This is a genomic window from Actinokineospora inagensis DSM 44258 (assembly GCF_000482865.1).
Lineage (GTDB): Bacteria > Actinomycetota > Actinomycetes > Mycobacteriales > Pseudonocardiaceae > Actinokineospora > Actinokineospora inagensis.
On the sequence record NZ_KI519516.1, the window covers coordinates 19,755 to 118,563 of the forward strand.

Consider the following 98,809-nt stretch of genomic DNA (forward strand, 5'->3'; position numbering starts at 1 on the left):
CGGGTAAGGCCACGCTTTCCAGTGGCCCCGCCTTTTAGCCTTACCCAGGCTGCCGCTAGGGGCCCCAAACAAAACAACTTCACCACAACGGGCACTTCAGCTTTAATCTGGCGCCAATGGCCGGCGTCGCCGCCAGGCGACAAGGCCGAACCCCGAGGCGCAGCCGAGGCCCAGAGACCCCTCACCCCTCCAACCTCCCCGACAACGAGATCGCAGGCGTACAGTCCCCCTTCTCCACAGGATTCTGACAACTCACCGCCAACACCACCGACTCCCCAGCGGTGAACGTCAACGCCTCCACCCAGTGATGATCCAAGTCCCGGAAGTTCCCCAGCCCGAATTCGAACATCGTCGTCCGATCGTCCCGGTTCCGCCGAACAACCCGCAATGTCCCCGCATCCGCCCGAGGGTTCTGCAGAATCAGATCCGTGACCTGCAACGTCTTCCCATCCGGCACCACATACGGAAACTCCTTGAACCGCCGAGGATCCGAATCAATCGGCGCGTCAGCCGCGATTCGCGTGTCAAACGGAACAACAGCAGGCGCCGGAGGCGCCGCCGACCGCACAGGCACAGTCGGGTCGGCCGCAGCGGGCTGGGCCGGGTCAACCCCTTGCGCCCGAAGGGCCCGGTCGGCGTTGCCCTTCGCCTCTCCTGCCTGTTTCTGCGCCCCAACCGCGTTCTGCTGCGCCGACTGCGCGACCTGTTTGATGTCGGCCGACTGCTTCGCCGCCGCGTCTGTGGCAGCGGAACGCACGGCGGGCTTCAACACGGTGAACCACAACGCGATCACCACAAGCAGGAACGCCAACAGTATCGCCAACGCGGGCAGGACCCACTTGGGAAGTAACTGACGTTGGACATAGGTCGCCTCAGCCGTGACGGCGGCACCAGTGGCCGGAGTCACCACAACCTTGAACGGATGCCGAACAGGCTGCCCACGCAAGAATCGGCGGATCGGCTTCACCCGAAGCCGGACATAGGCGGTCGTACCAGGCGCCAGTGTCAGTTCCGGGTGCGCGAAAGCGAAACGGACCTCGGCCTCGGGGTCGCTGGCCGCCAACACGAGACTCGCGGGCTGGTTGCCCGAGTTCTCAACGGCGACCTCGAAAGTGGCGCCCGAAGCGCCCTCCACCTTCGCGGGGACGATCTCCGCGGTGAGCTCGTCGAACGGTTCGACCGCCAGCTCGCCCTCGGTCATCACCGAACCCTCGGGGTCCTCCTGCGAGAACACCCGAACCCCGAAGGGAAGGGTTCCGGCGGGAACCTCGGCCGACCGGGGCGGGGCGAAGGTGATCGTGATGGTGGTGGACTCGTCCGGGAGCAGGTTGACGTTGTCCGGGGTGGCGGTGGCCCACCGCGCGGGTGGGCCGATGACGTCGATCGCGAAGCGGTCGACGATGCCGCCCGCGTTGCGGATGGTGACGGTCGTGGTGACCTGGTCGCCCGCTCGGACCGCCAGGGTGGGCGTGGACAAGGTCGCGGAGGCACCCATCGCGGGCTCCTTAACTACGAGGCGCGGTCAGCGCAGGATGAAGGTGCGCGGATCGCCGCGGAGGACGAACGCGACCGGTTGCAGGGAACGGATCATGACGACGTACGGGGTGGCCTGGACGCGGCCGAACGGCGAGCCGCCTGCCGGGTCGGCGCCCAGGGCGCGGGGGCCGAGGGTGTCCTTGTGGAAGACCAGGACCTGGGACTGGAACGTGCCGTCCGGCTTGACCCGCACGGTGCCGGGCAACTCGGAGATGCCGACGTCCCAACTGAGGCGGACGGTGGCGTCGGGCGGGAAGTCGGTGCCGTACGCGTTGGTGACCTCACCCTGCGGGCCCGCCGACGGATCAACCCGCAGGGTCGGCTGTTTCACCACGATCCGCCCGGTCGCGGTGTTGTCATTGGGATCGATGTCCGGCCCGGTGGTGCTGACGGTCGCGGTCACCGGCACGTCCACCGCCGCGCCGGCGAGGTACGCGCCCTGCACCTGCACGCTCTGTCCGGGCGCGAGAGTCCCGAGGTCGCACGCCGTGGGGCAGCCCGCCGGGGCCCCCGCGACCAACCCGGTCGGCACCGGCGCGGTGAGCCGAACCCCGGTCATGGGAACGGGTCCGCCGTTGCGCACCGTGTAGGTAACCGTGACCGGGAGCCCGCCGACGTAACCGGGCGACGGTAGGGCTGTCAGGCTCAGCGACAAGGCACCCTTGGGCTCAGGCGTCTTCGTGATCGTAAGAACCGTGCGAGCGCTCACGGGCGGGTTGACCCCGTCATCCACCGTCAACACCAGCGTGTACTTCCCCGGATCAGCGCAGGTGATGTTTGTGGACAGTTGGTCGGTCGCGGTGAACGAGCACTGCGGGTCCACCGACCAGGTCACCTTGGATTCCGGGCTGTCCGGATCGGCGACAGTGCCCTTGATGGGGATAGCCGTGTCTTCCTGACCGGTATAAGGCCCCCCGGCGTCGACTTTCGGTGGAACGTTGTCGAAGGTGACCGTGGTCGTATCGGATACCTCCTCGTTGACGCCATCGTTGGCGGTAAGGACAACGGTGTACGTGCCGTGTTGGTTGCACGTGATCGTGGTGCGCAGGGCCTGCGGGTTGGCGATCGCGCAGTCGGGAACGGGTCCCCCCGTCTGAAGCGGAAGGACCGACCACGTCGTGGTCAACGAAGGTCCATCGGGGTCGGTCGCCGTACCGGTGATCTGGACGGGCGTGCCCTGCCCACCGGAGTACGGGCCACCCGCGTCGACTGTCGGCGGCGCGTTGCGCACGTGCAGGATCGCCGTGTTCCGCACCGGCCCGTTGACCCCGTCCGACCCTGTCAGCGACAACACGTAGGTGCCAAACGTGGTGCACCGCACCGTGGTGTTCAACGCCGACGGGTTCGCGACCGTGCATTCCCCGCTGTTCGGGTTGACGGTCCACGTGGTGGTCTGAGTCGCCCCATCGGAGTCGGTGAAGGTCCCGGCGATCGGGATGTCCGCGTTCTGGAGGCCGTCATACGGCCCACCCGCGTTCACCACCGGCGGCGCGTTCACGATCACGTTCCGACACTGGACAGCGCTACCGTCACCGTAAACATCCTTACCCCGGGCAATCACGCACACCCGGTGATTCCCCGAAGCCAGGTCGACGGTGGTGTCGTAGGGCGTCGTATACGGACCCGTGTGCGGTAGCCCCGGCACGGAGATCTGCCGCTCGGTCCCACCGTCGACGCTGACCGACACGCTGTTGAGCGACGACCGGACCAAGTTGGGCACGACGTCCGGCAGCGTCGTCGCGTCCCCGACCTCGCTGCAGCCGCCGTGTGTGTGGTCGCCGATGTAGCCCAGGGTCGTCGAGTCGGAGACGGTGCCACAGGTGGCGGCGGTGCCCACCGCGAACGTGTGGAACTTGATGGTGTCCACGACCGGGTCCAGCGCGTCGGTGACCGAGCCGCCGTTGTTCTGCCCGTCCGACATGAAGATGATCAGCTTGTTGTGCTCGGGCATGGTCGCGGCGACCCGCTTGGCCACGGTCACCGCCTCCGGGTACCGGGTGTACCCGGAGTCGACGTCGAAGCGGGTGTACTTCCCGATGCCACCGGACGTGCCGTTGTCCAGGCTCTCCAACACGGTCGAGGTGTCGTAGACGTTGTCGTGGTCGGCGTCCGTGCCGGGCCGGACGTACTCGTCGACCGGGTTCGAGTCGGACACCGGCGGACTCAGGTCAGCGGTCTTCGCGTCCCCGCCGAACGCCACGACGGCCACCGACCCGATCGACCCCTCGTGCACGGCCTGCTGGATCACCCCCTCCCCCGCCGCGACCTCGCAGCCCAGCGTGGTGCGGGTGCCGCACACGGAGTCCGTGCTGCCGGAGACGTCGACGACCAGCACGATGCCCGTGTCCGGCGGCAACGTCGTGTCGCCGATGGACGCCGTGCCGCGCACCGGAACGGCGCCGGGCGGCACGACCGCGCCCTCGGTCGGCTCGCTGATCGTCATGCCGACCGTCGTCGCCCGCTGCGCCACCGCGGCCGACCCGGGCACCAGCGCCGCGATCAGCACACCGACCACGCCGAGCCGCAGTGCGGCCACACCCCACCTCATGGCTGCTCGAACAACTCGACCTCGGACAGCGCCACGTCGGTGCCCTGCAGCGACCGGTGGATGTCGACGACGTGCACCTCGACCTGGGTGGCGCCCGCGCTGTTGGCCAGGTCCACGGTCTGCGCGTCCGGTGTGTCGGCGAGCGCGACGTCGTAGGTCTTGCCGGTCGAGTAGACCAGGTGCAGCCGGGCGGGCCGGTGCGTGGCCTGGAACTGGGCCGGATCGCCGACCCGGACGATGGCGCGGCGCAGGTCGACCGGGTGGTCGAAGGTCAGCACCAGCACCGGTGGCGCCCCGGTCATCGGCGCCGCCCAGTAGGTGTTCTTCGCGTTGTCGACGGCGAGCGTCGCGTCGTGCCCGGGGGTCGCCGCCGTCGCGGAGATCTTGGTCGGTCGGACCGGTCGCAGGTCGGCGCCGAACTGCCGCTCGACCCACTTGCGCCCGGCGACGACCTCCTGGTTCACCGAGGTCCGGAACCCGGGGACGATCCCGTACAGCACGGCGAGGACGGCGAGGATCGCCACGAACACCCGCCGCAGCCACCGCCCGATCGCGGCGAGCACGCCCCGACGACGGGGTCCCTTCCGCTTGCGGCTGAGCCGGACCCGTTTCCACCACGGCGGCTTGACCTGTTCCGGTTCGTCCAACGGCCGCCCGCAGCCCATGCAGATCCGGCGGGACACCGGGTTGCGGGTGCGGCAGCCGACGCAGACGACGTCATCCTCGGCCAGTTCGCGGTGCTCGGTCTGCGCCCGGGGCCGCAGCGGCCGCGCGTCCGCCGGTTGCTGCGCCCCCGGGTGATCGACCTCCGGCGCATCGGCGGCGACCGGGGCCGAGGTCGCTGAGGTCGCCGACGTCGCTGTGGTCACCGCGGCCGGTTGCCGGTCCGGCTCGTGGCCGGACCACTCCAGGAACTCGCCGCACCTCGGGCAGAACTGCGTCCCCTCGGCGGAGCGCTCCCCGCACTTCGCGCAAACAATCATCACCCGTTCTCCCGCCCATCCCCCGTCACGACCCGAACCTCCACCCGCACGTGGACCGGCACGAACTCGGCCACCGCCGCCCGCACGGCCACCACGTCCACCGACCCGTCACCTGAGCCACCGACCGAGCCACCAACTGAGCCATCCAGCGGGCCGTCGACCAGGACGTCCACCCGCACCACCCCGGGATCCGACCCGGGCAGCGGGCCGCCGTGCTCGGCCCGCACCACGCAGCCGCCGCTGTCGTCGACCCGCACCCGCAGGCCGGTCAGCACCCGCACCTGGTCGGCCAGGCCGGCCGCGGTGCCGCGCAACCGGTGTGTGCGGACCGCGCCCGCGACCAGCGCCCGCCGCTGCGCCACGCTCCACCGCTCGTCGACCTCCAGCGCCACCCAGCCGCCGAGCCAGTCCAGGAAGTCCGGGGCGGTCAGCGCCGGGTCGAACAGGTCGGCGTAGGCGTCCAGCACGGCGAACACCGGCGCGAACACCTCGTCCAGGGCGGCGGTGAACCGCTGGGTGAACTCGTTCTCGGCGTAGATCCCGGGCAGCCGGTCGCCGATCGGGTGGCGGACCGGGACGTCCGCGGACGCGGTGCGCACGGCTCAACTCCTCGTCACTCGAACCTGGTGCTGGTAGCTGAACACCAGCGCGTCGCCCGCGATGTCGATCCGCTGCACCCGGTTCCCGCGCTCACCGGTGACCGAGTTGGCGGCGAACAACATCACGTCCTCGACCATCTCGACCCCGTCGAGCCGCTGCAGCACCGCGAACATCTCGCCCTCCTGCACCGGCCTGCCGAAGGGCCAGCCGTCGCCGTCGGGGCCGCCGCTGATCGGGTTGAGGTAGTCGTGCAGGGCGCGGGTGGCGCGCTCGGTCAGGCCCTCGGCGACCACCTTCGGCCGGGACCGCAGCCGCGCGACCACGGTGACGCCCTGGTAGAACGGCGGCTCGACCACGACCCGGGCGCCGAGGCAGCGGCGGGCGGACAGGGTGCGCTCGACGTCGGCGCGCAGCCGGTCGGGCAGCTTCAACCAGCCGAACGACAACTCGCCGGTGGTCGGGATGTCCGGCACGACCAGCACCCGCACCCCGTTGGGGCTGTCCGGGTCCTCCGCGCAGCGCACCCGGGCCACCTGCGGTGAGGCGCCCTTGGTGAGTTCCTCGTAGTCGTGCGCGGTGACGGCCCGTTCCAGGGTGCGCAGGGTCAGCGGACCGCGGACCGCCGCGTCCCGCACGCTCTCGCCGTCGACCCCGCCGGTCGCGGGGTGGTGGTTGGTGACCCCGCTGACGAACGGCACCGGGTCGCGCAGCACGGCCAGCATCCCGCGCGCGACGTTGCCACCGCGGCCGCCGCCGGTCCGGTACTCCGGGACGCGGATGGCCGACGCCTTCGCCGGGACCGCGCCGTAGTAGCGGAAAGCGCCGTCCGGCTGGCGGATCGCGGGGCCGAAGACGATCTCGCCCGCGATCCGGTCCAGGGTGAAGTGCCGGTCGGCCGGGCCGGAGTCGGCGAACGAGGCGACCTCGGTCCACTCCTGCCAACCGTCGGCGGTGGCGACCTCGACGGTCAACGGCGTGCCCGCCACCACCGGTCGCCGCGCCAGCGGGAACCGCTGTCGGGGCACGCCTTCCGACACCCCGAGCACCTCGTCCCGCACGACCTCGGCGTGCACGGCGGTCCCGGTGGCACCCACCGTCGCGGCGGTGACGGCCCGCAACGTCGGGGGTGCCTGGTAGAACGGCTGTCCGGGCTCCGGTTTCGTTGCCCGACAACGAATCCAGCCCGCCCGGTGGATGCCGACGACAGACGCGGCGTGGGTCGGGGGGAGGTGCAGCTCGACGTCGCCCGCCGTGTTGAAGCCGCCGGTCGTGTCGTGGGCGACCGCGCAGGACGCCCACTTGTCGCCGTCCCACGCCTCCCACGCCAGCGGCGGGTCCTTCGGGTCGATGCCGACACCGGCGACCTGGCACTCCATCCTGAGCAGCACCAGCCCGCCGGGCACGGCGTCGGACAGTCCGAAGTAGACCGTGTCGTCCGGCTCGGGCGGCGTGCCGAACAGCGCGGGCTCGCGGCCGTCGACCACGTCGTCGGTGCGGTCGACCGGCGGCCGGTCCCCCGACGAGGTCGCCAGCCTTGCCCACGCGCACGGCCGGATCTCCAGGGTCCGCTCCAGGGTGAACACCACCGGCTCGACGCCCTCCACCCGCTGGGTCGCGACCTGGCTCCCCGCCTGCACGACCACCGGGTTCTCCTGCGGCGCGGACAACCGGAACGTCGCGGGCACGCGGGCGGCGGCGGGCGGGAACAGGTCGACCCCGATCAGGTCGAGGAAGCGCAGGTAGGCCTGCTCGGGCATCCGGTTCACCCGGTAGATCAACTGGTCGACCATGGCGGCGAAGGTCTCGATCAGCGTCACCCCGGGGTCGGACACGTTGTGGTCGGACCACTCCGGGCAGCGCTGCTGCACCCGCCGCTTCGCCTCGTCCACCAGGTCCTGGAACCGGCGGTCGTCCAGGTTCGGGATCGGGATGGCCATCAGCGGACCTCCCCGGCGGCGGGCCGCTCGGCGCCCGGGATGAGCGGTGGCTCGTGCGTGGGGATCACGTAGAACGGGAAGACCAGGTTGCGCGGGTCGTTGCGGTCGCGCAGCGTGTACCGGATGTCGATGAGCAGCATGCCCTGGTCGACCGCGTCGAACCCGACCACCACGTCCTCCAGCGCGATCCGCGGCTCCCACCGCTCCAGCGCCGAGCGCACCTCGTAGGCGAGTTGACCCGCGGTCGCCGCGTCCGCCGGGGCGAACACCAGGTCGTGGATGGCGCAGCCGAACTCCGGGCGCATCGGCCGCTCCCCCGGCGAGGTGCCCAGGATCAGCCGGATGCTCTCCACGATCTCCCGGTCGCCGCCGACCAGCGCGACCGACCCGGTGGCGTCGGTGCGCACCGGGAACGCCCAGCCCCTGCCGATGAACTCCACGTCAACCTCCGATGAGGACGGTCGGGCAGCCGAGCAGGATCGGCGCCCCGCAGCCGGACATGTCCCCCATCCGCGCCGCGGGCCTGCCGCCGATCAGCACGGTCGGGCACCCGGGCGGCACGATCGGGGTCGGCGGGTGCGGGGGCGGTGGTGGGAACGAGCACGCGTGCAGGTCACCGACGACCGACGCCGGTTTGCCGCCGATCAACACCGTGGGCACGCCGGGGCCGGTGATCGTGCCCGGGTGCCCGGTCGGGTCCCCGACCCGCGCCGCTGGTGGCATGGCCCGCCTCCTGCTCGATCCGTTAGTTGATCTTGACTACGCCGCCGCGGACCGTGGTGGCCCCGCTCGCGCTCAGTTCCGCCTGCCCCTGGCCCTTCACCGCGACCGTGGCGCCCTCGGCGGAGAACTCGGTCGCCGCCTTGACCTTCACCGTCTGCCCGGTCAGCTCCAGCGGGCCCTGACCGGCGTCGACGGTGATGCCGTTGGGCGCCTTCACCGTGATCGTCTTGGCGCTGGTGATCTCGATGGACCCGGCGGTCTGGTCCAGCTTGACCACGCACTTGCCGTCCCCGGTGGCCACCGTGATCCCGTCCGCCTCGACGAACTCCACCTTGTGCGCCTTGCGCGAGACGAACCCGCGCACCGCGATCTCACCGGACCCGCCGTCCACCACCGGTTTGCTGAACTGCGGCACGGTGTCCTTGCCGTTGTGCAGCGACCCGAGGACGAACGGGGCGTCGAAGTCGCCGTGCTCGAAGCCGACCAACACCTCGTCGCCGACCTCGGGCAGCATCATCGCGCCCCGGGCCTTGCCCGCGCCCCACTCGGTCATCCGCGCCCAGGTGCTGGTGTAGTCGTCGGACAGCCACGGGAAGGTGAGCTTGACCCGGCCCAGCTTGTCCGGGTCGCGCACATCGCTGACCACCCCGATCACAAGTCCACTGTGGACTTTCTGGTCCCGGCCACCGGAGGCCAGACCGTAGAAGGACCGCTCCTGCCTGCCGGACACGGTGAACTCGGTGGTGTAGCCGACCTCGTCGCTGAACAGGTGGTGGGTGCTGGTGAGGGTGTACTTGCCCACGAACGGCTCGCCCACGTTCGCCAACGACACCTGAGCGCCCGCCCGCAGCTTCGGGTTGCCCTTGGCGACCCCGTCCAACTCGACGCAGGCGGCGCCGAAGTCCTCCGCCAGCGCCTTGGCCATCGCGGTCGCCGCGCCCTGGGTGCCCCTGGTGGTCACGGCCGCCATCGGTGGGCTGCCGACCTTGTTCGCGATCTCGACCGGATTGGCACCGGCGACGTCCATTCCGGCGTGCTTGGGCGGCGCGGTGGCGGTCACGGCCTGCTTCGCCTTGACGTCCCAACCACGCACGCCCACCTCCGGTACCTGCTCGGCGGCGGTGACGCTCGCCCGGAGGCTGACCAGGTTGCGGTGCGCCTCCAGGACCAGCGGGTCGGCGGTCGCCTTGGCGGACTGGCCGGGCGCGGCGGAAGGCTGCTCGGGGAGGCGGAAGCTGAGCTTCTTGTCCGACACGGTGATCTGCGCGCCGACGTCGTCGGCCAACCGGGACAGGAACTCCCAGTCACTCAGGTTGTGCTGGCTGAACTGGGTGTTCGGGGCGCCGCCGTAGCCCGCGACGTCGTCGATCGTGCCCGCCTGCAGACCGGCGCGGGTGGCGACCTTGCGGACCACGTCGGCCACGGTCATCTCCGGGTAGACCGCGACCCGCCTGCCCCGGAACAGCCGGTGCGCGTGGTCGTAGCCGCGGACCTCGGTGAACGTGCCGACCCGGTCCAGGTCCAGGGTGACCGCGGTGACCTCGCCGGTCAGCAGCGGCTGCGGACCACCCGGATCGGCCGTCTGCACCTTCACCTCGACCGGGGCGCCGATCTTGGCGCCGGTCTTGGTGAGCACCACACCGCCCGGGTCGCGGAACCGCAGGACGAACACGGCGGGCAGGTTGCGGCTGTCGTCCACATAGGCCAGTGTGAGCATCGCCTTGACGTCGGCGGGCAGTTGCCGCCCCCCGATCGACACGACCAACGTGTTGGCGAAGCTCTCATTGGCCACGGGTGATCTCCTCCAGCGCGGGCACCCGCAGTCGCGTCCCGGGCCGCACGGTCATCGGGTCGTCGATGTCGTTCAGCTCGGCGATGTCCCGCCAGAAGTTCGGGTCGCCGTACGCGCGGTAGGCCACCGACTGCAGGGTCTCCCCGGCGACGATGGTGTGCGTGGCGCGGACAGCGAGCGTCCCGGACGTCGGGTTCTGACCGCCCTGCTCGCCGGAGATCTCCTCCAGGTTCACCGTGCACACCGCGCGGACCGGCAGCCCGGCCGGGGTGAACAACACGTACTTGGCGGTGACACTGCTGACATACGCCGGGAACCCGGTCATCCCGCCCCACTTGAACACCACCCACGGCGGCGAGCCCTTGCCGCTCTGCCTGCTCTCCTCCGTCGGCACGCAGCACGCGAACACCTGCTCGACCGTCTTGACGACCTTGTCGCCCATCGTGTCGGTCGCGTCCAGGAACATCTCCAGCGTCAACTTGCACGGGTCGGCGCCCTTGAACTCCGGCGGGCCACTCTTCTTCGCGTTGCGCTGCGCGTCCCGCCCCCACTTGGCGTTCTTGGTGATCGACAGTTCCTTGGGGTTGAACTGGAACGGGATGTCGAACATGAACGCGCCCGGCTTGGCCGTGCTGCCCGCCTGCGGTGGCATGTGGACGGCCAGCTTCGCCCGCTGCAGGTTCGCGGGCGCCCCCGCGCCGTAGGCCGACGGCGCCGACGACCCGGCGGAGACGAAGGTGACCGGCGACGCCATCAGGCACCCCGACCGAGGAACCCGTGGTGCGCGAGCTCCAGTGTCTCGGTCGCGACCTTCGGCGAGTCAGCCGAGAGCTGCGGCCCGGTCCACCGCACCGGCACCACGTCCAGCAACGACCAGCGCGCGATCACCTTGCCCTCCAAGGTCCGCGCCTCGATGGTCGCCGTCTTGCGCCGCACCCCGCCCGCCATGCTCGCGATCCACTGGGTGATCTTCGCGCTGTCCGCGGTCACCGGCCGGGAGAACTTCACGTTGCCGTACTTGATCCTGGTCGGCAACTGCCACACGAACCCGTTGTTGCCGCCCTCTTCCCGCTGCTCCATCACGAACTCGCAGCCGAGGCCGTCACAACTGCTGAACGCCCCCAGGCTCGCGTCGTCGATCTTCACCACGTAGCAGACGGCGACGGCCTCTTCGATGCTGGTCATGTCGGCTCCCTCAGTGCCACCGGTCGGTCGCCCGACCCCAACGTTCCCGGTCCAACCGCAGCTCGGTCTTCAACCGCCGCAACAACGGGTCGAACAACTTCCGCACCAACTCCTCCGGCGCCGCCTCCGCCTTCGGCGCCTGCGGAGCGGCCGTCGGCCCGCGCTCCGGCGGCGGTTCAGCGGCGGGCTCGTCCGCCACCCTCGCCACGGTCACCGTCTGTTCCGGCTCCGCCCACTCCGGCTGCGCGGCTGGTGGGTTCACCGGGACCGGATACGGCTCAGCACCACGCTGAACAACCACCCCAGGCGACTCGACCCCCGACGACCAAGTGAACGCACTTTCCGGGAGCGGAGCCGTCCTGGCCCCACCCGGTTCACCGCTCTGCTGCACCGTCAAGCTCCCCACACCAACAAGCGGCCGGTCCACAGCCTCGACCCGCACACCCACCGCCGGAATCGACCGACCGACCGCTGTCTCCGAAGTCCCCACGGCCAACCTCTGCACCGGGGCACCCGCAACCCGCGCGACCTCCACATCCGACCTCGGCATCGACGCTGCGTCGGCCCGCACACCCAACAGCTCGCCGATCGGCGCGACACCCACCGCGCCAACAACCGGACGCGCGGCCTCCGGCACAGGAGACCTCTGCACCGAGGCGCTGTCGACCGGCGTACCCGGCAGCTCAACACCCGCCGCACGAACAACCCGGTCCACAGGCGATCCACCGACCGACCGCTGCACAGGCGCGCTCCCCGGCTGCTCGGCACCGACCAGCGGCCGAACACCCCACTCCACCGATCGCCCAACCACCACAGGCGGAGCTGCTTCAGCGTGGAAGGGCTCGACAACCACGTCCGTGGGCGGGGAGTCATCCAGGGTTTCGACCGGCGACGACTGGACCACCGGCGGCTCAGTACCCACCAGTGGCCGGTCAACCGACTCCAGCGACCCGGACTCCGCAACACCGGGCGCGACCGGCGCCTCGGCTTGTGTACTCGCGAACGACGCGCCAAGCCCCCGCACCTGCGGCACACCAAGCCCGGGAACAGACTCCGAAGACACCGCGCGCTGGACATCCACACTCGGGGCACCAGACCCGACCAACGGCTGGTCCAGCCTCGCCGAGACAGGTACCGCCGCATCGTCGGGTGACCCCATGAACGGCTCCCCCAGCCCGATCCGCCGCTGCACCACCGGTCGACTCACCTCAGGCGCCACCACCGGCCGATCCACCACCCCCCGAGACTCCGACACCACGGCGGGCTCGCCCACCGCATCGGCCCCCGCAGGCTCCGAGACCAACGCACGCTCGGATACCAAAGCACTTTCCGACACCACAACCGGTTCCGGCACCACCACTACGGCAGGTTCCGTAGCCGTGAAAGGTTCCGCCACCACAGGTATCTCTGACTGCACTGCGGATTCCGGCACAGCAGCACGTTGCACCGCGACAACCGGTTTCGCGGCCACGGCAGGTTCCGACCGCCGGACAGGTTGCAGCACCGAGCCAGGCTCCACTCTCGCGGCGGAACTCGGCACGACAGCACGCTGCACCACCACTGGGGGCTCAGCAGACACGGCACGTTCCGACGCCCAAACTGGTCCTGCTGTCACATCAGACCCTGACACCACGACACCGTTCGGCACCGCTACTGCAGGCTCCAACGGCATGCCAGGTTCCGGCGCCAAGCCAGATTCTGCTCTCGCGGCGGAACCCGATACCACCGCACGCTGCAAGGCCACCGCAGGCTCAGCAGGCACGACGCGATCCGGCTCCGAGCCAGGTCCCGCTATCACGTCAGACCCCGATACCACGGCACGTTCCGACGTCACCACCGCAGGTTCCAACGGCATACCAGGTTGCGGCGCCAAGCCAGACTCCACCGTCGCAGCGGAACCCGACACCACCGCACGCTGCACCGCCACCACCGTAGGCTCAGCAGGCACGGCACGTTCCGACACCACCACCGCAGGTTGCGGCGGCATGGCAGTCTGCGGCGCCGAGCCGGGCTCAACTGCCACAACGGAATCCGGCACCACCGCACGTTGCAACGCCACAGGCGGTTCCGGCCGCACCGCAGGTGTCGAAGGCAGGACACGGTCCGGTGCCGTCAGAGCGGACCCCGACACCAGAGCACGCCGCACCGCCACGGCTGATTCCGCCGTCACGACAGGTTCCACTGGCACGGCACGGTCCACCGCCGGAGCGGGCTCCACCGGCAAGGCGGCCTCAGACACCACAGCGCGCTCCGGTTCCGCCATCACCGCCCTTTCCGAAGCCACCACCGACTCCGGTACAGCACCGGGCTCGGACGCGACGGCACGTTGCACCCCCGCAACCGGCCCCGTCAGCACCGGAAGTTCCGGTGCCACAGCGGATCGCGGCACCACCACCGGCACAGGAACTTCCGGTGCCACAGCGGGTCCCGCGACTGACCCTGCCGACACGGGAAGCTCCTCCGCCACTACGGGTTGGGGCGCCGCTACAGGCTCGTCGATCTCCGCGACCGGCCGGACGAACACGGTCGGGTCGTCCGCAGGTATGTCGATCACCGGGGCGAACGGGGCCGGTTCCACCGCCCGCTGCACCGGCCCGAACCGCAACCCGCCACTACGATCCACAGTGGACAACCGTGGCCCCCGCCCGGCCAACGGCAGTTCGGCGGGGCGCACCACCTCCGCCGACCCGCTCGGCTCGTCCGAGGCGACCCGGTGCGCCAGCGGCCGGAGGAAGGACGGGTTCTGCCACGCGGTCAGGCCCGAGCTGAACCGCTGCACCGGGTTCACCAGCGGGTGGTCGCCGAGTACCCGGTCGAGCGGGGGCAGCGCGCGCCAGTCCGCCCGCACCACCGGCAGGGCGGTGGGCTTGCGCCGCCACGGCCACATGGTCACCGTCCCTGTGTGATGCGGGTGTTGATGCGGGCGATCTCGGCCACGTAGCGCAGCCGGTCGGGGTGTTCGAGGTCGAGGATGTCGTCGAGGGGCCAGTGGAAGTGGTAGGCGACGTACGCGACCTCCTCCTGGAGCCGGTCGGGCGCGTACGTCAGGATTCCCCCAGGCGGCCACCGGCCACGTCGACGGCGAAGCCGTGACCGCACTGCGGGCACGTGACCCCGGCGCGGGTGTGGCCCTCGCTGTTGACCCGCCGGTAGAGGTCCTGCAGGAACGCCAGGTCGGTGGCGAACAGGTTCTCGATGACACCGGCGTGGATGTCGGTGACGTCGCCGAGGCGGGTCACCACCCTGGCCAGCAGGACCACCGTCAGGTAGGCCGGGTTCTCCCGGACCCGGTCGTCGCGCAGGGGGACCAGTTCGTCCCGCGCGGTGGCCAGGCGCATGGTGCCGGTGACGTGGGTGACGCCGTTGTCGTCCAGGTAGCCGCGCGGGAGTTCGAAGGCGAACTCGGTGCGCAGGTCCCGCCGCGGCTCGGTGGCGCGCGGCGGGTCCTGCACGGCGGTCGTGGTTCGGCGCATCCGGTTACTCGACTTCCATCATCTCGTAGGTGACGACGAGCTTCTCGGTGAGCACGCTGGTGTCCCCGGCCTTGAGCGAGCCGATCTCCAGGGACTTGGGCCAGGCGTTGGTGAGCTTGTAGCGCTTGATCGGGCTGCCCTCGTAGTCGTAGACGATGATGGCGCCGCCCTTGCGCGCGTTGGCCATCTTGCCGAAGTGCGCGTCCTTGACCCACTTCTCGAAGCTCGTGTCGCCGGTGAGGCCGCGGGTCAGGGTGACCTCGCCCGCCTTGGGCCGACCGGGCAGCTTCTTGATGACGTACTTGCCGTCCGCGGTGTTCTGCTTGAGCTCGATGACGTCCTGTTCCATCTTCAGGCCGGACACCTCGTTGATGGCCTTGATCTGGATGCCGTCGACCTCGAGGCCGAACGAGTGGCCGACCGAGGTGTCGAGATCGGGGAGTGCCATGCGCTGCCGCCCTTTCGGTTACTCGTTGACCAGGCTGGTGCCGCCGGAGAGCTGGGCCAGCCGGAACACCACGAACTCGGCGGGCTTGACCGGCGCGACGCCGATCTCGCACACCACGTGCCCGGAGTCGATGCTCTCCGCGGGGTTGGTCTCCTGGTCGCACTTGACGTAGAACGCCTCGTCCGGGGTGGACCCGAACAGCGCGCCCCTGCGCCACTCCATCACCAGGAAGGAGCTGATGGTGCGCCGGATGCGGGCCCACAGCGCCTCGTCGTTGGGTTCGAACACCACCCACTGGGTGCCGTTGAGGATGGACTCCTCCAGGTAGTTGAACAGCCTGCGCACGTTGAGGTAGCGCCAGTCGCTGTCGCTGGAGAGGGTCCGCGCGCCCCAGACCCGGATGCCGCGGCCGGTGAACGAGCGCAGGCAGTTGACGCCGACGGGGTTGAGCAGCGCCTGCTCGGCCTGGGTGACCACGCTCTGCAGGGACAGCACGCCGCGCACGACCTCGTTGGCGGGTGCCTTGTGCACGCCGCGGGTGCCGTCGTTGCGCGCCCAGACCCCGGCGAGGTGGCCGCTGGGCGGGACGAACACGGCGCCGTCACCGGACGGGTCGGCGACCTTGATCCACGGGTAGTAGAGCGCGGCGTAGCGGGTGTCGTAGTTGACGTCGTCGCGCCACTGCTTGGCCTGCTGCGGGTTGAGCGCGGGCGGGGTGTCCAGGATGGCCAGCCGGTCGCCCATCAGCTCGGCGTGCGCGATCATCGCGGTCTGCACGGCCTGGACGCCCTCCAGGTCGATCAGGTCGCGCTGGTAGAGGCCCATCAGGTCGGGCACGGCGACCATGGTGACCTCGTCGATGACCTCCAGGCCGCCGAAGCCGGTGCGGTCGGCGACGTCGCCGACGATGTCGTCCGCGCTGATCGACTCGACGGTGGCGGGTGGCGGCGCGAGTAGCACGCTCCCCCGGTCCGGCTTGACGAGCGCGCCCGCGGCGACCTCCTCGACGGTGATCAGCGCCGACTTCTCGCGGACCACGGTGACGATGTTCTCCTTGCCGCGCTTGGTTGTCGCGCTGTGCGTCTCGACGACCTTGCCGTTCTGCTTGACGAGCAGGGTGAAGCGGTCGTCGGGGGCGTTCTCCTCGGTCGGGTCGGCGACCTCGACGGTGATCTCGTCCGCCTTGCCATCCCTGCTCTCCGCCGGGGGCAACTGCTTGACGGCGACGCGGTAGTTGCCGAGTCGCGCCTGCGCGGGCTCCGGGCCGGAACCGTTGCCGTTCTCGCTGGCGCCCACTCGTACGACGTAACAGGTCGTGCCGCCGTTGAGGAAGTAGCCGAAGACGGCTTGGGCGAGGTAGCCGCCGTCGACGAAGTCACCGAAGGTCTGGGTGAACTGGCCCCAGTTGGTGACCAACGTCGGTTCGTCGTAGGGGCCGCGCTCGGCGAGGCCCACGAAGGCGGCGACGGCGGTCCCGACGCCCTCGATCGGCCGCGACCCCGACTCCACCTCCTCGACGTACACACCCGGGGAGAGGTAATTGGGCATGGTCTGCCTCCAAGGAGTCGGCCGCTGACGAAACTGATACTGGCCCCGGAAACCGTTGCCTCCCACGGCCCTCAGGCGGCGTGCGGGGGAACCGGCCGTTGCCCTAAGAGGCAGGCGGTCGCGTCCCAATCGTGATCGTGCGCGCGGTAACGGGTCAGCCCGCCAGCGCGACCCCGAGGTACGGGCCGAACTCGCGTTCCAGGCACAGTCGGCCCAGCTTCCGGTATTCCCGCGCGACCGCCCCGACCAGGCGGGCCATGGACACGGGTTCACCGCGGTCCGCGGCCAGGTACGCGGCGGTGACGGCGGCGGACCTGATGTGGCCACCGGCGAGTTCGAAGGAATCGGCGAGGAAGTCGAGGTCCAGGTCGTCACCGCGGGGCAGGACCGGGCCGAGGCAGCGGTCCCACAGCGTCCGGCGCAGCGACTCGTCCGGGACGGGGAAGTCGACGACGACGTCGAGCCTGCGGGTGAACGCGTCGTCCAGGTTGGCCCGCAGGTTGGTCGAGAGCAGCGCGATGCCCTCGAAGGTCTCCATGCGTTGCAGCAGGTAGGCGCTCTCGATGTTGGCGTAGCGGTCGTGCGCGTCGCGGACCTCGGAGCGCTTGCCGAAGATCGCGTCGGCCTCGTCGAACAGCAGCACCCCGTTGACCCCGGCGGCCTCGGCGAAGATCCGCTCCAGGTTCTTCTCGGTCTCGCCGACGTACTTGTCGATCACGGTGGCCAGGTTGACGGTGTAGAGGTCCATGCCCAGCGACCCGGCGATGACCTCGGCGGACATGGTCTTGCCGGTGCCGGAGTCGCCCGCCATCAGCCCGGTGACGCCGCGGCCCCGGCCGCCCCCGGGTCGCATCCGCCACTCGTCCAGGACGCGGTCGCGGTGCCGGGCGCGGGCGGCGAGTTCGCGGAGGCCGGCCAGGATGGGTGCGGGCAGGACCAGGTCGTCCCAGCCCACGGCGGGTTCGATGCGGCGCGCGAGGTGCTGGAGTCCGGCCGCGTTCTGACTCCGGGCTCCCGCGCGCAGGTGGTTCGCGTTGACGGGGCTACCGGAGGCGATGGCAGCGAGCTCGGCGGCGTGGGCGGCATTGCGGATCTGACCGGGTCCCAACACGAAGTGCGCGGTGACCGAGCCCGGGTCGGTATCCGGTGCGAGCTTGCCCGCAAGACAGGACTGCCAGATCTTCGTCCGTGCCGGGGCTGAGAGGGGACGGACGTCAACCTGGACCGGTGGCGTAATGCTCCACTTTGGATCCCACACCGAGGTCCCGTGAAGAACCACGGGGACAGCGGGATGGTCGAGCGGGGCAAGAGGCAAGGGAGTGCCCTGAGTACCAACGGGACCGATGACGATGCCCGCGCCACGCAAGAGGGCTTCCCGGAGCAGCGCTCGGGCGGTGTCGTGGGGATGGTCGGCCGGGAGCCGCTGGGTGTCCACGGTCAGGGCGGCGAAACCCGCGTCGGACAGTGCTGTCGCGGCGGTCTCGCGGGCTCCGCAGCCGGGGTGCTCACGCAGGTAGACGGATCGAACGCCACCCGCGAACGCGCGCGTGAGGTGGTCGGTGCCGGGCAGGGCGTCCAGGTCGGTGGCGACGGTGGCGAAACCGGCGATGCCGGGGTCCAGGCGGGTGTCGCCGAGCAGGTGGGCGACGACCCGGTCCGGGACACGCAGGGAGCGGGACAGCAGGGGGCGGTCGCGGTCGTCGACGACGAGCAGGCCGGAGGTGATCAGCGGCGCGTCCGCGTCGAGTCGGGCGCGGGCCGGGGCCGACGCCTCCGGGATGCCGCACAGCCGCAATGCGAGGCCGACGCTGGCGCGGCGGCGAGTGACGTCGTCGTTGAGGTAGCCGTAGAACTGCTCGTAGCGGCTGTCGATGTCGGGGGCGACGGCGATGAGCAGCAACTCGGCGTCCAGCGGGGTAAGAGGCACGAGTTCGGTAAGACGATCGGACACGCCTGACGGATCGAGGTCGCCGGGGAGCGGGAACGGCGAGCGCGCGTCGGAGAAGAGAGCGTCTATGGCTTCCTCGGAGAGGTAGAGCCCACGAAACGGGTCATCCGGGTTGGGGTCGCCCGCGCGTCTTAATGCCACGGCCTCACGGATGCGTTGCTCCAAGGCGGCAAGACGGTCGAACAGGTGCAGGACGCTGGTGTCGGTCACTGTGCCTCCCTGCGCACCCGGGTCATGGCGACCCGTTCCAGGGGCTGGTCGGGTGTGGCGTCTTCCGGCACGTTGTGCCCGACAGCGCTGTCACCGTTGACATTGAGCCGAACACCCTCGTGGGCAGGCGGGCCCGCCGGGAACACCCGGCCGGTCTCCATCGGCGCGGACACGACGACATCCAGCGACGGCTTGAGCTCGCCACCGAGCGCGGTCCACACGTCGGCAAAGGCACGGTCTTCCGGCGGCGGTAGGGCTACCGTCATCGGTATGGGCAATGCGAGGGCGGCGAGGGTGCCTTCCAGCAGCTCAGGTGGGATCGCCTCATAGCGGAGGAATCGGCTTAAGAGGGACGAGAGCAATCTGTGCTCGTCTTCGGGACGTTGCGTCCATGCGGAAACGAGGTAAGAGAGCTTGAAGTACCTGGGCGGCAAGTGGCGCGCGGTAACGACACCGTTGACGTACTCGTTCTGCAGTCCACGCGTTCGTCGGCGTAGATCCTCGCGCACGTCGTAGAGGTAGACGTTCACGGTAGGGGCGTTGCGTCGGGAAGCCCATTCCTTCGTGGGGGCCTCGAACGCCACATCCGCCTCGCCGCTGAGCAACGGGTCGTCGCGCACCAGCCGCCGAAGGCAGAGGTCAACCTCGTGGATCACACGTCCTCCCCGCCTCACCGAGCACCGGCACCCGACTATCGCGCGGCGACACCCGCGTCCACACCCGTCGAAGCCCAGGCTTGGGGGAACGGGCGCCTTCCCCAACGGGCAACTGGTAGTTGTTGACGGCCCCGCGCGCACACCGTTTGACTGACGCGAGTGCGCGCGAAGCGGCTGTTGGCCCTTGTCGGCCTCACTGTCCTGACGACAACAACCTCGCTGGTAGTGTCGGCCCCCGTGGCGGACGGCTCGACCCCGGGCTTGGACCTGGACCGGGCGACGATCCCCCAACTCCAGCACCTGATGGACCACGGCGACCTCAGCGCCGTGCGGCTCACCCAGGCCTACCTGGCCCGGATCCGGACCGTCGACCCGAAGGTGCACGCGGTCCTCAAGGTCGACGACACGGCGCTCGACCAGGCGCGGGCCAGCGACAAGCGCCGCCGCTCCGGGCACGTCCGCGGGCCGCTGGACGGCATCCCGGTCCTGCTCAAGGACAACATCGACACCCGCGGCCTGGCCACCACCGCGGGCTCACGCGCCCTGCTGGTCCCACCGCCGTCGGCCGACGCGACCCTGGTGACCCGGCTGCGCGACGCGGGGGCGGTCATCCTCGGCAAGGCCAACCTGTCCGAGTGGGCGAACTTCCGCTCGACCCACTCGACGTCCGGCTGGTCCGGGGTCGGCGGGCAGACCAACAACCCCTACGTGCTCGACCGCAACCCGTGTGGTTCCTCGTCCGGCTCGGGTGCGGGCGTCGCGGCGAGCCTGGCACAGGTCGCCATCGGCACCGAGACCGACGGGTCCATCGTGTGCCCGTCGGCGCAGAACGGCGTGGTGGGCCACAAACCCAGCCTGGGCCTGGTCAGCCGCACCGGGGTGGTGCCGATCTCGCTCGAACAGGACACGGCGGGCCCCATCGCGCGCAACGTCGAGGACGTGGCCATCACCCTGTCCGTCCTCCAGGGCCGCGACCACGCCGACAAGGCCACACTCGCCTACCCCGCCGACCAACCGTCGAACTACGCCCGCTTCCGCACCGGCCTGCGCGGTGCCCGAATCGGCGTGTGGCGCCTGTCCGGCATCGACAAGGACGTCGACCGCGTCGTGGACGACAGCGTCACACTCCTCACCGACCACGGCGCCACAGTGGTGGATGTCGATCTCCCCTACCAGGACCAGATCGAGGCCGTCGAGTACCCGGCCCTCACCACCGAGATCGCCCGCGACCTCCCCGCGTACCTGCGCCACCGCCCGCAGGCCCCGCAAACCATGGCCGCGCTGGTCGACTTCAACCGCAAGGACCCCGTCGAGCTCAGCAAGTTCGGCCAGGAACTCTTCGAGCAGGCCCTCACCGCCCCCTCCCCCACCGACCCCACCTACCGCGACCAACGCGCCACGGCAACCTCCCTCGCCCAACGCTCCATCGACGAAACCCTGGCCAAGTACCACCTCGACGCCATCATCGCCCCCACCAACAGCCCCGCCTGGCCCACCAACTACCAAGCAGGCGACGCCTACATCCTCGGCTCCAGCACCCCCGCCGCCGTCGCCGGCTACCCCGCCACCACCGTCCCCGCAGGCTACGCGGGCGAACTCCCCATCGGCCTCACCTTCTTCGCAGCCCACTGGTCCGACGCCACCACCCTCACCCTCGCCGCCGCCTACGAACACGCCAACCCCATCCGCCACGCCCCACGCTTCCTGGCCACGACGTAGTCGATATCCGTTCCCCCCATTCGTCCGTTGTTCTCCAAACCACTGACGCACGTTCGGACCCGCAGAATGGTCGCCCGCCAAACGCGGTTACGCACAGTGTCACAATGCGGGACCGATCCCCCGTAACGAACGGCTGGTGACGTGCGACGTCAAGGTCACTCGCCAGGGATCGGCGAATAACGAAACGAGGCGGTCCGCCAACTCGGGTGCCACGTCCCCCGTTACCCTTCGATCCCCCGGCGAGGGCCGCGGGTCAGGGGTTTACGATGGGGATGATGTCACCATGTCAGGCGGGCGCGCGGGCGTGCTGAGGGAATCTTCGTCACCGACCAGATATGTCGGCAACTGGGTCCGAGTCGACGGCGAGACCACCGGGTTCGGATTCTGCAAAGCGAAACTCCCCAACGGCGCCCAGGTCGTCTACACCGATATCCCCGGCGCGGCGGAAACCGAGGTCGTCGTCCCGGTCGAGAGATTGGTGCTGTCCAAGTTCTCCCCTGGTACCCGGGTGTGGATCCGGGGCAACCGCTACGGCTGGGTGTCCGCCGAGGTCGTGGCACCGACCGGGTTCGGCGAGTACCAGGTTCGGGCGGCCGGGTCGAGCGAGATCCTCCGGCTGCCCGGCGCCCAACTGATGGTGCGGTGGGACAAGCCCCTGCGGGACCCGGTCGAGGCGCTGGCCAAGGGGCTCTGCGACTCCCCCGAGTACTACACCACCCGCAAGGACTTCCTGGATCACCTGGTCCGCCAACGCGGCGCGGCCCGCGGTCTGTCGGCGGCGTTGTCCGCACCCATCCGGCTCTACCAGCACCAACTGGACACCGCCGCCCGGGTCCTCGGTGATCCGGTCCTGCGCTACCTGCTCGCCGACGAGGTCGGTCTGGGCAAGACCATCGAGGCTGGTCTCGTCCTGCGGCAGTTGCTGCTCGACGATCCCGGGATGACCGCGTTGGTGTCCACGCCTTCGACGCTGGTCAAGCAGTGGCAAGAGGAGTTGACCGATCGGCTGGCGCTCGGCGCGGCGCTCGAGGGCGGCCGGGTCGTGGTGACCCCGCACGAGGAACTGCCCAACCAGGCGAACCTGACCCGCTACGGCTTGGTGATCATCGACGAGGCGCACAAGGTGATCGACCCGCTGGGGCGGTCTCCGCGGACATGGAACCTGCTGCAGCACACGCGCGGACTGCTCCTGCTGTCCGCGACACCGATGCGGGGCAACCTGCCGACCTTCCTCGGCTTGCTGAACCTCATCGATCCAGTGGCCTTCCCCTCGTACAACCCCGACGCATTCGAGAAGCGCATAGCGCACCGTGAGTCCTCGGCGAACAGCGTGCGCGTGCTCAGCGCGCGCCGAGCCACACCTCGCCAACGCCGCAACGCGCTGGCCGACCTGGAATCGTTGCACGGCTCGGACGAGATCTTCACCCGGATGGCGCAAGAGTGCCACGCGGCCGACGAGTCCGATCTGGCGCCGTGGCGGGCTTTGGCCGAGTACGTGCGGGAGACCTACCGGATCAGCAGGCGGATGATCCGACATCGCCGAGGCGGCTACGCCGCACTCGAGTACCCGGTCGCCGGGCGGCAGCTGACCACTCTCACGATCTCCGACCCGGCGCGGGACATCGTCGACGACTACCTGGACCGCCTGCGGGAACTGCACACCGACCCCGCCGCGAACCCGGCGTATGCGAACGTCCTGACCCACGCCCTTGGCGGCCCTCGAACGCTGGCGCACCACCTGGACAGATACCTGGGCATGGTCCGCCCGGGTGGCGCGTCGGCCCGGTTCCGGGCGCTCGCCGAGTCGACCGCCGCCCGCCTCGCACTGGTGGACACCGGGACAAGGCAGCGGACCGCGCTCGAGGTCACCGACGACCGGATGCGGAATGGGCACAAGGTCGTCGTGGTCGGCACCTCCACGGCGGTGGCAGCCGACTTCCTGGCGGCCGCGGTCGACAGGTGGGGTGATCTGGTCCGCGGCCACCTCGACACCATGGACCAAGCGGACCGCGACGACGCCGTGCTGGAGTTCCTGGAGTCGAAGGACGTGCAAGTACTCGTCGGCGACTTCACCCTGGAGGAGGGGCGGAACCTGCAGCGGGCACAGGTCCTGGTCAACCTCGACTTGCCGCTGGACGCCAATCGGCTCGAGCAGCGGATCGGCAGGTTGGACCGGTTCACCGAGCGCGGCGGCACGGCTGAGGTCATCGTGTTCGACGAGCCGGGCAGCGACTGGCAGACCAACCAGATCAGGCTGTTCCGCGACGGTGTCGGGATCTTCGCTGACTCCGTCGCCACGCTGCAGATCAGGCTGGCGGCCCTGCTGAACGAAGTGATCGACTCGGTGGTCGAACTCGGGAGCGCCGCGTTCGCACCCGACCTGGACGCCTTGCGGAACGACCTCACCCGAGAACGGAAGATGGTCGACCTGCTGGAGGAGCTTGAGTCGATCACCACCGCCACCGACTTCGACGAGGCCGGTATGGCGGAGTTGGCCAGCGCGGACAACGACGACGCCGGGCTCCGCGCCGCCTTCGCCAGACTGACCCGGTCCCCGCGGGGTGGGATCTGGCTCAAGCCGGTCGACGGGCGACCGGACGGCGTGGTCCGGTTCGAGATCGACGCGGGCAGGCTGGGACAGGCACGGGCACGCCGGATACCCGGTCTGTCCGAGGAAGACTCCCAGGAGGTCATTCCGCTCCTGAGCACTCCGCGCGCCTACGCCCGCGACGTCGCGGTGTCCCGCCGGACACCGCCGCTGCGCGTCGGTGAACCGCTGGTGGACTGGCTCGACCAGCACCTGCGTGTGGACGAACGCGGCCGGACCAGGGCGATGGTGCGCCCGACCGACACGGTGGACCTGCCCGAACTCTGGTTGGTCTGCGACTTCTTGGTCGAGTTCGACGCGTCGCACCTCGACGAGAAGGACGACGCGGTTCGCAGGCGCCTGCGCAGGCGAGGTGACGCGCTGCTGCCACCCGAGGTCGTGCGGACGTGGACCAGCGTCGATGGCGTGGCGGACCCCGACCTGGTCACCAACGTCCTCGACGCGCCCTTCACCGAGGCCGACCATGTCCTGCGTGGACAAGCCTGGGACGCGGTGCTGCGGGCGCTGCCCGATTGGGCTCAGCAGTGCAGAACCGGCTATGAGGTGGCCAATCGCCACCTCAGCACCCACCCCGCGCTCACCGAACGCCCGGCTGAGGCCGCGCGGCGGGCCGACTCCGAGGTCGACGCCCGACTGAGGGTGCTACGGGCTCGCTCGCACCGACTGCCGACCGTCGCCGAACGTGAGGGGGCCCGTCGCGACATGGTCCGCGATCAACAGTTGGGCGCGGCTCTGCTGCAAGGGGTCACCAATCCAGCGGTGTCGGTCATCGCTTGCGGTGGGATTGTGCTGTGGCCACGAGCATGAAATCGCGGGACTCCACCGTCCTCGGCCATGGCCCGGCCGAGGACGACCGACTACGTGCCATGTTGCTCGACCCCGGGGCGGAGCACGGGTCCTTCGCCGACGACCTCTACGCCCGGGTGGCACACCTGTGCCGCACCCACGAGGGCAGCGATCTCGACTTCGCCGTCCTGGTCCGGCACCTGCTCCGCCGGTGGAGCATGGCGGGCAAGCAGTCGGCGCTCCTGGCCACGGCCGCCGTCCTGTCCACCCGGCTCCGCGCGGCAGCGGCGGCAACCGACCTGGTGGAGGTCAACCCGGATGAATGGCGGGCAGTGCCGTGGCGTCCGGACTGGCTCGCCGACAACGGCGACGGCGTCAGCGGCGGCCCGGACAGCGCGGCGGTCGCCGGAACCGCCGATCAGGTCCGGTTCCACCAGGTCGACCTCCCCGCCGACCCGTTCTTCGAGAAGATCACCGGATTCACCTCCTACCGGACCCCAGGCCAGCAGGCCGCCGCACGAGCCGTGATGACGGTTCCGCCGGGCAGCACGATCACCGCGATGCTCCCGACGGGATCGGGGAAGACGCAGGTCGCGTTGTGCCTGGCCGAACGGTGGACGTCGAGCGTCTGCCTCATCGTGGTCCCGACCGTGGCATTGGCCCACGACTTCGAACGTCGGTTCCGTGACCACTACGCGGGCAGGAACGATCGGGTGAAACGGGAGGACCTCGTGTTCGCGTGGACCGCGGACACCCCGCCGGACACCAGGCGGCGCATCCGCGACGCGATCGTCCACGGCAGGCAACGGATCCTGGTGACCTCGCCGGAGTCCGTGACGCGCTCGTTGAGCGAGACACTGAAGCAGGCAGCGGCCAATGGCAGGCTCAGCGGACTGGTGATCGACGAGGCCCACCTGGTCACCCAGTGGGGCCGTGACTTCCGACCCGAGTTCCGCACCCTGGCCGCCCTGCGGCGGGACCTGCTGGCCGAGGTGAACGAGGCTGATCGACCGCCCGTGACGTTGCTGCTGAGCGCCACGCTGGGCTCCACCGAACTGAACGACTTGCACATGCTGTTCGCCAAGCCCGACCCGATGACGCTTGTCGCGGCGAACGCGCTCCGGCAGGAACCGGACGTGTGGACCGCGGAGTCGTCGACCTCCGAGCAAAGGGCACAGAGGGTCCTGGAAACCCTCGCCCGCACCCCCCGTCCAGCTATCCTGTACGTGACCCGACCGGAGGACGCCGATCACTGGGCCACCAGGCTCCGCGCGGCGGGTTACGCCCGTCTGTCCGTTGTAACCGGCAAGACGAGCAACGACAACCGTGCACAGGTACTGGCCGACCTGCGCAGCGGTCCCGGGGAACCCGCACAGACGGACCTGGTGGTGGCCACCTCAGCGTTCGGGTTGGGTATCGACTACGCCCACCTCCGGACAATCGTGCACGCTTGTTTGCCGGAGACCGTAGACCGTTGGTATCAGGAACTCGGGCGCGGCGGGCGGGACGGTCACGCCTGTGCGGGTTTCCTGCTGACCGCCCCGGAGGACACCGACATGGCCGCGCGCCTCACCACGAAGGTCCTGTCGGCCGAAACCGCGTGGAAACGGTGGACCGACCTGTGGACGCACCGACGAGCACTCCGCAACGAGCAGTTCGTCGATCTCGAGGGCAGCACCGGCTCAGTCCAGGAAGGCAGCTACAACCGCAAGTGGAACGCCCAGTTGGTGCAAGGCTTGGTGGAGCTCGAGGCGATCGAGCACCATTTGGTCCACTTCGACGACGTTCTCACGTTGAGCGGGGACAACGACGTGCGCACGGACTGGGTCGCCGTTGATCCGATCCGAGCCGACCTCGCTGAACTGGACTACTGGAGACAGCACTGGGAGACGTGGCAACGAGACCAGTGGAAGCGATCCAATGCGTCTCTGACGGCCGTGCGCCGCGTGGTCGAGGGGCACGTCGCCGCGTGTGCTGAGATCGCGCGGTACTACCAGCCCGACCAGCAGGTGCTCGACCGGCACGGTCCAGCCGCCCGGTGGGTGGCACCCGAGGCCAAGTGCGGTCGGTGCCCGCGGTGCCGGCGGGACAAGGTGGAACCACCTGGCGATCCGGCACCACGCCCGCTGCAAAGGTGGCCGATCGACGGTCCCGAACCCGACCTCGGCGGCCTCTCCGCACTGCGGCTCGACCCCGGGCTTGTCCTGCTGTCCGCTCCCGATCCGGTGGCAGTCGCACCCCAGCTCACCCCGTCGCTGGTCCGCCGCGGCATCAGGCACCTGGCCGGTCCGGTCGGTGCACTTCCCCCGGTGGACGTGCTGTTCCACGACCAGAGCCCCGTGTCCCCCCTCTCGTTGACCCCACATGGGGCGTTCGTGGTTTACCCACTCGGGAAACGGATCTCGCCGTTGTGGCTCAATCGCGGGAAACGGCTGAGCGCCCGAGATCCGGAGCGACCACCCGTGGACATCCTGTTGGTACCGTCCGACGCCCACATCGGGGACTTGGACGTGGTGCGGGACCTTCGCGCAGTCGATGCGTTGACCGCCTTGCAGATTCTCGGAGAGTGAAGACCGGTGGACTTCCTCAAGACCCATGTCCGCGCCAGCGCGCAAGCACTGTTGATCATCTGCCGTTACCTCGGTGCACGGCCGGAAGGGCGGACTGTCGCCCAACTGCAGCAGGACCTGCAGCCGGAAGCGCTGGTGAAGCAGATCAGCCCGAAGGACAGTTCGCTGTTGCCCTCGCTGAAGATCGGCGAGTACCTGGGCATGGTGATCGCCGGCGGCGACTCCACTGAGGTGTGGTCACCCGGCCCCAGGGCCGAGGCCGCCTTGCTGGTTGACACACCCGGTCAGACAACTGCCTTCTACGTTGCCGTCTTGCAGGCGATCGGGTCCACCGCGCTCGCAGACCTGGACTCGGACAACCGTCCGTCGGACGTGGCCATGGGACTGACCTGGTTGGGTTCCCTCGACCCGTACGACCGGATCGCGGCAACCGCGGCCGATGCGGACCCCGTGGTGCAAGCCGCCCAGATGGCGGCGGCGATCGGCAACGGTACGCAGTGGCCGCAGTTCACCAGGTGGGCCAAGGTCCTCGGTCTCGTCACCGCGACCGCGGGCGGCCGGAAGTCGATGCTCGCTCCCGACTGCACGCGCGTGCTGCACCACCTCTTGCCCGCGCTACCGCGTGAGGCTGAGGCACGCCGATGGATCGACGAGGTCCACACGCAGATCCCGGTGTTGGGGCCGCGACTGGTCGCCGAACTCCCGCAACCCCCGGACACCACCTACGTCGGCGGCTCGCTCGCGCTCGCGCTGACCAAACTCGACCACACCGGGAAGATCAAACTGGTGGGCACCGCGGACGCGACTTCCAGCGTCATCGTGCGGTTGGGCGGACACGACCGCGTGGTCGGGCACATCCAGGTCCTGGAGGCGGCGTGACGACATTCGAGGGATTCCGCTGCTGGACGGCCGAATCGGTCCGGGAGACCGTCTACTCCGACATCGGAGCGCTGCCCAGCGAGGCCGACGCGCTGTTCCTGGCCGCCCACACCCCGATGTCCCTGGTGCACCTGCGCGGTACCGAGATCGTCGACGGCGACGGGTCCGAGCGAGACGTGCTCAAGGCGCTGCAGGCCGGGTTCGGCGACGCGAACCGCAACACCCTCATCGCGGTGACCGGGGAGTCCGGTGCGGGCAAGAGCCACGTCGTCCGCTGGGTGCACGCCCACCTGCCCACCGAGCTGGACAACTGCCACGTCCTGTACGTGCCACGCGCCATCCAGACGATCCGAGACCTGCTGCGCAGCATCGTCGTAGGTCTGCCCGCCGACAGCGGCCACAAACTGATGGCCAGGGTGGAGAACGCGATCGGTGGGATCAGTGAAGCACAGTTGCGCGACCGGCTGTTGGAAGAGACCCGCTTCGCCCTGACCTGGACGCTACCCGCCGAGGAAGCCGCGCCGGACGAGACCGAGGACGAACGCGAAGCACGGCAGGACCGCAACTTGCTGTTGGGCGAACCAGACGACAACGACAAACGCAGGCACGGGTTGGCCGACCTGCTGCAGGTCACCAAGATCAACGAGGCGTTGTTGCGACCGGGTGGCACGCTCGACGACATCGTCAAGTCGCTGTTCGCCGAGGTGTCCCGGCGCGACAACGCGGGGTTCCAGCTCGGCGACCTCCCGATAGGCGTACCCGGCATTCGCAGCGCGGTGAGCAAGTACGAAGAACTCTCCGAGCTGTGGGACCTGGTCTCCCAGGAACCGCAGCAGGCACTGGACGTGCTCAACCGCGCTGTCGAGAGCGGTCTGGCCACCGCGATCGGGCTGAACCCGCGCGAGGGCGAGACCCTGGACGACCTGTTCCGAGAGGCCCGCCAGACCCTCCGCGCCCAGGGCAAGGAACTGGTCCTGCTGTTCGAGGACCTCGCCCAGTTCGGCTTCATCAGTGGCGAACTGTATGACCAGTTCGCCACCCAGCCCGGCACGGACATGGCCCCCCTACGAGCGGTCTTCGCCGTGACGGATGGCCCGTTCAAGAAGATCGTGCGTACCGTCAATACCCGGATCACCCACCAGTTCGCGGTTTCCGACACGGCGCTGCCGCGACGCGACGCGTTCATCGCCCGCTACCTCAACCTGGTGCGCCTGGGCCACAGCCGGGTCGACGCCGCGTGGCGGCGGGCAGATCGGGACGACGACACCTGGCTGCCGAACGCCTGCGACAGCGGTCCCGACGGTGCGCCGTGCCCCGTGCGGGCCCAGTGCCACTCGGGGTTCGGCAACGTCGCGATCGAGGGTCTGGGCGAAGTCGGTCTCTACCCGTACAACGCGGTGGCTCTGCGGCGGGCGTTGGACCGGCCCACGACGCCGGACAAGCCTCGCACGCCTCGAAGCGACATCGACGTGTGCGTGTCCGAGACCCTGGTGGAGACGCACGCCCACCTCGGTCGCGGCACCTTCCCGCACGAGCGCGTCTTCACCAGGTTCGATCACGAGCACGAGTTGCCCAAAGCGGCCCTGGACGACGGTAGGGCAGGCGAGGAAGGGGCGCGGTACTTCCGCACGGCGGTGCTCTGGGGTGACGTCCAACGTCCGAACCCGGTTGTGCTCGCGGCCTTCGGACTCGCAGGCACGAACAGTACCGACGCAGGGTCCACGAAGTCGGCCAAGCCGGATCCACCCGCCGCTCCCAAGCCCGCTCCACGACCTCAAACGGCCGCGACTCCGGCCGGCGCTCCGGCGACCCAGGCACGCAAGCAGAAGAGTCCGCTGCAGCCGTTGTTCCAGTGGGAAAGCGGTTCTCAACTGACCGAACGTGACGTCAAGAAGTACCGGTCCGCGCTGTACACGCTCGTCCTCACTCGCGTGGACCTCGACCGGGACCTGATCAACCTGACCGACGGCCTCACCAGCGAACTGTTCAGCGGGTACTTCAAGGTCACGTCCTTCCACTTCGGAGTGGACGCCTACGGCCAGCGAGCCGGAACGGACAGCATCACCTTCGACCTGGAACGCCGATCCGAGGACGTCAAGGTCCTCGCCGCCGCCAGGTGGTACGTCGACCACGGGCACTGGGACCCCGAACAGGGCGACTGGGAGTGGCCCACGAGCTACACGACGCTCGACCTCATGGTCAGCCTCGAAACCCGGCTCGACGAGTGGGCCGAGACTGTCCGCACCGGCTTCCTGGCCAAGGTCCGGGTGAAGGACCTGGCCAGGGCCGCGCTCGGAGTCCACGCCGTCGCCCTGCTCTGCACCGGTACCGACCCGCGCGACCTGAGGACGGTGCGCGCGGCGCTCGCGAATCCGGTGGCGGTCAACATCGCCAACGCGTGGGCGGACGTCGCGAACCTGGCCAGGTCGGTGCTGGGGCAAGACACGATCAGCGAGATCATCGAGGGGTTCACCGGCTCACGCCAGGGCGCCGGCGCGACCCAACTCGTCGACGTCGCCACGCTCGAGATCGGCCTGCGACAGGCCGTGACAACCCCGTCCGCGTTCCTGGACCAGGTGGTGAACAACTTGCGCACCGTCGAGCCCCGGCTGGTGAAAGCCGCGAAGGAGATGCTCACCGCCATCAGGCGGGCAGGCGCCGCGCTCGTGGACTCGGTCACCGAAGCCCAGGGCGTGTTGACCGACACCCTCCAGGGAGCCAAGCCCCGGTTGGTCGTGGGACCTGCGCAGGAACTGGCCAGGCAGGCGCTCACCAGCGGTCTGTTCCGGCCCGCGGAGGGCCGCAACGCGTTCTTGGAATCGGTCGACGTCCTCCAGTCCACCCCGGACGACTTGCCGTTGACGTGGCGGCCATCGGACGGTTCCGACCAGACCGACAACGCGGTGCACATCCAGTCCTGGGCGGGCGCGGCGATTCGTGCTGCGGGCGCGATGGCGGTGGTCCACGACGCGGTGCTGCGCACCGAAGAGGAGTGCAGGCGCAACACCCCGGAGTCCGACGACATGGAACGGCTGGAACAGCGAGTGCAGGGCAAACTGGACGAGTTGACCGGACTACTGGCGCGGTTCGGTTCGGAGGCGGGTGCGCTCGATGGCTAGCCGCCTGCCGGACTGGCTCACCGAGGCCGCGCGAACCGTCGAGCGGGCAAGCGACGACAAGGTCAGGCAGAACCGGATGAACCACCTGCACGAGGTCGACACCACCGTGACCAAGATGCTGGGCAAGCTGGCTCCGCTGGCCGCCGCGGCCGAAGTGGGAGCGAGCCGGTGGTGGCCGGGCGCGAGTCCACCCGCGGAGACCTTCGGGAAGGTGGCTACCGCGCGCAAGTCCCTCGACACGCGCCCGTGGAACGCTGCGGAGGCCGCGCTCGACAAGACCATCACCGCGCTCGAGGCCGACCTCAGGTTGGCCTGGCGCACCTACGTGGACCGGGTCATCAAGGGTGGGAAGTCCGGGCTCCGGGACCTCGTCAAGGTGTTGGGGTCGGCGCCGGGGCTCACCGAGGTCGCAGCGGAAGTCGACAGCGCTCTGGGCGCCCTGAACAAGGTGCGCTTGGCGTTGCCGGACGAGCAGGCGATGGCGACGGTGACTGCCGCGGCCGAAGCACTTGACCGACTGGCGGACCTCTTGCCCGCCGACGTCCAGGAGTTCGTCGACGCCGCCACCCAGGAGGGCGCGGAACTGTCCGCGCTGACCCCGGAGGTGATGTCCTGGCTCCTGACGAACGGCGTCGTGGGCGAGTTCCGCGTCGTTGTCGGTGGACAGGCCACGACCAAGGGACGGGGGCACACTCGTGGCTGACAACCAACTCCGCCGAGACCTGGAGGCGTTGAGCCGCCTGGAGTTGCACGAGGCGGAACTACTGGCCTGGGGAGCGGTCGGCGCCGAGTGGACCGCCGACGAGATCCAGGACGTCCTCGACCGGACGAATGCCGATCCAGGCGTGCTCCAGCGGTTGGTGGACAAGGCCCTGGTTGTTCGGACACCGAACCAGGGGTACCGCACCCGCAGTGCGGAGACGATGCGGTTGTTGGCAACCCTGCGGCAGGCGTTCGGCAACACGCGGGTCACCGAGGGCAAGTCCCTGGTGCTCGACCACCGATACCTGCACCGGCCGCGGCGGCGGCCAAAGCGGGACCTGCCCGCGGAACGGGCACTGACCGGCGCGTACCGCTACCTGGAGGGCAACGGCGAAGCGGTGGTACGAGCGATCGCGCCTCCGCACATCTCGGGGTTTCAGCAGCGCAGCACCGAGACCGTCCTCAAGGCGTTGAGCGGCCGCGATTCATCCGGTGTGATCGTGACCGCGGGCACCGGTAGCGGCAAGACACTGGCCTTCTACCTCCCGCTGTTGGCCTGGCTCGCGGACCAAGCGGCCAAGCAAGGTGAGCCTGGCACACTCGCCTTGGCCCTGTACCCGCGCAACGAACTGCTGAAAGACCAACTACGGGCTCTGCTGCGGTACCTGGAAACCGCAGCACGCGCGGGCGCAGGCCCGACGCTCAGCGTGGCGACGTGGTTCGGACCCACTCCCGTGGACGCCCGCAGTGTCAAACACGTGTGGGACCTGAGGGGGAAGGACTACCTCTGCCCGTACCTGCGCTGCCTGCGGTGCAACGGCGACCTCGTCTGGCGTGCGTCGGACATGTCGGCCAAGCCCGTCCGTGAACGGTTGGAATGCGTCCAGACGGGCTGTGGCGCTCGCGTCGACGGAAGCGTTCTGCGGCTGACCCGCGACAGCGCACAACGACAGCCCGCGCACATCATGTTGACCACGACGGAGTCACTCAACCGGCAACTGTCGGCACCGGGAAACCTGGTCGCCTTCGGTGTCGTGGCACCGCCAGGGGCGAAAAGGGGTCCCACTCTCGCCACAGTTCTGCTGGACGAGGTGCACACCTACGAGGGACCCACCGGGGCGCAGAACGCGATGCTGTTCCGCAGGCTCAAGCACCGGCTGAACCGCGATCTCGTCTGGGTGGGACTCTCGGCGACGCTGCGAGAGCCGGAGCCGTTCCTCGCGCGCCTGGTCAACCTGAAGTCGTCTGCGGTGGACTCGGTGAGCCCGCGGCCGGACGAAATGGAGGTAACCGGTGCCGAGTACCTGGTCGCGTTGCGGCACAACCCGCATTCCAGCACCGGCCCGCTGTCACTGAGCATCCAGACGGCCATGGCGCTGACGCGCGGCTTGGACGCCCCGCAGAACAACCCCATCGACCCGCCCCTGTCGTCCAACGGCGTGTTCGGCACCAAGGTGTTCGTGTTCACCGACAAGCTCGACAGCACGAACCGGCTGTACTGGGACTTGTGTGACGCAGAGGGAACGGCTCTGTCCAAGCGGCGACCCAGGTCGCTGGCGCACCTGCGGTCAACCGGGCAAGGCGAACTGAAGGCAGAACACCAGGAACCGCCGGACCTGCGCGACCAGGCAGGCCAGTTGTGGTGGCTGGCCGAGCACCTTGGCCACAAGATCGACGACGACCAAGCGCTGAAGGTCGGGCGGACCAGTTCGCAGGACCGCGGAGTGGCCGCCGAGGCGCAAGTGGTGGTTGCCACCGCGACCCTGGAGGTCGGCTTCGACGACGACCAGGTCGGCGCGGTGATCCAGCACAAGGCCCCGCACGACGCGGCGCAGTTCCTGCAGCGGAAGGGGCGCGCGGGTCGGAGTGTGCAGACCCGGCCGTGGACCGTGGTCGTGTTGAGCGACTGGGGTCGCGACCGGCAGGCGTGGGACGCGTACGACGCCATGTTCGATCCCGAGTTGCCGCCCCGCACCATCCCGGTGGAGAACCTGTACGTGCTGCGGATCCAGGCGGTGTACGCGCTGCTGGACTGGCTCGCCTTGTCACTGCGGTACAAGGGCCGGGAGTCCACCTGGACCGACCTGTCCGGTTCCGCCGAGCAACTGTTCCCCACCAACACCAACGCCCGGGAAGCGGCCGAGGCACGGCAGCGGCAACTGCGGTCCGAGTTGCGCGGACTCCTCGAGAACAGTGGCAAGCGGGTCCTGCTGCGCAGGCACCTGCAGCGCGCCCTCGGTCTGGGCAGTGACGAGCAGGCCGAGTCCCTCGTGGACACCCTGCTGTGGGAGTCACCCCGCCCACTGCTCCTCGCCGTGGTGCCGACCATGCTGCGCAGGCTGGAGGACAACTGGCGGGGTGAACCCGTGGGCATGGACAACGGGCTGCAGACCCGGACGCCGCTGCGCGACTTCGTTCCCGGCAACCTGTTCGACGACCTGCTGGTGCCCGACGTGGAGTTCACCGTGCCGGGGCGTCGCGGGAAGTCCGAGATCCAGCACCTGCCCGCGCTGCGCGCCCTGCGCGAGTTCTGCCCCGGCAACGTCAGCAGGCACTTCGGGGTGTACTTCGACAACAAGCGGCACTGGATCCCGCTGCCTGCCATCGCCCCAGGCGAGCCCGCGCGTCGGGTCGACATCAAGGACGTCTACAACGCTCGGTTCGTCGACCGGGTAACCGTGGGCGACCTGGCGGTCGACGTCCACTCGCCGGTCAGCGCGACACTCGAAGCCGTGGACAACGGCGTCAAGGACGCGTCGTCGATGATCCCCGCGTGGGAGTTCCACGTGAGCAAACTCGGCTCCGGCAACCAGGTCAGCCTGGACCGCGGCGCCGAGCGGTTGCTCAGTGGCCTGACCGCCCACCTGCACGTCCAAGGGGGTGGTGTGCGGACCATTCGGTACGCCCGAACCGCCCGCGGTACCTTGTGGAACCCGGCCGCGGAGCCCGTCCACCTGGAGTTCGGGGTCGGTGGCGCCACCGATTGGGTACCCGCCGCGCTCGGTGTCGACCTGCACTGCGATGCCCTGGAAGCGGTTGTCGAGGTCCCCGCCGAACCCGGTGAACCGACGCGCGTCGAACGAACCGGCAGGCTCCGGTACATGGTGCTGGTCGAGGCCGAGCTCCCGGAGACGATGTCCGTCTTCGACCGCGACCTGCTCGCCCAGATCCTCATCGCGGCGATCGTCCACGCCCAGGTCGGGGGTCCGGGGCTGCGCGAAGGCGCGGACTGGTCGACCGCCCTGGTCTCGGCCGCCCAGACCCTGGGTATCGTCGGCAACGGGCACGACGACGCCGCCAAGGCCCGGGCGTGGCGCGAATGGCTCACCGACCACGACGTCGTCGCGGCGGTACGCGAGGTGGCAGGCGAGGTCTTCGCCCCAGACCGCTCGCCGAAATGGCTCGCCTGGTGGCGCGAGACCTACACGGTGACCGCTGCCCACTTCGTGTTGAACGCGCTGTCGGCCCGATGCCCCGGCATCGACCCCGATGAGGTCGTGGTCGACTTGGACCCCGAGCACGACGACCGGTTCTGGCTCTCGGAACGTTCGCCAGGCGGTACCGGCCAGATCGAGGCGTTCCAGCGGGAACTGGCACGAGACCCGAGCGCGTTCAGCCGGGCGCTGGAGGATGCCATGCTGCCAAGCGCGTTGGAGACCGTGGACGAGCAACTGACCGCCCTGTTGCGGGCTCCGTCGACCGGGGTGACCGCCGCGCTCGACGAACTCCGCGACGCGTGGCGATCCGGGCACGAAGCCGTGACAGCCGCCGTGGCCAACGTCGAACGGGCCGCCAAGGACAGTGACATCTCCCTCGACGGTCCCGCCCGAGTCACGTTGAGCACTCGCGTGGCGGGCCCCGGCGCGCACCCCAACCTGGTAGGCAAGCTCCGGGACTGGCTGGATCTGCGCGACCAGGCCGCCGAGGCCGCGGAGTTGGCGATCGACCCCAGAACGCTCGGAGTGCTCGTCGCCACCGACAAGAGCGCCGACGACCTCTTGCACCTGGGCGCGGACACCGAGGAGCCACGTCGGGCCAGGGCGGTGAGCAACGTGTTGTGGCCGTGGGGCGCCGCTTCCGGTTCGCCGTCGTCGTTGTACGGGACCGTGCCGGAGATCGCACCGTCCTTGGTCCGCTCGCACGTCCGGTTGAGCCCCAGCACCATCCAAGTGTCCACTTGGGACGAGAAGATCCGCGCGGCGGTGCACGCGGCGCTGATCGACGCGGGCGAGATCGTGGTGGCGGTGCGGCAGTCGGCACGCGATCTGCTCCGCACCGTGCTGCTGGACCTGCAAGTCCAGCCGATCGAGGTGGGTGCGCTGCTGGCACACCCGGTGACGGTCGGGCTGCGGGAGAGCACCAACATCGTCGAGGTCCGCGTGCTGCTGCGGGAGGCGCTGTGAACCGGGTCATCCGCAAGTCGCACGCGCAGAGTTCGGTTGAGGTGTTCAACCTGCTGGTCAGCCTATTCACCGCCGAACTCGTGCGGCCCAGCCGACACCTGTGGCTGGTGTCGCCGTGGATCACCAACGTCGACCTGATCGACAACTCCGCGGGCACCTACCCGGTGCTGTCCCGATTCGGGCACCGTCCAGTCCGACTCGCCGAGATCGTCGCGGTCCTCGCCGCCAACGGCGCCAAGGTGATCGTGGCCACGACGTCCGACAGGCGCAATGAGGCCTTCCTGCACCGGCTGCGCGACTTGGCGAACGACCTCGATGTCGTCGACCGGGTGCGGATCGTCGTCGACCCGGACCGCAAACTGCACGCCAAGGCGGTGACCGGCGACAACTACGCGCTGGTCGGGAGTATGAACATCACCTACAACGGCATTCACTTCCTGCAGGAGGACGTGGAGTTGAAGACCGACCCGGCTTACGTCGCCCAGGCCAGGATGGACGCCGACCACAGGTTCGGGGGCCTGCGGTGATCAAGGCGACCGGGCTACGCCGGTGCGTCGGCGATCTCGCCGTCTACCGAGCCTTCCAGGACACCTTCGAGGTGCTGATCGACGAGCAACTGCGCAAGCTCACCGGGGCGCCCGGTGAGTGGGTGGTCATCCCGCTCAACAAGCGCAATCCCCAGGGCTTCTACCTGCTGTCGGCGGATCTCGAAGGGCAACGCCGCGGCCGGGAGGTGCTGGACGCCTTTCTCGGGCCGACGACCGCGGCGCTGACCAGCATGCGGCTGAGCAAGCTGCAGCAGGTCGACCGAGACCTCGAAACCGCCGGGGTCGCCCACCTCTCCTACGTGAAACGGGTCGCCGACCACCAGAAGATGGTGGACCGGATCCGAATCGCCGTGTCGACCATCGCCTCGAAGGACGCCCGCCCGCGGCCCACCCTGGTTCCCCACCTGTACCGGCTGCGTGACTTCCGGTTCGCCCTGGCACAGCAGAACTCGACCGAGGCGAACAACGCACTGCATGACCTGCAACTCAGCGGGCAGTTGAGCCTGGAGAACCTGCGGTTCCTCGAGGTGGAACTGCACGGCCGCCTCGGCCGCTGGGCGGAACTGCGGCGACTGCACTACTTCAACGAACTGCTGATCACCCGCAGGCCGCGCGCCATCAACGAACTCCTGCTGGAGATGATCTGGCAGATCGACATCGCTAACATCGGTGTCGACCGACCGCTGTCCGAGATCGCGGACGAGGCCGATCTGACCTCGTTGTTCGGGGCTGTCATCGGGTCGCTGGACGTCCCCGGCACGGAGCCCGGCCGGAAGGTCGCCGCCATCGCGGCCGCCAACGCGGGCGACGAACAACGCCTGACCCGCATCCTCGACGCGGCGGGCCCGAGCGAACGCGACGACCTCCAGCGGCTGTTGGATCGACGCGAGACTCCGGCGCCCACCTCGCCACCTGCCGTGGGTCTGTACGAACTGCACAGCCAAGGTCAGTTCACCGCAGTGGTCCAGCGCTACATCGAACACCCAGAACCCGGCACGACGATGTTGGCTGTGGACGCACTCCTGAGGATGGAGGACCGCGAGTACGCACCTGCCGTACTCGCGGCGGTGGAGGGCTTTCACGCTTCGAACCTGTTGCCACAGTTGACCCGCGGCAACAGGCGGGACATCGAAGACCTGCGCGCGCTCGTTGACTCGACCTGCTCGGACTGGGCCAGTTGGCTGCACCGCGTGGGTGCGGGACCGTGGCCGGACGCCGAACGCATCTTGCGCGCGAGCCACGAGGACTGGCCCGATCTGGAGACCCTCACCGCGGACGAGGCGGACCAAGCGGCCGAAGACCTGCTCCACGCGTCGATCGTGGCCAACGCCGACCAAGTGATCGCGTCGCTCGACCTGCTCTGCCTCGCCGCCGCCCGCACGACCTCGAGACCGCACCTGGCACAGTTCAGCGAATGCGTGCTGGAGATCCTGAAGAACCAGGAGAACATCAGCGGCCCCGTTCGCCACGCCTACCTCGGCCTACTGGACAGCATCCTGGCAACTGGCCCGACCGCCGACCGCTACGAGAGCGCGATCGAGGGTGCGAGCACCTTGTGGACGCTGATCGCCGCCCCCATCGCGGTCGATTGGGGCATCGATCTGGTGGACCTGTTGGTGGCCAATCCGAGTCCGAGTCCCGGGACGATGATCAGCGTGATCAGCGCGGTACTCGGCCGGATCCGGGACATGCCCGTCGACCGGTTGAGCCTGCGGCAGCGCACCGCGGTCAACCACCAGGCCGAGCACGCAGGCCTGCCTGTCGTGTCGGCTACCGCGCCGACCACGGAACCCGACACAGCCTGGTCGACCCTGGCCAACAGTGAGATCGGCATCTATACCCTGCGACCCGACGCCGTCGACCAGTTCCGGGATCGCCTCCAGCGGATGCAGGTTCCCAAGTCGGTCACCGTCACCGGCAACAGCGACAAGGTGTCCACACCGATACTGCGTGCGCTCGCAGGACGCGCCGACTACATGATCGTCGACACCTGGCACGCCGCCCACGCCGCGACCAACGCGATCGACGAGATACTGCCGCGTGACCGGCAACTCCTCCCCGAGGGTCGGGGCGTCTCCGCCTACATCCGCGTGCTGGAAAGTGCATTGTCCCAACACGTCTGACCTATTTGGCGAACACTCAGGTCAAGACGAGCGCTTTCTGCGTCGGGAACTTGCGCAGGCCGAGCAGGGCGGTGCAGCCCGCGGCGAGGAGGCGGGCCGGGGTCAGGCGGCGGGTAAGGGTGGCCGTGGTGAGGCCCGCGATGAGGCCGCCGATGGCTTGGACGCCGCGCAGGAGGCCGACTTCGGTTTCGCCTTCGCCGAGGGGGCCGGTGACGAAGACGATGAACAGAACCAGGAACATGCCTTGCGCCAGGGCGATCAGGACGAGGATTGCGCTGACTGCCCGGAGTCGACCTCGGGTGAGTTCGGTGACGCCGTCGAGCCAGCGGTGGGTGGTGGTGCGGGTGGCGGCGGTGGGCATGGAGGCAAACAGCAGTGCCGCAGCGACGGTGAGGGCGCGATCGGCAGTGATCACCCAGGCGAGGCCGAAGACGCCGAGGACCAGGCCGTCGAGGGCGCTGCCCACGAGTCGGGCGGCGCTGCTGTTGAAGCCCATCAAGCCGTTGGCGGCGGCGAGTCGAGCGGTGGGACGACGGCGGGAACCAAGGCGCTGCGAACGGGTTCAAAGATGGCACCGGCCGCGGCTTGACCGACCAAGACCGCGACGACGACAACGGAATCGCGGAAGTCGGCAGTGGGACCAGAACAGCGGCCTGGCCCACGCACACGACGAACAGGACACGGCCGCAGTCGAAGCGTTCGGCGAGGGCGCCGGTGAGTGGACTGAGCAGTATCATCGGGAGCATGCCCGCGACCATGGCCAATGCGGTCGACCCGGCGGAACCGGTGCTCTAGTAGATGTAGACGGGCAGGGCGACCTGGACCATCCACTCGGCGGTTCCTCGAACAGGCCCGCCAACCACAGCCGGACGAACCGACGTTGTCGCATCAGGTCTTTCACGAGCCGGGATTCCCGTCTGCCTCGATGTGGAGGAATCCGCACCAGGACGCGTGCACCAGGCGGGCGTCGGCGGGAGCGTCTTCGCGGATGGTCGACACGAATGGTCGAACCAGCGCTTCGATGTCCTCGCTCAGCGCGGTCAGTTCGGCCGGGGTCACCCGCAGCGAGCAGTGGTTTGAGCTGGGCCGCGCGCAGCCAGTGCGGGTCGACCTCGTTCACCGAGTCGACGAATCGCTGGGTCAGCGCGAGGCCGTTGCCGATGGGCACGCCGAACACCCCCAACTGGGCGGCCTGGACCGCCAGGTCGCGGTCGAGTTCACCCAACTCCAGGCCGACCTGGGTGGCCTGCCTGCCACAGCCGCTCCCGCCCGTCGCGCCCGCCACCGGCTCGACCAGGCCCCACTTGCCGAGCTGCCGCAGGTGCCAACTGCAGTTCGACGCCGCTGCGCACTCGCTGGCGGTGCACGGACCACCGACTCAGGTAGCTCAACAGGGCGGAGCGCAGCGGGTGGGCCAGCGCCCGCAGCACCTCGACATCGCGGACCCCGCAGCCGCTCGGGTAGGGACGCCGTGGGTGCGGGGATCCCCCAGGCACCCCCGCACCCACGGCAGGCTTCGCGGTCTCAGGACCAGTAGTCGACATCCGGTAAGCGCACCCAGACGTCCGGCTCACCGGTGATCGCGCGGCCGTCCACCGGCTGGAGGTCCGCGTGAGCGCAGCAATAGCCGATAGCGTTGCGCTGGTAGAGATAGGCGAGCAGGACCTCCCTCGATGAGTCCCCGGCGGACGGGTCGCCGCCGGGGTGCAGGTCCCAGCCCACGACCTCGCCGTCCACGACCAGGCTGCCCTGGTTGCCGCTCTTGGGGTTGGCGTAGAGCGAATAGCACCGCGTGCCCCGCGACAGCCGCCGCGAGACCCCGGGCGTGTTCGGTTGAAATCCCCAGGGCTGGGCAACGACGCAGCCACCGGGGACGTCGGTGAGGCCGACGAACAGCAGGCTGCCGCTCAGGTCCGACCACGGATCGGCGGGCGGCCCGTCGACCGGTTCGGCGTCGAGCCTGCGCACGGCCTCGGCGACATCGACACCCCGCGCGCAGCACAGCCCCAGACCCTCGACGTACCCGAGATCGCCCAGGGCGGCGATCAGGCGCCTGCTCTCGACCACGGCCTCGACCTCCGCGGCGGACAGCACATCCCGGGGTAACGGGTCCCGTGCCAGAGCCATGATCCGGTTCGGTGTCCAGCCCGCCATCACGTGGCGGTCGGTATCGGCACCAGCGGCCACCAAGAACCGGGCGTTGTCGAAGCGGCGGGCGAACAGAGCCGGCCACAGTGGGGTCACGCCCGCTGACAAGGGGTCCACGTCGTCAACCACGCGCAGGAGTTCGGCGACCACTTCCGGAGAACCGTCCTCGGCGGCCATGTGCAGCGGGCTGCCCCGCCAGCCGCCACCGGCGTTCGGGTCGGCGCCCGCCGCCAACACTGCTCGCACCTTCCCGAGGTCACCCCAATCCGCCCAGCCGATCTGTTCCCAGGCCGAGTTCTCGACCATCGTTCCCCCTGGTCACGCGCTCTACGTCGGTAGACAGCCGATGGTGCCATGGCCCACCGACAATTCCCGGAGCGCGACCGGGGTCCGGCTCAGTTGAAGACCCGAGGGTGGAGGTCGGCGATGTGTCGCAGCGGTGGCCGTTGATCTTGCAGTACTGCGGTACCTCGGATCCGGTGACCAGGAACCCGAAGGTCACCGAGCCGCCCGCGGCCACGGCGCCGTTGTACTCGCGGTTGCTGAACGTGTAGTGGTTGCCGCTGCTGATCATCGTGGCGTCCCAGTAGGACCCGGGGGTGGTGCCCGCGGGCAGGTCGAACTCGATCTTCCAACTGGTCAGGGCGGTCGAACCGGTAGCGAGCACCCGCGACAGCAAGTGGCCTAGACCACTACGGTCAGTGTGCCGAGGACCGCCGAGGCCAGGACCCTTTTCCCAGTACGGTGCGAGCTGCGCCATCCGGAGGAACCGGCGTCGCACTGCCCCACTGGCCCGGTCGATCACCGCGCACCGTGTTCGCTCATTCACTCGATCATCGAGTCATACCACCATCTGCCGGTCAACGCTCCGCCGAACACGTGCCGGAGGCTGGTCCGACCACCGTCATCGGGGTACGCCGGTTGAGTGGTTGGCGGCAATCGCGGTTCGGTTTCGCCTCCTGGGATGACCAGGTGCCCTAGGGTTTGCGGTGGAAGCTCGCGCTCGCGGGGGGAGCGCCGGGCGACGGCTACGCGGAACGGGTCCCGGGGGGTGCCCGTCGTACCGTCACCGGTCGGGCCGGTCAGGATCGCCCCTCCCTCGCCCAAGCGAGATCACGCACAGGCGTCCTCCCGCGCGGGAGGAGCCGCACTTGGGGAGGTGCGAGCGGTATGGGGGGAACCGACACCGCTTGGGGCTGCCGCTCGCGGCCGCCCACCATTGTCATGGGGCCGCCGCCGCGCCGGGAACCGCGGCGGCCCGAGCCCAGACCGGACCGGGAGCCCGAGCCGGGCGGACCGCCGCCGTCCGAGCCGGGGCACCGGCTCGACCCGCCGACCACGGCGGTCCTGGTCGCCATCGACCTCGCGGGGCTGCTCGGCATCGTGTGCGCGATCCACCACTCCCCCGGCGCGTCCGTCACCGACTGGGTCTTGTTCGCCATGTTGACCGCGTGCGCGCTCGCCTACACCGAGCTGACGGCGGCGGGCGCGGAGCGGCGACGGCGGGCCCGGGAACGGCACGGCTCGGTCGGGATGGTCGACCAGGCGTCCATCTGGTTCTTCGGCGCCGCGTTGTTGTTACCGCCGATGCTCGCCGCGTTGGTGGTGGTTGTAGTGCGGATTCGCGGGGCGCACTTGATCCGGCGGCCCGCGGCGCTGTGGATAGCGAACATGTCGGCGGTGTTGCTGTCCGTCGCGGGCGTTAGCGTCGTCCGAGCGGTGATTGCGGACGACGCCTGGCCGCGCGATTTCGCCTCTTACGCCTCCGAGCACGGATTACGGGTAATGGCGTTGCTGGCGATATCCGCCGTTGTCTACTTTGTCTTGGAAGCCGCGCTGGTGGGTGTTTACCGCGGTGTCCGGTCGAACCAGTGGACGCTGCGCGAGACGTTGGGCAGCCGCGAGGACAACCTGTTCCTCGCGCACACGTTGCTCGTCGGGCTGGGCGCCGTGGTGGCGGGCGCGATCATGCCGGTCGCGCTGATCGGTGTGCTGGCCGTCGCGGTCATGGAGACGCGGACGCTGGGCAGGCTCGCCGCGCGGACCGCCGACCGCGACCGGTTGCGCATCGACGCCACGACCGACCTGTTGACCGGACTGCGCAACCGGCGCGGGTTCGAGCCGACGGCCACGGCGGCGTTGGCGCTCGACCAGGCAGCCTGCAGGCCGACCGCGGTCCTCATGCTCGACCTCGACCACTTCAAGCAGTGGAACGAACGCCTCAGCCACTTCGGTGGCGACCAGGTGCTGCGCGCGGTGGCCGACGTGCTGCGCGGACAAACCCGTGCGGGTGACCTCACGGCGCGTTGGGGCGGCGAGGAGTTGGCCGTCGTGCTACCGGACACCACGCTGTTCGAGGCGAACGCGATAGCCGAGCGGATCCGGGCGGCGGTAGAGGCTTTGGACACCTGGATCGTGCCCGCGACGGGTGGGCCGCGGCTGCGGCTGGGCGCGGACATGCCGCCGTGCACCGTGTCCATCGGCGTGGCGTGCGCGCCTGAGCACGGTACGACCCTCACCTACCTGCAGGAACTGGCGGACCGCGCGCTGGGCACGGCGAAACGCAACGGCCGCAACCAGGTCGTGCTGCTCGGGCACGCCGTGCCGGGGCTGCCGACGCAACCCGGGCCGGAGGCCCGGTCGTAGCTCCCGGCGGAACATCCGGAATCCGCGACGGCGGCCGGCCACGATGCCCGGTTCGGGCCCATCGACCCCAGCGGCACGGCCCGGCGATCGACCGTCCTCTTCGGACTTCAGCTCCCGCGGGCGAGTGACCTTCGTCGCATTCAGTGCTTCCGGTGCCACAGACCGGAGCGCTCCGACGTTGACCCCGTAGACGGTGTCCAAGGTCAAGAAGCCGTGGTGAGAGGGGCTGTGCCCGACCACGGCCGGGGTAGGCGCAGCCGGGTGCGACGGCTGCCGGTGGCGGCTGCGCGCGACACGCCTGCAACAAATTCGCCGTGCCGCTGTGCACGGGGCCCATCGGCGTACTACGCTAGATGAAGTTCCGCGCTCCCGGTAACCCCCAGGCCGGTTGAGCGCGGAACTCCTTATTTCACGGGCCGCCAGTTCACCGCGGCGCGGGCACGGGAGCACCGGCCCCGTGTGGCGGGGCACCCCCTGGACCCCGCCACACGGAACACCCCCACACACAGTGGCTCGGTGGGTGGCCGAACGTCGACCAGGAACCAGCGTGGTTGGTGCCTCTAACTCAGGGTTAACCCTTGCGGGTCATCGTAGCCGGCACTGTGGGCGGATTGTCAACTGACAGTTACCCTGCGACACTGAACAGGGTGGCATTGGCCATCGATGTGACTCCATGGGATTCCAGTGCACTCCACTGTCGGGGGGATGGCATGTCCAGCGGCGCCAGCACGCCGTTGACCGCGCGGTTGGACCGGCTGTTCCGGCTGAGCAGGCCGCAGGGCAGGCAGTGGTCCAACGCCGAGGTCGCCGCCGAGATCAAGAGGGCCGATCCGGAGCTGCGGGTCAGCGGGGCGTACCTGTCGATGCTGCGCACCGGTCGGCGCACCAGCCCGTCGATGGACCTGCTGCAGGCGTTGGCCCGGTTCTTCGGGGTGAACCCGAGCTACTTCTTCGACGACGAGGACGGCCAGGGCGAACGGGTCCGCGAGCAGCTCGAGCAGTTGGCCATGCTGCGCGACCGCGGCGTCGTCGGCATCGCCCAGCGCGCGATGGGCCTGCCGCGGTCGAACCTGGATCTCATCGCCGCGCTGCTCGACCAGGCACGCAGGCAGCGCGGCCTGCCCCCGGTCACCGACGACGAGGGCTGAACCCGGTGTCGCGGCGGGACCTGCGCGCGGTGCGGCGGGAGTGCGCCGCCACCCTCGCCGCGCTGGACCTGCCCGCCCGGATGGACCTCGCGGCGCTGTGCGAGCACCTGGCGGCGGCGCGCGGGCGGCCGCTGCACGTGGTCCCGGTGGCGATGGGCGCCTCGCAGCCGTGCGGGCTGTGGGTGGCCACCCGGGACGCGGACTGGATCTTCTACGACGAGGCGACCACCCGAGCGCACCGGGAGCACATCATCCTGCACGAGATCGGGCACATGATCTGCTGCCACCGCGGCGGCGGGCAGTTGGACGCGGACACCGCGACCGCGTTCTTCCCGGACATCGACCCGCGGCTGGTCCGGGACATGCTGGCCCGCACGGGCTACAGCGACGAGCAGGAGCAACAGGCCGAGGTGATGGCGTACCTGCTGGCGCGCAGGCTGCGCGACCACGGCACCCGGCACGGCGACGAGGTGGCCGCCCGGATAGCCGACTCGCTCGACCACTCGGCGACGTGAGCGTCCTCGGGTGAACGGACTGCTCTACCCGCTGTGCGCCGGGATCGCGTGGGTCAGCTTGCTGTTCAAGCTCCCCGCCCTGCTGCGCCGAACCGGTGGCCCGGCGGCGGTCGCGGTCGGCTTCTTCTACCTGTTCATGGGCGTCACTTTCACCATCAGTGACCCGAGGGTGTGGGCCGCCCTTGATCGGGTGACGGGGGTGTCGAACCTGTCCCTGTTGCTGTCGCAGGGCAGCGTGATCGGCGTGGCGGCGAGCCAACTCGCGGCGCTGACCTTCTGGGCGCGCGACCCGGACCAGGCCCATCCGGTGGTGCGGCGGCAGATCTGGGGTTTCGCCGCCGTGTTCCTGGCGATGGCCGCCTTGTTCACCGCCGCCGACCTCACCGAGGAAGACACGACCACGGCGGCGGTCCGCTTCTCCGGCCAGGGCCTCTACTCGGTTTACCTGATGCTCTACGTAACCGCGTTCGCCGTGACCGAGTACCTGATCGTGGTTCGCTGCCTGCGGTATGCCCGCGCCGTGGACGGGCGTTGGCTCCCTCGGGGCCTGCGCTTGGCGGCCATCGGCGCCGGTGGTGGACTCGCTTACGTCGTCGCTCGTTATGCCGACGTGCTGGCGGGTCCGTTGGGGGTCGATCCGCAGCGCTGGGAGTTGGTGGCCAGGCTGGGTGCGGGTCTCGGCGGCATCTGCACGCTCATCGGCTGGAGCCTTCCCGGGTGGGGGCCGCAGCTCGGGGCCCTCCGGGGGCGTTGGCGTGACTATCGTTCGTACCAGGCGCTGTACCCGTTGTGGGTGGCGGTCACGCGGGCGAATCCGGAGCTCGCGCTGGATCCGGGCGCTGGGCGTCGGGCGGTTCGGGACCTGAACTTCCGGCTGCATCGACGGGTTATCGAGATCCAGGACGGGCTGCGCTGGCTCCGGCCGGCATTTCCGTCCCCAGACGAGACTGGCAGGCGCGCTGCTGTCGCCATCGCTGCCGCGCTGCGCTCGCCCGGGGGGACGATGTCTGTCTGGAATCCGGACGAAGAAACCGACACCGCCTGGTTGGTCCGCGTCGCCCAGGCGTTTGACGCACTCCCGAAAGGCACGGCACCGTGAACGAACCGTTCGGACCCGACTTCTACGCGGACCCGTATCCGACGTACGCACGGCTGCGGGCTGATGGCGGCGTTCATCGGATGTCCACACCGGACGGTTCGTTGGCGTGGCTCGTTACCCGCTACGACGATGTTCGTGCTGGTCTTGCCGACCCTGCGCTGTCGTTGAACCGTGCGAATGCTGGTGAGGGGTATCGGGGTTTCGCCCTACCTCCTGCGTTGGACGCCAATCTGCTCAACCTCGACCCGCCTGATCACACTCGGCTCCGTACTCTCATCGCCCGCGAGTTCACACCCCGGCGGGTTGAGTCGATGATCCCAGCCATCACCGCTGCTTGCGCTGAGACGCTGGCTGCGCTGCCCTCGGGTGAACCTGTCGACCTGATCGCGGAGTTCGCTGCTCCGCTTCCGCTGCGGGTTATCGGTGATCTTCTCGGCGTTCCGCCTGCTGATCGTGCGCGGTTTCGCGGGTGGACCAGTACTCTGCTGACGCCACAAGCGCCGTCGGCGGCCCGCGACGCGGTCATCAACATGCACCGGTTCCTGGTCGAGTTGGTCGCCGCGAAACGTGCGGAGCCGGGGGATGATCTGCTGTCCGGTTTGGTCGCCCTGGAAGACGCCCTCAGCTCGGATGAACTGGTTTCCATGGCGTTTCTGGCGTTGTGGGCGGGGTATGAGAATCTGGTCAACCTGATCGGGAACGGGGTGCGGGCGCTGTTGAGTGTGCCGGATCAGGTCGCCGGGATGGACTTGGCGGTGGCGGTGGAGGAACTGACTCGGTTTGACCAACCCCTGCAGTGGGCGATTCGGCGGTTTCCGGTTCGGGATGTGGTCATTGGCGGGGTGGAGATTCCGGCTGGGGATACGGTGTTGTTGGGGATCGCTGCGGCGAATCATGATTCGTCGGTTTTCGGGGATACGGGGTTGGATCTTCGGCGGAGGGTGAATCCGCATGTGAGTTATGGGTATGGGATTCATCGGAGTTTTGGGTCGCGGTTGAGTCAGGTGGAGGCTGGGGTGGCGTTTGGGGGGTTGCTGGATCGGGGGGTTCGGTTGGCGGTGGAGATGGGGGCGTTGCGGTGGGTGCCGTCGTTTCGGAATCGGGGGTTGGTGGAGTTGCCGGTGATTTTGGGGTGAAGGGGCTCTGGGCCTCGGCTTCGCCTCGGGGGTCGGCCTGGTCGCCTTCGGCGACGCCGGCGCTTGGGCGCCAGATGAAAGCTGGGGTGCCCGTTGTGGTGAAGTTGTTTTGTTTGGGGCCCCTAGCGGCAGCCTGGGTAAGGCTAAAAGGCGGGGCCACTGAAAAGCGTGGCCTTACCCGCCAGCCGGCTTAGGCCACCGCTCCCCCCAAACAAAACAACTTCACCACAACGGGCGGTTGGGATCGGCGGGTTTCGAGGCGCGCGGGGCCAGTGTGGGACTTCGCTGATATGGGGCGGGTTTCGAGGCGCGTGGGGTGGGCTGGCGGCCTTTGTTGATATGGGGTGGGTTTTGAGGCGCGCGGGGCGAGAGTGGCGTTTCGTCGATGGGGTGTCGGCTTCGGGGAGTGAGGTGTGGGCTGGTGGCCTTTATTGATATGGGGCGGGTTTCCGGGGGCAGGGTGCGGTGTGGCGCTTTATCGGTGTGCAGGTGGGGTTAAGGGCGGTGACCGGCGCGTTTGAGGGCGGTGGTGATGAGGGTGACTTCGGCGGAGGGGATGTCGGTGAGGGAGGTGACGAAGTGGTAGAGCTCGGGCATGTCTTTGCAGAATACGGCGGCCATGAGGTTGGTGGGGCCGGTGGTGGCCAGGACGCCGTGGACCTGGGGGGTGGCGGCGAGTCTGGCGCCGACGGCGGGCAACTGTCCTGGTGGGACGGTCATCCAGATGTTGGCGTCGACGGTCAGGCCGAAGGTGCGGGGGGTGGTGATCACGCAGGTGCGGAGGTAGCCGGCGGCGGCGAGGCGGTCGAGGCGGCGGCGGAGGGTGGATTCGGGGGTTTTCAGAGTTGCCGCCAGGGTGGGGGTGGGGAGGCGGGCGTTGGTTGTCAGTTCGGTTATCAGGTGGTGGTCGAGGGGGTCGAGGGATAGCGGGGTTACGGATACGTCGGGGGTGAGGGCATCCGTTTCCGCCTTGGTGAGGAGGCCGGTTCGCCAGTCGGCGGCGTCGGAGAAGACGTGGAGGACTGCGAGGGATTGGAGGGTGGTGATGGCTTGGGTGGTGGGCAGGCGTGGGACTGGGCCGACGGTGACGGCGATGATTTCCTCGGCGCCCGCCACGATGTCGATGAACAGGACTTCGGGGTGGCGGGACAGGGAGTCGGCGATCACCTCGACGCGGCCGCGCAGGACGCGGAGGCGGAGCATGGTGACCTGGGGTAGGCCCAGGCGGGGGTTGGGGACGCGGACCACGCGGAGAACTGCCGACAGGCGGGTCAGGCTTCGGGTGACGGTGCGGGGAGAGATGTCCAGGACCTCGGCGATCCGGGTGGGGCCCGCGCGGCCGTCGACCTGGAGGGCGGAGGCGATGCGTTGGTCCAGTTCTGACAACTCCGGGGGCATCGGGAGTCCAGTTTCGCTCAGATCGATGGATATCAGCAGCGTATCCGATCGCGGGGCGCTGATGCTGGGGACATGCTGAACACAGTGATCCAGATCGTTGAGGATGTCGCGGCGGGGATTCCGGTACGGGAGGCGCCGCCTGCGGCCACGTTGGCCGAGTTGACCGAGGAGTTCCACGCGCTCGACAAGCCGCTCGCGGAGGCGCTCCACGAGAGGTTGGGGCGGGTGGCGCCGCAGGGGTGGGTGGTGGACGCGATGGACGGGGCGGTGCAGTACCTGCAGGGTCTCCCGCAGTGGTGCGTGTCGGTGGCGCTCGTCCGGGACGGTCAGCCGGTTCTCACCGTGCTGCACTCCCCCGTCCTCGGCGAGACCTATGCCGCTGAGCGCGGGAAAGGCGCGTGGCGGGACGGCGAACCGATCCGCCCGTCGGCGAAAACCGACCTGGCGGCCGCGCTCGGAGGGACGAGCCACCCGCCCGCGAACGACCCGCAGCAGGCAGCGCACGACGCGGCGGGGCGGGCGTTGCCGGGAATGTTGAAGCGAATCGCGGCGGTGCGGAACCTGGGGCCGACGTCGTGGCAGGTGGCGGATGTGGCGGCGGGACGGATGGACGTGTTCTGGGAGTTCGGGCGCGACCCGGAGAACCTGGTGGGGCCAAGCCTGATCGCGGTCGAGGCAGGAGCCCGGCTGACCACCGCCGGGGGCGGGGCGTGGACACCGGACGCGGACAGTTTCCTCGTGGCGGCACCGGGGTTGCACGCGGCGGCTCTGGCGGCGATCTCGTCCGGGGTGGGTGACGATCACCAGTAGCCGAAGGCAGGACGCGCACACCCGACGTGAACCGTTCGTCATGGCAGCACCAAGGTCGCACCCAGCCGCCCCGGCGGCGAACGTGCCGGGATCGATGACGATCACCGGTGCGGGGGTGTGGCCCTCGACCCGAGCAGGTTCCTGACGCGAGGCACCGGGGTTGCACGCGGCGGCCCTGGCGGCGATCTCGTCCGGCGTGGGTGACGATCACCGTTGGCGGGGTGGGCAGGCTGGTGGCAGGCGGAGCGAGCGGGGCCATTGATGGCACGGAAAAAGGTCCCGGGCCCGTCTCCGGTGTCGGGTCCGCGCACCGCCGCGAAGTCGGGGCGCGGGGGGTGGAATAGCGGGCCCGGCACCGGACCATTCCACACAAAGGGGTCGTCGTGAGAAGTGTTGACAACGCGCTCGCCGAGTCCGAACCGGGATACCGGCGGCGAAAACGCGGAATGCCCGCCGCTGTCCGACTGCTGTTGCTCTCCTGTGCGATCGGCCTCGCGGTCGCGGTGGCCGCGTTGCCGTCGGCCGCCGCCCTGGCCGACCTGATCACCCGCGCTTGACCGACTTACCAGAGCGCCCCCGGTCCACCTGGACCGGGGGCGCTTTGCGTCGCCGGAACAATGCCCGGCGGGAGCGAATCCGGCTGACCATTCCCACATCTACCGGCAATACTGTGAACGCCGACAAAGCGGCCCACATCACAGGCGCGGAGCCGGAAAGCGCAGGCGATCTTGATCTATCGCCCGGCGGAGGTGACGCCGGTCATTCAGCCGCACCGATCTACTCGCCGACAAGAAGATATCGGCCCCGGCGCGCGGTATTCGCCGGAATCAGCCGGGGCGAGGCCACGTGAGAACAGGGAGCACCACCACCGATGTCCGACCACTTGCAACAGCCCATGCCAGCCGGGAAGGTGCGGGTCCCCAGCACCAGCGCGACCGGACCGTGGCGGGACCGCCAGATCGCCACCCTGGAGCGGGGGGTGCTGGCCGGGGGCACACCGCCGCCGGTGACCGTGGTGCACGGCCCCGCCGGGTCGGGCAAGACGGCGGCGCTGGCCGCGTGGGCGGGGGCGACCGCCGCGCCGGTGCGGTGGGCGACCGTCGACCAGCACGACAACGACCCGGACCGGCTGGTGGCGACCCTGCACGCCGCTCTCGGCGTCGCGGCGCCACGTCCCGAAGCGGACCCGGCCGCCGAACTGGTCCGCACCGTGGAAGCGTTGCCGCACCGCACGTGCCTGGTCCTCGACGACACGCACGAGCTGCGTGACCCGGCCGTGCTGCACGTGTTGGGCACGCTGATCCGGCACACCCCGGACAACCTGCGGCTGGTGCTCGCCGGGCGCACTCCCCCGGTCCACCTGTCCCGGTTGATCCTGGAGGGCAGGCTGCACGAGGTCGACGGCTCGGACCTGGCGCTCACCACGTCGGAGGCGCGGACGCTGCTCGACGACTTGGGCGCCGAGCACGTCGAACCGCTGCTGGAGCGCACCCAGGGCTGGATCGCGGGCACCCGGCTCGCCGCGCAGTGGTTGGCCGGGCAGCCCGCGGATTCCCGTGACCTGTCCGGGTTCCCGGCGGAGGACCCGCTGGCCACCGACTACATCGCCGAGGAGGTGCTCGGCGCGCACCCGCCGCACACCCGCCAGTTCCTGTTGTCCACCAGCGTGTGCGACCGGGTCAGCATCGACCTGGCGACGGCGTTGTCCGGCCTGCGGCACGCCGGGACGGTGCTGCACGGTTTGGTGCGCGCCAACTCCATGGTCGTCCGGTGCGACGACGGGCCCGGCGAGTGGTACCGCTACCACCCGCTGCTGCGCGACCACCTGCGCGCCGAGCTGGCCAGGACCAGGCCGGGCGCGCCACAACGGCTGCACCGGGCGGCCGCGCGCTGGTTCCGCGACGAAGGTGACCTGGCGACCGCGTTGGAGCACGCGGAATCGGCGCAGGACGAGGAGTTGATCGCCGAACTGGTCGAGGTCTACGGGGTTCGGGCGGTCACCCGCGGCCAAGGGCACCGGTTGAGCGCCGCGGTGGCGACGCTGCCGGAGACCCGGTTGTCCAGTCCGTTGTTCGCCGTTACCGCCGCTCTTGCCGCGTTGGAGCTACCGGATGTCGCCGCCGCGGAAGGGTTCCTCGCGCGGGTGGACGACAAGGACAGAGGACCCTGGCCTGATCGCGTCCGGTCGTTGTACGAGACTGTCCTACTGCGGCGAGCCCAATTGGGCGCGGTAGCCGTTCCGCCGCAAGGTAGAGCGATCCCGACCGGTGACGCGTATGTGGACGTCTTGGCACGTCAGGCCCGCGGGACCGCGGCGTTGTGGTCAGGTGACCTGGAGACGGCGGAATCCGAACTGAGCCGGGTCGTACAGACGTGCCTACGGGAAGGGCTGCCGTGGCTGGCCATGCGCACGAAGGCGCATTTCGCCGTCTCAGCCGCGTTGCGATCGGACCTACCGGAGATGGAACGGCGCGCGCGACGAGCACTACACCTGGCTACCGCCCACGGTTGGGAGCGGACGTGGCCGTGCTCGATCGTCTACGTGCTGCTCAGCGCTTACGCCTATCAGCAAGGTAAAACCGAGGAGGCCAAGAAGTTCATCAACCTCGCAACGGAGACGGCGCCCTCTCACCAAGAACCGACTGTCACCCTGGCTTCGCACTGCCTGGCCGCCTTTGTGGAGTTCGACGACGCGGCCGACCCGCACGCCGTAGTGCGAACGGCGGTGCAACAGTGGCATCGCATTGGCGGACGCCGACTCTGCCCGCAGTTGGTGGCGTTGCTGCTACCGACGTTGGTACGGCTAACGCTGCGGGTGGGTGAACCCGGCCGCGCGGTCGAGTTGGTCGACAGCGCCCAGACCGCGATCGATGGCCACGCCGAGTCCGCGCTGCTCCAAGCCCTCCTGCACGCACACCACGGCCGGGTCAGCCACGCTCGCAAACTCCTCGCCCCCGTGCTGGTCGGGAAGGTGCCCGCGCTGACGCCCACCACCCGGATCGACGCGTGGCTGCTGGAGGCCACCCTGGTCGACCGGTCCGAGAACCCGAACCGGGCGCACGAGGCCGTCGCGCAGGCCCTGCACGCCGCCGAGCCGATCCACGCGGTGCGCCCGTTCCTCACCACTCGCCGGTCCGTGCGCGACATCCTCGCCGAGGGCGCGGGCCGGTTCGGCCGGTTGGACCGGTTCGCCGTGCGCACCCTCTCCGTGCTGCCCGTCGACACCGCCACCGCGACCGCCGACCCGCTGACCGGCCGCGAGCTCGAACTGCTGCTGGAACTGCCGTCGATGCGCACGGTCGACGAGATCGCCGAGTCGATGTTCGTCTCGGCGAACACGGTCAAAACGCACCTGCGTGGCATCTACCGCAAGCTCGGCGTCCGGCAGCGCCGCGACGCCGTGGTCGCCGCCCGTCGCCAGGGCCTGCTCTGAAACCGGAGGTCGGTCATGCGCTCCCAGTGGACGGCCCGCCGGTGAACCGCCGGTCCCGGGCGAAGACGCTGATGACGGTGTTGTTCGTGCTCGTGCTGCTGGCCGCGCACAAGCGGTCGGCGCAACCGCAGGACCCGCCTGACCCGGTGGTGACCGCCGTGCTGACGGTGTTCGAGATCCCGGGCCTGTGGGACCTGGGCGGGCGGCTGCTGTCCCGCTGAGCACCCCCGGCCCCATTCGCGGCCACGCCGTCCATCCTGGTCCCGCTGGACGGCGGCGCCGCGACCGGGCCGCCCCTGGCGAAGATCAACAGAGCTGAGCAGCCCCCGTTTTCCAGCCTAGGAGGGAGGACCGACGGTGCAGGCCTGACGCGGGACAGGCTGTCACCCGGTCCGCTCCAGGCGGAGCAGGCGACCGATCGGAGGGCGGGGGTCACATCAGCTTGATAAATCAGATTTAATAAGCCTACTGTAACTACATGGCGGACGACGAGGTGGCCGCGCGGGTGGCGGCGGAGCTGAAAGTCGCGGTGGGCCGGATCGCGCGGCGGTTGCGGCAGGCGCACGCCGTGGGCGAGTCGACGTTGTCCGAGGTGTCGGTGCTGGCCAGGTTGGACCGGGAAGGGCCCGCAGCGCCGGGGGTGCTGGCGGACAACGAGCGGGTCCGGCCGCAGGCCATGGCGACGACGCTGGCCGGGTTGGAGCAGCGGGGCCTGGTCACCCGGGCGCCGGACCCGGCGGACGGGCGGCGGGTCGTGATGACGCTGACCGACGCGGGTCGCGCGGTGGTGCTGGACCGGCGGTCGGCGAGCGTCCAGCGGTTGGCGCGGGCCATCGAGGCCGGGTTCACCGCCGCCGAGCGGGACCGGCTGGCGGCGGCGCTCCCCCTGCTCGACCGGTTGGCCGACCGGCTGTGACCGCGACCGTCGAGGCGACCCCCGAGCGGTACAAGTGGATCGCGCTGTCCAACACGACGCTCGGCGTGCTGATCGCCTCGGTGGACGGGTCGATCGTGATCATCTCGATGCCCGCGATCTTCCGCGGCATCGGCCTCGACCCGCTGGCGCCGGGCAACATCGGCTACCTGCTCTGGATGATCCTGGGTTACCTGCTCGTGTCGGCGGTGCTGGTGGTGGCGCTGGGCCGGTTGGGTGACATGTTCGGCCGGGTCCGGATGTACAACGCCGGGTTCGCGGTGTTCGCGGTCGCGTCGCTGGCGTTGTCCCTGGATCCGATGACCGGCAGCGGAGGCGCGCTGTGGCTGATCGGTTGGCGGGTGGTGCAGGCGTTCGGCGGCGCGACACTGACCGGCAACTCGGCGGCGATCCTGACCGACGCGTTCCCGGCCCGGCAGCGCGGGATGGCGCTGGGCGTCAACCAGATCACCGCGCTGGCGGGCCAGTTCCTCGGGCTGCTCGCGGGCGGGCTGCTGGCCACGATCGACTGGCGCGCGGTGTTCTGGGTGAGCGTCCCGATCGGCGTGGTCGGCACCATCTGGTCGTACCGCAGCCTGCGCGAGGTCGGGGAGCGCCGCCCGGCCCGGATCGACTGGGTCGGCACGCTGGCCTTCACCACGGGCACCGGTGTGGTCCTCGCCGCGATCACCTACGGCATCCAGCCCTACGGCGGCCACGCGACCGGCTGGACCAACCCGGTCGTCCTCGGCGGCCTCGCCGGTGGTGTGCTGCTGCTGGTCGCCTTCTGCGTCGCCGAGACCCGGGTCGCGCACCCGATGTTCCGGCTCGGGCTGTTCCGGATCCGCGCGTTCGCCGCGGGCAACCTGGCCGCGCTGCTGACCGCCGTCGCCCGGGGCGGCATGCAGTTCATGTTGATCATCTGGTTGCAGGGGATCTGGCTGCCGCTGCACGGGTACGACTACGAGCGGACCCCGCTGTGGGCCGGGGTCTACCTGCTCCCGCTGACCGCCGGGTTCCTGATCGCCGGGCCGGTGTCCGGGTTCCTGTCCGACCGGTTCGGCGCGCGGTTGTTCGCCACCGGTGGACTCACACTGGTCGCGCTGGCGTTCCTCGGCCTGCTCGCGTTGCCGGTCGACTTCTCCTACCCCGAGTTCGCGCTGCTGTTGTTGCTGTCCGGGATCGGGCAGGGCATGTTCTCGGCGCCGAACACGTCCGCGATCATGGGCAGCGTGCCGCCGTCGGAGCGCGGGGTGGCCTCGGGGATGCGGTCGACGTTCCAGAACTCGGGCACGTCGCTGTCGATCGGGGTGTTCTTCTCGCTGATGGTCGCGGGACTGGCGGGCAGCCTCCCGCGCACGCTGACCGACGGCCTCACCGCCCAGGGCGTCCCCGCGGCCACCGCCGCGCACGTCGCCTCGCTGCCGCCGGTCAGCACGCTGTTCGCGGCATTCCTCGGCAACAACCCGATCCAGCACCTGCTCGCGGGCAGCGGCGTCCTGGACACCTTGCCCGCGCACAACGTCGCCGTGCTGACCGGGACGACCTTCTTCCCCGGGCTGGTGTCCGAACCGGTCCACACCGGACTGATCACCGTGTTCGGCGCGGCCGCGGTGCTGACGGTCCTGGCCGCCGTGGCGTCCGCGCTGCGCGGCCGCCACCACCCCGAGGCCGCGCCGACCGAGAGGAACTGACCGACTCATGGCCGACACCGCGTTGCTGGTGATGGACGTCCAGAACGCCATCGTCAACCGGTTCTCCACCGACACCGACTACCTGCCCCGGGTGCGCCGCGGCATCGACGCCGCCCGCGCCGCGGGCCTGCCGGTGTTCTTCGTCCGGGTCGGCTTCCGCCCCGGCTTCCCCGAGGTCAGCCCGAACAACGCCTCGTTCTCGGCGATCCGCGACCGGGGCGGGTTCAGCGCGGCGGACATCGAGATCCACCCGGCGCTGGGCGCGGGCGCCGACGACGTGATCGTCACCAAGCGCCGCATCAGCGCGTTCACGGGCAGCGACCTCGGCGTCCTGCTCCGCGCCCACGACATCCGTCACCTGGTGCTCGCGGGCATCTCGACCAGCGGGGTGGTCCTGTCCACCCTCCGCGAAGCCGCCGACCTCGACTACCGCCTCACCGTCCTGTCCGACGGCTGCCTCGACGCCGACGAGGAAGTCCACCGCGTGCTGCTGACGAAGGTCTTCGCCCGCCAGGCCGCGGTGACCACCGTCGACGAGTGGGTCGCAGGGCTTTGAGCGGCACCGGCTGCCGGTCTAGCGGTTGCGTTCGTTGAGCAGAGCTTCAAGCTGTTGCTCGGCCCAGAGGTCCTCTGCGACCTCCGACTCGGTGGAGCCGATGCCGATCGCGAGCAGGGTGAGGGCGGTGACGACACCCAAGACCATGGCGAGGGGGCCGAAGAACGCGTAGGCGTCGAGGCCGGTGGAGAGGGTCGGGGTGGGGTCGAGGCCGCTGACGAGCATCGCGGCCATGCCGGTGTAGTGCATGCCGGTGACGGCGACACCCATGATCAGCGCGGCGGCGGCGGTCGCTGCGACGCCGCGGACGTTCAGGGTCGCCCAGAGGGCGGCTGTCGCGGCGACCACGGCGATCACGACGGACAGGACGACCAGGGTGACGTTGTAGGCGACGTTGGCGCTCATCTGGATGGCGGAAATGCCGAGGTAGTGCATCGACGCGACGCCGAGACCGGTGACCGTGCCCGCGGCGGCCAGCCGGAGACGGGTGGCTTTGCCCCTGGACACCGCCACAAGCCCGATGGCGACGATCCCGATGGCGACGACGAGGCTGAGGATGGTGCGGGTCAGGTCGTAGCGGATGACGGCCCCGTCAACGGCGAAACCGAGCATGGCGACGAAGTGCATGACCCAGATACCGGTACCGCCGATGGAGACGGCGCCGAGAGCGAGCCACGACCTTCGCGACCAGCCGCGCTGTCTCGCACGAGCGCGCTGGGTGCTGAGCAGGCCGAGGGCGCAGCCGAGACATGACACGAGGTAGGCGAGGACCGGGGTGACGGGTCCTGCTGAGAAGTGCTGCACGTGGTCCATGGCCGTCCGATGTCTTGAGGGTTCATCGGATACGACCATGCGGGGTGGGGGTGGACCAATTCCGGAGCGTGAGAGATGGGTCATAGGTGGTGTCGCTTGTGGACTGGCTGGACCAGCGGTTATGTGGATTTACCCGTTGCGGTGGGTTGATCTTGTCGCGGAGAGTGATGGGGTGTGGGGCTGTCGTCTTGGTCCGCGAGGGCGGCGGGGTCTTGGGGTGGGGTCTTGGGGTGGGGTCTTGGGGTGGGAGGCAGAGTGGCTGGGACTGTCGGTGGGGTTGTCTAGGCTGTGAATTCAGGGGCTCAAGTTCAGGTTGATCATGGTTCTTGAGCGACTGGGCGATCTTGTCGGTGGGCTTGGTTAGGCTGTGTATTTGGGGGCTTTGTGCTCGGTTGATCTTGGTGTGAGGGGGCACTGGGCCTCGCTGCGCTCGGGGTTCGGCCTGGTCGCCTGGCGGCGACGCCGGCCATTGGCGCCAGATAAATGCGAAGTGCCCGTTGTGGTGAAGTTGTTTTGTTTGGGGCCCCTAGCGGCAGCCGCAGGTAAGGCTAAAAGGCGGGGCCACTGGAAAGCGTGGCCTTACCCGCCAGCCGGCTTAGGCCACCGCTCCCCCCAAACAAAACAACTCCACCACAACGGGCAGTTGGGATCGGCGGGTCCCGAGGCGCGCGGTGCCAGTGTGGGGCTTCGTCGATCAGGGGTGGGTTTTTGGGCGCGCGGTGTGGGTGTGGGGTGGGCTGGCGGCCTTTGTCGATGTGGGGTGGGTTTCGAGGCGCGCGGGGTTGGGGTGGTGCTTCGTTGATGGGGGGACACTTTTCTAGGCGTATTTGGTGGTGAGGTCGGTGAAGAAGGCGGTGGCCAGGGCCTGGAAGGCGGGTTCTCGGATGGTGATGGGGTCGCCTTCGGTGTAGCCGAGGGTGGAGGTGGTGGGGGTCCACTTCATGCCGGTCACCGTGAAAACTCCGTCGTTGGTGAGGAGGGAGGTGGCGAGGAAGCGGACTTCGGTGAGGGGGTTGCAGTCTTTCTTCTCCTTTGCCCTGAGGCGGTGGACGAAGCTCATTTCCAGGGCCAGGAGGAGGTTGTTGAAGAAGACCGGTTCGAACGCGGCCATGGCGTCTGAGTTCGGGGCGGCGGCGTGGACGGCGTGGTAGGTGGTGATGTGGTTGGCGATTCGGGTGCGGCAGGTGGTGATGTATTCCGGGGTGTAGGCGCTGACGGCGAGCAAGGGGGCTCCGGGGGCAGGGGAGGGGGCGCGAGGCTGGCGCCCGCGAAAAGGGGCGAGAGCGGGTAGGGGGAGGGAGGCGGTGTGGGTGGCCACCGGGGGGAGAGAGCCGAGCGCCGGGGTGTCCGGCGGAGGGGCATCAGGTCATGGTGCCATGTGGGGTGGGTGGGGGCGAGGCGCGCGGGGTGAAGGGGGGTGTGGTTTAGACCTTGTCAGGGTCTGGGGTGGCTTCTACTATCGGCCGACACGTTGCTCTCCATGAAATAAGGGTTGCGCTTGGCGCAATTCGGACGGGGATGAGAGATGCGGGTGCGGCATTGGATGGGCTTGGTGGCGGCCACCGTCGTCGTTGTGGGGTGTGCGCCGGTGCAGTCGGGGGTGCAGCGGGCGGGGACTGATGACCTGGGTGGGCAGGTGCGGGTGTGGTTGTTCGACGAGGTCAACCGGGCGCCCAAGGAGAAGGTGGTGCAGGAGGCGGTTGCCGAGTTCGAGGGCAAGCACGCAGGGGTGACCGTCGATGTGCAGTACATCCAGGTGGCGGCGCGGGCGGAGCGGTTCAAGGCGGCGTTCAGCGATCCGGCCAGCGCGCCCGATGTGGCCGAGTTCGGGAACACCGACATCGCGGGGTATGTGGCGGCGGGCGGGTTGGCCGACATCAGTCAGGAGATGTTGAACTGGACCGACGTTCACGACATCACCGCGTCCGTGCTCGACGCGAGCAAGGTTGACCGCAAGCTTTACGGGGTGCCCTGGTACGTGGGAGTGCGGGCGCTCTACTACCGGACGGATGTGTTCAGCCTGCTCGGCATCCAACCACCATCCACTTTGGACGAAATTGCCACGGTGGCGCGGCGGGTTCGGGCGGCGCGGCCGGACTTGTTGGGGATCTCGGTTGGCGGGAAGTACACCTATGGCGCGCTTCCGTTCATCTGGGCCAAGGGTGGGGACATCGCGGCGCACGCGAACAACAAGTTCAGCTCCACGTTGACCACGCCCGAGGCACGGGCGGGGGTCGCGGCCTACACCGACCTGTTGCGCGACGACATCTGTCCGCCCGCCCAGTGCGCGGGCAACGGCGGTGACGCGAGTGTGGAGGCGTTCCGGGCGGGCAAGGCGGCGATGACCATCGGGGGTGACTTCAACCGGCGGTCGGTCGACGCGAGTGCGGCGGCGGGCAAGTACGCCGTGGTTCCGTTGCCCGGTGAGACCGCGGGCTCCGTCGCGCCCGCGTTCGGTGGTGGGAACCTGTTGGGGTTGCTGGCGGGCACGAAGCACCGGACGTTGGCGAACGAGTTCGTCCAGTTGCTGGCCGGGAAGCGGTACCAGCGGAAGATGTACGACGCCATGGGGAACCTGCCCACGTTCGCCGACGTGCAGCGCGAGGTGGCGGCAGCCGATCCGTTCCTCAAGCCGTTCGCGGCGACGCTGGCCAACGGGACGCGGTTCGTGCCGGTCACCCCGGCCTGGGCGAAGATCGACGCGCAGGCCGTGCTGCCCACGATGTTGCAGGAGATCGCGAGCGGCACCAAGAGCGTGGCCGCGGCGACGTCGAGTGCGGCGGACGCGATGAACGCGGCCTTCGGCTCGTGATCTCCGGACCCGCGGCCCGCGGGCAGGGTCGGACCGCGCTGCTCTACCTGGTCCCGGCCCTGCTCGTGCTGGTCGCGCTGCTCGGTTACCCGCTCTACCAACTGGTCACCATCAGCCTGTTCGACTACGGGCAGGAACAGGTCAGCGGGGGCGCGCCGCTGACCTTCCTCGGGGTGGGCAACTACCGGACCTTGTTCAGCAGCGCGAAGTTCTGGACCGTGCTCGGCCAGACAGTCGGGTTCGCGGCGGTGTGCGTCGCGGGCAGCGTGCTGGTCGGCGCGGCGCTGGCGGTGTTGGCGAACCGGGTGCGGCGGTGGGTCAGGATGTGCCTTTTCCTGGCCGCGCTCGGCGCGTGGGCGACGCCCGCGGTGGCCGGGTCGACGGTGTGGCTGTTCCTGTTCGACGCGAACTTCGGGCTGGTCAACCACCTGCTCGGTCTGGACGGCTTCTCGTGGACCTACGGCAGGTGGACCGCGTTCGGGCTGGTGGCGGGCGAGGTGGTCTGGTGCTCGTTCCCGTTCGTCATGATCACCCTCTACGCCGGCATCCGGGCGATCCCCGGTGAGGTGCTGGAGGCGGCGACGCTGGACGGGGCGTCCGGGTGGCGGACGGCCACCTCGGTCACGCTGCCGCTGCTGCGCCCGCTGCTGGTCGTGGTGACCGTCCAGTCGGTCATCTGGGACTTCAAGGTCTTCACCCAGGTCTACGTGATGACCGGCGGTGGCGGCATCGCCGGGCGCAACCTCGTGCTCAACGTCTACGCCTACCAGGAGGCGTTCGCCGCTTCGGAATACGGCCTGGGGTCCGCGATCGGGGTGGTGATGACGCTGATCCTGTTGGCCGTCACCGGATTCTACCTGCGCGCGCTGCGCCGTACCGGGGAGGAACTGTGAAACGGGGGCGAACCCTTGCCGAGATCGTGACCGTGGTGGTCGCCGCCGTGGTCGCGTTCCCGCTGTTCTGGATGGTGCTCACCGCGGTCAAACCGCCCGACGAAGTGGTGTCGACCACCCCGCGACCGTGGACGCTGCACCCGTCCCTCGGCAGTTTCACCCGGGCGCTGACCGTGGCGGACTTCGGCCGCTACTTCGTCAACAGCGTGGTGGTGGCGATCGCCGTCGTGGTGCTCAGCGTGGGTATCGCGTTCCTCGCCGCCGCGGCGCTCACCCGATTCCGGTTCCGCGGCCGGACTGTGCTGCTGGTCATGCTGTTGGTGGTGCAAATGGTGCCCGTCGAGGCATTGACAGTGCCGTTGTTCTTCCTCATGCGCGAGCTGGGGCGGACCGCGCCCGCGTTGGGGCTCAACCACTTGGGATCGCTGGTGCTCGTGCATCTGGCGTTCAGCCTGCCGTTCGCGATTTGGCTGTTGCGCGGATTCACCAGGGCGGTGCCGGTGGAACTGGAGGAGGCCGCCACCCTCGACGGGGCGAGCCGGTTCACCTTTCTCCGGCGGGTGCTGTTCCCGCTGGTCGCGCCCGGTCTGGTGGCCACCAGTGTGTTGTCGTTCACGCACGCCTGGAACGACTTCCTGTTCGCCAAGACGTTCATCATCTCCGACGCGCGGAACCAGACGCTGCCGTTGGCGCTGCAGGTGTTCGTCCGCCCGGACGACCCGGACTGGGGCGCGGTGATGGCCGGTTCCACCCTGATGACGATCCCCGTGCTCATTTTCTTCGTTTTGGCGCAACGCAGGTTGGTGGGTGGTCTGGCGGGCGCGGTGAAGGGCTGACCGGGGACGATAGCCGGGTGGAATAATGGTCATCACCCAATGCGACTGGACGGCGCGGGACCGTTCTCGTTAGCGTCTTGCGCGTCTGGTGCCGATCGGCGCCGATCCCCACCGAAAGGGAACCAGTCCGATGACGCTGGCCGAACAGCCCACCAGGACCGACTTCACCGGGCGCGTCGCCGCCGTGGTCGCCGACATCGACACGGCGGCGGCCATCGACAACGACTTCTACCGGCTGTGGATGGGTGGTCCGCTGACCTACCGCCAGGTCCGGGTGTTCGCCCGGGAGTACTTCGCGCGCACCAGGTTCACCGCGGTGATGGTGGCCCTGTCGGTGCTCAACACAACCGACCTGGCCGCGCGTGTGGAGTGCGTGAAGAACCTGTACTCCGAGTACGGCAACGGCAACGTCGAGAAGGCGCACCCGGTGCTGCTGGAGAGCTTCCTCGGCGACCTGCTGAGCAGACTCGCTGGCCGCCCGGTGACCGTGGCCGAGGTGGCTCTTGAGCCGGAACTCCCGTCAACCGCGGCGTTTTCGACCGGGCAGCGCGAGCTGTTCTCCGCCGACGACGAGCGGGTGGTGCAGGGCGCGCTGCTGGCCCAGGAGCACCTGGCGTTCGCCATGCTGACCCGGCTCTACGAGGGGGTGCGCAACTACAAGCCGCTGTGGCCGCGCGAGGACGACTTCCACGAGGCGTGCGAGTACTTCTACGTCCACATCGGGGAAGCGGAGAAGGAGCACAAGCGGGAGGCGGTGATCTCGGCGGCCAGGGTGTGCCGCACCGAGGACGACTTCGCCGTCGTGCTGTGCGGCTACGACCGGTTCCTGGCGCTGACCGCCGGGTACTGGCGCGGTGTGCACGACGCGATCGTCGCGCAGGAGTAGTTCGCGGATTGTCCTTGGTGACGAACCGCACTATTTCTCCGGCATAACTGGGAACGGGCGCGAAAAAGGGAGTCCGATTGCCGACCACTATGTCCGCAGTACACCTGGCAGACCGATCTCGACACGGGTAAGCTGGTCAAAACAATCAACCGCGCCGGATGTGATCACCCGATCGGCGGTAGCCGCCCCGAGTTCGCCGTCGATATTTTTGCGGTACTCGCGTTTTTTGGCGACGGCCGGAGCGAGCACTCCTTTCCCGCTGGACCTGCCGACCGGGGATTGCGATGCCCATTGAGTGCGGCGCCGCCGAGGCGGTGCGGCGGTGGTGAGCGACCGGTTCCCGGGGACCGAGCGGGTCCGGAGCTTCCTGGTGCTGGCGGACGAGCTGCACTTCGGCCGCGCCGCGCGCTACCTGCACCTGAGCCAACCCGCGCTGAGCCAGCAGATTGCCGCGTTCGAGCGGGAGATCGGGCTGCGCTTGTTCCACCGCAGCACCCGGTCGGTGCGGTTGACCGAGGCGGGCCGCGACCTGCTCGCGGTGGCGTCGTCGGCGATCTCGGTGCTCGACACCGGGCTCGCCGACGTGCGCCGCCGCGCCGGGGCCGACCAGCGGGCGGTGCGCATCGCGCACGTCGGCTGGGGCACCGGTGAGGTGATCTCCCGCGCCGCCCGGCTGCTCGCGCACCGCCCGATCCAACTGGTGCCCACCTACACCAACTTCGGCAACCAGCTCAACCAGTTGCGCCACGGCCAGGTCGACACGGCGCTGCTGTGGCGGCCGTACCTGCCGAGCAAGCTGCCCGGCGGGGTCGAGGAGGTCTCGGCCGCGGTGGTGCCGACCTGCCTGGTGCTGCCGTGGGACCACCCACTGGCAGGCCGGGGTTCGGTGTCGCCCGCCGAGTTGGCCGGGGAGCGGCTGATCCGGGTCGGCATCGAGGACGACCTCCCGGCGTCCGGGCTGCGCTTCGTCGAGCACACCGCCGAGTACGCGGTCGACACGCTGGCCGCCGTGTCGGCCGGGGTCGGCCTGGCGCTGTGCCCGAAGCTGGCCGAGTGGGACCGGGTCAACCAGGACCTGGCGTTCGTGCCGATCGACGGCATGGACGCGGAGCTGGTGGTCGCCTGGCGACCGGCCGCGGACGACCCGATGCTGTGCGCCGCGGTGCAGGGGTTGCGCGCCGCGGGCCAGGCGGCGGCCGAGGCGGGGGACGCCGCGAGCTCACCCGCCGCCCCCGGGCACGGCGACTGCGGACGCGATGGGCTCACCGGCGGCGGGCTCGGTGGGCTTGATGGGCGCGGCGGGCTTGATGGGGTCCGGTTCGGCCGCGGTGAGCACGCTGGCGGTCCCGGCCAGCACCACGCCGCCGACGCCGATCCACTGCGCTGCGGCGAGCCGCTGGTCGAGCAGCAGCAGCCCCGCGAGCGCGCTCACCGCGGGTGAGAGCCCGAGCAAGACGCTGAACGACGTGGTCCGCAACCGGCGCAGCGTCGCCATGTCGCACAGGTACGGGACGGCCGAGGAGAACACCGCCACCGCGACGGCCATGCCCAGCGCGTCGGGATCGGCGAACCCGGGCAGCGAGCCCACCGCGAACGGCGCGGCGACGACGGTGCCCACCAGCAGCGCGACGAACAACCCGTCGGCCCGGTCGAAGATCCCGCCGACCGCCCGGGTCAGCAGGATGTACCCGGCTCGGCAGCCCGCGGCGAGGAACCCCAGGGCCAACCCGACCGCGCTGACCGAGCCGCCCCCGGCGATGAGCGCCACCCCGCCCGCGGCCACCAGCGACCACAGCACGTCCAGCCGCCGCCCGGCCGAGATGACCGCCACCAGGAACGGGCCGAGGAACTCCACCGTGGTCGCCAACCCCAGTCCGAGGTGGACAACCGCCCCGAAGTAGGCGGTGTTCATCACCGCGATCACCACCCCCAGCCCGGCGGCGGCCAGGAACGAGCGCCGGTCGGGGAACCGGGGCCGGGGCCGGAACAGCAGACCGACCACGGCGGTGGCGATGGCGACCCTGGCGAACGCGGCGCCGACCACGCCGACCCTGGCCATCAACCCGACCGCGACCGCGGCGCCGACCTGCAGGCTGATCATCTGGACGGCCACCAGCAGCAGCGGGTTGACCATCCGGTCGCGACGGACGTCGGGGGCGACCGCCGTCATCCGCGCCCGCCCCGCGGGTCGGTTCCCGCTCCGCGCGGGGGATCTTCGTCGGTCCGGTCGGGACCGCCGCGCCGCGACGGGAACCGGGTGCACCCGGTCTGATCAGGTAAAGCGCGGATCAGCGGTCCTGGGTGGATGGTGTGCGGGGCGGATGCGGGAAATCGCACGGCAGATTGAGCATTGCCAAACATGCCGGGAGTGTGGAGTAATGGCAATATGCGCTTCAACACTTATGGCGGGGCGGCGGCGGCGATGGCCGCGGACCTGGTGAACCTGGGCCGCGGCGGCGCTTTCGACCGGGACCAGGTCGCCACCGTCATCCACCGACACGCCCCCACCCTCCCCGAGCCCACCGGCCCGGAAGCCGCCCGGATCATGCAGTGGACCCAGCAGTTGGACGCCGCCTTCGGCGACATGCCCCAGCAGCGCCGGGTCGACGTGATCAACGCCCTGCTGCAGCAGGCCGCCAGCCGACCGATGATCTCCATGCACGACAACCAGCCGCCGCACCTGCACTACGCCGGTGAGGGCGAGGGCATCGTCAACCGCGTCCGCGCGGTCACCGCGACCGGCCTCGCCTACGTGCTGTGCGACGAGGGCGGCCACCGCCTCGGCCGCTGCGCCGACGACCGGTGCGCCGTCGTGTTCATCGACATCTCCAAGGGCGGCAACCGGCAGTTCTGCACCACCCGCTGCGCCAACCGCGTCAACGCGGTCCGGCACCGGGCCCGGCAGCGCGCGATGGCGATGGCCGGGTAGCACGGCCACCCACCCACGTCAGTACACTCTGGACAGTCCGAACCGGTGCGCCGCGCCGGGTCGTGTGCTCGGGGAGAGGGACGTCGGATGGGCCTGTTCGGTCGGGGGACCAAACGCGGGGACGAGCCGGGGCACGCGGCGATGGCGTTGGCGGACGGAGAGTCCGCGGTCGGGCGCCACGCCGCCGCCTCCGGCGCGAGCCACCCCGCCACCGCGCAACACATGCTGGCGACCGGGTCGCCAGCGGTGAAGGCCACGGTGGAGTCGGTGGCCTTCACGGGTTCGGTGGTCGGCGACGACCCGGTGGTCGACCTCGTGGTCCGGTTGGCCTCGGGGCCGCGCAAGCCGGTGCGGCTGCGCACGGTGGTGCCGCGGATCACGGTGCCGCGGCCGGGTGAGGCCGTGCTGCTGGTGGCGGCGCCGGAGCCGGGGGCGTACCTGTACGCGGGGTTGTCGCTGTAGTCACCCGCCGCCGCGGTCGACGGCGGTTTATTCCCGGTGCGCGGGAGATTCCCAGCCCGTGGCCTGGCCTGTCCAGCGCCCGCCCCGGCGACGCACAATCCGGGCATGGGGATCACGAGCACCGGGCCGCACCTGGCGGTCGCGTTGGACGGGGCGGGGTGGCATCCGGCGGCGTGGCGGGCGGATGGTGCCCGGCCGCAGGACCTGCTGTCGGCGGGCTACTGGGTGGACCTGGTCCGCGAGGCCGAGGCGGGCGCGCTGGACTTCGTCACCATCGAGGACACGCTGGGGCCCGGGGGCGATCGGGACAACCCCTCCGCCACCGGCACCGACCAGGTCGTCGGGCACTTGGACTCCGTGCTGGTCGCGGCCAGGGTGGCGCCGCTGACCCGGCGGATCGGGATCGTGCCGACGGCGGTGGTGACGCACACCGAACCGTTCCACCTGTCGAAGGCGATCGCCACGCTGGACTACGTCAGCGGCGGTCGGGCCGGGGTGCGGGTGCGGATCGCGTGGACCGAGGACGACAGCAGGCTGTTCGGCAGGCGGGACCTCGGGGCCGTGCGGCTCGAGGACGCGAAGCAGCCGCACCTGCGCAGCCCGCTGGCCGACCTGTTCGACGAGACGGCGGACTACGTCGAGGTGCTGCGCAGGCTCTGGGACAGTTGGGAGGACGACGCCGAGATCCGGGACGCGGCGACCGGGCGGTTCATCGATCGGGACAAACTGCACTACATCGACTTCACCGGCAAGTGGTTCTCGGTGAAGGGGCCGTCGATCACGCCCCGGCCGCCGCAGGGTCAGCCGCCGGTGGTGTCCCTCGCGCACGCCTCGATCCCGTACCGGCTCGGCGCGCGGCAGTCGGATGTCCTCATCGTGACGCCGTTCGACAAGACCGAGGCGATCAACGTCCTCGACGAGGTGCGGGCGGAGCAGGCCGTGGCCGGGCGCGCGGACGAGACGCTGCACGTGTTCGGCGACATCGTGGTGTTCCTCGACGAGACCACACAGGCCGCGCGGGACCGGAAGGCGCGTTTGGACGACCTGGCCGGACGCGAGTTCGCCTCGGACACCGGGGTTTTCGTCGGCACACCGGCGGAACTGGCCGACCAGGTGCTCGACCTGCACGCCGCCGGGCTGTCCGGGTTCCGGTTGCGACCGGCGACCATCCCGCACGACCTGCGCGCGATCACCCGCGGGCTGGTGCCGGAACTGCGCTCGCGCGGCGCGTTCCGGTCCGACTACGAGGCCACCACCCTGCGCGGGTTGCTCGGCCTGTCCCGTCCCGCCAACCGGTACGCGGCCTGAGGAGACCTGATGACCAAGCAGATCCACCTGGCCGCGCACTTCCCCGGCGTCAACAACACGACGGTGTGGAGCGATCCGGCGGCGGGCAGCCACATCGAGTTCAGTTCGTTCGTGAAGCTCGCGCAGACCGCGGAGCGGGCGAAGTTCGACTTCTTCTTCCTCGCCGAGGGCCTGCGGTTGCGGGAGCAGAACGGCCAGATCTACGACCTGGACGTGGTCGGCAGGCCGGACACGTTCACCGTGCTCGCCGCCCTCGCCGCGGTCACCGACCGGCTCGGTCTCACTGGGACGATCAACTCCACGTTCAACGAGCCGTACGAGGTGGCGCGCCAGTTCGCGTCCCTTGACCACCTGTCCGCGGGCCGCGCCGGGTGGAACGTGGTGACCTCGTGGGACGCGTTCACCGGCGAGAACTTCCGCCGGGGCGGGTTCCTCCCGCAGGAGCAGCGCTACGAGCGGGCCAAGACGTTCCTGAGCACCGCGCTGGAACTGTTCGACTCGTGGCGCGGCGACGAGATCGCCGCCGACGTCGAGTCCGGGGTGTACCTGCGGGACCCGGCGGCGGGGTCGTTCGCGCACCGGGACGCGCACTTCGACATCTCCGGCCGGTTCTCGGTGCCCCGCTCCCCGCAGGGCGGCCCGGTGATCCTGCAGGCGGGCGACTCCGACGAGGGCCGCGAGTTCGCCGCCGCCAAGGCCGACGCCATCTTCGCCCGGCACGGCACGCTGGAAGCGGGACAGGCGTTCTACGCCGACGTCAAGGGGAGGCTGGCCAAGTACGGGCGGCGCCACGAGGACCTGCTGGTGCTGCCCGCCGCGACCTTCGTCCTCGGCGACACCGACGCGGACGCGCAGGAACGGGCCGACGTGGTGCGCCACCAGCAGGTCAGCGGGCAGACCGCGATCAAGCTGCTGGAACAGCTGTGGAACGCCGACCTGTCCGGCTACGACCCGGACGGTCCGCTGCCGGAGTTCGACCCGGTGGTCGGCGAGCACACCGTCGCCCGCGGCCGCGCGAGCGTGCGGTCGCACCGCGACCCGCTGGCCACCGCCCGGGAGTGGCGGGCGCTGGCCGAGGCGAAGAACCTGTCCATCCGGGAGCTGATCATCCAGACCAGCGGGCGGCAGAACTTCATCGGCGCCCCGGCCACGGTCGCCGAGAAGATCAACGAACTGGTCCAGGCCGACGCCAGCGACGGCTTCATCCTGGTACCGCACGTGACCCCGGGCGGTCTGGACGAGTTCGCCGACACCGTGGTCCCGCTGCTGCAGGAGCGGGGCGTGTTCCGGACCGAGTACACCGGCACCACCCTGCGCGAACACCTCGGTCTGGACGGTGCGCGGCCGGGCGGTGCGGCGTGAGGTTCCTGCTGATCTCGCTGATCACGCACACCGCCGACCCGGTCACCGGCATCCAGGCGTCAACCGAGGACCGGTTGCGCGCGGTGGTGGACAGCGCCGTGTTGGCCGAGGAGTTGGGGTTCGACGGGTTCGGGGTCGGCGAGCGGCACGAGCGGCCGTTCATCTCGTCGTCGCCGCCGGTGGTGCTCAGCAACATCGCGGCCCGGACGTCACGAATCCGGCTGTTCACGGCGGTGACCACGCTGAGCCTGCTGGACCCGGTGCGCGCGTACGAGGACTACGCCACGCTGGACAACCTGTCCGGCGGTCGGCTGGAGCTGATCATCGGCAAGGGCAACGGCAGCGCCCAGCGCGAACTGTTCCACGTCACCCCCGAGGACCAGTGGGACCGCAACGCCGAGGGGTACGAGCTGTTCCGCCGGTTGTGGCGGGAGGACAAGGTCACCTGGTCCGGGAAGTTCCGGCCCGACCTGGTCGACGCCGAGGTGTGGCCGCGCCCGTTGCAGCAACCGATCCGGGTGTGGCACGGCAGCGCGACGAGTCGGGATTCGGTCGAGTTGGCGGCGCGCTGGGGTGATCCGCTGTTCTCGGCGAATGTCACCAACCCCATCGAGCCATACACAGAATTGATTCGGTACTACCGGGAACGGTGGGCTTTCCACGGTCACCGGAATCCACCGGTCGTCGGCGCGGGCACCGCCGGTTACTACGCCGCACGGAGTTCGCAAGAGGCGTTGGCGACCTACCGGCCCATTTTCGAGGCACGGTACAACCTGCAGTCGCGGCTGGGCCTGGAACCGGTGTTCCACAGCCTGGACGACTTCGTCGCGCGCAGTTCGGCCCTGGTCGGCAGCCCCGAGCAGATCGTCGACAAGGTCGGCCGCTACCACGACCAGTTCGGCCACCAGGTGCTGCACCTGACCGCCGACCGGGACGGCCTGACCCCCGGGCAACACCGGGAGACGCTGGAGCTGTTCCAGGCCGAGATCGCCCCGGTGCTGAACAAGACCATCCCGGACCCGCCGTGGGGTGACTGAGGTCGCCACTCGCCACTAACGTCCCGGGGATGAAGCGAACGATCCTCGCTGTCCTCGGGGCGCTGGTGGCCACCACCGTGCTCACCGCGCCCGCGTCCGCCTCGCCCGCCACCAGGTACGCCACCTGCCAGTTCACCCCCACCCCGGACAACCCCGCCGCGCGCCCGGTCACGGTGCCGCCCAGCCGCGTCAAGGCGCACGGCGACGTCAAGGTCACCATCGACACCAACTACGGCCGGATCGACCTGGTCCTCAACCGGGACAACGCGCCCTGCGCCGTGCAGAACCTCGTGCACCTGGCCGAGGCGCGCTTCTACGACCGGAGCCAGTGCTGGCGGCTGACCAACAGCACCCGCCTCGGCGTCCTGCAGTGCGGTGACATCTACCGCGCCGAGGAAGGCGGCCCCGGCTACAAGTTCCCGGACGAGGTGACCGGCAAGGAGACCTACCCGCGGGGCACCATCGCGATGGGCAACCAGGGCCCCGGCACCAACGGCAGCGAGTGGTTCATCGTGCACTCGTTCGCCAACATCAGCCCGGTCTACACCGTCCTCGGGCACGTGACCCGCGGCATCGACGTCCTCGACCGCATCGTCGCCGCGGGCATCTCCCCCGACGGCGCGACCGACGGCGCCCCGAAGTACCCGGTCCGGATCCGCTCGGTCCACAGTGGAGACGGTTGCTAGTCGACCCGCTGTGATCCGGTGAGCCACCGGTATTCCGGGGCCGCCCGGCGCGGTTCGATCTTGGACAGTGCACATTCCAAGATCAACCGACCTGGGCGGCCCCGGAATACCGCGGGCCGGACAGGTCCGGCAAACCCCGCAAAATCCGGAAACGCCGGTGCGCGCCGGGTGGACAGCGCGCGGAAACAGAAGTGGAAAGCGCGATCCCAGTAGCCGACGCAGACACGGGCAACGAGCACAAGACCCCCGAACGACCGTCACGCACGGTTCTACGAACGTCGAACATCCAGCCAGGTCACCGGGCAGTCCACGATCGACACGCGCCCGGCCACCCCGGACCCGACCCGGCCGCGCCCACCCCGGCAAAACACCACGGCCCGGTCGCTAAACACCATCAGCACCGCGGTCCCCAATAGACACAGGTCAATTCGCGAATGCACTCACGTGATTCAAAGAAGGGACGCGGCGGCCGCGTTAACCAACGGCCGTGGAGAGTCGAAATCCCGCCATCGCATTGCGCCGGGGCGGTACCGGTGCTCCGGTTGACCGTTACACTAACTACACTGTCGCGCTAGCCGAAGCGACAACCGTGACGCTTGACGCGTCCGCACGCGGTGGGAGAAGGAGCACGATGCCCAAGGTCATCGACCACGACGAGCGTCGCGCGCACATCGTGGAGGTGACCTGGGGCCTGATCATGCGCGGGGGCCTCGAGGCCGCCACCATGCGCGAGATCGCCGAGGCCGCCGGATTCGCCAACGGGGCGCTCAAGCGGTACTTCCCCAGCAAGGACGTGCTGGTGGAGGCGACCTTCGAACGCGCGCTGGGCATGGTCAACACCCAGCGCCAGCATAACCAGCAGGACGGCCAGTCCGGCTTGGAGGCGCTGCGCGTCATGTGCCGGACCACCATGCCGTTGGACAGCAAGCGGGTCACCGCGGGCCGGGTGCTGATGGCCTTCTGGGAGATGTCGCTGTCCAACAAGCGCCTGCACGACCGCTACCTGGTGCACCTCAAGTCCTGGCGAACCCTGCTGCACGAGCACATCAAGCGCGGCCGCGCCGATGGCGACATCGTCACCAAGGTGCCCGACGACCAGTTGGTCGACGAACTGGTCCTGCTGCACGCGGGCGCCAACGTGATGAGCCTGGTCGGCTCCCGGTACTCGACCCGGAAGCTGCAGAAGGCCCACCTGGACGCCTTCTTCGAGCGCCTCACCCAGCCCTGAGCCCGCACCGACCCGGCCGCGCGCGGGATGACGGGGGACCCGTTCGACAGTCGGGTCCCCCGCCCCCTCCCCAGGCGACCACGCCGCCGAGGAAGATCGCCGGAGCCGCGGCTTCGGTGTGTCCGCACCGCGTCTCCACAGAGGATCCCGGCCGGGGGAACCTCGTTGGTGAGGTCCCCGACCGGGCCGCGGGGCACTCGGCCCGGCCGGGGCGTCGGTGTGGGCCCACCAGTGGCTAGGCCCAGGACCCGTCGGCGTTGATCGAGGTGTCCGACCAGAGCGGGTCCAGCGCAGCGCGCAGGTCGGCGCCGTGCTCGGTGGCCAACCGGAGGGCGCCCAGGTTGTCCTCGAGCTGCTCGATCCGGCTCACGCCGAACAGCACGTTGGACACGGCCGGGTTGGTCAGGCAGAAGGCGGTGGCGACCTGGGCCGCGGTGGCGTCGTAGCGGGCGGCGATCTCGGCGACGGCGTCGGCGGCCTCCCGGATCCGGTCCCGGATGCCGCCCGGGTCGGCGCCGATCTTGCGCTCGGGGAACTTCCGGCCCGCCAGGATGCCGCCCTCGAAGATGTCCGACGCCTGCAGGGCCAGCGTGCCCGCGTCGAAGTGCGGCCGGTAGAACGGGCCCTCGGCCATGGTCCGGCGGGCGATGCTGTACTTGAGCTGCGCGAAGACCGGCGGTGCCATACCCTCCGCCGCAGCGAAGTCGAGTGCCCGCTGCAGGTCGGCCGCCACCCAGTTGTTGACGCCCCAGACGCCGAAGCGGCCCGCCCGGATCTGCTCGTTGACGTCGGTGACGATCCGCGGGATGTCCGGCGGCGCCATGTAGTCGCCGACCACGACGCTGTCGGCGCGCTCGACGCCGATCCGATCCAGGGAGGTGGTCATCTGCTGCTCGAAGCTGGTGGTGGGGTACTCCCAGAGCCACAACTTGCCGCAGAGGTGGTAGTCGGTCCTGGCGATACCCGCGGCCCGGACGACCTCGCCGAAGATGATGTCGGTGCGGGCCTGCTCGGCGTGCGGGCCCATGTTGTAGTGCGCGACGTCGAACAGGGTGACCCCGGCGTCGAGGGCCCGGCGCGCCAGCGCCACCGCGTCGTCGAACTCCATCCGGTCCCAGGTGTTCCACGAGCCGAGCCCGAACAGGGACACTTCCGGTCCGCCGGGACCGATCGGCCTGGTGGGAACGCGCTCAGCCTGCGCCATGAGTCCTCCTTGCCTGCCAACTGGTTGCGTTAGTCTACACGCATAGACGAAAACTGGGAGATCCCGAACCCTTGCGCCTATACTGATCCAGCTTCATCTACGCCCGTTGACGGAGGACGCCGTGGCCGACCGCAAGACCGCCGATCTCGTGCTCACCGGTGGCACGGTGTTGACCCTCGACCGGGGGAACACCGAGGCGACCGCCGTTGCCGTGGCCGACGACCGGATCGTCGCCGTCGGCACCGACGCCGAGGTCACCGCCCTGGCCGGTCCGGACACCCGGGTGGTTGACCTCTACGGGCGCACGGTACTGCCCGGCATCAACGACTCGCACCTGCACGGCGCCTGGCTCGGCGTGCTGTGGCCGGGCACCGTGATGGGCTCCGGCGGGCTGGGCGGCGGCGAGGCCGCCCCGGCGCTGAGCACCCCCGGCGAGCGTCGCGCCGCCATCCGCCGCACCGGTGACCTGGTCGCCGCTCTGGGCATCACCAGCTACACCGAACCCGGCCTGGGCCCCGGCGAGGACGCCGGGGCGACCGGCTGCTTCTCCAGCGGCGTGCTCGACGAGTACATCGCCATGGCCAACGAGGGCGAACTGCGCGCCAGGGTGACCGTGCTGCGCCTGTTCGGCGAACTGGACGGCCCCAGCACGCTGGCCGACTTCGAGGCGGGCCTGGCGACCGGGCTGCCGAGCACCGACCCGCGCTGGCTCAACGTCGCCGGGGTGAAGATCTTCGCCGACGGCATCCCGCCGATGCGCTCCGCGTGGACGCACCGCTGCTACCACGACGGCAGCTCCGGTCACCTGCTGGTCGACGGCGGCGACCCGGCCGAGCGGGAGGCCAACCTGCGCCGGATGATCGACTTGGCGCACCGGGCGGGCGCCCAGATCGGCGTGCACGCCACCGGCGACCGCTCGATCGAGGTCACCGTCTCGGCCATGGCCGACGCCATCGCCGCGCACGGCAAGGCGGGCAGGCACTACCTCATCCACGGCGACCTGGTCGCGGTGGACGTGCTCAAGCGGCTGCCCGAGCTCGGCATCGGCCTGAACACCCAGCCCGGCATCGCGGTGATGACCGCCCCGTGGCTGGCCGGAGCACTCGGCGACGAGGCGCTCGCGGGCGCGTGGCCGCTGCGGCAGGCCCTCGACCTGGGGGTGGGGGTCTGCCTCAGTTCGGACGCCCCGGTCATCGAACCGGACTGGCGCCGCTGGATCGCCGCCGCCGCCGAGTGGCTCAACGAAGAGGGCGTCAACCCGGACCTGATGCTCAAGCTGCTGCACTGCTACACGGTCACCCCGGCCGTCCAGGACGGCGCGGAGAGCTGGAAGGGCACCGTCGAGGTCGGCAAGGTCGCCGACCTGTGCGTCCTGGAGGCCAACCCGCTGACCGTCGCCCCGGCGGAGCTCCCCCAGGTCGGGGTGCAGATGACCGTGGTGGGCGGAAGGGTCGTCTTCGAGGGGTAAGTCCCGTTCACACAACTTGATCACAGGAAACGCTGGGCTGACACCCAGGTGGGCTCCCTAGCTTCTGCGCCGCTGGTATCCACCCGTGCACAGCGCGTGAGGAGCAACAGTTCCATGCGAGAAACCCTGCACAACCCTGAAGACCACGACGACGACGAGCCTGTGGGCCGCGTCCTCGGCCGACGGCAGGCCTTGGCCCTGCTCGGCCTGGCGGGCGCGGCCATCACGGTCGCCGGTTCGGGCGTGGCGATGGCCACGACCGACTCCGGCCCGGACTGCCCGGTCGACTGCATCGCCAAACCGGAGCAGGTCGAGGGCCCGTACTTCGTCGACGAGCAGCTCAACCGGTCCGACATCCGCACCGACCCGAGCACCGGCGTCCGCTCCCCCGGCACCCCGCTGGCGCTCGGCATCACGGTGCTCTCGATCAAGGACAAGCGGTGCGTCCCGCTCAAGGACGCCGTCGTCGACATCTGGCACTGCGACGCCGCGGGCAAGTACTCCGACTTCGCGGGCGAGGGCACCGCCGGGAAGAAGTTCCTGCGCGGCCTGCAGGTCACCAACCGCGGCGGCCAGGTCCGGTTCACCACCATCCTGCCCGGCTGGTACCGGGGCCGAGCCATCCACATCCACGTCAAGATCCGCACCACCGGCACCGACGGCAAACCCTACGAGTTCACCTCCCAGCTCTACTTCACCGACGAGTTCACCGCGGCTTACCTCGCCGACGGCGAGTACAAGGCGCGCGGCCCCGCCGAAACAACCGACAAAACCGACTTCATCTACCTGCAGCAGGGCGGCGACCAAATGCTGCTCCACCCCCGCCGCTCCCCCGTCGCCCACACCCCCGGCTACGCGGCCGACTTCACCATCGCCCTGGACCTCGCCGACCCCACCACCGGCGACGACGACAGCCAGCCCCCCTTCCCCCCGACCTGGCCGCCCACCACCCCCACTCCCCCACCATCCGGCCCATCGACCACGGTGCCCCCAACCCCCTGACCGCTTAACCGCCCACGGGCGGGCGCTCCCCCGCGCCCGCCCACCGGCACCCATTCCCCCGCAGACCACCCCGGCCCCAGCCCACCTCCTCCGCCCCCCGGCAGGGTTCCGGCAAAGCTGGTCAGATCGCGATGCCCAGGTAGGTCGACTACCGACCGAGCACCAGCCCCCGCGACATCGGCCCGTGCCATGCACCGCCACCAGAAACTCCGCAGGCCAACACCCGCGCCCGCCCCAGCCAGGCCCGCGTGGCCAAAGCAGTGAACACCAGAGACGACAAGCACGACATCCTCGAAAGACCAACGCCCCCAACAACCACATGATCAACCAACAGCCACACCTGCTCCACCGCCCGCCCCCCGGCCGGCCCCCACCCTCCCGGGGGGCGTCCCCGAGGCCAGTCTACCGGCCACCCATGATCATCAGGGGCCGGCGGCGAGGGCTGTGGGCAGGCGGGCGGGGTGTGGACAACTCGTCCCGACCCAGTCCGTTACCAGGGCCGGGCTCCGGCTAGGTCTGGTCTGTGACGGTCGGGGGAGAGTTCGGGTGGGCCACGACTGAGGTCTCGGGCCATGGCGGGCAGCGTTGGACGACATTGATGGGTTGCGGCCAAACCTGGTGCGCCGATGGCGAGGCCGGAGGGTGACCATGGCGCGGGGGCGTTGCCTGCATGGACTCGGGAGTGGCCTCCACTGCAGGTAACGGCACAGCCGTCGCCCGTTCCCAGATCGCGGTGACCGAACGATCCCGGCGGCGCGCGTCGAACCCACCGCCTGCCCGACACCCAGGCATTCCCCAGGTTCACCACACCCACACGACAACGGAAAGACACCACGGCACGCCCACATGATCATGCGACCTGCACACTCACCGATCAACCAGAAACCACACCCGCGCGCAGCCCGGCCCCCACCCTTCCCGGGGGGCGTCCCCGAGGCCAGTCTACCGGCTACCCGTGATCATCGGGGGCCGACGGCAAGGGCTGTGGGCAGGCGGGCAGGGTGTGGACAACTCATCCCGAGAGCGGCGACCCAAGAGCGGCCGCGAGTCCGAGCGTCGGCAGGTCGGCTACGGGCGTTCCCGGGGAACGCGTCCGCCGCCGGGTCGCGACTGTCCGATTTGGTCTGTTCTCCCGGCTTGCCGCTGGGCCGAATGGCAGAGCTCGGCCCGGCCGAGGAAAATTGGTCCAGACCTTTTGGGTCGGGAACGCGGTTCGCTGGGTTAGCCTTGGTGTATGTCCCTGCGCGCCGTGGTCCTGCGCGTCCTGCCGCCCCGTTTGCGGCCGCTGGCGCTCAAACACCGGGAACTGCTGAAGTTCGCCGCGGTGGGCAGCATCGCCTACCTCGTCGACAACGGCACCTGGTACCTGCTGAAGCTGTCCGTGCTGGAGTCCAAGCCGGTGGTGGCGAAGGCGATCGGGGTCATCCTGGCCACCATCGTCTCTTACGTGCTCAACCGCGAGTGGTCGTTCGACACCCGCGGCGGCCGTGAACGCCACCACGAGGCCGCGCTGTTCTTCGCGATCAGCGGCGCGTCGCTGTTCTTCTACACGGCGCCGCTCTACGTGTCGCGGTACATCTTCAACCTGGAGGAGCCGCACGTCACCGCGGTGACCCAGGAGATCGCCGACTTCGCGTTCGGATCGATCGTCGGCACCCTGATCGCGATGGCGTTCCGCTGGTGGGCGTTCAAGAAGTGGGTCTTCCCGAACGCGGGCGCCCGGGAAACGCGACAGGAACGCAAGCTGGGCAAGCTCATCCCGTACCGCCCGAACGCCGGTGTCGTGGATCACACCCCCAGCAAGAACTGAGCTGTCACACCCCGCCGCGCCGCCCCGTCTTCCCCTCGGAAACGACAGAACACTGGAGGGACAAGACATGCAGGCACGGATGGACAACCCAGTGCAGATCATCCCCGACGCCATGAAGGCGCTCATCGCGTTCGGCGACACCGCGCGCGGCCAGGGGGTACCGGAGTCGACGCTGGAACTGATCAAACTGCGCGCGAGCCAGGTCAACGGCTGCAGCGCCTGCGTCCACATGCACGCCCGCGACATGCGCAAAGCAGGCGAGAACGACGAACGCCTGTTCACCGTCGTCGCATGGCGGGAGACGACCTTCTTCACCGACGCCGAACGAGTCGCCCTGGAACTGACCGAGGCGCTCACCCGCATCGCCGACACCGCGAACCCGGTATCAGACGACCTGTGGAACCGCGTCCGCGCGCACTACGACGAAAACGGCGCCGCCGCCCTGCTGATCGCGATCGCCAACATCAACGTGTGGAACCGACTCAACGCTGGCGTGCACCAAATCGCAGGCACATTCTGACCGCTCCGCCACCCCACCAAGGCCAATCACCTGCATGAGGGCAGGCACGGGCTCCGGCCGATCACACGAGAGCACCGTGCCTGCCGTTCCACCCTTCCCAATGGCGGTAAGCGCACCATCCGCCCCAAGAACGTCGACTCCCGCCGCCACACAAGCGGTCCGGATCACCCGCCACAACAACGTCACCCACCGCACCCATCAGCACAAAGCCCCACCAGGCGGCCGGCACCCTTCCCGTCCGGGGTTCGTCAAGGTCGATTGTGCTGGTTCGGGTGGGGAGGGCTTGGGCGATAGTGGTGACTCCGCTCAGGCGGTGGGCGCTGACGGCGAGGTCGCGCAGGCCGGCCATGGTGTGGAGGCGGACCTGGGGTGGTCTCCGCAGTAGGTGACGTCGCGGACCCGGTGCACTCCTCGGTTCTCGATCCGCCGGTGTCCGCGCGACAGCACGGCGATCCGCGTGGGGTTGGCATGGTGCGGGGAGGTCTGGCGGCCGGCCCAGGTGTGAATCTCGCGTTTGCCGTTGCCGTCGTCGGTTCGTTCGCGGGTGATGCGGGAGACGTGCCGCGCCGGGGGCGTCGATGTTCTCGGGTGCCGGAAGGAGTTCCGGAGTGCGGTGCGGCCGTGCGCTGCGTCGCGGTTGGAACACGTCACGGTATGAGTTCAGACCGTGCGGCAGGTTGTGCGGTCGGTGGACCAGGACGTGTCAGGCGCGTTCCCGGGTGGTGTGGGGTACCCCGCGGTCCCGATCGAGTCCGGGATGTCTTCGAACACTAGGGCGAACCGGGTGACCTCACCACCACCCCAGGGAGGACACGAGTCGCCACCGATCGCACTGACCACGGTATCGAGCAGATCACCGCCCACCAGCCCCAGCGCAACGCAGCCTCGCCGGACGCGACACAGACCCCAGCGCGAGCAGCACCCACCGCGGGCGCTGGCCGCCCACTCCCAGACCGCCGCATCGAACCGGCTCCCAACGGCGACAGCGACCGCCGCCACTCACCGGCATCCCGGCCGGCGAGCACGCGCACCCCGCGCATGGGTGACCCCGACCGGCACAATCCCGCAGACCAGAGCCGCGCCGCACCAACATCGAGCCCAACGCAACAGCAACCGAAAAGGACACCGCACCCCGCACACGATCACGCGACCCGGCCACTCACATGATCAACCAGACACCCCGCCTGTTCTCACCCGGACAACCAGCCCCACCGGGCGGCCCCCACCCTTCCCGGGGGGCGTCCCCGAGCCCAGTCTACCGGCTCAACGGGCGCCGGAACGATCAGTGTGTCGACCTGTGCACAACCGGACCGAGTGTGGACAACTTGCCGGTCTCCTACAGTGCGTGCCCGGACCGGTGCGGGGAGTGCATGATGGGTGCATGACCCAGGAGGCGCTGTGAAGGTCACCGTCGATCCGCATCGGTGTGTCGGGTCCGGTATGTGCGTGCTGACCCAGCCGGACGTGTTCGACCAGAGTGAGGACGACGGCACCGTGGTGCTGTTGCGCCCGGAACCCGCGCCGGAGCAGGAGGGCGGCGTGCGGCAGGCCGTCCACTCCTGCCCGGCGCAGGCCATCCAGGCCGAGTGACGCGGCTCGGTCAGATCGCGCGCGCGGCGGTGGCGTCCCAGTCGATCAGCAGTTCGTGTACGCCGTAGATCGCCATGTCGTCGCGCAGTGGGACCTCGGTGGCCGGGACGGCCAGGCGCAGTCCGGGCAGTCTGCGCAGCAGCTCGGTGAAGCCGGTGGCCATCTCGACCCGGGCGAGCTGCTGGCCGAGGCACTGGTGGATGCCGTGCCCGAAGCTCAGGTGCGGGCCGCGCGGGCGGGTCACGTCCAGCGCGGTCGGGCTCGGGTAGTGCGACGGGTCCAGGTTGGCCAACTGCGCGGAGATGATCACCGTCTCCCCCGCCGGGATGGCGACCCCGGCGACCACCACGTCCTCCAGCGGGAACCGGCGCATGCCGAGGTGGACGATGGTCAGGTAGCGCAGCAGTTCCTCGACCGCGGCGGGCATCCGCTCCGGGTCGTCGCGCAGGGCCGCCAACTGGTCCGGGTGTTCGAGCAGGGCGAAAGCGCCCAGTGCCAACATGTTCGCCGTGGTCTCGTGGCCCGCGATGAGCAGCAGGTTGGCGATGTTGATCAGCTCGTCGTCGGTCAGCGCGGGGTCGGCGGTCGAGTGCGCCAGACCGGAGAGCAGGTCGTCGGTCGGGTTGGCGCGCTTGGCCAGGACCAGGCCGCGCATGAACGCGCGCAGCTTGTCCGAGGCCGCCAGGACCTCCTCCAGCGGCGTGTCCAGGCGCAGCAGCTTCGCGGTCATCGTCTGGAACTCGCCCCGGTCGGCGTAGTCGACGCCGAGCAGCTCGGAGATCACCAGCGACGGCACCGGCAGCGCGAACGACGGCACCAGGTCCGCTGTCGGGCCCGCGGCGACCAACGCGTCCAAGTGGTCGGTGACGATCTGGTGGATCCGCGGTTCCAACTGCCGCATCCGGCGCACGGTGAACTGGCCGGTGAGCAGCTTGCGGACCCGGGTGTGCTCGGGCACGTCCATGGCGATGAGGTTGCCCGCCCGCTGGCTCTGGTCGGTGAACCGCTCGCGCACCTCCTCCGGCAGCCGGGCCATCGCCTGCTCGGAACGGGTGACGTCCACGCTGAACCGGGGGTCGGCGAGCACCGCCCGCGCCTGCTCGTGCCCGGTGACCAGCCAGGAGTGCTGACCGGTCGAGGTGGTCACCCGGTGCACCGGGCCTTCGGCGGCGAGCTCGGTGAGCCGGGTGGCAGGCGCGAACGGCTGCCCGTCCGGGCGCCCGGTCAACTCCACCGGGAGACCGAACAGGCGGCCGGCGCGGACATCGTCCTCGTGCTCGCCGCCGCCCTGGGTCGGGATGGCGGCCTGCTGCTGCTCTGCTGATGTGGTTGGCGTGGCCATGGAAGCTCCTGTTCCCAGGCCGATCCCCATGTCGACCTGTTGCGTCTAGTGGTTCGACCCGGGGTGTTGGTCGCGTATCGGCCTGTCCACGGCGTTCCTGGCAAGGCGCCGGAACGGCCTCGTACTGGACGTACTTGGTCGTTTCGGCAACGCGGCCAGGGACGTCGTGGGCAGGTCGAGACGCGGCCAACACCCCGGGTCGAGCCACTAGGGGCTGTTAACCCACGGTACCAGCGTGCACACGCAAAGCGCCGTTGATTTCCGCCAGGAACGCGATTAGGCGAGGACCGCCAGCACACAAAGGGCGACCGTGATCGGGAAAAGGCCGCCTGCCAGAAATGCGATGCCGAGCACGAGGCCGTCGATTCCGCGCGCCACCTGCACCACAAGCCCCAGCGGCACCATCAGGCCACCGATGTCGACCATTCCGACATTCGCGAAGTCGACCGGCGCCCGGGTGACCGACCGCACGGCGGCCGTGGTCGCGACCACCACGGCGAGTAGCGAAGCGGGGGTGAACCCAATCCCCAACAGGGTGACGGACCCCAGCCACAGAGCACCCGTCACGGCGAGGACGGCGGTGGCGGCGAGCTTCACCACCAGCGTCGACCGGTTGAGCCACCGGCGAAGTCCGGGTGTTCGGTTCAACTGCGCCACCGGCGCCGCGAACGCGATGACGGCCAGGTAGGCACCGATACCGACCCACCACACGGCGGGCACGGCCGGAAAGATCCGATGCGCGGCGGCCACCACCAGCGCCGTCAAACCGGCGGCGGCGACAGACCGACCCCGCGCCAATACCCCCGCCACGAGATAACGCGGCAAGATCGGACGGCGGGCGAATACCCGCGGAAGATCGAGCGGTTTCGCGGGCGGCAGCAAACCCCAGACATCGAGAAAGGCGATCGACGTGCGCCGCGCCATCCGAGTCGAATAGCGACCGACGAGTTCACCCCGCCCCGCCGTCTCCGCCCACGATTCCCCGCGAAGCAGCAGCACCCCACCCACAACGGCCAGGACAGCGAACCCGCCCAGCACGAGCGGGTTCACGGCGTACGAGCCCGCACTCGCCAATACCAATGGCAGCAACCATTCCCACGCGCCGGGCGACCGAACCCGGGCCGCGGCAAGCGCGAGGAACCCGACAGCAGCGAAAAGGACTGCGGCGCAAGCGATCCCGCTCCACCCCAGGACCACTACGGCCACCGCCGCACCGTAGGCGAGCACGACCCACCGGGCCGCCCAACCGAGCACCATCCGGCGGCTCAGCTTGTCCGGCCGGGGCTCGGTGAAGTCGTCCCACGTCAACCGCGCCGGGTCCGCCCACAGGTATCCCCTCCCCTGCGTCGACCACCACGCCACCGCCAAACCCAGGCACACCACGGCAAGCGTCGCGTTCGCGGGGACGACGACTCCGCCCAGCAGGAGATCCCGGGTTTGGTCGGGCTGATAGAACGGCACGCCAGCGATTCCCACGGCCAACACGACCGCAAGGACCTTGCTCGGCAGATCGTTCATCCGAGTTCGAGCCGTACCGCGCCGGTCTTGTCCGCCAGCGGCCCGTGGTGGCTGGCGACCACGACGGCCGCGCCGCGCCGGGTGTCCGCGGTGATCAACCCGGTCAGCCACTCCCGGCCTGCGGTGTCCAGGGCGCGCTCGGGTTCGTCGAGCAGCAGCACATCGTGGTCACGGGCAACCGCCGCGACGAGCAACAGACGACGGCGTTGGCCCGCCGACAACGAGATCGCGGGCACCTCGGCGCGCTCACCCAACCCGGCCGCGAACAGCCAGTGGTCCGTGTCGCCCGCGACCGCCGGGAACGAGCGCAGCAACAGGTCGAGGTGCTGGCGGGGGCTGAGGTCGTCGAACAACGCGGAGTCATCGAGCACAGTGGACACTCGGCGGCGGAACCGCAGGCTCCGCTCATCCGGTGTCATGCCACAAACCCTGACCACACCGGACGATGGGCAGTGGGTGCCGTAGAGACAACCGAGCAAAGTGGACTTACCACACCCGTTGCGCCCGGAGACGACAACGCACTGTCCCTTGTCGACGGTGAAGGTGACGTCATCGAACAGCGGAGCACCACCAACGCGCACGCCGAGGGCCAGCACCTCGACGGTCACAACCACCCCCGGGTCTCGGCCAGCCGCACCGCCTCGGCCCGGGTCCGCGCCCCGGTCTTCCCGATCGCCGACGACAGGTGGTTGCGGACCGTGCCCTCGGACAGGTGCAACACCTTCGCCACATCGGCGACCGTGCCACCGTCGCGCGCGGTGCGCAGGACCTCCAACTCCCGATCGGTCAACGGGCTCGCCCCGCTGGCCAGCGACTCGGCCGCCAACGCCGGGTCGACCACCCGCAGCCCGGAATGCACCCGCCGCACGGCCTCCACCAACTGCTCCGGCGGCGCGTCCTTGACCACGAACCCCGCCGCGCCCGCCGCCATCGCCCGCGACAGGTAGCCCGGCCTGCCGAAGGTCGTGCAGATCAGCACCCGGCAGGTGGGCACCGCGTCGCGCAGTTCGGCGGCCGCCGCCAAGCCGTCCATGCCGGGCATCTGCACGTCGAGCAGCGCCACGTCCGGCTGGACCGCGCGCGCGGTCGGGACGACGTCGGTGCCGGTGCCGACCTCGGCGACCACCTCGATGTCGACCTCCAAGCCCAGCAGGGCCGCCATCGCGCCGCGCACCAGCGCCTGGTCGTCGGCGATGAGCACCCGGATCACCGCACCACGCTCCCACACCGCGGGCCCGCCTGCGCGGACCGGAGACCAAGATCATCTAGCTGGGGAGGCACGCCACGCTCGCGCTCACCCGGAAGCCGCCGTCCGGCATCGGCCCGGCGTCCACCGTCCCGCCGACCTCGGCCAGGCGTTCCCGCAGGCCGGAGAGCCCGTTCCCGGACCCGGGGACACCGCCGCGGCCGTTGTCGGTGATCTCCAGCCACGTCTCCCCCAGCCGCACCTCGCACCGGGTGGCGCCGCTGTGCCGGAGCACGTTGGTGACCGCCTCGCGCAACACATACCCGAACGGGGTACGCAGATCGGGTCGGACGGTGTCGACCGCGTGCGGGAACTCGGCGGTCACGTTCGCCGCCCGCAGCGCCGCCCGCGCCCCCACCAGCTCAACGGACAGGGCCACCTCCCGGTAGCCCGAGACGGTGGCCCGCACGTCCTGCATCGCCTGCCGGGACAGGTCTTCGACCTCCCGGACCTCGACCAGCGCCCGATCCAGGTCGCCCGAGCTCTCCAGCACCCGCCGGGCCAGCCCCGCCTTGACCGTGATGGTGGTGAGGCTGTGCCCGAGCAGGTCGTGCAGGTCGCGGGCCACCCTGGCCCGCTCGTCGGCGGCGGCCAGGGTGGCGATCTCGTCCTTGGCCGCCCGCAGCGCCCGCACGGTCCTGGCGAGCTGGCCGATGAACCCGACGCTCATCGAGACGGACACCAGCGTCACCAGCGTGCCCCAGTCGTCGCCCAGGTGGCCGGTGATCGTCAAGATCACGCCGAACACCAGGATCACGCCGCCGTCGAGGGCCAGGACCAGCGGGATCGGCAAGATGATCGCCACCAGGGCGGTGGCGTAGACCAGGATCGCGGTGTAGTCCAGGCCCGCCCCGAACACCACCGCGATCCCCAGCACCAGCAAGCCCGTGCAGAGCGCGACCCGACCGCGGTCGGATGCCTTGTCCAGCAGAACCGGCAGGACCAGGTAACCCAGCCCGTAGCACACCACCCCGGCGACCAGGACGACCTTGACCCAGGTCGGGTGGTTGTCCCGGGTGACCTGGTAGCCGACGGTGGGCAGGAAGGCCAGCACGAAGAACACGCCGATCACCCACCAGCCGCGTCCGGGCCGCCCGCTCCCCATCCCGATCTCCTGCCCGCTCACGGTGCTCAACGGTACGGCTCAGACCCGCGCCGTGTCGGCCCGGAACCGGCGCATGACCACCAGGCCCAGCCCGACCGTCCACGCCACCAGGACCAGCACGGTCGTGCCCGCGTCGATGTCGTGCATGACCACGTCCCGGCCGATACCGCCGTACCAGTAGCTGGGCAGCACGTGCGCGATGTCGCGCAGCCAACCCGGCATCTGCTCCGGCGGGAACCACAGCCCGCCGCCGATGCTCAGCAGCATGAAGGTGGCGCTGCCGATGGCCTGCACGCTGTCCCCGGTCGCGACCTGGCCGATCAGCACCCCGAGCACAGCGAACGGGATCAACGCGACCCAGGTGCCCAGCACGACCTGCAGCCACTGCGCCGGGTTCAGGCTCACCCCGGTCGCCAGGCCGATGACGTCCACCAGCAGGATCGGGCCGAGCGCGACGACCATGCCGCAGATGGCCTTGGCGATCATGTACCCCGACGGGGACAGCGGCGTCAGCCGCAACTGCCGCTGCCAGCCAAGGGACCGCTCGACGGCGATCCTGGTACCGGTGGAGACGCACGCGGTGAGCCCGCCGAACCCGGCCATCCCCGCCATCAGGACGGTCTTGGCGTCGGGGTCGGAGTTCGCGTACATCGACGAGAACAGCAGGTAGAAGATCACCGGGAAGCCCACGGTGAAGATCATGAAACGCGGCGAGCGGAGCGACCGCCGCAGTTCGAGGAACAGGTACGTGGTGTTCATGCCGACTCCTGCGCGGTGAGCGCGAGGAACGCGTCCTCAAGGCCGACCGCGGTGATCTCGATGTCGCTGGCGAGGGGGAACTGGGTGAGCAGGGCGCGCAGGGCGGCGTCCGAGTCGACGCAGGCGAGGGTGATCCGACCGGCGCGGACCTCGGCGTCGCGCACCCCCGGCAGCACCCGCAACGCGCCCACCTCGGCGCCGGGCACCACGGCGGTGATCGTCCGCCCGGACACGGTGGCCCTGATCTGGGCGACCGACCCGTCCGCGGCGACCTTGCCCGCCCGCATCAGCACCACCCGGTCGGCGAACTCCTCGGCCTCTTCCAGGTAGTGCGTCGCGAACAGCACGGTCCGGCCGGTGCTGGTGTACTCGCGCATGGCCCGCCAGAACTGGCGGCGCGTCTCCACGTCCATCGCGACCGTCGGCTCGTCCAGCACGAGCACGTCCGGGTCGCTGACCAGGGCCAACGCGAACCGCACCCGCTGGCGCTGACCACCGGAGAGCTTCCCGCAGCGGCGCCCGACCAGGTCCGCGACCCCGGCCCGGTCGAGTGCCTTGGCGACCGGCAGCGGCTTGGCGTACAACGCGGCGACCAGGGCGATGGTCTCCCCGACGGTCGCGTCCGGCAGCAACGCGCCGTCCTGCAGCATCGCGCCGATGGTCCCGGACCGCACCGCGTCCCGCGGCGCCTGCCCGAACACGGTCACACTCCCCGAGTCCGGCTTGGACAGCCCCAACAACATGTCCACAGTGGTCGACTTGCCCGCCCCGTTGGGCCCGAGCAGGGCGACGACCTCACCCGGGGCGATGACGAGGTCGATCCCGTCAACCGCCCGCACGTCCCCGAAGTGCTTGCGCAGCCCGTCAATCCCGACGGCCGCGCCCGGTGGTGTTGCGTTCATGGGAAGAACTGTGCCGCACCACCGGGCCCACAACCTGGTCTACGCGTCACGACCTCGCCATGACAGGTGTCATGGCGAGGTCTGGACCACTAGGGCGTGTCCTCAAAGCTGGTGTGGTTGACCTGGTTTGATCCTGGGTCGTGATCCGCAGGCACGAGTTGACCGATGAGCAGTGGCAGGCGGATGAGCAGTGGCAGGCGATCGAATCGTTGTCGCCCGCCTCGGGCGTGAAGGGGCGTCCGCGTGTGGACGACCGGCGAGTGGTCAACGGGATGCCGTTCAAGGCCAAGACGGGGTGTGGCGTGCCGGGACCTGCCGGAACGGTACGGGCCGTGGAAGACGGTGTACAACCGGTTCCGGCGCTGGTCGCGCAACGGTGTCCTGACCACGCTGGTGTCGAGGGTCCGGGTGATCGCCGAGGCCGTCGACGAACCCGACCGTGAGGTCCCGGTGGATTCCAGCATCGTGCGGGCGCATCAGCACGCCGCCGGCGCCCGCCGCGCGACCGCGTCCCACACAGGGGGCCGGACGGATCGCGCGGCGGGCACGGTGAGCCAGACGATCATGCCATCGGCCGCTCCCGCGGCGGACCCACCACCAAGATCCACCTCGCCCGCGACGGCCACGCACGACCACTGTCGGTCGTGCCGACCGGCGGCAACGTCAACGACCGCACCCAACTCACCCGGGTCATGGCCGGCATCACGTTCCGACGACCGGGTCCGGGCCGCCCGGCGACCAGACCGGGCCGCGTCCTCGCCGACAAGGGCCACTCCACCAAGGCCATCCGCGACCACCTGCGCCGACGAGGCACCCCGGCCACCATCCCGGAACGCCGCGACCAACAAGACAACCGCAAACGCAAAAGCCGCGCCGGCGGACGACCACCGGCCTTCGACCGCACCGCCTACACACGCCGCAACGTGGTCGAACGCTGCTTCAACCGACTCAAACAGTTCCACGCCATCGCCACCAGATTCGACAAGACCGCCACCTCCCACCGAGGCATGATCGACCTGGCCACCCTCACGATCTGGCTTTGAGGACAGGCCCTAGTGCACCCGACAACGCGGCCCACACCTGCCGACCGCGCGCACCCGACGCCGTTCGTTGTCCGCGGCGACGTCGAACACGCGGACTACCCCCTGGTGCGACAGGCCCGGCAGCAACCGGGCCCCGCGTTGACCGTGGCAGCCAAGACCGCAGGATCACACCGCAACCACCCAGCTCCACCGGTCGCGGCGTCGGGCTCAGCATTGCCACACGGCTCAGCACCCCAGAACGCCACTCGCCGCCCCACACCCATGGCCCGAAGTTATCCACAGGTCTTGCGCGACCTCACCACTTTTGCTTCAGGACCGGTAGACTGGCCTCGGGGACGCCCCCCGGGAGGGTGGGGGCACGCCGGGACGGCGGGGGGCCTCGCCGCCAGCACTGAACCCGACCACCTGGCCATGTTCTTCCCGGCGATACCCGGATCGCGAGTGAGTACCCGGCGCTGTTCGGTGACCTGCGGGCCGCGCTCACCGCCCACCCCCTCTCCGCCGCCCGCCCCGTCAAAGGCGGGAACGAGGCCGGGCGAGGGGGTGGACGGCAGGAGAGAGTGCTACAGGCTCTTTTCCAGGCGGGTCGCGAGGAGACGGACGAACTTGGTCGGGTCGGCGAGTTCCCCGCCCTCGGCGAGCAGGGCCATGCCGTAGAGCAGTTCCGCCGAGTCGGCGTCGGCGCGGTCTTCGGACTGGGCGGTGCGCAGGGCGGTGACCAGCGGGTGGGCCGGGTTCAGCTCCAGCACCCGCTTGACCTGCGGCACCTCCTGCCCCATCGCCCGGTACATCTTCTCCAGGGTGGGGGTGAGGTCGAACTCGTCTCCGACCACACAGGCCGGTGACGTGGTCAGCCGGGAGGACAGCCGGACCTCCTTCACGCTGTCCGCCAACTGCTCCCCCATCCAGGTCAACAGGCCGGCGAACTCCTCGGCGCGCTTCTCCGCGTCGGCTTTGTCCTCATCGGAGTCGAGGTCGACCTGTCCCTTCGCGACGGACTGCAGCTTCTTGCCCTTGACCTCCGGCACCGACCCGACCCACATCTCGTCGATCGCGTCGGTGAGCAGCAGCACCTCGTAGCCCTTGGCCAGGAACGCCTCCAGGTGCGGGGAGTTCTCCAGCGCCGACCGGGACTCGCCGGTCATGTAGTAGACGTGCTCCTGGCCGTCCTTCATCCGCTCCACGTACCCGGCGAGCGTGGTCAGCTTCTCCGGGTCGTCGGTGGACGCGAACGAGGCGATGTCCAGGATGGCGTCGCGGTTGTCGACGTCGTCGAGCAGGCCCTCCTTGACCGCCCGGCCGAACTCCGACCAGAACGTGTCGTAGGACTCGGGCTTGTCCGCCATCATCGACTTGACCGTGCTCAGCACCTTCTTCACCAGGCGCCTGCGCATCAGTTGGATCTGCCGGTCCTGCTGCAGGATCTCCCGCGACACGTTCAGCGACAGGTCCTGCGCGTCCACGACCCCCTTGACGAACCGCAGGTACTCCGGCATCAACTCTTCGCAGTCGTCCATGATGAACACCCGCTTGACGTAGAGCTGCACGCCCCGCTTGCGGTCCCGCATGAACAGGTCGAACGGCGCCCGCTGCGGCAGGAACAACAGCGCCTGGTACTCGAACACGCCCTCGGCGGCCAGCCGGATCGTCTCCAGCGGCGCGGTCCAGTCGTGGCTGACGTGCTTGTAGAACTCGGTGTACTCGTCCTCGGTCACCTCGCTCTGCGGCCGCGCCCACAGCGCCTTGCGCGAGTTGACCACCTCGGCGTCGCCGCCCCCGTCCGGCTCGATCCGGATCGGCCAGGTGATGAAGTCCGAGTACCGGCGCACGATCTCCACGACCTTCGCCCGCGAGGCGTAGTCGTACAGGTGCTCCTCGGTGTCCTCCGGCTTCAGGTGCAGCGTGACGGCCGTGCCCTGCGCGGCGTCCTCGACCGGCTCGATCGTGTAGGTGCCCTCGCCGGTCGACTCCCAGCGGGTACCGGTGGCGTCCCCCGCCTTGCGGGTCACCAGGGTGACCTTGTCGGCCACCATGAAACTCGAGTAGAACCCGACGCCGAACTGGCCGATCAGGTCCTGCTGGTTCTCCTTGAGCTTGCGCACGAACTCGGCGGTTCCCGACTTGGCGATCGTGCCGATGAGCGAGACGACCTCGTCCCGGGTCATCCCGATCCCGTTGTCCCGCACGGTCAGGGTGCGCGCGGCCCGGTCGATCTCCAGGTCGATGTGCAGGTCATCGGTGTCGACCTGGAGATCCTTGTCCCGGAACGCCTCCAACCGCAGCTTGTCCAACGCGTCCGACGCGTTGGAGACCAGCTCGCGCAGGAACGTGTCCTTGTTCGAGTAGATCGAATGGATCATCAACTGCAGCAACTGGCGAGCCTCGGACTGAAACTCGAGCGTCTCGACATTCGCGGTCACGGGTGAAACCTCTCCTCAGGCCTGTCGAACAGCCCCGGCATCGTAGCGAAGCACCCCAACCCCCCACGCGGGTTCCACCCACCCCATCACCCGACCGGCCCTCCCTCCCTGCGCGGTTCGTGACCCACCGCACAACCCTCCTGCCGCTCGCGGCTCTGGGGCACCAGGTCCTGACGCAAGAGCGACCTCATGCCAGGGACGTCAACTCCTCAAGCAGTCGCGCCGCTGCAGTGGTCGCAGGCTCCACGAGGGGGCCGGGGGTTGGCCCTTTCTTGGCGAGACGGATCACATTCGAGCAGAACAAGAGTTGAGCCAGTCGGCCCGAACGTGAGCTCAAGTCGGCCGCGAACTCTCGTTGTATTCGATTCGCGACCCCCGGCACCGGCAATGAATGGCCCCAAAGTATTGCCGCGTCGTACCCGCGCGGTGCCACGCCCCAACTCTCCCAGTCGAGTATGTAGCACTGCGGTGCTGTGACGTTGCCCCAATGCATGTCACCGTGAGCCGTCACCCATTCCGTGATCGTGGTGTCGGCGCCACTCGCTCCGAACACCTCGGCAATCCGCTTACCCAGGTGCTCCTGACCCATCACGACGCGGCGGGTTTCGTGCTTTGCCAGATGGCCCAAGGAGTTCCGAAGATCGTCCCACCATTCGTCGCTGAGCCCCGGGTCATCGGTGAGCACGCCTGTACCCGCCACTGCGGCCGCCTGGACCAGTTCCGACTCGTCCGCCCGCCACACAACGTCCCGCCGCGCGTCACACCAGCGGTGCGAACGGAGCAGCGCCGGCTTGCGAACGCCCGTGAGTGCGGAAGCGAACTCCACGCTGACCCAGCCGCCGTCAACCACCGTCGACCTCCGCCAGGTCAGGTGCACCCAGGTGTTGTCACTACTGGGGAAACCGATAGTCGCACCCTGCGTGCCATAGCTGGATTCCTGGCGGATCAACCGAACTGCCAGCGCCTTTTCGGCCGTGGCCAGCACATCGGCAATGTCTTGGGTACGCAGATTATATCCGTCGAAGTCCACCTGCCGAAGGCTACTCACCAAAGCACCCGCGAACATGACAGGTGCCCATTCGCCCACAGTTGCCCACAAGCCACCGAGCTGTCCACAGCGCACCGCTGCCGCCCTTGACAACTCGCCCAAGGCCGTAAGCTCATGAATGGGCACCTGACCCCCGGGTGGGTGGCCCCTGCCTGGCGGCCGGATGACGGAAAGTCAAGCGCTGGGCCGGGTGAACCTCGTACCGCCGGGCCGGGTGGGCTCGCGCCGCTGGCCGAGTGAAACCTCGGGCGGGTAGACCTCGCGCCGCCAGACCGGTGGGCCGCACGCGGCTGGGCCGAGTAAACCTCAGGGCGGATGGACCCGTATCGCCGAGCTGGGTGAACCTCGTACTGCCGGGCTGGGGGTGGACTCGCGTTGCCGAGCCGGGTGGACCTCGCGGGGCTGGGCCGAGTGAACCCCGGGGCAGGTGGGCCTCAGGGCGGATGGACCTCGCGGGGCTGGGTGAGCCTCGCCGCTGGGCCGAGTGAAAACTTGGGCAGGTGAGTATCGGGGCAGGCAAATATGGCAGCGGGTGGCGTCGCGGTGGGTGAGTCTCGGGGCGGATGGACCTCCGGGCGGTGAACGTCGCGGCGGGTGCGTCTGGGCCGATGGGGCAGGCAGCCGGTGGAATGCACCGGGTCGGAAGAGTCGATCAGTGGACCGGTACAGGCCGAACCGGTCAACGACGGAACCAAGACCGGCCGAACTGGTCAACGAATGGACGAGTATCGGCCGAATCGGTCAGTGAATCGACCCGCGCCGAGCGAACCGAGTAGCAGGCGAAACCAGGTCGGACATGCTTCGGCAGATGAGCCCAGGCAGAGCGGTCGCGGGGCTTGGCTCTTGCTGAACGGCCCGGCGGCTCTGTGGGCGGGGGGCGCCGCCCACAGAGCGGTGGGTCAGCCGGTCAGGGACTGCATGTGGGTGATCTCGGTTTGCTGCGCCTCGATGATGTGGTGGGCCATGGCCTTGGCGTCCGGGTTGGTGCCGGTGGTGAGTTCGGTGTGGGACATGGTGATGGCGTTCTCGTGGTGCGTGATCATCAGGGTCAGCCAGCGCCGGTTGAAGGCGGGGCCGGTGAGGGATTCGAGGGCGCCCTTGTCGTCCATCGGCATGGTGTGGGTGGGGGCGTTCCAGGCGGTCAGCCAGCCGGTCATGGTGGTGATCTCGATGTCCTGGGCGGCGGCGATGTGGTGGGCGAGGTCGAGGACGTCCGGGTTGGTGGTGCGGGCGTCGACCAGGCGGGACATGGTGATGGCGTCGGCGTGGTGCGGGATCATGCCTTGGGCGAAGGCGATGTCGGCGGCGTTGTGGTCGGGACTGGGGGTCGACGCGCACGCCGAGAGGGTCAGGGTGGCGAGCGCCGCCCCGACCAGGGTCTTCCTGATCATGGGAGTCCTTGCGTGAGTTCGGAGGTGGGCGGGTGGGAACCCGCCGGTCAGCGCCGGGACACGCAGAGGGAGACCAGTAATCGACCTGGTGGTGGCGCGCGGGGCGTGGTCACGAACCGCGACGAGCGGGTGCCGGGCACGGCGGCGGAACCCGTCACCAACAGCAACCACAGCACCACGAGCCCGACGGCGGCGACCAGCACGGCCAGGCACAGATGCAGCAGGTCGTGCCCGGCCATCGCGTCGGCGTCCACCGAGGGGCCGTCCACCGAGACCGCGACGGACATCACCGGGTCGGACGTGGTCATGTGGTGCATGCCGACCACGCCGAGCAGCACCGCGCACAGCAGCGCCCACCGCGCGATCGACTTGGCCACGCACCCAATGTAGGGCCGGGTCGCCGTCGGGGGGACGGCGACCCGGCGGTGGTCACGGGAGCGGGGTGAAGTTCCCGGCCCCGTCGTTGACGTAGCGCTTGGTGACGATCGAGTAGTCCGGCTGCGGGGTGTCGACGGTGACGTCCGGGTACTGGTCGCCGTTGTTGTCGGCCAGGTACACCTTGAACTGCGGCCCGGACCCGGAGATCGACCCGAGGGTCAGCGCCGGGCGGTTGCCACCGTAGAGGAGCTTGGCGCTGCGGGTGCCGCAGTCCAGCGCGGCCAGCATGTCCTGGCCGCCGTCACCGTCGAAGTCCGCGAGCACGTACTGCGGCGCCCGCCCGGTGCACTCGCTGATCGACCCGGGCACGAGGTCGCCGGTCGACGTGGTGTTGAACGAGCGCAGCCGCCAGTACTGGTCGCTGTAGACCCACACGTCGCCGCGGCCGTCGCCGGTGAAGTCGGCCTGCTGCACGAAGTTCGGGTCCGGCACGCCCGCGTACTTGCCGACCACGGTGATCGCGTTGTTCTCCAGGCGGAGCGCGACGAGGCCGGCGTCCCCGTCGTTCCAGAAGTTGGTCGTGACCAGTTCCTTCACGCCCCCACCGAGGTCGACCAGCTCACCCATGCTCGCGCAGTACGGCTCATAGGACACGGGCGACTCGTAGAGGTAGGTCTGCCCCCAGTCGTAGCCGCCGCCCGGCTTCCCTGGCTCGACGACGACCATGCAGTTGTTGTCCCAGGCCCGACCGAACGTGATCCGGTCCGGCAGCGAGTCGCCGGTGATGTCCCCGATCACCGCCTCGTCGTTGCCGCCCGCGGTGGCGGTGGCCGGGATCAGGACGGTCAACGCGACCGCGGACAGCGCCGCGACGAGCTTGCGCATCACGGCACCTCGGTGAAGTTGCCCGCGCCGTCATTAAGGAAGTGCCGCACGGTGGTGGTGGCGCCACCATAGGTGAACAGGGTGACGTCAAGGAACTCGTCGCCGTTGTAGTAGCCCGAGAACACGTCGTACGACAGGCCGCCGTTCAGGTCGTGCGCGAAGACGACCGGCGCGGACTTCTTCGCGAGGTACAACTCGGCGTAGTTGTCGATGAAACCACACTGCCGGGTGACGAGGAAGTCCTGGCCACCGTCACCGTCGAAGTCGCCCAGCGAGTACCGCGGCACCGGCGGGCTGGAGCACGCGTTGATGTGGCCCAGCTCGATGGTCCCGTTGGCGGCGTTGTGGAACGACTGCAGCCGCTGGCTCTCGTCACTGGACTCCCAGATGTCCAGGCGCCCGTCCCCGTCGAAGTCCACGGCGCGGATCGTGCTCGGGAAGCTGACGCCCGGGTAAGTGGCGACGTACTTGATCACATTGTTCACCCGGCGCAGCACCAACAGCCCCTTGGAGCCGTCGTACCAACTGAACCCGGTCGTGACGATCTCGGGCTTCCCGTCACCCCCCAGGTCGACAACCACCCCCATGTCCGGGCAATACGGCCGCGCGGTCTGCGGCGAGGTGTACGTCGAGGTCACCGCGGCACCGAAAGTCCCATCGGCCCGCCCGTAGGCGACCTGGACGGAACACGTGTGGTCGCTGGAACTGCTCGGCTCCGGCCCCAACGTCACCTTGTCGGCGATGTGGTCCCCATTCACATCACCCACGATCGGGTTGCGGCTCGCCAGGGTCGAGTGCGTGTGCGGGTGTACCCCCGCCACCGGAGCCGCCGAAGCAGGCCCCGCCACCGTGGTCACGGCCAGCGCGGACAACACAACCGCCGATAAGACAGCTCTCGTCGCGGATCTCAGCTTGCGCATGGTCTCCCCATCATCCGGCGGCCACAGGGTTCGCGGCCGTCCACCCGCCCTGATCGCGACACACCGCCCAAACGTTCTTACCCCACACCAAAATTCGACCGTCCGGTCTAGGAAACCCTTACCCCCCATCGCAAACGGTCTTCCCCACTCCCCAATACGGTCCACGCCTCCCCACCCACCCACGCGGCCCAAACACCACCACCCCTACCCACCCCCAAACTTCGTCACCACCCGACACATCCCCACCCTCGCCGCCAAACCCCCCACAGCCCGGCCCCCACCCTTCCCGGGGGGCGTCCCCGAGGCCAGTCTACCGGTGCCCCATGATCATCAGGGATTGGTGGTGCGGGCTGTGGACAAGCAGTCGGAGTGTGGACAACTCCACGGCCGAACAGGACTCCCAGGCGACCGATCCGTTTGCGGTTGATCTCCCCCGTCATCCAGCGGCAGCGGGGTCGAGGGGGCTGGAGCGTGATCCGGAGTCTCGGCATGGTCCAGGCCCACACGGCGCACCCGAGGCCCAGCACCGACCGCCGCCAACGGGATTCGGAAGTCGACCACGCTCACCAGCCACGCGCCCAGCGCCAGAGCGAGCGCGTTCGGCGCGTACGTCATCGCGCCCCCGACACCAACCAACGCCAGCGCGCCTGCTGCGGAATACACGAGTGGGCGCGGGATATCGCATACCGTCGCGGACGGGGGTGCGGATCATGGGTTTATCAGGCAATGACGGTCACAAAAACAAACACATTGACGCGGCCGCGACAAAGGTGAATGCGTCGAGGCCCGCCACTCCACACAGACCCACGCCGACGAGTGGAGCGGTCAATGTGGCACTCCACCCGCCCCCAAACCCCCCCACAGCCCGGCCCCCACCCTTCCCGGGGGGCGTCCCCGAGGCCAGTCTACCGGTACCCCATGATCATCAGGAGTGGACGCCCAGACCTGTGGACGGCCATGCGCGGTGTGGACAACTCGGTCGTCGACCACAGCACCACAGGTGGGCGATCCGGCTGGTTGATGGGCCGAACCCACCAGCCGGATGTGACCAAGTCGGGGGTCCGTGGCTGGCATACATCATCGACCGCGGGTACGGGGCCAATGCCGGGACTTCGCGATCCGTCGTCAAGCCGATTCCGGAAACGATGATCGGGCCTGGGGTGCGCGATCCCGGGACCACACCCCCTATACCCAGGTGGCGATCATGCCGCAAACCCTTGTCACGTTGGGTGATCGTGAGGTGGGGCTGGCGATTTCGTGGGCCATTGCGTGAACATCGGGTGTGAGGTCTGGATCACTTTGGCCCGCCACCGTAGGAACGGGGATATGACTCGACTGCAGCGAAGGACCTTCCTGATCGGTGGTCTGGCGAGCGCGGGTGTCGTGCTGGCGAGCGGGGGGTTGGCCACCGCGGTGGCGTACCCGTTCACGTTGGGTGTCGCCGCTGGTGAGCCGGTGGCCGACGGGTTTGTCATCTGGACCCGGTTGGCGCCGAGTCCGCTCAACGCCGACGGGTTGGGTGGGATGGGCACAGCCAATGTGGATGTGGAGTGGCAGGTCGCCACCGACCAGAACTTCACCCAACTGGTCCGTACCGGCACCTACACCGCGAGCCAGGCGTGGGCGCACAGCGTGCACGTGGAGGTCTCCGGGTTGCAGCCGGGTGCCGTGTACTTCTACCGGTTCCGCGCGCAGGGCCAGATCTCGCCGGTGGGTCGGGCCAGGACCGCGCCCGCGGTCGGGACGAGCCCGGCGTTGACGATGCTGTTCACGTCGTGTTCGCACTACGAGGCCGGGTACTTCACCGCGTACCGGCGGATGGCCGAGGACAACCCGGACCTGATCCTGCACCTGGGCGACTACATCTACGAGGGCGGCGCGGGTTCCGGCGTGCGCAAGCACCAGCCGAGCACCGAGATCACCAGCCTGGCCAACTACCGGGTGCGGCACGCGCAGCACAAGTCGGATGTCGACCTGCAGGCCGCGCACGCCGCCGCGCCGTGGGTCGTGGTGTGGGACGACCACGAGGTGGAGAACAACTACGCCAACCTGGTCCGCGCCGACTCCTCCCCCGCCGGGGACTTCGCGGCCCGGCGGGCGGCGGCGTACAAGGCGTACTACGAGCACATGCCGCTGCGGGCGGCGCAGGCCCCGTCCGGGTCGAACCTGCAACTGTACCGGCGGTTGCGGTGGGGCAGCCTGGCCACGTTGCACATGCTCGACACGCGGCAGTACCGCGACGACCAGGCGTGCGGCGACGGGTCGAAAGTGTGCCCGGCGGCGGACGACCCGGGGCGCACGATCACCGGCGCGGCGCAGGAGTCGTGGCTGCTCGACGGCCTGGGGCAGCGGCTGGCGACCTGGGACCTGATCGGGCAGCAGGTGTTCTTCGCACAGATGCTGCAAAGTTCGGCGGGCGCGCGCAACATGGACGCCTGGGACGGGTACACCGCGAACCGGGGTCGCATCACGTCCGGCTGGCAGGCGCGCGGCAACACCCCCGTGGTGCTGACCGGCGACGTGCACCGGCACTACGCGGCCAACATCATGGCCGACTACGGCACGCAGAACAAGGTCATCGGCACCGAGCTGATCAGCACGTCGATCACTTCCGGCGGCGACGGAAGCGCGTCGGAGACCGGCACGTCCAGCCTCAACCCGCACATCAAGTTCTACAAGAACCAGCGCGGCTACGTCCGCACCGTCACCTCGTCGACCGAGATGCACGTCGACTTCCGTGTGCTGGACAAGGTGACCACTCGGGACTACCCGGTCAAAACCGCGCAGAGCTACGTCATCGAGGCCGGGAACCCCGGCCTGCAGGCGCCGTGAACAGGAGAACCATGCGTGCACTGCTCGTAGCGGGCGCGACCGCCGCCTGCACCGTCCTGTTCGCGGGCATCGCGGCCGCCGACGGCACCACCCCGGCCGACATCACCTGGACCACCGCGAACTCCGACTCCACCGGCGACCAGGACAACTCAGCCGTCGCGACTGTCCGAACGGGATACACAGCCGTCGTCTGGGAGGACGACCGCGACACGACCGCCCCGGAGGACAACGCCCACAGCGAAGTCTACTTGCGACTGTTCAAGAACGGCGTTTCGCAGTACGAGAAGAAGCTGTCGGCTGGGGGAACCGGCAACTGGCGGCACATCCAGCCGGACGTAGCCCTGCACGAAGACGGCACAGCGGTCGTGGTGTGGTCGGAGGACCCGGATGCCAACGGGTACTACAACATCGCGGTCCGCACGGTGAATACTTCGGGCACCGTAACAGGTTCCGCGACCGCCAACGCCAGTTTCGATGGTCAGCAAACAAATCCCGCCGTCGCCGCCAACCCCGACGGCCCAGGTTTCGCGGTGGCGTTCGAAGACAAGCAGGGTACCGCCGCACCGACCGTCCGCCTGTCCGGTTTCGCTTCCATCGGTTCCAAGACGTACGAGGTCCAGGTCAACAACGCAGGCGGAACACACCAGCGCCCCGACGTCGCCATGGGCGCGGCAGGCAACGCGATCGTGGTGTGGGACGAAGACGGAGATGCCAACGGCTCATTCAACATCGGCCGAAAGATCGTCACCCCGACGGGCACGGTGAAGCTGGCACAGGGCGTGGCCAACGCGACAACCACCGGACAACAACACCACGCCTCAGTCGCCGCGAACTTCAACGGCGACTTCGCCGTCACTTGGGAAACGGACGGCGGCCAGACCGGGACCCGGTCATTCACCGCCACCGGCACCCCCCGAACCACCACCGACACCCCACTCCCCGGAACCGACCCCCAAATCGGCATCGACGACCAACTGTCCGTCGTAGTGGCCTGGACCGACGCAGCAGACGTGTACGCGCAAGGCCTGAACCCCGACGGAACCACCACCGGCCGACTCCCCCGCCTGCGGGTCCACACCGTGATCACCGGAAAGCAAAACGAACCTGGCCTCGCGGTAAACCCATTCGGCCAAATCACCCTCACTTACACAGACGACAACGACGGCAACGGATTCGACCAAATCTACCTCGGAACCGGACTGGCCAACTCCACCTGGTAACCCCCCAATCCCCGCTCCGGCTCGGGCACCGGGAGACCCCGAGTCGGAGCGGTTCCATAATTCCCTCCCGGCCCGGCCCGCCATGCGACAATCGACACAACTCTCCCACACTCCAATACCACCCCCAAACCGCCGCGCGAACACCCACCACACATTCTCGCGCCACGCGCCCAAAAACCCGCCCTATATCGACGAAGCACCACACCTGCACCGCGCCCCTCGAAATCCCCACGCAAATCAACGAAGCGCTATCCCCGCACCGCGCCCCTCGAAACCCGACCCTCGTCGACGAAGCACCACACCCTGCACCGCACGCCAAAAAACCATTCCCTCATCGACGAAGCGCCACTCCCGCACCGCACCCCCAAAAAACCCACTCCTGATCGACGAAGCCCCACTCCCGCACCGCGCGCC

The 98,809-nt window shown here is 69.5% G+C and carries 78 protein-coding genes and 2 pseudogenes; 41 read left to right on the forward strand and 39 right to left on the reverse strand.

Annotated features, from left to right (window positions below):
• Positions 1-181 precede the first annotated feature (181 nt).
• The 17 genes from H504_RS0126180 to H504_RS0126265 form a co-directional block, all read right to left on the reverse strand.
• Positions 182-1,495 carry a COG1470 family protein gene (locus tag H504_RS0126180; RefSeq protein ID WP_026425189.1) on the reverse strand — a complete coding sequence of 438 codons (1,314 nt, stop codon included), beginning with the start codon at positions 1,493-1,495 and terminating at the stop codon, positions 182-184.
• Positions 1,496-1,522: 27 nt separating this feature from the next.
• Entirely contained in the window at positions 1,523-4,072 is a 2,550-nt protein-coding gene (locus H504_RS0126185) for a vWA domain-containing protein (protein ID WP_026425190.1), read from the reverse strand.
• Between the two features lie 8 nt (positions 4,073-4,080).
• The gene (locus H504_RS0126190; protein ID WP_026425191.1) at positions 4,081-5,067 is read right to left on the reverse strand and encodes a zinc ribbon domain-containing protein; all 987 of its coding nucleotides are present in this window, start codon (positions 5,065-5,067) and stop codon (positions 4,081-4,083) included.
• Positions 5,067-5,666 carry a phage tail protein gene (locus H504_RS0126195; RefSeq protein WP_026425192.1) on the reverse strand — a complete coding sequence of 200 codons (600 nt, stop codon included), beginning with the start codon at positions 5,664-5,666 and terminating at the stop codon, positions 5,067-5,069. Before H504_RS0126195 ends, H504_RS0126190 begins: the two co-directional genes overlap by 1 nt.
• Before the next feature lie 3 nt (positions 5,667-5,669).
• Positions 5,670-7,604, reverse strand: coding sequence for a putative baseplate assembly protein (locus tag H504_RS0126200; protein WP_026425193.1), 1,935 nt, complete (start codon positions 7,602-7,604; stop codon positions 5,670-5,672).
• Entirely contained in the window at positions 7,604-8,044 is a 441-nt protein-coding gene (locus tag H504_RS0126205; protein ID WP_026425194.1) for a GPW/gp25 family protein, read from the reverse strand. Before H504_RS0126205 ends, H504_RS0126200 begins: the two co-directional genes overlap by 1 nt.
• 1 nt (position 8,045) lies before the next feature.
• On the reverse strand, positions 8,046-8,327 hold the full coding sequence (locus tag H504_RS0126210) for a PAAR domain-containing protein (protein ID WP_026425195.1): 282 nt from the start codon (positions 8,325-8,327) through the stop codon (positions 8,046-8,048).
• Positions 8,328-8,349: 22 nt separating this feature from the next.
• Complete coding sequence (locus H504_RS0126215) at positions 8,350-10,119, reverse strand: VgrG-related protein (RefSeq protein ID WP_026425196.1); 1,770 nt, start codon at positions 10,117-10,119, stop codon at positions 8,350-8,352.
• Complete coding sequence (locus tag H504_RS0126220) at positions 10,109-10,873, reverse strand: CIS tube protein (RefSeq protein WP_026425197.1); 765 nt, start codon at positions 10,871-10,873, stop codon at positions 10,109-10,111. Before H504_RS0126220 ends, H504_RS0126215 begins: the two co-directional genes overlap by 11 nt.
• On the reverse strand, positions 10,873-11,304 hold the full coding sequence (locus tag H504_RS0126225) for a phage tail protein (protein WP_026425198.1): 432 nt from the start codon (positions 11,302-11,304) through the stop codon (positions 10,873-10,875). Before H504_RS0126225 ends, H504_RS0126220 begins: the two co-directional genes overlap by 1 nt.
• A gap of 10 nt (positions 11,305-11,314) precedes the next feature.
• Positions 11,315-11,566 carry a hypothetical protein gene (locus tag H504_RS41645; protein ID WP_157440646.1) on the reverse strand — a complete coding sequence of 84 codons (252 nt, stop codon included), beginning with the start codon at positions 11,564-11,566 and terminating at the stop codon, positions 11,315-11,317.
• 2,627 nt (positions 11,567-14,193) lie between these two features.
• Positions 14,194-14,352: a DUF6760 family protein gene (locus tag H504_RS37095; RefSeq protein WP_157440668.1), complete on the reverse strand. Its 159-nt coding sequence runs from the start codon at positions 14,350-14,352 to the stop codon at positions 14,194-14,196.
• Positions 14,349-14,777 (reverse strand): hypothetical protein, encoded by a 429-nt coding sequence (locus H504_RS0126245; RefSeq protein WP_026425201.1) that lies wholly within the window; start codon positions 14,775-14,777, stop codon positions 14,349-14,351. The genes H504_RS37095 and H504_RS0126245 overlap by 4 nt, the downstream gene beginning before the upstream one ends.
• Before the next feature lie 4 nt (positions 14,778-14,781).
• Positions 14,782-15,225, reverse strand: a complete 444-nt coding sequence (locus H504_RS0126250) for a phage tail protein (RefSeq protein WP_026425202.1) — start codon at positions 15,223-15,225, stop codon at positions 14,782-14,784.
• A gap of 18 nt (positions 15,226-15,243) precedes the next feature.
• Complete coding sequence (locus tag H504_RS0126255; protein WP_026425203.1) at positions 15,244-16,773, reverse strand: phage tail sheath family protein; 1,530 nt, start codon at positions 16,771-16,773, stop codon at positions 15,244-15,246.
• A 154-nt stretch (positions 16,774-16,927) separates the two neighbouring features.
• Positions 16,928-18,931: an ATP-binding protein gene (locus H504_RS0126260; RefSeq protein ID WP_026425204.1), complete on the reverse strand. Its 2,004-nt coding sequence runs from the start codon at positions 18,929-18,931 to the stop codon at positions 16,928-16,930.
• Positions 18,928-19,587: a Pvc16 family protein gene (locus H504_RS0126265; RefSeq protein ID WP_026425205.1), complete on the reverse strand. Its 660-nt coding sequence runs from the start codon at positions 19,585-19,587 to the stop codon at positions 18,928-18,930. The genes H504_RS0126260 and H504_RS0126265 overlap by 4 nt, the downstream gene beginning before the upstream one ends.
• A gap of 225 nt (positions 19,588-19,812) precedes the next feature.
• Here H504_RS0126265 and H504_RS0126270 point away from each other — a divergent pair, with 225 nt between their 5' ends.
• From H504_RS0126270 to dpdD, 9 genes are all read left to right on the forward strand, one after another.
• The gene (locus H504_RS0126270) at positions 19,813-21,306 is read left to right on the forward strand and encodes an amidase (protein WP_245614464.1); all 1,494 of its coding nucleotides are present in this window, start codon (positions 19,813-19,815) and stop codon (positions 21,304-21,306) included.
• A gap of 283 nt (positions 21,307-21,589) precedes the next feature.
• Positions 21,590-24,721, forward strand: coding sequence for a protein DpdE (dpdE, locus tag H504_RS0126275; protein WP_084468237.1), 3,132 nt, complete (start codon positions 21,590-21,592; stop codon positions 24,719-24,721).
• Complete coding sequence (dpdF, locus tag H504_RS39050; RefSeq protein ID WP_157440647.1) at positions 24,718-27,270, forward strand: protein DpdF; 2,553 nt, start codon at positions 24,718-24,720, stop codon at positions 27,268-27,270. Before dpdE ends, dpdF begins: the two co-directional genes overlap by 4 nt.
• 6 nt (positions 27,271-27,276) lie before the next feature.
• Positions 27,277-28,149 (forward strand): hypothetical protein, encoded by an 873-nt coding sequence (locus H504_RS0126285; RefSeq protein ID WP_026425208.1) that lies wholly within the window; start codon positions 27,277-27,279, stop codon positions 28,147-28,149.
• Positions 28,146-31,268 (forward strand): ATP-binding protein, encoded by a 3,123-nt coding sequence (locus H504_RS37105; RefSeq protein ID WP_035306258.1) that lies wholly within the window; start codon positions 28,146-28,148, stop codon positions 31,266-31,268. The genes H504_RS0126285 and H504_RS37105 overlap by 4 nt, the downstream gene beginning before the upstream one ends.
• Positions 31,261-31,971 (forward strand): hypothetical protein, encoded by a 711-nt coding sequence (locus H504_RS0126295; RefSeq protein ID WP_035306261.1) that lies wholly within the window; start codon positions 31,261-31,263, stop codon positions 31,969-31,971. Before H504_RS37105 ends, H504_RS0126295 begins: the two co-directional genes overlap by 8 nt.
• The gene (gene dpdJ, locus H504_RS0126300) at positions 31,964-36,373 is read left to right on the forward strand and encodes a protein DpdJ (RefSeq protein WP_026425210.1); all 4,410 of its coding nucleotides are present in this window, start codon (positions 31,964-31,966) and stop codon (positions 36,371-36,373) included. The genes H504_RS0126295 and dpdJ overlap by 8 nt, the downstream gene beginning before the upstream one ends.
• Positions 36,370-36,900, forward strand: a complete 531-nt coding sequence (gene dpdK, locus H504_RS37110; protein WP_051386287.1) for a phospholipase D-like domain-containing protein DpdK — start codon at positions 36,370-36,372, stop codon at positions 36,898-36,900. Before dpdJ ends, dpdK begins: the two co-directional genes overlap by 4 nt.
• A complete protein-coding gene (gene dpdD / locus H504_RS37115; RefSeq protein ID WP_035306264.1) occupies positions 36,897-39,044 on the forward strand; it encodes a protein DpdD in 2,148 nt (715 codons plus the stop codon). The genes dpdK and dpdD overlap by 4 nt, the downstream gene beginning before the upstream one ends.
• Before the next feature lie 16 nt (positions 39,045-39,060).
• On the opposite strand, the gene H504_RS39055 is transcribed toward dpdD, so the two are convergent.
• From H504_RS39055 to H504_RS0126330, 4 genes are all read right to left on the reverse strand, one after another.
• A complete protein-coding gene (locus tag H504_RS39055) occupies positions 39,061-39,540 on the reverse strand; it encodes an MFS transporter (RefSeq protein ID WP_026425211.1) in 480 nt (159 codons plus the stop codon).
• Between the two features lie 401 nt (positions 39,541-39,941).
• Positions 39,942-40,103 (reverse strand): hypothetical protein, encoded by a 162-nt coding sequence (locus H504_RS43890; protein WP_342668801.1) that lies wholly within the window; start codon positions 40,101-40,103, stop codon positions 39,942-39,944.
• A gap of 465 nt (positions 40,104-40,568) precedes the next feature.
• A complete protein-coding gene (locus H504_RS0126325) occupies positions 40,569-41,498 on the reverse strand; it encodes an ankyrin repeat domain-containing protein (RefSeq protein ID WP_026425212.1) in 930 nt (309 codons plus the stop codon).
• Positions 41,449-41,859 carry a cellulose binding domain-containing protein gene (locus tag H504_RS0126330; protein ID WP_245614465.1) on the reverse strand — a complete coding sequence of 137 codons (411 nt, stop codon included), beginning with the start codon at positions 41,857-41,859 and terminating at the stop codon, positions 41,449-41,451. The genes H504_RS0126325 and H504_RS0126330 overlap by 50 nt, the downstream gene beginning before the upstream one ends.
• A 503-nt stretch (positions 41,860-42,362) precedes the next feature.
• Between H504_RS0126330 and H504_RS0126335 the strand changes: the two genes are divergently transcribed.
• The 5 genes from H504_RS0126335 (at position 42,363) to H504_RS0126355 (ending at position 47,736) form a co-directional block, all read left to right on the forward strand.
• Positions 42,363-43,838, forward strand: coding sequence for a GGDEF domain-containing protein (locus H504_RS0126335; protein WP_026425214.1), 1,476 nt, complete (start codon positions 42,363-42,365; stop codon positions 43,836-43,838).
• 710 nt (positions 43,839-44,548) lie between these two features.
• Positions 44,549-44,986, forward strand: a complete 438-nt coding sequence (locus tag H504_RS0126340) for a helix-turn-helix domain-containing protein (protein WP_026425215.1) — start codon at positions 44,549-44,551, stop codon at positions 44,984-44,986.
• Between the two features lie 5 nt (positions 44,987-44,991).
• Positions 44,992-45,501, forward strand: coding sequence for a hypothetical protein (locus tag H504_RS37130; protein WP_051386288.1), 510 nt, complete (start codon positions 44,992-44,994; stop codon positions 45,499-45,501).
• A gap of 10 nt (positions 45,502-45,511) precedes the next feature.
• Positions 45,512-46,600: an MAB_1171c family putative transporter gene (locus H504_RS0126350; protein ID WP_026425216.1), complete on the forward strand. Its 1,089-nt coding sequence runs from the start codon at positions 45,512-45,514 to the stop codon at positions 46,598-46,600.
• The gene (locus H504_RS0126355) at positions 46,597-47,736 is read left to right on the forward strand and encodes a cytochrome P450 family protein (RefSeq protein WP_026425217.1); all 1,140 of its coding nucleotides are present in this window, start codon (positions 46,597-46,599) and stop codon (positions 47,734-47,736) included. The genes H504_RS0126350 and H504_RS0126355 overlap by 4 nt, the downstream gene beginning before the upstream one ends.
• 495 nt (positions 47,737-48,231) lie before the next feature.
• Here H504_RS0126355 and H504_RS0126360 read toward each other — a convergent pair whose 3' ends face one another.
• Positions 48,232-49,134, reverse strand: a complete 903-nt coding sequence (locus H504_RS0126360; RefSeq protein WP_026425218.1) for an Lrp/AsnC family transcriptional regulator — start codon at positions 49,132-49,134, stop codon at positions 48,232-48,234.
• 72 nt (positions 49,135-49,206) lie between these two features.
• Here H504_RS0126360 and H504_RS37135 point away from each other — a divergent pair, with 72 nt between their 5' ends.
• From H504_RS37135 to H504_RS0126395, 7 genes are all read left to right on the forward strand, one after another.
• The gene (locus tag H504_RS37135) at positions 49,207-49,944 is read left to right on the forward strand and encodes an inositol monophosphatase family protein (protein ID WP_035306269.1); all 738 of its coding nucleotides are present in this window, start codon (positions 49,207-49,209) and stop codon (positions 49,942-49,944) included.
• A 383-nt stretch (positions 49,945-50,327) separates the two neighbouring features.
• Positions 50,328-50,501 (forward strand): hypothetical protein, encoded by a 174-nt coding sequence (locus H504_RS41650; RefSeq protein ID WP_157440648.1) that lies wholly within the window; start codon positions 50,328-50,330, stop codon positions 50,499-50,501.
• A 314-nt stretch (positions 50,502-50,815) separates the two neighbouring features.
• A complete protein-coding gene (locus tag H504_RS0126375; protein WP_026425219.1) occupies positions 50,816-53,377 on the forward strand; it encodes a winged helix-turn-helix domain-containing protein in 2,562 nt (853 codons plus the stop codon).
• Between the two features lie 41 nt (positions 53,378-53,418).
• Positions 53,419-53,598, forward strand: coding sequence for a hypothetical protein (locus H504_RS0126380; RefSeq protein ID WP_157440649.1), 180 nt, complete (start codon positions 53,419-53,421; stop codon positions 53,596-53,598).
• A gap of 257 nt (positions 53,599-53,855) precedes the next feature.
• Positions 53,856-54,293 (forward strand): MarR family winged helix-turn-helix transcriptional regulator, encoded by a 438-nt coding sequence (locus tag H504_RS0126385; protein ID WP_026425221.1) that lies wholly within the window; start codon positions 53,856-53,858, stop codon positions 54,291-54,293.
• Entirely contained in the window at positions 54,290-55,984 is a 1,695-nt protein-coding gene (locus tag H504_RS0126390) for an MFS transporter (RefSeq protein ID WP_026425222.1), read from the forward strand. Before H504_RS0126385 ends, H504_RS0126390 begins: the two co-directional genes overlap by 4 nt.
• Positions 55,985-55,991: 7 nt before the next feature.
• Entirely contained in the window at positions 55,992-56,540 is a 549-nt protein-coding gene (locus H504_RS0126395; RefSeq protein WP_026425223.1) for a cysteine hydrolase family protein, read from the forward strand.
• An 18-nt stretch (positions 56,541-56,558) separates the two neighbouring features.
• Here H504_RS0126395 and H504_RS0126400 read toward each other — a convergent pair whose 3' ends face one another.
• The gene (locus H504_RS0126400; RefSeq protein WP_026425224.1) at positions 56,559-57,353 is read right to left on the reverse strand and encodes an MHYT domain-containing protein; all 795 of its coding nucleotides are present in this window, start codon (positions 57,351-57,353) and stop codon (positions 56,559-56,561) included.
• An 817-nt stretch (positions 57,354-58,170) separates the two neighbouring features.
• Positions 58,171-58,578 carry a hypothetical protein gene (locus tag H504_RS37140; protein WP_051386289.1) on the reverse strand — a complete coding sequence of 136 codons (408 nt, stop codon included), beginning with the start codon at positions 58,576-58,578 and terminating at the stop codon, positions 58,171-58,173.
• A 300-nt stretch (positions 58,579-58,878) separates the two neighbouring features.
• On the opposite strand from H504_RS37140, the gene H504_RS0126410 reads away from it, so the two are divergent.
• The 5 genes from H504_RS0126410 (at position 58,879) to H504_RS43340 (ending at position 64,221) form a co-directional block, all read left to right on the forward strand.
• Positions 58,879-60,165 (forward strand): extracellular solute-binding protein, encoded by a 1,287-nt coding sequence (locus H504_RS0126410; RefSeq protein WP_026425225.1) that lies wholly within the window; start codon positions 58,879-58,881, stop codon positions 60,163-60,165.
• The gene (locus H504_RS0126415; protein WP_035306272.1) at positions 60,162-61,058 is read left to right on the forward strand and encodes a carbohydrate ABC transporter permease; all 897 of its coding nucleotides are present in this window, start codon (positions 60,162-60,164) and stop codon (positions 61,056-61,058) included. The genes H504_RS0126410 and H504_RS0126415 overlap by 4 nt, the downstream gene beginning before the upstream one ends.
• Positions 61,055-61,894: a carbohydrate ABC transporter permease gene (locus tag H504_RS0126420; protein WP_026425227.1), complete on the forward strand. Its 840-nt coding sequence runs from the start codon at positions 61,055-61,057 to the stop codon at positions 61,892-61,894. The genes H504_RS0126415 and H504_RS0126420 overlap by 4 nt, the downstream gene beginning before the upstream one ends.
• Positions 61,895-62,024: 130 nt before the next feature.
• Complete coding sequence (locus H504_RS0126425) at positions 62,025-62,780, forward strand: iron-containing redox enzyme family protein (RefSeq protein WP_026425228.1); 756 nt, start codon at positions 62,025-62,027, stop codon at positions 62,778-62,780.
• 325 nt (positions 62,781-63,105) lie between these two features.
• Positions 63,106-64,221 (forward strand): LysR family transcriptional regulator, encoded by a 1,116-nt coding sequence (locus H504_RS43340; protein ID WP_169735464.1) that lies wholly within the window; start codon positions 63,106-63,108, stop codon positions 64,219-64,221.
• On the opposite strand, the pseudogene H504_RS43345 reads toward H504_RS43340, so the two are convergent.
• Positions 64,189-64,950, reverse strand: a pseudogene (locus H504_RS43345) (EamA family transporter); the annotation flags it as partial. The gene H504_RS43340 and the pseudogene H504_RS43345 sit on opposite strands and share 33 nt — an antisense overlap.
• Before the next feature lie 216 nt (positions 64,951-65,166).
• Here H504_RS43345 and H504_RS0126440 point away from each other — a divergent pair.
• From H504_RS0126440 to H504_RS0126470, 7 genes are all read left to right on the forward strand, one after another.
• Positions 65,167-65,709 (forward strand): CGNR zinc finger domain-containing protein, encoded by a 543-nt coding sequence (locus H504_RS0126440; protein WP_026425230.1) that lies wholly within the window; start codon positions 65,167-65,169, stop codon positions 65,707-65,709.
• Between the two features lie 87 nt (positions 65,710-65,796).
• Complete coding sequence (locus H504_RS37150) at positions 65,797-66,171, forward strand: hypothetical protein (protein WP_051386293.1); 375 nt, start codon at positions 65,797-65,799, stop codon at positions 66,169-66,171.
• Between the two features lie 105 nt (positions 66,172-66,276).
• The gene (locus H504_RS0126450) at positions 66,277-67,479 is read left to right on the forward strand and encodes an LLM class flavin-dependent oxidoreductase (RefSeq protein WP_035306276.1); all 1,203 of its coding nucleotides are present in this window, start codon (positions 66,277-66,279) and stop codon (positions 67,477-67,479) included.
• Between the two features lie 9 nt (positions 67,480-67,488).
• A complete protein-coding gene (locus tag H504_RS0126455; RefSeq protein ID WP_026425232.1) occupies positions 67,489-68,841 on the forward strand; it encodes an NtaA/DmoA family FMN-dependent monooxygenase in 1,353 nt (450 codons plus the stop codon).
• A complete protein-coding gene (locus H504_RS0126460) occupies positions 68,838-69,878 on the forward strand; it encodes an LLM class flavin-dependent oxidoreductase (protein ID WP_026425233.1) in 1,041 nt (346 codons plus the stop codon). The genes H504_RS0126455 and H504_RS0126460 overlap by 4 nt, the downstream gene beginning before the upstream one ends.
• Before the next feature lie 29 nt (positions 69,879-69,907).
• On the forward strand, positions 69,908-70,564 hold the full coding sequence (locus H504_RS0126465) for a peptidylprolyl isomerase (protein WP_026425234.1): 657 nt from the start codon (positions 69,908-69,910) through the stop codon (positions 70,562-70,564).
• 631 nt (positions 70,565-71,195) lie between these two features.
• Positions 71,196-71,792 (forward strand): TetR/AcrR family transcriptional regulator, encoded by a 597-nt coding sequence (locus H504_RS0126470; protein ID WP_026425235.1) that lies wholly within the window; start codon positions 71,196-71,198, stop codon positions 71,790-71,792.
• Between the two features lie 235 nt (positions 71,793-72,027).
• Here the strand turns inward: H504_RS0126470 and H504_RS0126475 are convergent, their stop codons facing one another.
• Complete coding sequence (locus tag H504_RS0126475) at positions 72,028-72,996, reverse strand: aldo/keto reductase (RefSeq protein WP_026425236.1); 969 nt, start codon at positions 72,994-72,996, stop codon at positions 72,028-72,030.
• 121 nt (positions 72,997-73,117) lie between these two features.
• Here H504_RS0126475 and H504_RS0126480 point away from each other — a divergent pair, with 121 nt between their 5' ends.
• From H504_RS0126480 to H504_RS0126510, 5 genes are all read left to right on the forward strand, one after another.
• Positions 73,118-74,464 carry an amidohydrolase gene (locus tag H504_RS0126480; RefSeq protein ID WP_026425237.1) on the forward strand — a complete coding sequence of 449 codons (1,347 nt, stop codon included), beginning with the start codon at positions 73,118-73,120 and terminating at the stop codon, positions 74,462-74,464.
• A gap of 114 nt (positions 74,465-74,578) precedes the next feature.
• Complete coding sequence (locus H504_RS37155; protein ID WP_084468243.1) at positions 74,579-75,466, forward strand: dioxygenase family protein; 888 nt, start codon at positions 74,579-74,581, stop codon at positions 75,464-75,466.
• Between the two features lie 1,234 nt (positions 75,467-76,700).
• Complete coding sequence (locus H504_RS0126490) at positions 76,701-77,276, forward strand: GtrA family protein (protein WP_026425238.1); 576 nt, start codon at positions 76,701-76,703, stop codon at positions 77,274-77,276.
• Between the two features lie 67 nt (positions 77,277-77,343).
• Positions 77,344-77,796: a carboxymuconolactone decarboxylase family protein gene (locus tag H504_RS0126495; RefSeq protein ID WP_026425239.1), complete on the forward strand. Its 453-nt coding sequence runs from the start codon at positions 77,344-77,346 to the stop codon at positions 77,794-77,796.
• A gap of 1,398 nt (positions 77,797-79,194) precedes the next feature.
• Positions 79,195-79,386, forward strand: a complete 192-nt coding sequence (locus H504_RS0126510; protein ID WP_026425242.1) for a ferredoxin — start codon at positions 79,195-79,197, stop codon at positions 79,384-79,386.
• A 10-nt stretch (positions 79,387-79,396) separates the two neighbouring features.
• Here H504_RS0126510 and H504_RS0126515 read toward each other — a convergent pair whose 3' ends face one another.
• The 7 genes from H504_RS0126515 to H504_RS0126545 all read right to left on the reverse strand — a co-directional run bounded on the left by H504_RS0126515 (position 79,397) and on the right by H504_RS0126545 (position 86,258).
• Positions 79,397-80,728, reverse strand: coding sequence for a cytochrome P450 (locus H504_RS0126515; protein ID WP_084468245.1), 1,332 nt, complete (start codon positions 80,726-80,728; stop codon positions 79,397-79,399).
• A 276-nt stretch (positions 80,729-81,004) separates the two neighbouring features.
• Positions 81,005-82,246, reverse strand: coding sequence for a hypothetical protein (locus tag H504_RS37160; RefSeq protein WP_051386294.1), 1,242 nt, complete (start codon positions 82,244-82,246; stop codon positions 81,005-81,007).
• Positions 82,243-82,854, reverse strand: a complete 612-nt coding sequence (locus H504_RS0126525; protein ID WP_026425244.1) for an ABC transporter ATP-binding protein — start codon at positions 82,852-82,854, stop codon at positions 82,243-82,245. The genes H504_RS37160 and H504_RS0126525 overlap by 4 nt, the downstream gene beginning before the upstream one ends.
• Positions 82,851-83,456: a response regulator transcription factor gene (locus tag H504_RS0126530; RefSeq protein ID WP_026425245.1), complete on the reverse strand. Its 606-nt coding sequence runs from the start codon at positions 83,454-83,456 to the stop codon at positions 82,851-82,853. Before H504_RS0126530 ends, H504_RS0126525 begins: the two co-directional genes overlap by 4 nt.
• 55 nt (positions 83,457-83,511) lie before the next feature.
• On the reverse strand, positions 83,512-84,618 hold the full coding sequence (locus H504_RS37165; RefSeq protein ID WP_157440651.1) for a sensor histidine kinase: 1,107 nt from the start codon (positions 84,616-84,618) through the stop codon (positions 83,512-83,514).
• 18 nt (positions 84,619-84,636) lie between these two features.
• Positions 84,637-85,356, reverse strand: a complete 720-nt coding sequence (locus H504_RS0126540) for an ABC transporter permease (RefSeq protein WP_026425246.1) — start codon at positions 85,354-85,356, stop codon at positions 84,637-84,639.
• Positions 85,353-86,258: an ABC transporter ATP-binding protein gene (locus H504_RS0126545; RefSeq protein WP_026425247.1), complete on the reverse strand. Its 906-nt coding sequence runs from the start codon at positions 86,256-86,258 to the stop codon at positions 85,353-85,355. The genes H504_RS0126540 and H504_RS0126545 overlap by 4 nt, the downstream gene beginning before the upstream one ends.
• A gap of 140 nt (positions 86,259-86,398) precedes the next feature.
• On the opposite strand from H504_RS0126545, the pseudogene H504_RS40555 reads away from it, so the two are divergent.
• Positions 86,399-87,301 (forward strand): annotated as a pseudogene (locus tag H504_RS40555) (IS5 family transposase).
• A 563-nt stretch (positions 87,302-87,864) separates the two neighbouring features.
• On the opposite strand, the gene htpG reads toward H504_RS40555, so the two are convergent.
• The 6 genes from htpG to H504_RS0126580 form a co-directional block, all read right to left on the reverse strand.
• Entirely contained in the window at positions 87,865-89,721 is a 1,857-nt protein-coding gene (gene htpG / locus H504_RS0126555) for a molecular chaperone HtpG (RefSeq protein WP_026425249.1), read from the reverse strand.
• A 187-nt stretch (positions 89,722-89,908) separates the two neighbouring features.
• A complete protein-coding gene (locus H504_RS0126560; RefSeq protein ID WP_026425250.1) occupies positions 89,909-90,751 on the reverse strand; it encodes a phosphotransferase in 843 nt (280 codons plus the stop codon).
• A gap of 917 nt (positions 90,752-91,668) precedes the next feature.
• Positions 91,669-92,160 (reverse strand): DUF305 domain-containing protein, encoded by a 492-nt coding sequence (locus H504_RS0126565; protein WP_051386296.1) that lies wholly within the window; start codon positions 92,158-92,160, stop codon positions 91,669-91,671.
• Between the two features lie 47 nt (positions 92,161-92,207).
• Entirely contained in the window at positions 92,208-92,537 is a 330-nt protein-coding gene (locus tag H504_RS37170) for a hypothetical protein (protein WP_051386297.1), read from the reverse strand.
• 52 nt (positions 92,538-92,589) lie between these two features.
• Complete coding sequence (locus H504_RS0126575) at positions 92,590-93,423, reverse strand: FG-GAP repeat domain-containing protein (RefSeq protein WP_026425252.1); 834 nt, start codon at positions 93,421-93,423, stop codon at positions 92,590-92,592.
• Positions 93,423-94,343: an FG-GAP repeat domain-containing protein gene (locus tag H504_RS0126580; protein ID WP_157440652.1), complete on the reverse strand. Its 921-nt coding sequence runs from the start codon at positions 94,341-94,343 to the stop codon at positions 93,423-93,425. Before H504_RS0126580 ends, H504_RS0126575 begins: the two co-directional genes overlap by 1 nt.
• A gap of 1,326 nt (positions 94,344-95,669) precedes the next feature.
• Between H504_RS0126580 and H504_RS0126585 the strand changes: the two genes are divergently transcribed.
• Complete coding sequence (locus H504_RS0126585; protein WP_026425254.1) at positions 95,670-97,175, forward strand: alkaline phosphatase D family protein; 1,506 nt, start codon at positions 95,670-95,672, stop codon at positions 97,173-97,175.
• An 11-nt stretch (positions 97,176-97,186) separates the two neighbouring features.
• The gene (locus H504_RS0126590; protein WP_026425255.1) at positions 97,187-98,395 is read left to right on the forward strand and encodes a hypothetical protein; all 1,209 of its coding nucleotides are present in this window, start codon (positions 97,187-97,189) and stop codon (positions 98,393-98,395) included.
• Positions 98,396-98,809 lie beyond the last annotated feature (414 nt).

Bases quoted from the DNA above. Each gene is read 5' to 3' on its own strand.
- H504_RS0126180 (WP_026425189.1), bottom strand. From the start codon at position 1,495: ATGGGTGCCTCCGCGACCTTGTCCACGCCCACCCTGGCGGTCCGAGCG.
- H504_RS0126190 (WP_026425191.1), bottom strand. From the start codon at position 5,067: ATGATTGTTTGCGCGAAGTGCGGGGAGCGCTCCGCCGAGGGGACGCAG.
- H504_RS0126200 (WP_026425193.1), bottom strand. From the start codon at position 7,604: ATGGCCATCCCGATCCCGAACCTGGACGACCGCCGGTTCCAGGACCTG.
- H504_RS0126210 (WP_026425195.1), bottom strand. From the start codon at position 8,327: ATGCCACCAGCGGCGCGGGTCGGGGACCCGACCGGGCACCCGGGCACG.
- H504_RS0126220 (WP_026425197.1), bottom strand. From the start codon at position 10,873: ATGGCGTCGCCGGTCACCTTCGTCTCCGCCGGGTCGTCGGCGCCGTCG.
- H504_RS0126225 (WP_026425198.1), bottom strand. From the start codon at position 11,304: ATGACCAGCATCGAAGAGGCCGTCGCCGTCTGCTACGTGGTGAAGATC.
- H504_RS0126245 (WP_026425201.1), bottom strand. From the start codon at position 14,777: ATGCGCCGAACCACGACCGCCGTGCAGGACCCGCCGCGCGCCACCGAG.
- H504_RS0126250 (WP_026425202.1), bottom strand. From the start codon at position 15,225: ATGGCACTCCCCGATCTCGACACCTCGGTCGGCCACTCGTTCGGCCTC.
- H504_RS0126255 (WP_026425203.1), bottom strand. From the start codon at position 16,773: ATGCCCAATTACCTCTCCCCGGGTGTGTACGTCGAGGAGGTGGAGTCG.
- dpdE (WP_084468237.1), top strand. From the start codon at position 21,590: ATGTCAGGCGGGCGCGCGGGCGTGCTGAGGGAATCTTCGTCACCGACC.
- dpdF (WP_157440647.1), top strand. From the start codon at position 24,718: ATGAAATCGCGGGACTCCACCGTCCTCGGCCATGGCCCGGCCGAGGAC.
- H504_RS0126295 (WP_035306261.1), top strand. From the start codon at position 31,261: ATGGCTAGCCGCCTGCCGGACTGGCTCACCGAGGCCGCGCGAACCGTC.
- H504_RS39055 (WP_026425211.1), bottom strand. From the start codon at position 39,540: ATGGGCTTCAACAGCAGCGCCGCCCGACTCGTGGGCAGCGCCCTCGAC.
- H504_RS0126325 (WP_026425212.1), bottom strand. From the start codon at position 41,498: ATGGTCGAGAACTCGGCCTGGGAACAGATCGGCTGGGCGGATTGGGGT.
- H504_RS0126335 (WP_026425214.1), top strand. From the start codon at position 42,363: ATGGGGGGAACCGACACCGCTTGGGGCTGCCGCTCGCGGCCGCCCACC.
- H504_RS0126340 (WP_026425215.1), top strand. From the start codon at position 44,549: ATGTCCAGCGGCGCCAGCACGCCGTTGACCGCGCGGTTGGACCGGCTG.
- H504_RS0126360 (WP_026425218.1), bottom strand. From the start codon at position 49,134: ATGCCCCCGGAGTTGTCAGAACTGGACCAACGCATCGCCTCCGCCCTC.
- H504_RS37135 (WP_035306269.1), top strand. From the start codon at position 49,207: ATGCTGAACACAGTGATCCAGATCGTTGAGGATGTCGCGGCGGGGATT.
- H504_RS0126375 (WP_026425219.1), top strand. From the start codon at position 50,816: ATGTCCGACCACTTGCAACAGCCCATGCCAGCCGGGAAGGTGCGGGTC.
- H504_RS0126385 (WP_026425221.1), top strand. From the start codon at position 53,856: ATGGCGGACGACGAGGTGGCCGCGCGGGTGGCGGCGGAGCTGAAAGTC.
- H504_RS0126395 (WP_026425223.1), top strand. From the start codon at position 55,992: ATGGCCGACACCGCGTTGCTGGTGATGGACGTCCAGAACGCCATCGTC.
- H504_RS0126400 (WP_026425224.1), bottom strand. From the start codon at position 57,353: ATGGACCACGTGCAGCACTTCTCAGCAGGACCCGTCACCCCGGTCCTC.
- H504_RS0126410 (WP_026425225.1), top strand. From the start codon at position 58,879: ATGCGGGTGCGGCATTGGATGGGCTTGGTGGCGGCCACCGTCGTCGTT.
- H504_RS0126425 (WP_026425228.1), top strand. From the start codon at position 62,025: ATGACGCTGGCCGAACAGCCCACCAGGACCGACTTCACCGGGCGCGTC.
- H504_RS0126440 (WP_026425230.1), top strand. From the start codon at position 65,167: ATGCGCTTCAACACTTATGGCGGGGCGGCGGCGGCGATGGCCGCGGAC.
- H504_RS37150 (WP_051386293.1), top strand. From the start codon at position 65,797: ATGGGCCTGTTCGGTCGGGGGACCAAACGCGGGGACGAGCCGGGGCAC.
- H504_RS0126450 (WP_035306276.1), top strand. From the start codon at position 66,277: ATGGGGATCACGAGCACCGGGCCGCACCTGGCGGTCGCGTTGGACGGG.
- H504_RS0126455 (WP_026425232.1), top strand. From the start codon at position 67,489: ATGACCAAGCAGATCCACCTGGCCGCGCACTTCCCCGGCGTCAACAAC.
- H504_RS0126465 (WP_026425234.1), top strand. From the start codon at position 69,908: ATGAAGCGAACGATCCTCGCTGTCCTCGGGGCGCTGGTGGCCACCACC.
- H504_RS0126470 (WP_026425235.1), top strand. From the start codon at position 71,196: ATGCCCAAGGTCATCGACCACGACGAGCGTCGCGCGCACATCGTGGAG.
- H504_RS0126475 (WP_026425236.1), bottom strand. From the start codon at position 72,996: ATGGCGCAGGCTGAGCGCGTTCCCACCAGGCCGATCGGTCCCGGCGGA.
- H504_RS37155 (WP_084468243.1), top strand. From the start codon at position 74,579: ATGCGAGAAACCCTGCACAACCCTGAAGACCACGACGACGACGAGCCT.
- H504_RS0126490 (WP_026425238.1), top strand. From the start codon at position 76,701: ATGTCCCTGCGCGCCGTGGTCCTGCGCGTCCTGCCGCCCCGTTTGCGG.
- H504_RS0126495 (WP_026425239.1), top strand. From the start codon at position 77,344: ATGCAGGCACGGATGGACAACCCAGTGCAGATCATCCCCGACGCCATG.
- H504_RS0126515 (WP_084468245.1), bottom strand. From the start codon at position 80,728: ATGGCCACGCCAACCACATCAGCAGAGCAGCAGCAGGCCGCCATCCCG.
- H504_RS37160 (WP_051386294.1), bottom strand. From the start codon at position 82,246: ATGAACGATCTGCCGAGCAAGGTCCTTGCGGTCGTGTTGGCCGTGGGA.
- H504_RS0126540 (WP_026425246.1), bottom strand. From the start codon at position 85,356: ATGAACACCACGTACCTGTTCCTCGAACTGCGGCGGTCGCTCCGCTCG.
- H504_RS0126545 (WP_026425247.1), bottom strand. From the start codon at position 86,258: ATGAACGCAACACCACCGGGCGCGGCCGTCGGGATTGACGGGCTGCGC.
- H504_RS0126565 (WP_051386296.1), bottom strand. From the start codon at position 92,160: ATGATCAGGAAGACCCTGGTCGGGGCGGCGCTCGCCACCCTGACCCTC.
- H504_RS0126575 (WP_026425252.1), bottom strand. From the start codon at position 93,423: ATGCGCAAGCTCGTCGCGGCGCTGTCCGCGGTCGCGTTGACCGTCCTG.
- H504_RS0126580 (WP_157440652.1), bottom strand. From the start codon at position 94,343: ATGCGCAAGCTGAGATCCGCGACGAGAGCTGTCTTATCGGCGGTTGTG.
- H504_RS0126585 (WP_026425254.1), top strand. From the start codon at position 95,670: ATGACTCGACTGCAGCGAAGGACCTTCCTGATCGGTGGTCTGGCGAGC.
- H504_RS0126590 (WP_026425255.1), top strand. From the start codon at position 97,187: ATGCGTGCACTGCTCGTAGCGGGCGCGACCGCCGCCTGCACCGTCCTG.